General features: G+C 69.0%; 111 protein-coding genes and 1 tRNA gene (1 of these 112 running past the window's edge). 66 read left to right on the top strand and 46 right to left on the bottom strand.

Annotated elements, in window-relative coordinates; all coding sequences use genetic code 11:
* The 4 genes from ACZ3HL_RS38945 to ACZ3HL_RS38930 form a co-directional block, all read left to right on the top strand.
* Positions 1–832 carry the 3' portion of an ABC transporter permease gene (locus ACZ3HL_RS38945; protein ID WP_126737230.1) on the top strand. 104 nt of this gene lie to the left of the window's left edge, so the window shows 832 of its 936 coding nt (coding positions 105–936); its start codon lies beyond the left edge, outside the window; the stop codon is at positions 830–832.
* A gap of 7 nt (positions 833–839) precedes the next feature.
* A complete protein-coding gene (locus ACZ3HL_RS38940) occupies positions 840–1,835 on the top strand; it encodes an ABC transporter ATP-binding protein (RefSeq protein WP_465410381.1) in 996 nt (331 codons plus the stop codon).
* Complete coding sequence (locus ACZ3HL_RS38935; RefSeq protein ID WP_465536604.1) at positions 1,832–2,950, top strand: ABC transporter ATP-binding protein; 1,119 nt, start codon at positions 1,832–1,834, stop codon at positions 2,948–2,950. Before ACZ3HL_RS38940 ends, ACZ3HL_RS38935 begins: the two co-directional genes overlap by 4 nt.
* Positions 2,951–3,255: 305 nt before the next feature.
* Positions 3,256–3,897: an SDR family oxidoreductase gene (locus ACZ3HL_RS38930; protein WP_465536602.1), complete on the top strand. Its 642-nt coding sequence runs from the start codon at positions 3,256–3,258 to the stop codon at positions 3,895–3,897.
* On the opposite strand, the gene ACZ3HL_RS38925 is transcribed toward ACZ3HL_RS38930, so the two are convergent.
* Entirely contained in the window at positions 3,890–4,453 is a 564-nt protein-coding gene (locus ACZ3HL_RS38925; protein WP_465536600.1) for a CGNR zinc finger domain-containing protein, read from the bottom strand. The two genes, ACZ3HL_RS38930 and ACZ3HL_RS38925, sit on opposite strands and share 8 nt — an antisense overlap.
* Positions 4,454–4,540: 87 nt before the next feature.
* On the opposite strand from ACZ3HL_RS38925, the gene ACZ3HL_RS38920 reads away from it, so the two are divergent.
* Both ACZ3HL_RS38920 and erm read left to right on the top strand, forming a co-directional pair.
* A complete protein-coding gene (locus tag ACZ3HL_RS38920) occupies positions 4,541–5,239 on the top strand; it encodes an SDR family oxidoreductase (protein ID WP_465536598.1) in 699 nt (232 codons plus the stop codon).
* Positions 5,240–5,423: 184 nt separating this feature from the next.
* Positions 5,424–6,158 carry a 23S ribosomal RNA methyltransferase Erm gene (erm, locus tag ACZ3HL_RS38915; RefSeq protein WP_465536596.1) on the top strand — a complete coding sequence of 245 codons (735 nt, stop codon included), beginning with the start codon at positions 5,424–5,426 and terminating at the stop codon, positions 6,156–6,158.
* Here the strand turns inward: erm and ACZ3HL_RS38910 are convergent.
* Positions 6,061–6,984: an EamA family transporter gene (locus ACZ3HL_RS38910; RefSeq protein ID WP_465536594.1), complete on the bottom strand. Its 924-nt coding sequence runs from the start codon at positions 6,982–6,984 to the stop codon at positions 6,061–6,063. The two genes, erm and ACZ3HL_RS38910, sit on opposite strands and share 98 nt — an antisense overlap.
* Before the next feature lie 87 nt (positions 6,985–7,071).
* Here ACZ3HL_RS38910 and ACZ3HL_RS38905 point away from each other — a divergent pair, with 87 nt between their 5' ends.
* Positions 7,072–8,031 (top strand): LysR family transcriptional regulator, encoded by a 960-nt coding sequence (locus tag ACZ3HL_RS38905; RefSeq protein ID WP_465410389.1) that lies wholly within the window; start codon positions 7,072–7,074, stop codon positions 8,029–8,031.
* Here ACZ3HL_RS38905 and ACZ3HL_RS38900 read toward each other — a convergent pair.
* Positions 7,967–8,572: a TetR/AcrR family transcriptional regulator gene (locus tag ACZ3HL_RS38900; RefSeq protein WP_465536592.1), complete on the bottom strand. Its 606-nt coding sequence runs from the start codon at positions 8,570–8,572 to the stop codon at positions 7,967–7,969. The genes ACZ3HL_RS38905 and ACZ3HL_RS38900 overlap by 65 nt on opposite strands.
* Positions 8,573–8,630: 58 nt before the next feature.
* Between ACZ3HL_RS38900 and ACZ3HL_RS38895 the strand changes: the two genes are divergently transcribed.
* A complete protein-coding gene (locus ACZ3HL_RS38895) occupies positions 8,631–9,257 on the top strand; it encodes a peroxiredoxin-like family protein (RefSeq protein WP_465536590.1) in 627 nt (208 codons plus the stop codon).
* Positions 9,258–9,450: 193 nt separating this feature from the next.
* Here the strand turns inward: ACZ3HL_RS38895 and leuA are convergent, their stop codons facing one another.
* Positions 9,451–11,208: a 2-isopropylmalate synthase gene (gene leuA, locus ACZ3HL_RS38890; RefSeq protein WP_465536588.1), complete on the bottom strand. Its 1,758-nt coding sequence runs from the start codon at positions 11,206–11,208 to the stop codon at positions 9,451–9,453.
* 244 nt (positions 11,209–11,452) lie between these two features.
* Here leuA and ACZ3HL_RS38885 point away from each other — a divergent pair, with 244 nt between their 5' ends.
* On the top strand, positions 11,453–11,818 hold the full coding sequence (locus ACZ3HL_RS38885; RefSeq protein ID WP_465536586.1) for a hypothetical protein: 366 nt from the start codon (positions 11,453–11,455) through the stop codon (positions 11,816–11,818).
* A 56-nt stretch (positions 11,819–11,874) separates the two neighbouring features.
* Here ACZ3HL_RS38885 and ACZ3HL_RS38880 read toward each other — a convergent pair whose 3' ends face one another.
* Together ACZ3HL_RS38880 and ACZ3HL_RS38875 are read right to left on the bottom strand one after the other, a co-directional pair.
* Positions 11,875–12,474 (bottom strand): hypothetical protein, encoded by a 600-nt coding sequence (locus ACZ3HL_RS38880; protein ID WP_465410394.1) that lies wholly within the window; start codon positions 12,472–12,474, stop codon positions 11,875–11,877.
* Between the two features lie 161 nt (positions 12,475–12,635).
* Positions 12,636–13,466 carry a helix-turn-helix transcriptional regulator gene (locus ACZ3HL_RS38875; RefSeq protein WP_465536584.1) on the bottom strand — a complete coding sequence of 277 codons (831 nt, stop codon included), beginning with the start codon at positions 13,464–13,466 and terminating at the stop codon, positions 12,636–12,638.
* Between the two features lie 103 nt (positions 13,467–13,569).
* Between ACZ3HL_RS38875 and ACZ3HL_RS38870 the strand changes: the two genes are divergently transcribed.
* On the top strand, positions 13,570–15,030 hold the full coding sequence (locus ACZ3HL_RS38870; RefSeq protein WP_465536582.1) for an MFS transporter: 1,461 nt from the start codon (positions 13,570–13,572) through the stop codon (positions 15,028–15,030).
* Here the strand turns inward: ACZ3HL_RS38870 and ACZ3HL_RS38865 are convergent.
* Positions 14,991–15,587, bottom strand: coding sequence for a nitroreductase family protein (locus ACZ3HL_RS38865; protein WP_465536580.1), 597 nt, complete (start codon positions 15,585–15,587; stop codon positions 14,991–14,993). The two genes, ACZ3HL_RS38870 and ACZ3HL_RS38865, sit on opposite strands and share 40 nt — an antisense overlap.
* A 227-nt stretch (positions 15,588–15,814) precedes the next feature.
* Here ACZ3HL_RS38865 and ACZ3HL_RS38860 point away from each other — a divergent pair, with 227 nt between their 5' ends.
* From ACZ3HL_RS38860 to ACZ3HL_RS38845, 4 genes are all read left to right on the top strand, one after another.
* Entirely contained in the window at positions 15,815–17,080 is a 1,266-nt protein-coding gene (locus ACZ3HL_RS38860; RefSeq protein ID WP_465536578.1) for an aspartate kinase, read from the top strand.
* Complete coding sequence (locus tag ACZ3HL_RS38855; RefSeq protein ID WP_465536576.1) at positions 17,080–18,120, top strand: aspartate-semialdehyde dehydrogenase; 1,041 nt, start codon at positions 17,080–17,082, stop codon at positions 18,118–18,120. The genes ACZ3HL_RS38860 and ACZ3HL_RS38855 overlap by 1 nt, the downstream gene beginning before the upstream one ends.
* Positions 18,121–18,244: 124 nt before the next feature.
* A complete protein-coding gene (locus ACZ3HL_RS38850; protein WP_465536574.1) occupies positions 18,245–19,435 on the top strand; it encodes an RtcB family protein in 1,191 nt (396 codons plus the stop codon).
* A gap of 62 nt (positions 19,436–19,497) precedes the next feature.
* A complete protein-coding gene (locus tag ACZ3HL_RS38845; RefSeq protein ID WP_034314657.1) occupies positions 19,498–19,869 on the top strand; it encodes a hypothetical protein in 372 nt (123 codons plus the stop codon).
* A 73-nt stretch (positions 19,870–19,942) separates the two neighbouring features.
* Here the strand turns inward: ACZ3HL_RS38845 and ACZ3HL_RS38840 are convergent, their stop codons facing one another.
* Positions 19,943–21,085, bottom strand: coding sequence for an MFS transporter (locus ACZ3HL_RS38840; RefSeq protein WP_465536644.1), 1,143 nt, complete (start codon positions 21,083–21,085; stop codon positions 19,943–19,945).
* Between the two features lie 207 nt (positions 21,086–21,292).
* Between ACZ3HL_RS38840 and ACZ3HL_RS38835 the strand changes: the two genes are divergently transcribed.
* Positions 21,293–22,735 carry a catalase gene (locus ACZ3HL_RS38835; RefSeq protein WP_465536572.1) on the top strand — a complete coding sequence of 481 codons (1,443 nt, stop codon included), beginning with the start codon at positions 21,293–21,295 and terminating at the stop codon, positions 22,733–22,735.
* A gap of 432 nt (positions 22,736–23,167) precedes the next feature.
* The gene (locus ACZ3HL_RS38830) at positions 23,168–23,698 is read left to right on the top strand and encodes a hypothetical protein (protein ID WP_465410401.1); all 531 of its coding nucleotides are present in this window, start codon (positions 23,168–23,170) and stop codon (positions 23,696–23,698) included.
* Between the two features lie 102 nt (positions 23,699–23,800).
* Here the strand turns inward: ACZ3HL_RS38830 and ACZ3HL_RS38825 are convergent, their stop codons facing one another.
* Positions 23,801–24,847 (bottom strand): alpha/beta hydrolase, encoded by a 1,047-nt coding sequence (locus ACZ3HL_RS38825; RefSeq protein WP_465536570.1) that lies wholly within the window; start codon positions 24,845–24,847, stop codon positions 23,801–23,803.
* Positions 24,848–24,994: 147 nt separating this feature from the next.
* Between ACZ3HL_RS38825 and ACZ3HL_RS38820 the strand changes: the two genes are divergently transcribed.
* From ACZ3HL_RS38820 to ACZ3HL_RS38795, 6 genes are all read left to right on the top strand, one after another.
* Positions 24,995–25,570, top strand: a complete 576-nt coding sequence (locus ACZ3HL_RS38820) for an NADPH-dependent FMN reductase (RefSeq protein WP_465410402.1) — start codon at positions 24,995–24,997, stop codon at positions 25,568–25,570.
* A 139-nt stretch (positions 25,571–25,709) separates the two neighbouring features.
* Positions 25,710–26,132, top strand: coding sequence for an organic hydroperoxide resistance protein (locus ACZ3HL_RS38815; RefSeq protein WP_016337902.1), 423 nt, complete (start codon positions 25,710–25,712; stop codon positions 26,130–26,132).
* A 52-nt stretch (positions 26,133–26,184) separates the two neighbouring features.
* A complete protein-coding gene (locus ACZ3HL_RS38810; RefSeq protein WP_125679743.1) occupies positions 26,185–26,661 on the top strand; it encodes a Dps family protein in 477 nt (158 codons plus the stop codon).
* Between the two features lie 72 nt (positions 26,662–26,733).
* Positions 26,734–28,119, top strand: coding sequence for a glutamate decarboxylase (locus ACZ3HL_RS38805; RefSeq protein WP_465536569.1), 1,386 nt, complete (start codon positions 26,734–26,736; stop codon positions 28,117–28,119).
* A 62-nt stretch (positions 28,120–28,181) separates the two neighbouring features.
* Positions 28,182–28,808, top strand: coding sequence for a TIGR03085 family metal-binding protein (locus tag ACZ3HL_RS38800; protein ID WP_465536567.1), 627 nt, complete (start codon positions 28,182–28,184; stop codon positions 28,806–28,808).
* A 10-nt stretch (positions 28,809–28,818) separates the two neighbouring features.
* Positions 28,819–29,004, top strand: a complete 186-nt coding sequence (locus ACZ3HL_RS38795; RefSeq protein WP_101611157.1) for a 2-hydroxymuconate tautomerase — start codon at positions 28,819–28,821, stop codon at positions 29,002–29,004.
* Between the two features lie 15 nt (positions 29,005–29,019).
* On the opposite strand, the gene ACZ3HL_RS38790 is transcribed toward ACZ3HL_RS38795, so the two are convergent.
* On the bottom strand, positions 29,020–30,864 hold the full coding sequence (locus ACZ3HL_RS38790; RefSeq protein ID WP_465536565.1) for a S9 family peptidase: 1,845 nt from the start codon (positions 30,862–30,864) through the stop codon (positions 29,020–29,022).
* Between the two features lie 39 nt (positions 30,865–30,903).
* On the opposite strand from ACZ3HL_RS38790, the gene ACZ3HL_RS38785 reads away from it, so the two are divergent.
* Entirely contained in the window at positions 30,904–31,596 is a 693-nt protein-coding gene (locus ACZ3HL_RS38785; protein ID WP_465536564.1) for a class I SAM-dependent methyltransferase, read from the top strand.
* 529 nt (positions 31,597–32,125) lie between these two features.
* Here the strand turns inward: ACZ3HL_RS38785 and ACZ3HL_RS38780 are convergent.
* The 4 genes from ACZ3HL_RS38780 to ACZ3HL_RS38765 all read right to left on the bottom strand — a co-directional run bounded on the left by ACZ3HL_RS38780 (position 32,126) and on the right by ACZ3HL_RS38765 (position 35,961).
* Positions 32,126–32,199 (bottom strand) — tRNA-Pro (locus tag ACZ3HL_RS38780).
* Positions 32,200–32,228: 29 nt separating this feature from the next.
* Entirely contained in the window at positions 32,229–33,155 is a 927-nt protein-coding gene (locus ACZ3HL_RS38775; protein WP_465411188.1) for a metallophosphoesterase, read from the bottom strand.
* Between the two features lie 222 nt (positions 33,156–33,377).
* Complete coding sequence (locus ACZ3HL_RS38770) at positions 33,378–33,716, bottom strand: hypothetical protein (RefSeq protein WP_465536562.1); 339 nt, start codon at positions 33,714–33,716, stop codon at positions 33,378–33,380.
* 67 nt (positions 33,717–33,783) lie between these two features.
* A complete protein-coding gene (locus ACZ3HL_RS38765; RefSeq protein ID WP_465410408.1) occupies positions 33,784–35,961 on the bottom strand; it encodes a transglycosylase domain-containing protein in 2,178 nt (725 codons plus the stop codon).
* A gap of 350 nt (positions 35,962–36,311) precedes the next feature.
* Between ACZ3HL_RS38765 and ACZ3HL_RS38760 the strand changes: the two genes are divergently transcribed.
* Complete coding sequence (locus tag ACZ3HL_RS38760) at positions 36,312–36,629, top strand: WhiB family transcriptional regulator (protein WP_005166974.1); 318 nt, start codon at positions 36,312–36,314, stop codon at positions 36,627–36,629.
* Between the two features lie 63 nt (positions 36,630–36,692).
* Here the strand turns inward: ACZ3HL_RS38760 and bagB are convergent, their stop codons facing one another.
* The 4 genes from bagB to ACZ3HL_RS38740 form a co-directional block, all read right to left on the bottom strand.
* Positions 36,693–37,823, bottom strand: a complete 1,131-nt coding sequence (gene bagB / locus ACZ3HL_RS38755) for an ATPase BagB (protein ID WP_465410409.1) — start codon at positions 37,821–37,823, stop codon at positions 36,693–36,695.
* Positions 37,823–38,827 (bottom strand): ATPase BagA, encoded by a 1,005-nt coding sequence (gene bagA, locus ACZ3HL_RS38750; RefSeq protein WP_125679752.1) that lies wholly within the window; start codon positions 38,825–38,827, stop codon positions 37,823–37,825. Before bagA ends, bagB begins: the two co-directional genes overlap by 1 nt.
* 22 nt (positions 38,828–38,849) lie before the next feature.
* Positions 38,850–39,098 carry a hypothetical protein gene (locus ACZ3HL_RS38745; RefSeq protein WP_465536560.1) on the bottom strand — a complete coding sequence of 83 codons (249 nt, stop codon included), beginning with the start codon at positions 39,096–39,098 and terminating at the stop codon, positions 38,850–38,852.
* Between the two features lie 237 nt (positions 39,099–39,335).
* Entirely contained in the window at positions 39,336–40,280 is a 945-nt protein-coding gene (locus ACZ3HL_RS38740) for an esterase/lipase family protein (RefSeq protein WP_465410411.1), read from the bottom strand.
* Positions 40,281–40,409: 129 nt separating this feature from the next.
* Between ACZ3HL_RS38740 and ACZ3HL_RS38735 the strand changes: the two genes are divergently transcribed.
* The 7 genes from ACZ3HL_RS38735 (at position 40,410) to ACZ3HL_RS38705 (ending at position 44,772) form a co-directional block, all read left to right on the top strand.
* A complete protein-coding gene (locus ACZ3HL_RS38735) occupies positions 40,410–40,571 on the top strand; it encodes a DUF4177 domain-containing protein (protein WP_005166970.1) in 162 nt (53 codons plus the stop codon).
* 12 nt (positions 40,572–40,583) lie between these two features.
* Complete coding sequence (locus tag ACZ3HL_RS38730) at positions 40,584–41,039, top strand: RidA family protein (protein WP_465410412.1); 456 nt, start codon at positions 40,584–40,586, stop codon at positions 41,037–41,039.
* Positions 41,039–41,668 carry a hypothetical protein gene (locus ACZ3HL_RS38725; protein WP_125679756.1) on the top strand — a complete coding sequence of 210 codons (630 nt, stop codon included), beginning with the start codon at positions 41,039–41,041 and terminating at the stop codon, positions 41,666–41,668. Before ACZ3HL_RS38730 ends, ACZ3HL_RS38725 begins: the two co-directional genes overlap by 1 nt.
* Positions 41,669–41,706: 38 nt before the next feature.
* Positions 41,707–42,855 carry a hypothetical protein gene (locus ACZ3HL_RS38720; protein ID WP_465536559.1) on the top strand — a complete coding sequence of 383 codons (1,149 nt, stop codon included), beginning with the start codon at positions 41,707–41,709 and terminating at the stop codon, positions 42,853–42,855.
* A gap of 89 nt (positions 42,856–42,944) precedes the next feature.
* Entirely contained in the window at positions 42,945–43,757 is an 813-nt protein-coding gene (locus ACZ3HL_RS38715; protein WP_465410414.1) for an NUDIX hydrolase, read from the top strand.
* Entirely contained in the window at positions 43,754–44,524 is a 771-nt protein-coding gene (locus tag ACZ3HL_RS38710) for an MBL fold metallo-hydrolase (RefSeq protein WP_465536557.1), read from the top strand. Before ACZ3HL_RS38715 ends, ACZ3HL_RS38710 begins: the two co-directional genes overlap by 4 nt.
* Positions 44,521–44,772 carry a glutaredoxin family protein gene (locus ACZ3HL_RS38705; RefSeq protein ID WP_034314716.1) on the top strand — a complete coding sequence of 84 codons (252 nt, stop codon included), beginning with the start codon at positions 44,521–44,523 and terminating at the stop codon, positions 44,770–44,772. Before ACZ3HL_RS38710 ends, ACZ3HL_RS38705 begins: the two co-directional genes overlap by 4 nt.
* A 240-nt stretch (positions 44,773–45,012) precedes the next feature.
* Here the strand turns inward: ACZ3HL_RS38705 and dnaN are convergent, their stop codons facing one another.
* The 4 genes from dnaN to ACZ3HL_RS38685 all read right to left on the bottom strand — a co-directional run bounded on the left by dnaN (position 45,013) and on the right by ACZ3HL_RS38685 (position 48,885).
* Positions 45,013–46,077 (bottom strand): DNA polymerase III subunit beta, encoded by a 1,065-nt coding sequence (gene dnaN, locus ACZ3HL_RS38700; RefSeq protein WP_465536554.1) that lies wholly within the window; start codon positions 46,075–46,077, stop codon positions 45,013–45,015.
* A 9-nt stretch (positions 46,078–46,086) separates the two neighbouring features.
* Positions 46,087–47,349: an MFS transporter gene (locus ACZ3HL_RS38695; RefSeq protein ID WP_465536642.1), complete on the bottom strand. Its 1,263-nt coding sequence runs from the start codon at positions 47,347–47,349 to the stop codon at positions 46,087–46,089.
* Positions 47,350–47,799: 450 nt separating this feature from the next.
* On the bottom strand, positions 47,800–48,474 hold the full coding sequence (locus tag ACZ3HL_RS38690; RefSeq protein WP_003081747.1) for a Crp/Fnr family transcriptional regulator: 675 nt from the start codon (positions 48,472–48,474) through the stop codon (positions 47,800–47,802).
* Positions 48,475–48,633: 159 nt separating this feature from the next.
* Entirely contained in the window at positions 48,634–48,885 is a 252-nt protein-coding gene (locus tag ACZ3HL_RS38685) for a hypothetical protein (RefSeq protein ID WP_005166943.1), read from the bottom strand.
* A gap of 237 nt (positions 48,886–49,122) precedes the next feature.
* On the opposite strand from ACZ3HL_RS38685, the gene nth reads away from it, so the two are divergent.
* The 4 genes from nth to ACZ3HL_RS38665 are packed head-to-tail and all read left to right on the top strand — an operon-like array spanning position 49,123 to position 52,294.
* Complete coding sequence (gene nth, locus ACZ3HL_RS38680; protein WP_465536639.1) at positions 49,123–49,806, top strand: endonuclease III; 684 nt, start codon at positions 49,123–49,125, stop codon at positions 49,804–49,806.
* A complete protein-coding gene (locus ACZ3HL_RS38675) occupies positions 49,803–50,399 on the top strand; it encodes a TlpA family protein disulfide reductase (RefSeq protein WP_465410418.1) in 597 nt (198 codons plus the stop codon). Before nth ends, ACZ3HL_RS38675 begins: the two co-directional genes overlap by 4 nt.
* Positions 50,396–51,103, top strand: a complete 708-nt coding sequence (locus tag ACZ3HL_RS38670) for an NUDIX hydrolase (RefSeq protein WP_465410419.1) — start codon at positions 50,396–50,398, stop codon at positions 51,101–51,103. Before ACZ3HL_RS38675 ends, ACZ3HL_RS38670 begins: the two co-directional genes overlap by 4 nt.
* A gap of 6 nt (positions 51,104–51,109) precedes the next feature.
* Entirely contained in the window at positions 51,110–52,294 is a 1,185-nt protein-coding gene (locus tag ACZ3HL_RS38665) for a MarP family serine protease (protein WP_465536552.1), read from the top strand.
* On the opposite strand, the gene ACZ3HL_RS38660 is transcribed toward ACZ3HL_RS38665, so the two are convergent.
* The 4 genes from ACZ3HL_RS38660 to nhaA are packed head-to-tail and all read right to left on the bottom strand — an operon-like array spanning position 52,287 to position 55,372.
* Positions 52,287–52,694: a DnaJ family domain-containing protein gene (locus ACZ3HL_RS38660; RefSeq protein WP_465536550.1), complete on the bottom strand. Its 408-nt coding sequence runs from the start codon at positions 52,692–52,694 to the stop codon at positions 52,287–52,289. The two genes, ACZ3HL_RS38665 and ACZ3HL_RS38660, sit on opposite strands and share 8 nt — an antisense overlap.
* On the bottom strand, positions 52,691–53,614 hold the full coding sequence (locus ACZ3HL_RS38655; protein WP_465536547.1) for an alpha/beta fold hydrolase: 924 nt from the start codon (positions 53,612–53,614) through the stop codon (positions 52,691–52,693). Before ACZ3HL_RS38655 ends, ACZ3HL_RS38660 begins: the two co-directional genes overlap by 4 nt.
* A gap of 15 nt (positions 53,615–53,629) precedes the next feature.
* Positions 53,630–54,124: a phage holin family protein gene (locus ACZ3HL_RS38650; protein ID WP_465411191.1), complete on the bottom strand. Its 495-nt coding sequence runs from the start codon at positions 54,122–54,124 to the stop codon at positions 53,630–53,632.
* Between the two features lie 51 nt (positions 54,125–54,175).
* A complete protein-coding gene (nhaA, locus tag ACZ3HL_RS38645) occupies positions 54,176–55,372 on the bottom strand; it encodes a Na+/H+ antiporter NhaA (RefSeq protein ID WP_465410423.1) in 1,197 nt (398 codons plus the stop codon).
* 208 nt (positions 55,373–55,580) lie between these two features.
* On the opposite strand from nhaA, the gene ACZ3HL_RS38640 reads away from it, so the two are divergent.
* The gene (locus ACZ3HL_RS38640; RefSeq protein ID WP_465410424.1) at positions 55,581–57,041 is read left to right on the top strand and encodes a peptide MFS transporter; all 1,461 of its coding nucleotides are present in this window, start codon (positions 55,581–55,583) and stop codon (positions 57,039–57,041) included.
* Positions 57,042–57,398: 357 nt separating this feature from the next.
* On the opposite strand, the gene ACZ3HL_RS38635 is transcribed toward ACZ3HL_RS38640, so the two are convergent.
* Positions 57,399–58,118, bottom strand: a complete 720-nt coding sequence (locus ACZ3HL_RS38635; protein WP_465536545.1) for a VIT1/CCC1 transporter family protein — start codon at positions 58,116–58,118, stop codon at positions 57,399–57,401.
* Positions 58,119–58,238: 120 nt separating this feature from the next.
* Here ACZ3HL_RS38635 and ACZ3HL_RS38630 point away from each other — a divergent pair, with 120 nt between their 5' ends.
* Entirely contained in the window at positions 58,239–58,700 is a 462-nt protein-coding gene (locus ACZ3HL_RS38630) for an AAA family ATPase (RefSeq protein ID WP_465411192.1), read from the top strand.
* Positions 58,687–59,463, top strand: coding sequence for a tRNA(His) guanylyltransferase Thg1 family protein (locus ACZ3HL_RS38625; protein WP_465410426.1), 777 nt, complete (start codon positions 58,687–58,689; stop codon positions 59,461–59,463). Before ACZ3HL_RS38630 ends, ACZ3HL_RS38625 begins: the two co-directional genes overlap by 14 nt.
* Here ACZ3HL_RS38625 and ACZ3HL_RS38620 read toward each other — a convergent pair.
* Positions 59,427–60,107, bottom strand: a complete 681-nt coding sequence (locus ACZ3HL_RS38620) for a DUF2848 domain-containing protein (protein ID WP_465536543.1) — start codon at positions 60,105–60,107, stop codon at positions 59,427–59,429. The genes ACZ3HL_RS38625 and ACZ3HL_RS38620 overlap by 37 nt on opposite strands.
* A gap of 107 nt (positions 60,108–60,214) precedes the next feature.
* On the opposite strand from ACZ3HL_RS38620, the gene ACZ3HL_RS38615 reads away from it, so the two are divergent.
* Entirely contained in the window at positions 60,215–61,519 is a 1,305-nt protein-coding gene (locus ACZ3HL_RS38615; RefSeq protein ID WP_465536541.1) for an MFS transporter, read from the top strand.
* Positions 61,516–61,851, top strand: coding sequence for a cupin domain-containing protein (locus ACZ3HL_RS38610; RefSeq protein ID WP_465536540.1), 336 nt, complete (start codon positions 61,516–61,518; stop codon positions 61,849–61,851). The genes ACZ3HL_RS38615 and ACZ3HL_RS38610 overlap by 4 nt, the downstream gene beginning before the upstream one ends.
* 54 nt (positions 61,852–61,905) lie before the next feature.
* On the opposite strand, the gene ACZ3HL_RS38605 is transcribed toward ACZ3HL_RS38610, so the two are convergent.
* From ACZ3HL_RS38605 to ACZ3HL_RS38595, 3 genes are all read right to left on the bottom strand, one after another.
* Positions 61,906–62,391 (bottom strand): DUF6319 family protein, encoded by a 486-nt coding sequence (locus tag ACZ3HL_RS38605; protein ID WP_192744012.1) that lies wholly within the window; start codon positions 62,389–62,391, stop codon positions 61,906–61,908.
* A gap of 154 nt (positions 62,392–62,545) precedes the next feature.
* On the bottom strand, positions 62,546–64,516 hold the full coding sequence (acs, locus tag ACZ3HL_RS38600; RefSeq protein WP_465536538.1) for an acetate--CoA ligase: 1,971 nt from the start codon (positions 64,514–64,516) through the stop codon (positions 62,546–62,548).
* A gap of 100 nt (positions 64,517–64,616) precedes the next feature.
* The gene (locus tag ACZ3HL_RS38595) at positions 64,617–65,195 is read right to left on the bottom strand and encodes a GNAT family N-acetyltransferase (protein ID WP_465536536.1); all 579 of its coding nucleotides are present in this window, start codon (positions 65,193–65,195) and stop codon (positions 64,617–64,619) included.
* A gap of 115 nt (positions 65,196–65,310) precedes the next feature.
* On the opposite strand from ACZ3HL_RS38595, the gene ACZ3HL_RS38590 reads away from it, so the two are divergent.
* The 5 genes from ACZ3HL_RS38590 to ACZ3HL_RS38570 all read left to right on the top strand — a co-directional run bounded on the left by ACZ3HL_RS38590 (position 65,311) and on the right by ACZ3HL_RS38570 (position 70,626).
* Positions 65,311–65,808, top strand: coding sequence for a phosphoribosyltransferase (locus ACZ3HL_RS38590; protein ID WP_034314770.1), 498 nt, complete (start codon positions 65,311–65,313; stop codon positions 65,806–65,808).
* Positions 65,805–66,536 (top strand): Fic family protein, encoded by a 732-nt coding sequence (locus ACZ3HL_RS38585; RefSeq protein WP_465536534.1) that lies wholly within the window; start codon positions 65,805–65,807, stop codon positions 66,534–66,536. Before ACZ3HL_RS38590 ends, ACZ3HL_RS38585 begins: the two co-directional genes overlap by 4 nt.
* Before the next feature lie 159 nt (positions 66,537–66,695).
* Positions 66,696–67,454: a 3-hydroxybutyrate dehydrogenase gene (locus ACZ3HL_RS38580; RefSeq protein ID WP_465536532.1), complete on the top strand. Its 759-nt coding sequence runs from the start codon at positions 66,696–66,698 to the stop codon at positions 67,452–67,454.
* Positions 67,455–67,477: 23 nt separating this feature from the next.
* A complete protein-coding gene (locus ACZ3HL_RS38575) occupies positions 67,478–68,794 on the top strand; it encodes an MFS transporter (RefSeq protein ID WP_465410437.1) in 1,317 nt (438 codons plus the stop codon).
* Positions 68,791–70,626: a helix-turn-helix domain-containing protein gene (locus tag ACZ3HL_RS38570; RefSeq protein WP_465536530.1), complete on the top strand. Its 1,836-nt coding sequence runs from the start codon at positions 68,791–68,793 to the stop codon at positions 70,624–70,626. Before ACZ3HL_RS38575 ends, ACZ3HL_RS38570 begins: the two co-directional genes overlap by 4 nt.
* Here ACZ3HL_RS38570 and ACZ3HL_RS38565 read toward each other — a convergent pair.
* Positions 70,604–71,188 carry a nitroreductase family protein gene (locus ACZ3HL_RS38565; RefSeq protein WP_465536528.1) on the bottom strand — a complete coding sequence of 195 codons (585 nt, stop codon included), beginning with the start codon at positions 71,186–71,188 and terminating at the stop codon, positions 70,604–70,606. The two genes, ACZ3HL_RS38570 and ACZ3HL_RS38565, sit on opposite strands and share 23 nt — an antisense overlap.
* Positions 71,189–71,192: 4 nt before the next feature.
* Positions 71,193–72,464: a tannase/feruloyl esterase family alpha/beta hydrolase gene (locus ACZ3HL_RS38560; RefSeq protein WP_465536526.1), complete on the bottom strand. Its 1,272-nt coding sequence runs from the start codon at positions 72,462–72,464 to the stop codon at positions 71,193–71,195.
* Between the two features lie 116 nt (positions 72,465–72,580).
* Here ACZ3HL_RS38560 and ACZ3HL_RS38555 point away from each other — a divergent pair, with 116 nt between their 5' ends.
* Positions 72,581–73,438, top strand: a complete 858-nt coding sequence (locus ACZ3HL_RS38555) for an extracellular catalytic domain type 1 short-chain-length polyhydroxyalkanoate depolymerase (protein WP_465536525.1) — start codon at positions 72,581–72,583, stop codon at positions 73,436–73,438.
* Here ACZ3HL_RS38555 and ACZ3HL_RS38550 read toward each other — a convergent pair.
* The gene (locus ACZ3HL_RS38550) at positions 73,415–73,720 is read right to left on the bottom strand and encodes an ArsR/SmtB family transcription factor (RefSeq protein ID WP_465536523.1); all 306 of its coding nucleotides are present in this window, start codon (positions 73,718–73,720) and stop codon (positions 73,415–73,417) included. The two genes, ACZ3HL_RS38555 and ACZ3HL_RS38550, sit on opposite strands and share 24 nt — an antisense overlap.
* Before the next feature lie 52 nt (positions 73,721–73,772).
* Here ACZ3HL_RS38550 and ACZ3HL_RS38545 point away from each other — a divergent pair, with 52 nt between their 5' ends.
* Positions 73,773–74,942 carry an MFS transporter gene (locus tag ACZ3HL_RS38545; protein ID WP_465410443.1) on the top strand — a complete coding sequence of 390 codons (1,170 nt, stop codon included), beginning with the start codon at positions 73,773–73,775 and terminating at the stop codon, positions 74,940–74,942.
* Between the two features lie 102 nt (positions 74,943–75,044).
* On the opposite strand, the gene nicT is transcribed toward ACZ3HL_RS38545, so the two are convergent.
* From nicT to ACZ3HL_RS38510, 7 genes are all read right to left on the bottom strand, one after another.
* The gene (gene nicT / locus ACZ3HL_RS38540) at positions 75,045–76,136 is read right to left on the bottom strand and encodes a Nickel transporter NicT (RefSeq protein ID WP_465536637.1); all 1,092 of its coding nucleotides are present in this window, start codon (positions 76,134–76,136) and stop codon (positions 75,045–75,047) included.
* Positions 76,133–77,062, bottom strand: a complete 930-nt coding sequence (locus ACZ3HL_RS38535; protein ID WP_465411194.1) for an N-acetylmuramic acid 6-phosphate etherase — start codon at positions 77,060–77,062, stop codon at positions 76,133–76,135. Before ACZ3HL_RS38535 ends, nicT begins: the two co-directional genes overlap by 4 nt.
* A 17-nt stretch (positions 77,063–77,079) precedes the next feature.
* Positions 77,080–78,078 (bottom strand): MurR/RpiR family transcriptional regulator, encoded by a 999-nt coding sequence (locus ACZ3HL_RS38530; RefSeq protein ID WP_225949385.1) that lies wholly within the window; start codon positions 78,076–78,078, stop codon positions 77,080–77,082.
* 210 nt (positions 78,079–78,288) lie between these two features.
* Positions 78,289–80,064 (bottom strand): serine hydrolase domain-containing protein, encoded by a 1,776-nt coding sequence (locus ACZ3HL_RS38525; protein WP_465536521.1) that lies wholly within the window; start codon positions 80,062–80,064, stop codon positions 78,289–78,291.
* 11 nt (positions 80,065–80,075) lie between these two features.
* The gene (locus ACZ3HL_RS38520; protein ID WP_465536519.1) at positions 80,076–81,344 is read right to left on the bottom strand and encodes an exo-beta-N-acetylmuramidase NamZ family protein; all 1,269 of its coding nucleotides are present in this window, start codon (positions 81,342–81,344) and stop codon (positions 80,076–80,078) included.
* On the bottom strand, positions 81,341–83,146 hold the full coding sequence (locus ACZ3HL_RS38515; protein ID WP_465536518.1) for a glycoside hydrolase family 3 protein: 1,806 nt from the start codon (positions 83,144–83,146) through the stop codon (positions 81,341–81,343). The genes ACZ3HL_RS38520 and ACZ3HL_RS38515 overlap by 4 nt, the downstream gene beginning before the upstream one ends.
* Positions 83,147–83,722: 576 nt before the next feature.
* On the bottom strand, positions 83,723–84,520 hold the full coding sequence (locus ACZ3HL_RS38510) for an HAD family hydrolase (protein ID WP_465536517.1): 798 nt from the start codon (positions 84,518–84,520) through the stop codon (positions 83,723–83,725).
* A 564-nt stretch (positions 84,521–85,084) separates the two neighbouring features.
* Here ACZ3HL_RS38510 and ssd point away from each other — a divergent pair.
* The 8 genes from ssd (at position 85,085) to ACZ3HL_RS38470 (ending at position 90,538) form a co-directional block, all read left to right on the top strand.
* Positions 85,085–86,158: a septum site-determining protein Ssd gene (gene ssd, locus ACZ3HL_RS38505; RefSeq protein WP_465536514.1), complete on the top strand. Its 1,074-nt coding sequence runs from the start codon at positions 85,085–85,087 to the stop codon at positions 86,156–86,158.
* A complete protein-coding gene (locus ACZ3HL_RS38500) occupies positions 86,155–87,297 on the top strand; it encodes a TadA family conjugal transfer-associated ATPase (protein ID WP_465536513.1) in 1,143 nt (380 codons plus the stop codon). The genes ssd and ACZ3HL_RS38500 overlap by 4 nt, the downstream gene beginning before the upstream one ends.
* On the top strand, positions 87,294–88,037 hold the full coding sequence (locus tag ACZ3HL_RS38495; RefSeq protein WP_465536512.1) for a type II secretion system F family protein: 744 nt from the start codon (positions 87,294–87,296) through the stop codon (positions 88,035–88,037). Before ACZ3HL_RS38500 ends, ACZ3HL_RS38495 begins: the two co-directional genes overlap by 4 nt.
* Positions 88,038–88,138: 101 nt before the next feature.
* Positions 88,139–88,606, top strand: a complete 468-nt coding sequence (locus tag ACZ3HL_RS38490) for a type II secretion system F family protein (RefSeq protein ID WP_465536510.1) — start codon at positions 88,139–88,141, stop codon at positions 88,604–88,606.
* A 15-nt stretch (positions 88,607–88,621) separates the two neighbouring features.
* Positions 88,622–88,795 (top strand): DUF4244 domain-containing protein, encoded by a 174-nt coding sequence (locus ACZ3HL_RS38485; protein WP_465410453.1) that lies wholly within the window; start codon positions 88,622–88,624, stop codon positions 88,793–88,795.
* Positions 88,795–89,139: a TadE family type IV pilus minor pilin gene (locus ACZ3HL_RS38480; RefSeq protein ID WP_465536508.1), complete on the top strand. Its 345-nt coding sequence runs from the start codon at positions 88,795–88,797 to the stop codon at positions 89,137–89,139. The genes ACZ3HL_RS38485 and ACZ3HL_RS38480 overlap by 1 nt, the downstream gene beginning before the upstream one ends.
* Complete coding sequence (locus tag ACZ3HL_RS38475) at positions 89,136–89,492, top strand: Rv3654c family TadE-like protein (protein ID WP_465410455.1); 357 nt, start codon at positions 89,136–89,138, stop codon at positions 89,490–89,492. Before ACZ3HL_RS38480 ends, ACZ3HL_RS38475 begins: the two co-directional genes overlap by 4 nt.
* Before the next feature lie 419 nt (positions 89,493–89,911).
* The gene (locus tag ACZ3HL_RS38470; protein WP_465536506.1) at positions 89,912–90,538 is read left to right on the top strand and encodes a bifunctional DNA primase/polymerase; all 627 of its coding nucleotides are present in this window, start codon (positions 89,912–89,914) and stop codon (positions 90,536–90,538) included.
* 13 nt (positions 90,539–90,551) lie between these two features.
* Here the strand turns inward: ACZ3HL_RS38470 and ACZ3HL_RS38465 are convergent, their stop codons facing one another.
* Entirely contained in the window at positions 90,552–93,017 is a 2,466-nt protein-coding gene (locus ACZ3HL_RS38465) for a DEAD/DEAH box helicase (protein ID WP_465536635.1), read from the bottom strand.
* A 298-nt stretch (positions 93,018–93,315) separates the two neighbouring features.
* On the opposite strand from ACZ3HL_RS38465, the gene ACZ3HL_RS38460 reads away from it, so the two are divergent.
* The 4 genes from ACZ3HL_RS38460 (at position 93,316) to ACZ3HL_RS38445 (ending at position 97,595) form a co-directional block, all read left to right on the top strand.
* Positions 93,316–95,610 carry a sodium-translocating pyrophosphatase gene (locus ACZ3HL_RS38460; protein ID WP_465536504.1) on the top strand — a complete coding sequence of 765 codons (2,295 nt, stop codon included), beginning with the start codon at positions 93,316–93,318 and terminating at the stop codon, positions 95,608–95,610.
* Positions 95,611–95,721: 111 nt separating this feature from the next.
* Entirely contained in the window at positions 95,722–96,273 is a 552-nt protein-coding gene (locus ACZ3HL_RS38455; RefSeq protein ID WP_465536502.1) for a hypothetical protein, read from the top strand.
* Between the two features lie 91 nt (positions 96,274–96,364).
* A complete protein-coding gene (locus tag ACZ3HL_RS38450) occupies positions 96,365–96,949 on the top strand; it encodes a hypothetical protein (protein ID WP_465536500.1) in 585 nt (194 codons plus the stop codon).
* A 34-nt stretch (positions 96,950–96,983) separates the two neighbouring features.
* Complete coding sequence (locus tag ACZ3HL_RS38445; RefSeq protein ID WP_465536499.1) at positions 96,984–97,595, top strand: hypothetical protein; 612 nt, start codon at positions 96,984–96,986, stop codon at positions 97,593–97,595.
* A 333-nt stretch (positions 97,596–97,928) separates the two neighbouring features.
* On the opposite strand, the gene ACZ3HL_RS38440 is transcribed toward ACZ3HL_RS38445, so the two are convergent.
* Positions 97,929–98,741, bottom strand: a complete 813-nt coding sequence (locus tag ACZ3HL_RS38440; RefSeq protein ID WP_465536498.1) for a S1 family peptidase — start codon at positions 98,739–98,741, stop codon at positions 97,929–97,931.
* Positions 98,742–99,010: 269 nt separating this feature from the next.
* Between ACZ3HL_RS38440 and topA the strand changes: the two genes are divergently transcribed.
* Complete coding sequence (gene topA, locus ACZ3HL_RS38435; RefSeq protein WP_465410462.1) at positions 99,011–101,908, top strand: type I DNA topoisomerase; 2,898 nt, start codon at positions 99,011–99,013, stop codon at positions 101,906–101,908.
* Positions 101,909–101,986: 78 nt separating this feature from the next.
* Here the strand turns inward: topA and ACZ3HL_RS38430 are convergent, their stop codons facing one another.
* The 3 genes from ACZ3HL_RS38430 to ACZ3HL_RS38420 are packed head-to-tail and all read right to left on the bottom strand — an operon-like array spanning position 101,987 to position 104,737.
* On the bottom strand, positions 101,987–103,504 hold the full coding sequence (locus ACZ3HL_RS38430; protein WP_465536496.1) for a carboxylesterase/lipase family protein: 1,518 nt from the start codon (positions 103,502–103,504) through the stop codon (positions 101,987–101,989).
* A gap of 11 nt (positions 103,505–103,515) precedes the next feature.
* Entirely contained in the window at positions 103,516–104,142 is a 627-nt protein-coding gene (locus ACZ3HL_RS38425; protein WP_465536495.1) for a VC0807 family protein, read from the bottom strand.
* A 4-nt stretch (positions 104,143–104,146) separates the two neighbouring features.
* Positions 104,147–104,737, bottom strand: a complete 591-nt coding sequence (locus ACZ3HL_RS38420; protein ID WP_457959410.1) for a TetR/AcrR family transcriptional regulator — start codon at positions 104,735–104,737, stop codon at positions 104,147–104,149.
* 112 nt (positions 104,738–104,849) lie between these two features.
* Between ACZ3HL_RS38420 and ACZ3HL_RS38415 the strand changes: the two genes are divergently transcribed.
* The 6 genes from ACZ3HL_RS38415 (at position 104,850) to ACZ3HL_RS38390 (ending at position 111,691) form a co-directional block, all read left to right on the top strand.
* On the top strand, positions 104,850–105,656 hold the full coding sequence (locus ACZ3HL_RS38415; RefSeq protein WP_465410467.1) for an ESX secretion-associated protein EspG: 807 nt from the start codon (positions 104,850–104,852) through the stop codon (positions 105,654–105,656).
* Positions 105,649–106,422, top strand: coding sequence for an ESX secretion-associated protein EspG (locus ACZ3HL_RS38410; protein ID WP_465410468.1), 774 nt, complete (start codon positions 105,649–105,651; stop codon positions 106,420–106,422). The genes ACZ3HL_RS38415 and ACZ3HL_RS38410 overlap by 8 nt, the downstream gene beginning before the upstream one ends.
* Before the next feature lie 35 nt (positions 106,423–106,457).
* The gene (locus ACZ3HL_RS38405; protein ID WP_465536493.1) at positions 106,458–107,678 is read left to right on the top strand and encodes a hypothetical protein; all 1,221 of its coding nucleotides are present in this window, start codon (positions 106,458–106,460) and stop codon (positions 107,676–107,678) included.
* A 13-nt stretch (positions 107,679–107,691) separates the two neighbouring features.
* Positions 107,692–108,297 carry a hypothetical protein gene (locus ACZ3HL_RS38400; RefSeq protein ID WP_465410470.1) on the top strand — a complete coding sequence of 202 codons (606 nt, stop codon included), beginning with the start codon at positions 107,692–107,694 and terminating at the stop codon, positions 108,295–108,297.
* 146 nt (positions 108,298–108,443) lie between these two features.
* Positions 108,444–110,498 (top strand): bifunctional MFS transporter/dTMP kinase, encoded by a 2,055-nt coding sequence (locus ACZ3HL_RS38395; protein ID WP_465410471.1) that lies wholly within the window; start codon positions 108,444–108,446, stop codon positions 110,496–110,498.
* A complete protein-coding gene (locus tag ACZ3HL_RS38390; RefSeq protein WP_465410472.1) occupies positions 110,495–111,691 on the top strand; it encodes a DNA polymerase III subunit delta' in 1,197 nt (398 codons plus the stop codon). The genes ACZ3HL_RS38395 and ACZ3HL_RS38390 overlap by 4 nt, the downstream gene beginning before the upstream one ends.
* Positions 111,692–111,827: the final 136 nt, after the last annotated feature.

Below are 111,827 nucleotides of genomic sequence, written 5' to 3'. Positions count from 1 at the left end.
GAGCCCGGTGGCCATCACCGGCGCCGTGATCACCGGCCTGTTCCTGCTGGTGGCGATCTTCGCGCCGCTCTTGGCGCCGAAGGATCCGTACGAGCGGTATCTGCAGAGCCAGGTCATCCTCGGCCAGGGCATCATCCCGGGCGCTCAGCCCGGATTCCCGCTCGGTGTCGACGACTTCGGCCGCGACTACCTTTCGCGGTTGCTGGTCGGCGCGCAGAACACGCTGCTCGTCGGGGTGCTCGCGACGATCATCGGCGTCGTGGTCGGCATGATCATCGGTGGCCTCGCCGGTGCCTTCGGCGGCTGGGTCGACACCGTGCTGATGCGGCTCGTCGACGTCATGCTGTCCGTGCCGTCGCTGCTGCTGGCGATCTCGGTCGCCGCGCTGTTCCAGAAGCCGAGCCAGTGGACGGTGATCGTCGCGGTGTCGATGGTCAGCGTGCCGATCTTCGCGCGGCTGCTGCGCGGTTCGATGCTCGCGCAGAGAAACAGCGACCACGTGCTGGCGGCGACGTCGCTCGGCGTCAAACGCGGGGCGATCGTGTTGCGGCACATGCTGCCGAACTCGCTCGGCCCGGTCATCGTGCAGGCCACGCTGACCCTGGCGACCGCGATCCTCGAGGCGGCGGCGCTGTCGTTCCTCGGTCTCGGCGACCCGGACCCGAACCGGGCGGAATGGGGCATCATGCTGAGCCGCAGCGCTCGGCAGTTCCTCGACATCCGCCCCGAGCTGGCGTACTACCCGGCTATCGCGATCATCATCGTCGCGCTCGGGTTCACGCTGCTCGGCGAGTCCCTGCGGGAAGCCCTCGATCCGAAGAACAGGCGGTGATTTTCTGATGGCGCTCCTCGAAGTACGCGACCTCAAGGTCGTTTTCTCCCGGCGCGGCGAGAAGCCGTTCACCGCGGTGGACGAGGTCAGTTTCGACGTCGAACCCGGCCAGACGGTCGGTCTCGTCGGCGAGTCCGGTTGCGGCAAGTCCGTGACCTCGCTGGCGATCATGCGGCTGCTCGCGAAACGCGGCAACCAGGTCAGCGGTTCGGTGTCGTTCGAAGGCACGGATCTGCTTCGCCTGTCGGACAAGGAGATGCGGGACCGCCGGGGTCGCGACCTCGGCATGGTGTTCCAGGACCCGCTGTCCTCGCTGAACCCCGTCATCCCGATCGGGCTCCAGATCACCGAGGTGCTGGAGCGGCACCGCGGGATGGCGCGCAAGGCGGCGTCGGTGGAGGCGGCGGAACTGCTCGACAAGGTCGGCATTCCCGACCCGACGCGGCGGCTTTCCGAGTACCCGCACCAGCTTTCCGGCGGGATGCGGCAGCGCGCGCTGATCGCGATCGCGCTGGCGTGCCGTCCCCGGCTGCTCATCGCCGACGAGCCGACCACCGCGCTCGACGTGACGATCCAGGCGCAGATCCTCGCGCTGCTGCGGGATCTGGTGCAGGACACGGGGACCGCGCTGATCATGATCACGCACGACCTCGGTGTCGTCGCCGGTCTCTGCGACCAGGTGAACGTGCTCTACGGCGGCAAGATCGTCGAGCGGGCGGAGCGGCACGCGCTGTTCGCCGAGCCGCGGCATCCGTACACGCACGGCCTGCTCGCCTCGATCCCGCGTCTCGACGCGGGCCGCGGCGAGAAACTGATCCCCATCAAGGGATCCGTCGCCGACAACATCCCGTGGGACGGTGGCTGCGCCTTCGCGCCCCGCTGCCCGAACGCTCTCGGCGTGTGCCGGGAGGTTTCACCGCAGCTGACCCCGGACCGCAACGGGCTGCTGCGCTGCCACAACCCGGTGATCCCGGCCGTGGCCGCACAAGGAGGGGTCCGATGACGCACACGGTTCCGCCGCAGGAAGTGCTCCTGGAGGTCGACGACCTCAAGGTGCACTTCCCGATCAAACGCGGCATCGTGATCGACAAGACGGTCGGGCACGTGTTCGCCGTCGACGGCGTCGATCTGGCCATCCGCAAAGGTGAGACCTACGGCCTGGTCGGGGAATCCGGTTGCGGGAAGTCCACATTGGGCAGGGCGATCCTCCGGCTGACCGAGCTGACCGCGGGCAAGGTCGTCTTCGACGGCACCGACGTGGCCGGGCTCAAGGGCGAGGAACTGCGCAAGGCGCGCCGCCGGATGCAGATGGTGTTCCAGGACCCGATGTCCTCTTTGGACCCCCGGCAGTCGGTGGAATCCATTCTGACCGAAGGGATGAGGGCGCACGGCCTCGACAAGGACAAGGAGGCGACGGCCAAGCGGCTACGCGAACTCCTTGCCGCCGTGGGACTTCCGGAGTCCTCGCTGCGGAAGTACCCGCACGAGTTCTCGGGCGGTCAGCGTCAGCGCATCGGTATCGCGCGGGCGCTCGCGGTCGAGCCGGACCTGATCGTCGCCGACGAACCGGTGTCCGCGCTGGACGTCTCGGTGCAGGCGCAGGTGGTCAACCTCCTGGAGGACCTGCAGGAGAAGCTCGGGCTCACCTATCTGGTGATCGCGCACGACCTCGCGGTGGTGCGGCACATCTCCGACCGCATCGGCGTGATGTACCTCGGCTCGCTGGTCGAAGAGGCCGACGCCGACACGCTGTACGAGAACCCGCTGCACCCGTACACACGGGCGCTGCTTTCGGCGATCCCCGTGCCGGACCCGACGGTGGAGGACAACCGGGAGCAGATCCTGCTCGCCGGTGACCTGCCTTCGCCGGCGCGGCCGCCGTCCGGCTGCCGGTTCCACACGCGGTGCCCGTGGAAGCAGCAGAGCCTGTGCGACACCGACCGCCCGCAGCTGCGGGAGATCGGCACCGGGCACCGGGTCGCCTGCCACTACGCGGAGGACATCCGCGACGGGCGGATCAAACCGCACGAGGTCAAGGCGGAACTCGTCGGTGCCGGGGAGCTGAACCCCGACGTCGGCGGCCTGCCGGACGTCGGCTCGGCGGCGGAGATCCTCTAGCCCTTTGTGAAGCGCGTGAAGGCCCCCTTCCCTCGGCTCAGCCGAGGGAAGGGGGCCTTCACGCGCTCGGCCGCAGTTAGTCCTCTAAATGCGTGCAGTCGGCGCGCTCGGCCGCGTTGCGAAAGCCACTTTCGCAACCTTCAACGTTGCGAAAGTGGCTTTCGCAACACGCGGCCCGTCGGCGAGGACGCCAACCTCCCCGCATTTAGAGGACTAAATGCGGGGGTGAGGGCGCGAAGCCTTCCCGCATTCAGAGGACTGAATGCGGGAAGGCGCGGGAGGCCGTCTTCGGGCAGACTCGTGTCATGCGGGTCACAGTGCTGGGTGCGTCGGGACGGACGGGGATCCACGTGGTCCGGCTTCTGCGGGGGCGGGGCCATCAGGTGCGGGCGGGGCTGCGCAGCCGTCGCCGCGCCGAGGAGGTCGCCGGTCTCGGGGCCGAAACCGTGGTCGCGGACGTCACCGCCGACGCGGAAGACCTCGTCGAGGCGCTGGCCGGTTCCGAGGTGGTGATCAGCGCGATCGGCGCACCCGATCCCGACCAGGCCTCGGTCGACCTCGTCGACCGCGACGGGGTGATCACCGCGATCCGCGCCGCCGAGAAGGCGGGGGTCTCGCGGTTCGTGCAGCTTTCCGCGCAGTTCGCGGATTCGCCGGATCAGGGCGATCGCCTGGTGCGGTCGATCTTGATGGCGAAGCAGATCTCCGACAGCGTTCTCCAGCGCTCCAGCCTGAACTGGACGATCGTCCGGCCCGGCACGCTCACCGACGACCAGCCCACCGGCCGCGTCAAACTCGGCGGTCACCTCGAACCGGGGCACGTCTCCCGCGCGGACGTCGCCGCCGTCCTGGTCGCCACGCTGGAAGAGCCGCTCACCGAGAACCAGGGTTTCGACGTCATCGGCGGTGAGATCCCGATCCCCTCGGCGCTGGCTTCGTTCAGCTGAGCGCTTTCTTCCGCTCCCGCGCCGCCCGCAGGTTCGCGACGTTCCCGCAGGTGCGCACGTCGTGCCAGACCCCGCTGTTGTTGCGCGAGACGTCGTAGAAGGCCGAGCGGCAGCCGTCGAGACGGCACAGTTTCAGCCGCGGCCAGATCCCGGCCTGCTGGGCGAGCAGCGTCTCCGTCCACAGCGCCGACGCGAGCCACTGCCGTCCGGTGCCGGACGGGAACAGGCGGACGACGCCGTCCCGCAGCGTCAGATCCGCCTTGACCGGTCTGCCGAAGTCCGCGTCCCCGCCGTCCACGAGCGAAACGAACGACTCGCGCAGGTCGCGAAGCGCGCGGAGATCACCCGGCCCCAGCGTGACCTCGGGTACCTCCGCGTCCCGGGCGCGCGACCATTCCGCCAGTGCCTCGGCGGCCCAAGGCCGCGTCAGGTCGGCGTCGCTCAGCAGGTCGAGGCCGTAGGTCTTGATCGCCTTCGTGTTGAGGAAGTCCTGAACGAGCGCCAGCCCCGAGGGGGCGGTGCGTAACCGGTACCGGTCCGTCGCGGTCCATGACATAGGTCAAGCGTACTTGACTCTGTCGGCTGGCGTCGCCATGCTGACGACAGAGGCAAACCTCGAACACTTCTGTCAAGGGAGCAAGTCATGACCTTCATCGAAGGCGCCGTCGCGCTGGTCACCGGCGGACAGCGCGGACTCGGCAAGGCGTTCGTCGCCGAACTGCTCGACCGCGGCGCCGCCAAGGTCTACGCGACCGCCAGGTCGCCGCGGGCGGAGACCGACCCGCGGATCGTCCCGCTCCCGCTCGACGTCACCGATCCGGACTCCGTCCGCGCGCTGGCGGAGAAGGCGGGCGACGCCACGATCGTCTTCAACAACGCGGGCGCCCTCGGCCTCGGTTCGCTGTTGACCGAGGGCGTCGACGCGCACCGTCCGGTCTTCGAGACGAACGTCTTCGGCGCGCTGCGGATCGCGCAAGCGTTTGCGCCGCAGCTCGAGAACGGTGGTGCCCTGGTCAACGTGCACTCGGTCCTGTCGTGGGCGGCGGGCTCGGGTTCCTACGGCGCGTCAAAGGCGGCCTTCTGGTCGCTCACCAATTCGCTCCGCATCGAGTTCGCCGAACAGGGCACCCACGTCGTCGGCGTCCATCTCGGCTACACCGACACCGACATGACCCAGGGGCTCGACGTCCCCAAGAACGACCCGCGCGACGTCGCCCGTCAGGTCGTCGACGGGCTGGCGAAGGGCGAGACCGAGGTGCTCACCGACGACATCACCCGGCACGTCAAGGCCGCGCTGTCCGGCCCGGTCGAGCATCTCGGCACGAGCCGGATCGGCGCGTAGAAAACGATTGGCGTCCGGCTTCGCGCCCGAGGTAGTTTCGCCGCCATGTGTGCTTCCGCGTTCACCAGGACCCGCCGCGCCTAGCGGCGGATCCCCAGCGCTCCAGCAAGGAACCGCCGCCCGAGCGAGTCATCGCCGGGCCTGCCTCGTGCTGCCCGGCTCCCCTCGAAGCCGCGGAGATCCCTTGCGCACACAGCGTCCTGGCCGTCATGAACTCGGCCAGAACTTCCTCATCGACCGGAACATCATCGAAACCGTCGTGAAGCTCGTCGACGGCACGGACGGGCCGATCATCGAATTCGGCACCGGCGACGGCGCGCTCACCCTCCCACTGGAACGGCTCGGCAGGCCACTGACCGGCATCGAGATCGACGACCGTCGCGCCGCCAGGCTCGCGCGCCGCGTCCGGGCGGCCACGGAGATCGTCACCGCGGACTACCTGCGGTTCCCCTTGCCGAAGACGCCACACGTCCTGGTCGGCAATCTGCCGTTCCACCTCACCACCGCGACGCTGCGCCACGTCCTCGCGGCTCCCGGTTGGACGGACGCGGTGTTGCTCATGCAGTGGGAGGTGGCGCGCCGCCGCGCCGGGGTCGGCGGCGCGACCATGATGACCGCGCAGTGGTGGCCGTGGTTCGACTTCCGGCTGACCGGCCGGGTGCCCGCGGCGGCGTTCCGCCCGAGGCCCGGCGTCGACGGCGGTCTGCTCGTCGTGACCCGCCGCGAACGTCCGCTCGTCCAAGACGCGGATCGCTCGCGTTACCAGGATTTCGTGCGGCGGGTATTCACCCGTCCCGGCAAGGAGATCGTGCCCAAACGCCTCACCGCACACCAGTGGGCTGAGGCGTTTCGGCTTCGGCCAGGAAGTCCGGCTCGCGGACGCGGCGCTTCGTCGAACCGAACAGGACACCGCCGATGACCACGGCCGCCGCGAGGATCTCCACCAGTGAGGGACGTTCGTCGAGGACCAGGAACGCCATGGACAGCCCGACCACCGGCACCAGCAGCGAGAACGGCGCGACCACGCCCGCCGGGTTGCGGCGCATCAGCGACGTCCAGATCCCGGAGCCGACGATGGTGCCGAACAGCACGACGTAGGCGAGTCCGCCGAGGCCGATCAGCCCGGTGGTGGTGCCGAGCGTGCTCAGCGAGTGCCCGATCTCGCCCGGGCCCTCCATGACCAGCGACAGCGCGAACATCGGCAGCGGCGGCACCACGGACATCCAGAGGACGAAGTTCAGTGGGTTGTCCGGTGCCGCCTGGCGGGTGCTCAGGTTGCCGAACGCCCAGCTCAGGGCGCCGAGCAGGGTCAGGATCACCGGCAGCAGGGCGGCGTTCCCGGCCTGCTGCCAGGCGATCGTCGCCATCCCGGCGACGGCGAGCAGGATGCCGGTGAGCTGCCGCCCGGTCACGCGTTCACGCAGGAAGACGGCACCGAGCAGGACGGTGAACGGCGCCGACGCCTGCAGCACCAGCGACGCGAGCCCGGTCGGCATGCCGGTGTCCATCGCGATGAACAGGAACACGAACTGCCCGGTGCCGAAGCCCAGCCCGTAGCCGAGCAGGTGGCGGATCTTCACCTTCGGCCACGGCACGAACAGGATCGTCGGGATCGCGATGACCGCGAAGCGCAGCCCGCCGGCGAAGACGGGCGGGAACTGGCCGAGGGTGGCGTGGATGGCGAGGAAGTTGCAGCCCCAGAGGACGGCGACGAGCAGGGCGAGCAGACGATCGCGGGCGGGCATGTCTTCACTCTTACGTGGTGTGACCCTTTAGGACCAGCGAGAATATTTGCAGCGATCGTTCAGTTCGGCTTCACATATGCTGGCGGTATGGACATCGGCCGGTTGCGGACCCTGCGGGAATTCGCCGATCGCGGCAGCGTGACGGCGGCCGCGAAGGCGTTGCACTGCACGCCGTCCGCGGTTTCCCAGCAGCTGCGCGCCCTGCAGAGTGACGTCGGTCTCGCGCTGACCGAACCTGCCGGGAGAGGCTTGCGGCTGACCGACGCGGGCCGCGCGCTGGTCGCCCGCGCGGACGACGTCCTCGCCGCGCTCGAACGCGCGGAGTCCGAATTGGACACTTACCGCAGCGCCCCGCGTGGCAGCGTCCGGGTGGCGATCTTCCAGTCGGCCGGGTTGATGCTGCTGCCAGGGCTACTGCACCGGACGGCGGAGTTCGACGGGCTGGACGTCATCGTGCGCGACGTCGACATGACCCCGCCGGAGGTCCCCGGGCTCGTCGCGGATTACGACATCGTGGTGGCGCACCGGGACGAGCACGCGCCGTCGCTCGGCTCGGACCGGCTGGAGACGCGGCATCTGTTGCGCGAGCCGCTCGACGTCGCGCTCCCCGCGGGCCACCGGCTCGCGAAGCGGCGCCGCATCGAGCTGGCCGAGCTGGCCGACGAACGCTGGATCAGCGTCAACGCGGGATTCCCGGTGGACGACATCCTGCAGTCGCTGATCATCCGCACCGGGGTGCGCCCGCAGGTCGTCCAGCGCATCAACGATTTCCGCATCACCGAACGGCTCGTCGCCGCCGGGCACGGGATCGCGCTGCTGCCCCGGTACACAATGGACACTCGGCGCGGCAGCGGCCTCGTCTGCCGCCCGCTCGCCGGGATCAAGGCGGCGCGGCACGTGGAAGCGGTCTGCCGGCTCGGGGCGTCTTCCCGGCCGGCGGTGGCGAAGGTGCTCGACGCGCTCGCCGACGAGGTCGCGGCGCTCACGGGCGAGCGTGACTCTTCAGGTGGTCCAACGCGATCTCGAGCGCGTCGGCGATCGGCGTGACGTCATGGCGCAGGTGGGCCATCAGCAGGCCGCCCTGCACACAGGTCATCGCGGCCTGCGCGAGCCTCGCCGGGTCGGCGTCCGCGGCGAGTTTTCCCTGTTCCCGCAACGATTCCAGCCCGCGCTGGAGATGTGACTCCCATTCGCGGTAGGCCTTGTCCAGCAGTGGCGCCATCTTGGGATCGTCGCCGAGTTCGCCGGTGAGGTTGCCCAGCGGGCAGGCGATCGGGCCCTTGGGCGTGGTCTGGATGGCGAGGATCTCGCTCGCCCACCGGTCGAAATCGGCCCAGTCGTGCAGTTCGAAGATGGTCGGCTGATTGCCGAGGATGTTCTCGAGGAAGCGGACGATGACCGCCTCGACGAGCTGATCCTTGTTCTTGAAGTAGTGGTACATCTGCGATTTCCCGGCGCCGCTCGCCGCGAGCACCTTGTCGACGCTCGTCCCGGCGACGCCGTTGACGTACATCAGCTCGGCCGCCGCGTCGACGATCGCGTCCCTCGTCATCCGCCCCTGCGGGGTCTTCGCCGGTTGACCACTCATGTACCGAATAGTACAGTCGGTCTCACTGTACCAATCAGTACAACCGAAGGAGCTGACCATGGGGGATCTCAACACCGACCTCGCCGAGCTGCGGGAGTCCGTCGCGAGTCACGTTCCGGCCGAGGTCGCCGAGGTGCTCAAGGCCGACCGGGAAACGTTCCTGGGGGTGGTCGCCGAGGCGGCCGCGAAGCCGGGGACGCCGATGCCGGACCTCGCGCTGCCGGACGCCGGAGGCGAGCGGGTCCGGGTCGCGGACGGGCCCGCGGTCGTGGTGTTCTACCGCGGCACATGGTGTCCGTACTGCAATCTGGCCCTGCGCACGTATCAGCAGGAACTGTTGCCGGAGCTGGAGAACCTCGGCGTGAAGCTGGTCGCGATCAGCCCGCAGCTGCCGGACGGGTCACTGTCCGCAAAGGAGCTGGAGTTCGCCGTTCTGTCCGATGTGGACAACGAGCTCGGCCGCGCGCTCGGCATCACGTTCCGGCTGGCTCCGGAGACGAAGCCGGCATTCGACACGCTCATCGGCGACGTCGAGAAGATCAACGGGGCGGCGGAATGGGAACTGCCGTATCCGACCGTCCTGGTCGTGGACGGCGAGGGCGTCATCCGGTACATCGACGTGCACCCGGACTACACCACGCGCACCGACCCGGCCGACGTCCTGGTCGCCGTGAAAGCCCTGTAACCGCCACCTTCCGCGGCCCTTCAGGCGTAACTCACGTGATTGGACGCGTAACTCACGTGATTGAAGGCGATCCGGCTCCAAGCACGCAAGATACGCCTTCAGACACGCGAGTTACGGCAAAGCCTGAAAAGCCGTGAAGGCCCCCTTCCCTACCCTCAAGGTAGTGAAGGAGGCCTTCACGGAACGCCGAAACCTACCGGTTAGCCCGGTTCACGGCCGAGACGACGGCCCGCAGCGAAGCGGTCACGATCGACGGGTCGATCCCGATGCCCCAGTACACCCGGTCGGAGATCGCGCACTCGATGTACGACGCGGCCCGAGCGTCGTCGCCCGGCGAGAGCGTGTGCTCGCTGTAGTCCAGCAGCCGCAGGTCGAAGCCGACGGTCGACAGCGCGTCGAAGAACGCCGCGATCGGGCCGTTCCCGCGGCCGGTGACCTCGTGCTCGTCACCTTCGACCCGCACGGTGGCGGTGATGTCGTACTCGCCGTCGCCGTTGTCCCTGACGTGCTGGCGCACCAGCTCCAGCGGCGTCTTCAGCTCCAGGTACTCGGCCGAGAACGCGTTCCACATCGTGGTCGGGTCGACCTCGCCGCCCTCGGTGTCGGTGTGCCGCTGGACGACCTTCGAGAACTCGATCTGCAGGCGCCGCGGCAGGTCCAGCTGGTGCTCGGCCTTCATGATGTAGGCGACGCCGCCCTTGCCGGACTGCGAGTTGACCCGGATCACGGCCTCGTAGTTGCGGCCGATGTCCTTCGGGTCGATCGGCAGGTACGGGACCTCCCACGGGTGCTCGTCGACGGGCGTCCCCACCTTGTCGGCGGCGGCCTTCAGCGCGTCGAGACCCTTGTTGATCGCGTCCTGGTGGCTGCCGGAGAACGCGGTGAACACCAGGTCGCCTGCCCACGGGCTGCGTTCGTGCACCGCCAGCTGGTTGCAGTATTCGACGGTCCGCTTGATCTCGTCCATGTCGGAGAAGTCGATCTGCGGGTCGACGCCCTGGCTGTACAGGTTCATGCCCAGCGCGACCAGGTCGACGTTGCCCGTGCGCTCGCCGTTGCCGAACAGGCAGCCTTCGATCCGGTCCGCACCCGCCTGGAAGCCCAGCTCGGCGGCGGCGATGCCGGTGCCGCGGTCGTTGTGCGGGTGCAGCGACAGGATCACCGAATCGCGGCGCTCCAGGTTGCGGTGCATCCACTCGATCGAGTCGGCGTAGACGTTCGGCGACGCCATCTCGACGGTCGCGGGCAGGTTCAGGATCACCGGCTTGCCCGGCGTCGGCTGCCAGATGTCGGTGATGGTGTTGCAGACCTCGAGCGCGTACGACAGCTCGGTGCCGGTGTAGGACTCCGGCGAGTACTGGAACCGGAAGTCGGTGTCCGGCTGCTTCGCGGCGTAGTCGACGACCAGCTCGGCGGCCTGCGAAGCGATCTTCGTGATGCCGATGCGCTCCTCACGGAACACGACGCGACGCTGCAGGATCGAGGTCGAGTTGTAGATGTGGACGATCGCGCGCGGCGCGCCTTCGAGCGCCTTGAAGGTGCGCTCGATCAGCTCCGGACGGCACTGGGTCAGCACCTGGATGCTGACGTCGTCCGGGATGGCGCCCTCGTCGATGATCTCGCGGACGAAGTCGAAGTCCGTCTGCGACGCCGCCGGGAAGCCGACCTCGATCTCCTTGTAGCCCATGCGGACCAGCAGGTCGAAGAACTTGCGCTTGCGCGCGGGCGACATCGGGTCGATCAGGGCCTGGTTGCCGTCACGCAGGTCGACGGCGCACCACAGCGGCGCGGTGTCGATGCGCTTGTCCGGCCAGGTGCGGTCGGGCAGCGAGATGTCCTCGACCAGGTCGTACCAGGGGCGATAGCGGTGTACCGGCATCGAAGTGCCGCGCTGGGTGTTCCACGAAGGCTGCTCGGAAGGGGCAGGACGGGTGGGCTTGCGGATGCTCATGAGGGGAGGGTTCTCCTGAAGAATCGGGTGCGACGACCGGCACCACGAAGCCCCGCGACGGGGAGCCGGTCCGATCAGGCCCCGTCGCGGCAGCGAAGCAGGAGAGCTCGAGCCACGACGCCACCTTAACCGCGCGATCTCCCGAAAGGAAACCCGGGCCGCGATCGAACCGTGACTCAAGTGGCGCCCATTCGGGTTACTCGCGGGTAGCAATCGGACCAGGCGGCGTGCCACACTGCCCGGCATGGGCGAGCACGCTGAAGAGAAGGAAACCGCTGATCAGCCGACCAGACGCAAGGTCGACTGGCGAGCGGGCGGTGGTCGCGCGGCCGGGATACTGGCGAGCGTGGTCCGCTGGATCGGGTTGATCTTCGCGGCCATCCTCGTGCTGCACGTCGTCTTCGTGATCGGCGAGGCGAACCCCGACAACGGCATCGTGTCGTTCGTCCGCGGCTGGGCCGACGGACTCCTGCTCGGCTTCAAGGACCTCTTCATGCCCGAAGACGCCAAGCTCCGCGTGCTGATCAACTACGGCATCGCCGCGATCTTCTGGATGGTCGTCACCGGCATCCTCGCGAAGATCATCCGGCGGGTCGGCGGCGCGAACTAGCCGCATTTAGTCCTCTGAATGCGGTCGTTGCACGGGCAACTACCGCATTCAGAGGACTAAATGCGGTCGGGGGAGAGCCGTTCGTAGGCCTCGACGGCGGCCTTCGGGTCGTCCGCCTGGAACTTCACGACGCGGACGGTCTCGGTCGCGCCGAGCGGCCGGGTCACCGTGATCGGCTCGCGCAGTTCGGCGATCAGGTTGGTCTCGTAGAAGTTGTCGTGGCTGAGCCAGGTTTCGTCGCTGAACTTCCGCGCTTTGAGTGGGTCGTGGCTCTCCTTCGAATGCCGCAGCGAGGCGACGTTCTCCCGGGGAATCCGCACGTCGTAAAAGGAGCTGTAGCGCACCCGCACCTCACGTGACGAGATCACGTGCGGCCGGACGACGGTGCCGGCGTAGACCCCGAACACGAGCAGCGCCGAGTACACGCCCAGGACGAGCAGCAGCAGGTCGACGATGAGCCCGAAGTCGATCAGCCAGAAGAGACCGGCTTCGACGGCGCTCACCACCGCCAGCACGATGAAGATCGACTTGCCGTCCGCGCCGTACGGCACCGCGACGGCGTCCCCGTCGATACCGTCCTTACGCCGTCTGACGTACAGCCAGAGCCCGGCCATCGTGCGGGATTCGTTGCGGATCAGCGCGCGAAATGCCCCCATGACCCCAGGTTAGCGAGAGTGTGAGCCGGTACCGCTCGCGCGCGAAGGCCCCTTCCCTCGGCTGAGCCGGGGAAACTTGGCCTTCATGTACTTCGGTCGACCTGGGTGGGTTGCGAAAGTGGCTTTCGCAACGTCCTCACCTGGCCTCACCGCCCCACCGCTCAATAGCGAAGGATCTTCAGCGCGTCGGCGGATCCCGGATCCTTCGGCGTGTAGATCTCCAGCCGGTGGTCGGGGCTGTCGGGCTGGAGCCACACCTGGTAGTCGACGTCGACCGCGCCGACCGTCGGATGCCGCAGGCGCATGGCGCCGACGGTGCAGTCGGCGACGTCACCGGTCGCCCACAGCGTCGCGAATTCGTCGCTGCGCATCGAAAGTTCGCCGATGAGCGCGGCAAGGCGCGCGTCGGTGGGGTAGCGGCCCGCGGTCAGCCGCAGGTAGGCGACGTGGATCGGCGCGAGTTCGGCCCGGTTCCGGTGCAGCTCGCGGGTCAGCGGGTCGAGGAAGAACATGCGCGGGAGCGACGGCCGCCGTTCGGGATCCCGCGGCGCGTCGAAATCGAGGTGCTCGGCCATGAGCGTGTGCCCGGCGTGGTTCCACGCGAGGACGTCGCCGCGGCGGCCGAAGACGAGGGCGGGCACGGCCTCGCCGAGGTTCTCCAGCAGCGCGAGGACCCGTGGGTGTGGATCTTCCGGACCGGGATCCGACAACTTCGGGAGAGAGGTCTGCCGGGCGAGGTTGTGCAGATGGCCGGTCTCGACGTCGTCGAGCCGCAGCGCGCGGGCGAGCGCGTCGAGCACCTGCCGTGAAGCGGTTTCGGCCAGTCCTTGCTCCAGCCGCGTGTAGTACCCGGCGCTCACTCCGGCGAGCTGTGCGAGCTCCTCGCGCCGCAGACCGGGCACACGGCGTGAAGTGCCGTAGGTGCGCAGGCCGATCTCGGCGGGCGTCACCCGGTCACGACGGCTTTTGAGGTACACGCCGAGGCTTTCCATGACTCCGAGCCTAGGTATTCCGCCCGCCGCGTGGGTGTACCCGCGAGGTGTACCCATGGCACGGGGATGGTTGTCCCGGCGGCGGCGGCACATCGTCGAAGGTATGACACGACAGCACTCCCGGGCCTGGTTCGGCCTGCTGGTGATCCTCTGCCCGGTGTTCCTGGTCTCCATGGACGGGTCGATCCTGTTCCTCGCGATGCCCAGGATCAGCCAGGCGCTCACCCCCACGGCCGACCAGGCGTTGTGGATCCTCGACGTCTACGGTTTCGCGGTCGGCTCGCTGCTGATCGCGTTCGGCAACATCGGCGACCGGTACGGACGGCTGAAGCTGCTGATGATCGGCGCCGCGGTGTTCGGCATCGGTTCGGCAGGCGCCGCGTTCGCGCCGGATCCCGGACTGCTCATCGCGTTCCGCGCCCTGATGGGGCTGGCGGGAGCGACCCTCCTGCCGTCCGCGCTGGCGGTGCTGAGCGAGCTCTTCCCCGACGCGCGACGCCGGGCGCGGGCCATCGGGATCTTCGCGGCCGCGTTCGCCGCCGGGTTCGCGATCGGCCCGGTCGTCGGCGGTGTCCTGCTGGAACGGTTCCCGTGGGGCTCGGTCTTCCTGGTCAACCTGCCGGTGATCGCGGTGTTCCTGGCGCTCGCGCCAGTACTGCTGCGGGAGGTGCGGGCCGCCGGGAAGGGGCGCGTCGACGTGCTGAGCGTCGTGCTCTCCGCGGCCGGTCTGCTGCTCGCGATCTACGGGATCAAGCACGCGGCCGCCGACGGCCTGTCCGTCACCGCGGTCTCCGCGGCGATCGCCGGCGCCGCGCTGCTGGTGTGGTTCGCCCGGCGTCAGCGTGGTCTGGAGTACCCGCTGATCGAGTTCTCCCTGTTCCGCGACCGCGTCTTCACGATCGCGATCGTCACGGGGCTGCTGCCCTTGGCGGCGTGGTCGGCGGCCGCGTATCTGTCGGGGATCCACCTGCAGTCCGTGCTCGGCCTGCCGGTCCTGCACGCGGCGCTGCTGGCGCTGCCGGGCGCCGCCGTGCTCACGATCATGTGCGTCGTCACACCCGCGCTGGTCGACCGGATCGGCGCACGCGCGGCACTGATCGTCTGCCATTTCTCCATCGCCGCGGGACTGGCGCTGCTGCTCCTGACCGGGGTGACGGGCGGGGTGGGCTGGTACGTCGCTTCGACGGTGGTCGCCGGTGTCGGTTACGGCATCTCGTTCAGCGTGGTGGCGGACACGGCCGTCGCCGCGGTGCCCACCGAGCGCGCGGGTGCGGCGGGCGCGATCGCGGAAACGAGCAACGAGATCGGCAACGCCCTGGGGATCGCGCTGATGGGCTCGCTCGCCGCGCTGGTGTTCCGTCTGGCGGGCCCGGACCTCGCGCCGACACTCGGCGAAACCCTCGAGATCGCGCCCGCAGCCGCTCTTGACGCGAAGGAGGCCTTCGTCGCGGGCCTCCACACCGCCGTCGCGGTGCTGAGCCTCCTGCACGCCGGGCTCGGGGTCCTCGCCCTGCGCTGGCTCCCTCAGCCGTCGAAAGCGCTGGTGCCCCAAGCGTCGGCATAGGCGAATTCAGCCAGCGGGACTCGCTCGCGCGGCGCCTTCTCACGCTCGATCCGCCAGTCCTCTTCGAGCACGGAGGGGTCCGCGGGCGAGCCGACGGCGATCGCGACCTTGGGGATGACGTCGTCGGGGAGGCCGAAGAAGTCCTTCGCCGCTTCGGCGGAGAAGCCAGCCATCTGGTGCGCGATCAGGCCGAGGTCGACCGCTTGGAGCACGAGGTTCTCGCTCGCCAGCCCCAGTCCGTACTCGGCGTACGGGACGTCGCCCTTCTCGTTCGTGGTCACCATCACGCCGATCAGCAGCAGCCCGGCGCGATGGGCCCACGCGCGATTGCCCGAGTTGAGCGTCGAGAGGATGCGGTCGAACGACGGCGTGCCCCGCAGGCCGACCAGGTAACGGGCGGGCTGGGTGTTGCCGAACGACGGCGCCCAGCGGGCAGCTTCGAGCAGCGCGCGGAGCTGGTCTTCGGTGACGATCGCTGACTCGTCGTAAGCGCGCGGGCTCCAGCGATGGGCCAGGATCGACGCGATCGGGGTACTTGTGTCCGCGGGTTTCTTCACGACGGGACGATAACAAGGGGTGCTCTCCGTCACTAAAGCGAAAGCCCTCCGAGTATTTCGTTGGTGTCAAGGAAGATTTACTTCCCGGAGTCCTCGAAGTGGTGGTCAGGACCACTTACGAGGGTGGCGAGCGCGCGTCACCCCGGTAGGCTTTCGCCCAAATAAGGGACGCGGGGGCTCCTCGGTGCCCACGAGGAGCACGCCCGGCCCGTCGAGGAGGTTCGGGCGTGGCCCTCGTGGTCCAGAAGTACGGCGGTTCGTCGCTGGAAAGTGCCGACCGGATCAAACGCGTCGCGGAACGCATCGTCGCCACCAAGAAGGCGGGCAACGACGTGGTCGTCGTCTGCTCCGCCATGGGCGACACGACCGACGAGCTGCTCGACCTGGCTCAGCAGGTCAACCCGGCGCCGCCGGAACGCGAGATGGACATGCTGCTCACCGCGGGTGAGCGCATCTCCAACTCCCTGGTGGCGATGGCGATTTCGGCGCAGGGCGCGGAGGCCTGGTCGTTCACCGGCTCGCAGGCCGGTGTGGTGACGACGTCGGTGCACGGCAACGCGCGGATCATCGACGTCAGCCCCAGCCGGGTGACGGAAGCCCTCGACCAGGGCTACATCGCGCTGGTGGCGGGGTTCCAGGGCGTGTCGCAGGACACCAAGGACATCACCACCCTCGGCCGCGGGGGTTCGGACACCACCGCCGTCGCGCTGGCCGCCGCGCTGAACGCCGACGTCTGCGAGATCTATTCCGATGTGGACGGTGTGTACACCGCCGACCCCCGGGTCGTGTCCGACGCGCGCAAACTCGACACCATCGCCTACGAGGAGATGCTGGAGCTGGCGGCGAGCGGGTCGAAGATCCTGCACCTGCGCTCGGTGGAGTACGCGCGCCGCTACGGCGTCCCGATCCGAGTCCGTTCTTCCTACAGTGACAAGCCGGGCACCACGGTGACCGGTTCTATCGAGGAGATCCCCGTGGAACAAGCGTTGATCACCGGTGTGGCGCACGACCGCTCCGAAGCCAAGATCACGGTGACCGGAGTGCCGGACCACGCCGGCGCCGCCGCCAGGATCTTCCGGGTGATCGCCGACGACGAGATCGACATCGACATGGTGCTGCAGAACGTGTCCAGCACCGTCTCGGGCCGCACGGACATCACCTTCACCCTGTCGAAGGCCAACGGGGCCAGGGCCGTCCAGTCGCTGGAGAAGATCAAGGACGAGATCGGCTTCGAGTCGGTCCTCTACGACGACCACGTCGGCAAGGTGTCGCTCGTCGGCGCGGGGATGCGTTCGCACCCCGGTGTCACGGCGACGTTCTGCGAAGCGCTCGCGCAGTCGGGCGTCAACATCGAAATCATCAACACCTCGGAGATCCGGATCTCGGTGCTGATCCGGGACGCGCAGCTCGACGACGCGGTGCGCGCGATCCACGAGGCGTTCGAACTCGGCGGCGATGAAGAAGCCGTCGTCTACGCGGGGAGTGGTCGCTGATGCCGGAAGGTTTGCGGGTAGGGGTCGTCGGGGCGACCGGTCAGGTCGGCGGCGTGATGCGCCGTCTGCTGGCCGAACGGAATTTCCCGGTCGCCGAAATGCGGTACTTCGCTTCGGCGCGGTCCGCCGGTTCGAAGCTTCCTTGGCGCGACGAGGAAATCGTCATCGAGGACGCGACGACCGCGGATCCGTCCGGTTTGGACATCGCGGTGTTCTCCGCCGGTGGCGCGACCTCCAAGGCGCAGGCGGAGCGGTTCGCCGCGGCCGGTGCCACGGTGATCGACAACTCGTCGGCGTGGCGGATGGACCCGGACGTCCCGCTGATCGTGAGCGAGGTCAATCCGGAGGCGATCAAGGAAGCGCGCAAGGGGATCATCGCGAATCCCAACTGCACCACCATGGCCGCTATGCCGGTGCTCAAGCCGCTGCACGCCGAAGCGGGCTTGGTGCGGCTGGTCGCCAGCACCTACCAGGCCGTGTCCGGCAGCGGGCTAGCCGGCGTGGAGGAGCTGGAAGGGCAGCTCGCCGCGGCGGCGGCGAACGCGGGCGCGCTGACCCACGACGGCGCGGCGGTGGCCTTCCCCGAGCCGAAGAAGTACGCGCGGCCCATCGCGCACAACGTCCTCCCGCTGGCCGGGTCCATTGTGGACGACGGTGAGTTCGAAACGGACGAAGAGAAGAAGTTCCGCAACGAGAGCCGCAAGATCCTGAGCATCCCGGAGCTGCGTGTCTCGTGCACCTGTGTGCGGGTGCCGGTGTTCTCGGGGCACTCGATCTCGATCAACGCCGAGTTCTCGCAGCCGCTTTCGGTCGCCCGCGCGACCGAGCTGCTGGCCGGTGCCCCCGGCGTGGAGCTGTCGGACATCCCGACGCCGCTGCAGGCCGCCGGCCAGGACCCGTCGTACGTCGGGCGGCTGCGGTCGGACCCGGGCGTCGACGGCGGTCGCGGTCTGGTGCTGTTCCTGTCGAACGACAACCTGCGGAAGGGCGCGGCGCTCAACGCCGTGCAGATCGCGGAACTGGTCGCGGCGAACTCCTGACGCTTCAACACAATTGGCCACCTACTTGCCCCCGATCCAGGCAGGTAGGTGGCTAATTGCGTTGTCGGGGGCCTTCGGCCGGTGCATGCTCTGTGGTGACAAACGTTTCCACGAAGGGAAAATCATGTACACGGCGGTCGAAGGCTCGCGGGTTCCGATCCGGATGTGGGCGGACCCCACATCGGTCGAGGACCAAGCCATGCGACAGCTGCACAACGTCGCCAACCTGCCGTGGGTGCACGGCGTCGCGGTCATGCCCGACGTCCACTACGGCAAGGGCGCGACCGTCGGCAGCGTGATCGCGATGCGCGACGCGGTGTCCCCGGCCGCCGTCGGCGTGGACATCGGCTGCGGGATGAGCGCGGTGCGGACCTCGCTCACCGCCGCCGACCTGCCCGACGACCTGCTGAAGCTCCGCCGCCGGATCGAATCGGCCGTCCCGGTCGGGTTCGGCCTGCACAAGACCCCGGTGAACCCGGCGAAGGTGCACGGTGTCGGCGGCTGGGACGCGTTCTGGAAGTCCTTCGGCGACCTGCATCCCGGCGTCCAGGACCTGCACAACCGCGCGTCGCGCCAGATCGGGAGCCTCGGTGGCGGCAACCACTTCATCGAGGTCTGCCTCGAACAGGGCGGCGAGGACGAAGGCCGCGTGTGGCTGATGCTGCACTCCGGTTCGCGCAACATCGGCAAGGAACTCGCGGAACGGCATATGGCCGTCGCGCGGAAGCTGCCGCACAACGCGGACCTGCCGGACCCGGATCTCGCGGTGTTCGTCGCGGGCACGCCCGAGATGCAGGCGTACCGGCGTGACCTGTTCTGGGCGCAGGACTACGCGGCGCGCAACCGCGCCACCATGGTCGCGCTCGTGAAGCAGGCGCTGAAGGACGTCGTGCCGCGGACGACGTTCGACGACGCGATCAGCTGCCACCACAACTACGTCGCCGAAGAGACCTACGACGGCGTCGACCTTCTGGTGACCCGCAAGGGCGCGATCCGCGCGGGCTCGGGCGATCTCGGGATCATCCCGGGCAGCATGGGCACCGGTTCGTACATCGTGCGCGGTCTCGGGAACGAGTCGTCCTTCCAGTCCGCGTCGCACGGCGCGGGCCGCCGGATGTCGCGGAACAAGGCCAAGAAGCTGTACACCGCCGAGGACCTCGCCGCGCAGACCGCGGGTGTGGAATGCCGTAAGGACTCCGGTGTGGTGGACGAGATCCCGGCCGCGTACAAGGACATCGAAACGGTGATCAAGGCGCAGACGGATCTCGTCGAGGTGGTCGCGCACCTCAAGCAGGTCGTCTGCGTGAAGGGCTGAAACGTGGGTGGTATGCCGGGGGAACCCGACATACCACCCACGTTCTCGCTACTGTGGTTCTCATGAAGAGGTTGGGAATCGCGGCGCTCCTGGCGGCCGCCGGGCTCGCGCTGGCGGGCTGCAGCGAGGTCACGAACGCGGTCGATCAGACGAACAAGGCGGCGACGAAGGTCAGCGCCTGCGCCGAGGCGCTCAGCCTCGCCGACCTCAATCCGGACCCGGCGACGCTCAAGGAGCGTGCCGCGGACAAGGAGAAGCGCCTGCGCGAGCTGGCGGGCAGCGTCGGCGAGCAGAACGTGGCGGGCGCGCTCACCGGTATGGCGGACTCGTACCTGCAGGTCCAGAAGGAGAACATCCAGGACGCGGGCAAGGTCGCGGACTGGACCAAGCGCAACCTCGAGCAGCTGGAAGCCCTCCGGAAGGTCTGCGCCTGACCCATCTCTCGCATTTAGTCCTCTGGATGCGGTAGTTGCACGCGCAACGACCGCATCCAGAGGACGAAACGCGTCAGGAGGAAGTGAGCGCGGGTACCGGGGCGGGGGTGCGGGAGCGGCGCCAGAACAGGCCTACCGAAGCGATCGCCAGCGCGCCCAGCGCCGAGGCCGCGAAACCCCAGCCCGGGCTGGAGTGGTCGATCGCGAACCCGATGATCGGGCTCCCGATCGCCAGCCCGATCCGGCTGGCCGCGTCCAGCAGGCCCATCGCCTCACCGCGCACGCGGGCGGGCGCCGCGGCGCTGACCGTCTCCGTGCTCGCCGCGAGCGTCGGCGCGCACAGCACGTTGCTCGGGAAGAGCACGATCGCCAGCAGCCACCACGGCTCGGCGATCAGCCCGACCGGCAGGGTGAGCACCGCGAGCAGCAGCATCAACGTGCCCTGCGAAAGCGACCGCCGGACCGCGCCGTGGATCGCCCCGCCGAGGACCGACGCGACGCACATGAACGTGATCAGCAGCCCGGACCAGGCGATGTCACCGCTCGCGCGCAAGGTCGCCAGCGCGGCGAGTTCCATGCCGACCAGGCAGAACAGTGCTCCGGCGGCGATGAACATCGCCATCACGAGCCGTCCGGTGAGCCAGCTCCGCACGGGCGGCCGCTCCCCGGTGAGCACCTCGGCGTCGGCCTCGGCGCGGATCGGCGGGTTCTGCCGGTAGATCAGCGTCGCCGAAAGCGCGAAGCAGACCCCGATCCCGGTGAGCGCGTACACCGCGGGCAGTTGCGTGATCGCCATGATCCCGGCCGACGGCCCGATCATGAACGACGCCTCCACCAGGATCGTGTCCAGCGAGTAGGCCGCCCGCCGTTGTTCGAGCGGCACGAGCGCGGTGAGCACCAGCCGCGCGAGCGTCCCGGCGGGTACCGAGAGCACGCCGGCGGGGAGCGCGACCGCGAGCAGCACCTGATAGGGCAGATGCGGCGCGCTGATCCAGAACGTCGACGAGGCCAGCCCGCAGATCGCGACCACCGGCCGCAGCCCGTAGCGGTCGACGTACCGGCCGACGAGCGGTGCCCCGATCGCGCTGCCGAGCGTGGTGGCGGCGCCGACCAGCCCGGCCGCGCCGTAGCCGCGGCCAAGGTCGTTGACCACGTACAGCGTCATCGTCACGCCCATGGCCGTCATCGGGAGCCGGGCCAGGAACATCAGCAGCATCGAGCTGGGAACTCCGGGCACGGCTAACACGCGACGATACGGAGCGAGGGCCATACGTCCGATGAGAACGTAACTTGGTACGCGCGTGCAAGTTTTTTTCGCGTAGCCGGGATCACCCGGACCGGGGTGTTTTCTTGACTGATTCCAGATTGGGCGAGAAGGTGGGGAGGACTGACCGCTCACCACCACGAACCAGGAGGCACCGGCGTGACCCTGCCGACCACGAACAACGTGGGCATCCCCGTCGCGAGCGACAACGACTCCCTGACGGCAGGTGCCAACGGCCCGATCCTGCTCCAGGACCACTACCTGATCGAGAAGAACGCCCAGTTCAACCGTGAGCGGGTGCCCGAGCGCGTCGTCCACGCCAAGGGCGGCGGCGCGCACGGCTTCCTCGAAGTCACCGAGGACGTCAGTCAGTTCACGAAGGCCGCGCTGTTCCAGCCGGGCGTGCGCACCGAGAGCCTGGTCCGGTTCTCCTCGGTCGCCGGGGAGAACGGCTCGCCCGACACGTGGCGCGACCCGCGCGGTTTCGCGGTGAAGTTCTACACCTCCGAGGGCAACTACGACCTCGTCGGCAACAACACCCCGGTGTTCTTCATCCGCGACCCGATCAAGTTCCCCGACTTCATCCACTCGCAGAAGCGCCGCGCCGACAACCACCTGCGCGACCACGACATCCAGTGGGACTTCTGGACGCTGCGGCCCGAGTCCGCGCACCAGGTCACCTGGCTGATGGGCGACCGCGGCATCCCGTCGAACTGGCGGGAGATGGACGGCTTCGGCTCGCACACCTACCTGTGGGAGAACGCCGGCGGCGAGAAGTTCTGGGTCAAGTACCACTTCAAGACCGACCAGGGCATCGGCTACCTGACCCAGGCCGAGGCGGACCGGATCGCCGGCGAGGACTCCGACTACTACATCCGCGACCTGTTCAAGAACATCAAGCAGGGCAACCACCCCAGCTGGACCCTGTACGTCCAGGTGATGCCGTACGCCGAGGCCGCGGACTACCGCTTCAACCCGTTCGACCTGACCAAGGTGTGGCCGAAGGGCGACTACCCGCTGATCAAGGTCGGCCGCTGGGTGCTCGACCGCAATCCGGCGAACTATTTCGCGGAGATCGAGCAGGCCGCTTTCGAGCCGTCCAACCTGGTGCCGGGGATCGGCCCGTCGCCGGACAAGATGCTGCAGGGCCGCCTGTTCGCGTACCCGGACGCCCACCGCTACCGGATCGGCGCGAACTACACGCAGCTGCCGGTCAACGCGCCGAAGTCCCCGGTGAACAGCTACTCGCGTGACGGCGCGATGCGCTACAGCAACCCCGGCGACCCGGTGTACGCGCCGAACTCCTACGGCGGCCCGCACGCGAACGCGGAGATCGCCGCCGAGACCGCTTCGGGCTACGGCGTCGAGGACGAGGTCATCCGGTCGGCGTACCGGCTCCACGTCGAGGACGACGACTTCGGCCAGCCGGGCACGCTCGTCCGCGACGTGATGGACGACGCGCAGCGCGAGCGGCTCGCGGGCAACATCATCGGCCACGCTTCGAACGACGTCTCGCGCCCGGTGCTCGAGCGGGTCTTCGAGTATTGGCGGAACGTCGACAAGGACCTCGGCGACAAGGTCGCGGCCGCTTTCCGCGAGTAAGGACCTCTTTCGAGAGGCTGCTCCCACCACTGAACGCCCCCGGTGCCCGCACCGGGGGCGTTCCCATGTCCCCACTCGCATGTGAAACCAGAAGAGGGCGTGGCGTGCGTGGGGGACAACCCGAGTGGAGCAGCGCGACACGCCTGTCCGACGGAGTGATGAAGCCAAACGATCACCGTTTACACCGCTGTGGGTGAACGAGCCGCACCACCGTGTCGATCGGTCACAGGTGGTCATAAAACGGCGCGAAAATGATGATCTTCAGGGGGAAGCACAAGATTTCGACGTTAATCAATTGCGGGGGTCTTGGTCGGGAATGAATCCGGCACGTAAGGGTTAGAAAAGTGTTCCAACCGGTGATCGGGTGGTGTTCGGCCGATACGGCGGGTATCGATTTACCTCGTCAGGTCCCAGAGGCCAGGAGGTAAGGGAATGAAAGGCAACATTGCCCGGACGATTGCCGCGGTCGCCGCAGGCAGTCTGTTGGCGGTGGCCTCAGCCGGCGCCGCTACGGCTAGCACCGATGGTGGGAAGGGCTCGTCGAACACGCAGGCGCTCGCCGCGCAGGTGCTGCAGATGCGAGACGGCCTCACCAAGGTGGCCTACGCCGGCGACGTCGCCAAGACGCGGGCGGACTTGGACAAGCTCAGCCCCGTCCTCGGTGACATCGCCGCGGGCAAGCGCTACCAGATCCAGACCGAAACGCAGAAGCTCGGCGACCTGGCCAAGGGCCGCTCCGTCGAGTCCAGCAGGCTGCTGGCCGACCCGACGGCGAAGGCGCGCCAGCTGCCGCCGCTGCCCGTGCCGATCCCCTCGCTCCCGGACCTTCCCGGACCGTTGAAGATCGTCAGTGACCTGGTGAAAGCCCTGCTCACGGCCGTGACCGGCATCCTCGCGGGCCTGCTCGGCGGACTCCCTGTCCCGCCGCTGCCGGTCCCGCCCGTACCGCTTCCCACGCCCTAGGAGATCGAGGGAGTCGTCAGGTTCCGCCGTGCAGGGCGGCGGGCCACGATATGGGGGCCGGAGCCCGGGTGGGGACATTTCTCCTCACTCGGGCTCTGGCTTTCACTTCGGCGCGAGACCCAGCCGCAGGGCTCCCGCCGCTTCGGCCGTCGCCTCACGGAACCGCCGTCCGACGCCGAGGAAGTTGATGTACCCGTGGATCAGGTCCGGCTGGCGGCTGAGCGCCACCGGGACCCCGGCCTTCCGCAATTTCTCCGCGTAAGCCTCGCCCTCGTCGCGCAGCGGATCGAAACCGGCCGTCGCGATATACGCGGGCGGCAGTCCGGAAACGTCACCGTGCAGCGGTGACAGTTTCGGGTTGTACAGATCGGTGCCCTTCGGCACGTAATGTCCTTCGAACCAGGTCATATCCGAATCGGTGAGGAACAGGTCCTCCGCGAACAATTCCCGGGAGCGGCGGCGCACGGTGAAATCGGTCGCCGGATAGAACAGCAGCTGGAACGCCGGGACCCCGCCGCCGCGTTTCACCGCCTGCTGAGCGGTCACCGCGGCGAGATTCCCGCCCGCGCTGTCGCCGCCGACGGCGATGCGCGCCGGGTCGGCGCCCAGGTCCCGCGCTTTCGCGAAGGCGTACTCGAACGCCGCGATCGCGTCTTCGGTGGCGCCGGGGAAGCGCGTCTCCGGGGCGAGCCGGTACTCCACCGAAAGAACCCGCACGCCCGCCTGTTTCGCGAGGTAGCGGACGGAGTTGTCGTGGGAGACCCGGCTGCCGACCACCCAGCCGCCGCCGTGGAAGAACACCAGCAGCCCGGACGGATCCGGCAGTCCGGCAGGCGTGTAGAGCGTGGCGGGTACGTCGCCGTCACCCGTGGGGATGAGCAGCTCCCTGGTGGCGACCGGTTCGATCGTCGGCCCGCTGACCAGATGCCTGCTCGCCAGGAGCATGCTGCGCGATTCTTCGACGGTTCCCCGCACCAGCGACGCCTTCGCCAGCTTCTGCAGGCGGAGCAGGAGCTGGGCGTCCAGCGCGAGTTCCTGTCCGTCCAGGCGGAGGGGCGGTCCCGCGATGGCCCGTCTGACCGGCTTCGGGAGCCAGAACGCCAGCTGTGAGAACGCGGCCTCGGCACGGATCTGGAGCGGTATCGCCATGCTTCCTCCTGGGGGCTTCCCGTCAGGTTACTTTCGAGTAGGTAAGCCGTCCAGCGGGGACCGCGGCCTTGCGGCGAACGGGTGTGACGCAGGACTCGGTTCCAGATCCTGGTCCTCCACTTAAGTAGAGGGGTTAGCCTCGAAAGCGTGACTTCGACGAACGCGGTGCATGTCCTCGGTATCGGCGGCTCCCTCCGGGAGGGTTCGCAATCCGAGCGTGCGCTGCGCATCGCGCTCGGCGCCGCGGCCGAAGCCGGAGTCACCACCGAGCTGATCTCCGGGCCCGGATTGGTGTTGCCGTTCTACGACACCGCGTTGGCCGAGCGGCACGAGCGGGCCACCCGGCTGGTCGAAGCGATCCGCCGCGCCGACGGGATCGTCGTCGTCTCGCCCGGCTACCACGGCGCGCTGTCCGGACTGGTCAAGAACGCCCTGGACTACGTCGAAGACCTGCGCGACGACGCCCGCCCGTATCTCGACGGCCGCGCGGTCGGCCTCGCCGCCGTCGCGTACGGCTGGCAGGCCGCGGTCACCACGCTGGAGCAGCTGCGCACGATCACGCACGCCCTACGCGGCTGGGCCACCCCTTTGGGTGGTTCGATCAACACCGCCGAGACCAAGTTCGACGAAGCAGGCGGCGCCTCGGACGAGAAGAGCGTCCGCACGCTCCGCCTGATCGGAACCCAGGTCGCGGAGTTCGCGCTGAGTCGCGCCGGTCACTAGTCGTTTGCTCCGGTCTCCGTCCGGGTAATCGCCGGACGTGATGCCTGCCATGGGGTGGCAAGGTTTCGCGGTTGCGGGACGTTGACACCGAAGAGACGCTCAACGGGGCGTGTCTTCGAGACCAGGAGGTAGGCGAAGAATGGCTGAGGCTCTGTACACCGCTGTGGCCACCGCTCGCGGCGACGGCCGCAACGGTGAGGTCACGTCCTCTGACGGCGTCATCGACGAGTCGCTGGCGATCCCGAAGGAGATGGGCGGCCCGGGCGGCGACAAGACCAACCCCGAGCAGCTCTTCGCCGCCGGCTATTCCGCCTGTTTCCACTCCGCGTTGCAGCTCGTCGCGCGCCAGGCGAAGGTGACGTTGGACGGTTCCACCGTGACCGCCGAGGTCAGCGTGCTCAAGCAGGGCGCGGGCTTCGGTCTTGGCGTGGCACTCAAGGTTTCGCTGCCCGGCCTGGAGCAGGCGCAGGCCGATCAGCTCGTCGAGCAGGCGCACCAGGTGTGCCCCTACTCGAACGCGACCCGCGGCAACATCGAGGTCGCCCTGTCCGCGACGGTCTGATCCCGGCCGCGGCAGGTCCATTCCCGAACCGGTTACGAAAGGAAGACCGAACATGGGCAAGTCTCCGATCAAGAGTCCGCTGAGCGAAGCCGACAAGGAGATCACCGGTAACGCCTTGCAGGCCACGCTGGTCGATCTGGTGGACCTGTCGCTGATCGCGAAGCAGGCCCACTGGAACGTCGTCGGCGCGAACTTCCGCAGCGCGCACCTGCAGCTCGACGAGCTGGTCGCCACCGCGCGCCAGTACGTCGACGAGGTCGCCGAGCGTGCCAACGCCATCGGTATCTCGCCGAACGGCCAGGCCAAGGCCGTCGTGGAGAGCTCCGGCCTGCCGGACTATCCCGACAACTGGCAGTCCGTCGAGTCCACGGTCGCCGCGATCGTCGACATCCTCGCGGCGCTGATCGAGCGGCTGCGCAAGCGCATCGACGAGACCGACAAGAGCGACCTGGTCACTCAGGACCTCCTCATCGAGATCACCCAGGAGCTCGAAAAGGCGCACTGGATGTGGCAGGCGCAGCAGGCCTGACCCTCCCCCCTCGTGAGTGGTAAGGACGGTTCTAACCGTCCTTACCGCTCACGAGCCGCTACCGTTCGACACATGGTGCTGCACAAGGGAACCGCGCCCGATCGGCCCGCCGATCCAGACCGCAGGAGCGGGGCCAACCCGCTGTACGCCGGCGCGTATCCCGCGCTCGCCGCGAAAATCCGCCTTCCGCACGACAGCCTCGCCGAGGACCCGCTCCCGCCCGACACCGCGCTCCAGCTGGTGCGCGACGAGCTGATGCTCGACGGCAACGCCCGGCTCAATCTCGCCACGTTCGTCACCACGTGGATGGAGCCGCAGGCCCGTGAGCTGATGGCCGAATGCGTCGACAAGAACATGATCGACAAGGACGAGTACCCGCAGACCGCGGAACTCGAGCGGCGCTGCGTGAACATCCTCGCCGATCTGTGGCACGCGCCCGATCCTGCCGCGATCATGGGCTGCTCCACCACCGGTTCGTCGGAAGCCTGCATGCTCGCCGGCATGGCGTTGAAACGCCGCTGGTCGAAACTGGGCCGCACCGGGAAACCGAATCTGGTGATGGGCGCGAACGTCCAGGTCTGCTGGGAGAAGTTCTGCGAATACTGGGAGGTCGAGCCGCGGCTGGTGCCGATGGACGGCGACCGTTTCCATCTCACCGCCGACGAGGCGATCGCCCGCTGCGACGAGAACACGATCGGTGTCGTCGCGATCCTCGGGTCCACGTTCGACGGCAGCTACGAGCCGGTCGCGGAGATCGCCGCCGCGCTCGACGGCTTGCAGGAACGCTCCGGCTGGGACATCCCGGTGCACGTCGACGGCGCTTCGGGCGCGATGATCGCGCCGTTCCTCGACCCCGGCCTGAGCTGGGACTTCCGCCTGCCGAGGGTGGCGTCGATCAACACCTCCGGGCACAAGTACGGGCTGGTCTACCCCGGTGTCGGCTGGGTGGTGTGGCGTGACAAGGAGGCGTTGCCGGAGGAGCTCGTCTTCAACGTCAACTACCTCGGTGGCGACATGCCGACTTTCGCGCTGAACTTCTCCCGCCCCGGCGCCGAGGTGGCCGCGCAGTACTACACGTTCGTCCGGCTCGGCCGCGAAGGTTTCCGTGCCGTGCAACAGGCTTCGCGTGACGTCGCGACCCAGCTGGCGGACGGGATCGCCGCGCTCGGCCCGTTCGAACTGCTGACGCGAGGCGACCAGCTGCCCGTGTTCGCCTTCACGACGAAAGCGGACGTCGAGGGCTTCGACGTCTTCGACGTGTCACGGCGGCTTCGCGAACGTGGCTGGCTCGTCCCGGCGTACACGTTCCCGGAGAACCGGACCGATCTCGCCGTGCTGAGGATCGTGGTGCGCAACGGTTTCACCCACGACCTCGCCGATCTGCTGCTCGCCGACCTCCGGCGCCTGCTGCCCGAGCTCGAGCACGGCCCGCGACAGCGGACCGCGTTCCATCACTGAGCCGGGTGCCCTGCGTCACGCCGGATTTCCCCGCGCCCTACCGGCGCGTAACGTCGTGGGGTATGGGAGTCGCCGGAGACGAACGTCGTGCGTTGAGCGAGCTTTTCGAAGAGGTCGGCCCGGACGCGCCGACCCTGTGCGCGGGCTGGAAGACGCGGGATCTCGCGGCGCATCTGCTCGTCCGCGAGCGGCGGCCCGACGCGGCGCCCGGCATCCTGGTCCCGGCGCTGGCGTCGTACACGCAGCGAGTGCAGGACACCTATGCCGCGCGGCCGTGGTCCGAGGTCGTCGGCAAGGTCCGGTCCGGCCCCGCCTGGTTCTGGCCGACGTCGATCGGCGCGCTCGACGAGCTGGCGAACAGCGCGGAGTTCCTGATCCACCATGAGGACGTCCGCCGAGGACAGCCCGGCTGGGAACCGCGTCCGGCGGACTCCGCGCGGGACGCGGCGGCGTGGAAGTCGGCCAAGCAGGCCTCGAAGCTGAACCTGCGGAAATCACCGGTCGGCGTGATCCTGAAGACCCCCGAAGGTCGCGAAGCGCGGGTGAAGGAAGGCCCGGACACGGTGACCGTGATCGGCGCGCCGATCGAGCTGCTGCTGTTCGTCTTCGGCCGCGACGCCGTCCGTCTCACCTTCGAGGGTGACGCCTACGCGGTGGACAGGCTCCGGAAGCACGACCGCGGCCTTTAGAGTTCCGGCCATGCCGATGATCAGTGTTTCGATGTTCCCCGGCCGCACGGCCGAACAGAAGCAGGCCCTCGTACGCGAGGTGACCGACGCCTTCGTCCGCACCTGCGGCGGCAAAGCCGAAGGTGTTTGGGTGACGATCAACGAGATTCCCGCCGAACACTGGGCGTCCGGCGGGACTCTCTTCTCCGAGCGCTGACCCCGCTCGCCGGTGTCAGCGAAGCCCGACCGCCCGCTGCGCGAAGAACACCTCGATCGCGGTCTGCTTGATCGTCTCGGCGATCACCAGCGACCCGTGGCCCGCGTCGAACCGGTAGAACTCGAACGGGATCTCCCGCTTCGCGAGCCGGTCGAGGTAGTTCTCGACCTGCCGGATCGGGCAGCGCGGGTCGTTGTCCCCGGCGAGCACCAGCACCGGCGCCGTCACGGCTTCGACGTAGGTGATCGGCGAGCATTCCCGGTACACGGCCGGCACCGTCTCCGGCGAACCGCCGAACAGCGCCCTGTCGAACGAGCGTAGCTGCTCCATTTCGTCCTCGTACGCGGCGACGTAGTCCGCGACCGGCACTCCGGCGATCCCCGCCGCCCAGCGCGCCGGCTGTGTGCCCAGCGCCAGCAGGCTCAGGTACCCGCCCCACGAAGCGCCGTTCACCACGCACTTCTCCGGGTCCGAAAGTCCACTTTGGACAGCCCAGTCGTGGACGGCGGCGACGTCTTCGAGCTCGGTCAGGCCGGGACGGCCTTCGATGGCGTCACGCCAGGCCGAGCCGTAGCCGGTCGAACCGCGGTAGTTGACCTCGACGACGGCGAATCCCGCGTCGAGCCACACCGCGCGGTACGCGGAGAAGCGGTCCTCGTCGGCCGAATGCGGCCCGCCGTGCAAGGAGAAAACCGTGGGCAGCGGACCTTCCGGCGCGTCGGCCGGATGTGAGACGAGCGCGTGGATCTGCCCGCCGATCCCGTCGACGAACGCGTCGGTGACCGGTGCCGATCCCGGAGCGCGCTCGCCCGGCGGTTCGAGGAGCACCGAGTCTTCGCCGTCCGCCGTCCGCGCGCGCACGGCCGTCGGCTGCGCGGCACTGGACCACGAGTACTCGACGGTGCCGTCGGGCCGCACCCCCGCGCCGCCGATCCGCCCGGGCGGGGTGTCCAAAGAGGACAATTCGCCGCTGGCGAGGTCGTAGCGGTGCAGGGAACTGCGGCCTTGGTGGAAGTGGACGACCAGCAGCGCCCGCGCGTCCGGGTACCAGCCGGCGACCACCTCGCCGGGCAGGTCCAGTTCGATCTCCTGCTCGGTGTCCGCGGCGGTGTCCCAGATCAGCAGTTCTTCGCGACCGCGCCGCTCGTGCAGCACCAGCAAGCGCTGATCGCCGGCGACCGGCGAGTACTCGAGTGCGCCGAGGCCTTTGCCTTCGCCGTCCCATTTGTCGGCGACCGTCGTGAAGCCGTCGGTCGACAGGACGCGCAGCGCAGGGTGTCGTGAATCACCGTGCTCGGAGTGGGAGATCACGAGCAGCGACTCGTCGCGGGACAGCGAGGCGATCCCGGCGTCGTCCTCGTGCTTGTAGAAGGACGTGGTTTCGCCGTCGATATGGGCGAAAAGTTCGGTTCCGTCGTCGGTCGAGACGCCGACGGCGACCACCTTGGTGCCGATCTCGAGCCCGGCGGGGTAGCCGTCGTGGACGTCCGGCACCGCGCGTTCCGCGGCGGCCCCCGGCGCGAACGGCTCGCGGACCCAGGAGCCGAACTCGTCGCCGTCGGTGTCGTTGAACCACCAGATCCAGCGGCCGTCGGGGGACGGGGTCGCGTGCATGGTGCCGTTCGGCCGGTCGGTGACGCGGCGGTGCTCGCCGGTCGCCCGGTCCCAGGAGTAGACCTCCCACACGCCGCTGGCGTTGGAGACGTAGACGTTGGCGTCCGGGGCGTCGATGGCCCATTCGGGCACCGAGATGCGCGGCGCGCGGAAGCGTGCCCGCCACCTGGCCTCGGCTTCGGCGTCGTCGAACAGGCGGTCCGGGACCGCCGCGGGCGGATATTCATTGCCTGGCTGCGTGCTCACCCCTCGATCCTGCCACTGGAGAGCCGTACTGTGTGCGGGGTGCTGGAGGGAAACGCGCCGCGCGCCGCGGTGTCCGCGCGGTTCGCGCGTCAGGCGGTCGAACGGGCCGTGTTCGCGCAACCGCTGTTCGGGCCGGGGATGGGGTGCGTCGACGTCGGCTGCGGGCCGGGTTCGATCACCCTCGGTATCGACAACGGGCACAGAAAGTCCACAGTGGACTTTTTGCTGGCGGAGGCGTGCGCGCTGCCGTTCGCCGAGGCTTCGGTGGACGTGGTCTTCGCGCACGCCGTCTTCGAGCAGCTGAGGGAACCGGGCGCCGCGCTGGCGGAATTCCGGCGGATCCTCAAGCCGGGCGGCACGCTCGCACTGTCCACATCGGACTGGAGCCGGGCGCGGCTGCGGCCGAAGACGGCGAACGTCGACGCCGCCCTCCGCGGCCACTATCTGCTGTGCCGCCGCGCTGGCGGTGACCCGTTCGCCGGGCGCTCGCTGCCCGCCGCGGTCACGGCCGCCGGTTTCGCCGACGTGCGAACGAAAATCCGCTACCGCACGGATACGACATACCGGGCGCTGGCGACTTCCGTGGAGGCGCGTCTGGTGACGGCGCTGGAAACCGCGACGACCCCGGATCGCGACCAGCTCGCTTCGGCGGCCCGCTCGGCCTGGTCGTGGGCGCGCTCGGGGGATGGGGATTTCGCCCAATGCTGGACCGAACTGCTCGCGACCCGCTGATCGCCTTCTCGCCTTCGGTGCTTCGGTGCTTCGGCTTGCTCTTCGGTGCTTTCGCTCCGCTGCCGCTTGCTCTTCGGTGCTTTCGCTCCGCTGCCGCTTGCTCTTCGGTGCTTTCGCTCCGCTGCCGCTTGCTCTCCGGTGGTTCGGCTTCAGCGCCGGTGCCCCCAATGTGGCATTGGAGACACTCAGTGTCCCCAATGCCACATTGGAGACCCCCGATGCCGACGCACCCCTTCGGTTGTCCACACCCACCCGCCGTTGTGGACAACCACCCCCGCCGCCCCCGCTTTCGCCCGGTCCCGACGCCCCTCGACGATACGCTGGACCCGGGGTCGCCCCCCTGGGAGCGGCGGGGGCTGCCTGGTGGGCGGGCCGCTTGCGCTCCGGTTGGCTCGGGGCGACGGGATCCATGTCCTGAAGGGGGCTTTTGGGGCATCGAGCGTCTCAAAGGAGGCCTTGAAGACGCCCAAGACGCGCAACGCGAAAGAGCCTTGCTCACCAAAGCGAGCAAGGCTCTTTCGATCCAACGTCGGGGTGGCGGGATTCGAACCCACGACCTCCTCGACCCGAACGAGGCACGCTACCAAGCTGCGCCACACCCCGGGGTACTGCTTAACGGGTCGTGGAGAAGTCTAGCGGACGGTGTTCCGGGCTTTGCGGGGGGCCGCGTTCCGGCGATTGTCGCTGGTCGTACCCCGTGGGACGAGGGTCAGCAGGCTCGCCTCGGGCGGGCACGCGAAGCGGATGGGAGCGTACGGCGAGGTGCCCAGCCCGGCGGAGACGTGAAGCCACATCTGGGCGCCCCAGCGGGACGCGCCGCGGGCGCGGGTGCGGTCGAGTTCGCAGTTTGTGACGAGCGCGCCGTAGCCGGGGACGCGGAGCTGTCCGCCGTGGGTGTGCCCCGCGAGGACGAGGTCGTAGCCGTCGCCGGCGAACTCGTCGAGGACGCGGGGCTCCGGCGAGTGCGTGACGCCGATGCGGACGGCGGCCGCGGTGTCCACCGGGCCGGCGATGTCGGCGTAGCGGTCGCGGTGGAGGTGCGCGTCGTCGACGCCGGCGGTGAACACGTACTGGTCGGCGACCTCGATGGTGCGGCGGACGTGGGTGAGGTCGTGCCAGCCGTGCTCCACGAAGGCCGCGCGGAGGTCGCGCCACGGCAGGTGCTCGCCGTGGATGCGCTTCTTCTTGCCCTTCGGCATGAGGTAGCGCGCCGGGTTCTTCGGTTTCGGCGCGTAGTAGTCGTTGCTGCCGAAGATGAACACGCCGGGCCGTTCGAGCAGAGGGCCGAGAGCGCGCAGCACCGAGGGGACCGCCTGGTGATGTGACAGGTTGTCACCGGTGTTGACGACGAGGTCCGGGTCGAGTTCGTCGAGCGCCGCTACCCAGCGTTGCTTGCTCACGTGACCGGGCAGCATGTGCAGGTCAGAGATGTGGAGGATCGTGAAGGGTTTCGCCCCTGCCGCGAGGACCGGGAGCTCCGCGGTGCGAAGCGTCCACCGGCGCCTTTCGATACCGGCCGCGTAACCGAGGGTCGCGGCTCCCAGGGCGACGGTTCCCACGGCCAAGCGCCGTACCGTCGCCCCCGAAGTGCTTTCGTTACTGAGCGTGCTCACAATGTCCAGTTTACGTGCTCTCCGGTGGTGATCGTTCGCCCCCATTCCGGCGATCTCGGTAAATCGCTGGAATGGCCTCTTTTCTTCACTTTCCGTGGTCGGCGCGGGGTGTCGCGATCGACCGACACGGTCCCGTCGACCGCTGTTCCCCGTTAGGCCCCTAGCTGCTCACTCAAAGTTAGAAGTGGGTAACACATCGTGATTCGCGCTGGTGAACATGACTAATGTTCGCGGGTCGCCGGCTCCGGCGACCAGATGCCACAGTACGACAACGAGGCGGCACAGGGCGATGGCGGCGCCGGGGCCGAAGATCGTCAACCACAGTCCGACGAGGCCGGTCTCTCCGTGGCTGACGGAAGCTACGCCGAGCCCCGTCACCAAGGCGGCGGATACGAGCGAATGGGCCGAGAGAGCGAAGATCTCGGTGCGCCGCGTCGGGTACGACCGGCCGGCGAGGTAGATGGACAAGATGAACGCGGGAACGTAGACGAGCCCTGCGCCGGTCACATCAACCTCTTCGCGTTGGCTGTCGGCGAAAGTCGACCGGAGCAGGGCTCGGCATGTCAGCTGGGGGTCAGCGACCGCCGCCCATGTACTTCGGGTCCGGCTGCGGCAGCGGCAGCGCTTCCTGGCCTTCCAGGATCTTCGACATCGCCCCGAACCAGGTCTGCGCCGGTGTCTTACCGCCCCACATGTTTTCGCAGCCGCGAGTGGAGACGTTGCCTGGGCCGAGGTAACAGAGACCGCCACTTCCGCCCTTCGGACGGAACACCATCGCCGCGCCCGCAAGCTGCGGAGTGGCCCCAAGGTACGACCCGGCGCCGTTGTTCTGCGTGGTCCCGGTCTTGCCGATCACCGGCCGGTTCCACTTGGCACCGCTCGCGGCGCCGAACGACGTCCCGCCGGGTTGGCTGTCCTTGCTCATACCGACCGCGAGCGTGTTGGCGAGGCCTTCGGGCACCACCTGTTCGCAAGCGGCCTCCTTGACCGGGACCGGCTTCCCGTCCCGGTCGGTGACACTCGCCAGCGGGGTCGGCGGGCACCAGACCCCGCCGCTCATGATCGTGGCTCCGACGTTCGCCAGCTCCAGGCCCGACAGTGGGCTCACGCCGAGGGTGAAGGCACCGGATCCGGCCCAGCCCGGCTTCGGCCCGTACGCCTGGAGCTGGTTGACGTTGACCGCGTCGTCTTTGGAGTTCGGGTCGACGGTGCCGCCGCCTCGGTTGCTGGCCATGGTTTCGCGCATGCCCAGCTTGCGGGCCATCTCCACGACCGGGCCGGTGCTCCCGAGCCTGTCCTCGAGGTTCACGAACGCGGTGTTCGGCGAAGTCGCCAGCGCCTGCTGCATCGACATGGCCCCGCCCGCCGGGTTGTAGTCACCCGCGTTGCCGACGCAGTACCAGTTACCACCTGGCCCTGCGGGGGGGCGGGGAGCCGCGGGACAGCGCTTCGGGCCACCAGCGAACACATGGGACACGTAGAGGTCGGGCACTGGGAGTGAGCTGTTGATCCCCGCCACGCCGGCTTCCAGAGCCGCGGCGGCGGTGAAGACCTTGTAGGCGGAACCGGCGCCCGCGGTGTTGTAGACGCCGGAAGGCAGCGCGAAGGTCGTCTGTCCCTGGTCTTCGTGGAGCCCGTAGTCACGGTTCGCCGCCAGTGCCACGACTTCGTGCCGTTGCTTGCCCGGCTTCACGAGCGAGAGCGTGTTCGCGACGTTGTCCTGGGTCTTCTTGACCTGGGCTTCGGCCGACATCTTGGCCTCGTGGTTCGCCCGTTCGTCCAAAGTGGTCTTGATCTGGTAGCCGCCGGTGTAGAGATCGTCCTTCGTCATCCCGGACTTGAGGAGATAGTCCTCGACGTACTGGCAGAAGAAACCGTTCTCCGGACCGGCGCCGGTGCAGTTCGAGGCGGGCTTCTGCGGGCCGCCTTCGACGACGCCGAGCGGCTCGGCCTTGAAACGTTCCGCGTCCACCTTCGCGAGCTTCTGGTTGTCCACCATGCGGTCCAGCACCAGGTTCCGGCGCTCGGTCGCCTTCGCGGGGTTCTTCCACGGGTCGTTGACGATCGGGTTGTTCACCAGGCCGGCCAGCAGCGCCGCCTGCGGCACCGTGAGCTTCTCGACGGGAGTGTTGAAGTACGCGTTCGCGGCCGCGCCGACGCCGTAGATCTCGCGCGAGAACTCGACCACGTTCAGGTAGCCGGTCAGGATCTGCATCTTGTTCAGCTTGGTTTCCAGCTGGATGGCGATCCGGGCTTCCTTCAGCTTCCGGGCGACCGACTGCTCCTGTGCGCGCTTCTGCCCCGGCTTGTCGTCCCGGTAGACGACGTTGATCAGATAGTTCTTGACGTACTGCTGGGTCAGCGTCGACGCGCCCTGCGTGTCCCCGCCGGTGCTGTTGCTGACCGCGGCGCGCAGCGTGCCCTTCCAGTCCACCCCGTTGTGCTCGTAGAAGCGTTTGTCCTCGACCGAGATCAGCGCCCACTTCATGGCGTCGTTGATCTGTGTCTCGCTCGTCGGGATGCGGAACTGCTTGTACAGCGTCGCGATCTGCTTACCGGTGTTGTCGGTGATCGTCGTCACCAACGGCGGCGGGATGTCCGCCAGATCCGAAGATGTCTTGTCGACGGTTTCGCTCGCCTGGTTCGACAGCACCCCCGCGGCACCCGCCACCGGGAACAACATCCCCGCGACCAGCACCCCCGCGAGCACACACAGGCCAATGAGCTTCAGCAGACCGTCTGTTTTGCGCACGCGGACCAGGGTACGCGGATCCCGTTAGCCCACCGTGACGTCACCTCGCTGTAAGTGGGTATCCGGTCACGAAATCGACCCCATGAGGTGACTTTCGGTAACGGCAGGCATTCTAGGGCTTGGCGGGGGGAACCGAGGGCCCCTACAGTCCGTCAACGTCTCACGTATGAAAAAGCCGACAGACGGGTGAGTGCGAGCGGCAGTCGCATTCGGCCGAACGGAGGCACCGGCACCGGGGAGGTGCCGGCTCAACCGACGTGAGCACACAGGGAGACACGCTCATGGGGGCAGGAGCGCAGGCTTTTCGTCCCCCCGTGGTGTGTCGAACACCAGGGTAGGGAGCTGGGGGTATGGAAACCAACCAGTCGAGCTGGCGAGTCAATGCGTCGTGCCGCGACACCGATCCGGACGGTTTGTTCGTCCGGGGGGCGGAACAGAACCGGGCCAAGGCGGTCTGCCTCGGTTGCCCGGTCAGGACGGAGTGCCTCGCCGAAGCGCTCGATGGCCGGATCAACTTCGGCATCTGGGGAGGTATGACCGAACGGGAACGGCGGGCGCTGCTGCGGCGGCGGCCGGACGTTTCCAGCTGGGCGGACCTGCTTGAAGCGGCGAAGCGCAGTTTCACCGGGATCGACGAAGAGGAAGACGTACGCGTCCGAGTCTCGTGATCATGGTTTCGTGAACGGCCCCTTCCCTGAGTCCAAGGTAGGGAAGGGGTCCTTCACGGGAACTCAGGACTGGGTGGCCAGCCTGGTTCCGATGTCGCGCAGGCCTTCGAGATCGTGCACGTCACTGGGGAGCGCGGGCACCCGCACCAGCGGGACCTCGGGATGCGCCCGCGTGAACCTGGCGAGCAGCCGCGTCTCCCGGTCGGCCAGCGCGACCCGGTCCGCGTGCAGGCGAAGGACGGCTTCGGCCAGCGGAGCGCTGGACTCGCCCTTCGCGAGCTGCTCGGCGGCCGCGATGGCTTCGGCGCTGGACAACGGCGCCAGCACCGGATGCGTCCGGTTCGCGACCAGCCCGGCCAGCGGCATGCTCTCCTCCGAGAGCCGCTCCACGAAGTAGGACGCCTCGCGCAGCGCGTCCGGCTCCGGCGCGGCCACCACGAGGAACGACGTCCCACCGGACCGCAGCAGCTCGGAGGTTTTGCGCGCGCGTTCGCGGAACCCGCCGAACATGCTGTCGAAGGCCTGCATGAACGCCGAAGCGTCGGTCAGCAGCTGGCCGCCGATGATCGTCGAGACCGCCTTCGCGAACATCGAGAACCCGGCGTTGACGACCTTGCGCAAGCCCCAGCCGCCCGCCTTGGCCGGACCGGTGAGCAGCCGGATCATCCGGCCGTCGAGCGCGCTCGAAAGCCGCGTCGGCGCGTCGAGGAAGTCCAGTGCGGACCGGCTCGGCGGCGTGTCGACGATGATCAGATCCCATTCGTCGGTGGCCGCGAGCTGCCCGAGCTTCTCCATCGCCATGTACTCCTGCGTTCCGGAGAACGACGTGGAAATGGTCTGGTAGAAGGGGTTCTGGAGCAGCTGCTCGGCGCGTTCCGGGCCGGCGTGCACGCGCACCATGTCGTCGAAGGTGCGGCGCATGTCGAGCATCATCGCCCAGAGCTCGCCCTTGGGCTCGAACCCTTCGACCTGCACCTGCTTCGGGTGGTTGCCCAGTTCGCGCAGGCCGAGCGCCTGCGCCAGCCGCCGCGCCGGGTCGATGGTGAGCACCACCGTCTGCCGCCCGCGTTCGGCCGCGCGAAGCGCCAGCGCCGCCGCGGTGGTCGTCTTGCCGACCCCGCCGGAACCGCAGCACACGATGACCCGGCTTTCCGGATCGTCGATCAGCTTGTCGACCTCCAGGATGTCCGACATCAGCGCACCCCCTGCTCGGTCAGCGCCTCGGCGAGGTCGTAGAGCGCCGCGACGTCGACCCCGTCGGTCAGATCCGGCAGTTCGAGGCCCGGCAAGTCCGCTTCCGACAGTTGCTCGCGGGCGCGCTGTTCGGCCGCGACCCGCACGGCGTGCTCGACGGTCTCCTCGACCAGCGCGTCGAGGGTGCTGTCGGGAAGGTTCAGCCCGGCCGACGCGAGCCCGGCGCGGACGCGCGAGGCGTCGACGCGGCCGTCCGCGGCGGCGGTCACCGAACGGGCGGGCAGGCGCGGCGGGCGGACCCGGTTGACCAGGACCGCGCCGGGACGCAGGTCGGCGCCGTCGAGTTCGGCGACGGCTTCGACGGTCTCCCGCACCGGCATCTCTTCGAGCAGCGTCACCAGGTGGACCGCGGTCTCACCGGAGTGCAGCAGCCGCACGACGCCGTCGGCCTGGCCGCGGATCGGGCCGGTCTTGGCGAGATCGGTCAGTGCCTTGGTGACGTCGAGGAACTTCACGACCCGGCCGGTGGGCGGCGAGTCGACGACGACGGCGTCGTAGGTGTGGCGGCCGTCCGATTCGGTGCGGCCGACGCATTCCTTGATCTTCCCGGTGAGCAGGACGTCGCGCAGACCCGGCGCGAGCGTGGTCGCGAACTCGATCGCGCCCATCCGCCGCAGCGTCCGCCCCGCGAAGCCGAGGTTGTAGAACATCTCGAAGTATTCGAGCAGCGCGGCCTCGACGTCGATGTGCAGGGCGCGCAGTTCGCCGCCGCCGGGGACGGCCGCGATGCGCTGTTCGGCGTACGGCAGCGGCTCGGTGTCGAAGAGCTGGGCGATGCCCTGGCGGCCCTCGACCTCGATCAGCAGCACGCGGCGCCCGCCTTTGGCGAGCGCGAGGCCGAGGGAGGCGGCGAGCGTGGTCTTGCCCGTCCCGCCCTTACCGGTGACGAAATGCAGCCTGGCTCTCGCGAGTTCGTCGGTCCAGCCGGCAAGGGATGTGCTCACCGGCCCCACCCTAATTGAGCGATCAGCTCGCCAGCATCATGACGCCGAGCGCGGCCACGACCAGTCCCAGAAGAGTCCAGGTCAAAGCTCCGGGCAGCACCGTGAGCATCACCACACCGAGCAGCAGGAGGACGACGAAGGCCACGGCGCCGGTCGTCGCGACCGTCCCCGAGCTGTCCGTGCGGTCCCGTGCCTTGGCCATCAGGACCAGCACCAGCGGCAGCCCGGCCGCGGCGAGCAGGACGGTCGCGACGATGCGCCAGGTCTCCACGCGGGTGACGTTAGCGCGTGGGCTCGTGAGTGGTAAGGACGGTTAGAACCGTCCTTACCACTCACGAGACTTGACCGGTGATGTCACGTGATTGACCGGACGACACGACCGCGGCCGCGGTTCCGCCGTGTGTCGTCAGTCTGATCACGCGTGTCGTCCATCCAGACACGCGAAACCGCCGCTCGCGCACTGGCGGTAGGTACCTAAGCCGCCCTTGGCGCTAACGGCCCCAACCACTCACGAGCCGACGGGGGTCGCGGGCACGCAGGGGACCGGCTTCGCGTGCGCAGGGTCGAGCGCGTTGAGGACGTGCCCGGCCGCGTTCTTGTCGGCGGCGACGCCGGCGTGCTCGGCCAGATCCAGCACGCAGCTGTCCTGAAGCACGATGTTCTTCACGTTCGGCCCCTTGCCCATCCCGCTCGTGTACGGGACGACGGCCTCGTCGTAACGGGTCATGATGTTCGTGTAGGTCACGCCCGGCTGGAAGACGCCGTTGCCCGACCGCAGCTTCGTGAGGAATTCCGAGCCGCGCAGGAACTGGCGGCACGAGCCGCAGGCGGGATCGAGGATGCCGTTGAACCCGGGCGCTAGCCCCAATGCGACGGCGAGCGCGTACAGATGCGAGGCGCCGAACAAGGTCGTGCCGTCCCAGAGCGGGGTCAGGCTGACGTACTTGTCCACTTTGGACGCACCGCCGAGGAACTTCACGTAATAAGAAGGCATCAGCGTGCCCTCGGAATGCCCGAGGAGGTCCACCTTGGACGCGCCGGTCGCGCCGAGCACCTTGTCGACGAACGCCGAAAGCTCCTTCGCGCTCTGCTCCATCGGCAGCAGCCCGCCGGGCTGGTAGATCGGCAGCGGCTTCCCGGGGACCCCGTAGGTCAGGGAGAAGACGCAGTACCCCTGGTTCTTGAGAAGCGGGCTGAACGTCTGCCAGTTCACCGTCTGGTTGGCGCCGAGGCCGTGGGTGAGCACCACTGGATTCGGATGGGCCTCGCTCGGACGGCAGCCGAAGTCGTTCGCGCCGGGCGGCGGGCCGCCGGGATTCGCCGCTTGGGCGGGCAGCGCGGCGGCGAGGGTCCACGGGACGGGGAGTTCCTCGTCGGCGTTCGCCGGTGAAGCGCAGATCAGGGCAAGGGCCGCGGCCAGGAAGGTGGCGGCGAGGGACTTCGTCGTCCGCATGTCGGCGTCCTATCTACTCCCGAGTAGGTGTGAAGTGAACCACATCGGCGGGAATTCGGCGAACCGGTCGCGAGAGGGTTTTCCGCATGTGTGTCGGGCGCGCTTGCCGGTTTGGCTACGCTCCCGGGCATGAGCGCCACCAAGTGGGAGTACGCGACCGTCCCCCTGTTGATCCACGCCACCAAGCAGATCCTCGACCAGTGGGGCGAGGACGGCTGGGAGCTCGTCACCGTGCTCCCGAACCCGACCGGCGAGCAGCACGTCGCCTACCTCAAACGAGCGAAGAACTGAGGGATTGAAGCCATGACCTGGAGCGATCGACTCGCCGAGCTCGGGATCGAGCTGCCAGCCGTCGCCGCCCCGCTGGCGGCCTACGTGCCGGCCGTCCGCACCGGTTCGCACGTCTACACGGCCGGGCAGCTGCCCTTCGTCGCCGGTGAGCTCGAAGCGACCGGCAAGGTCGGCGCCGAGGTCAGCCCCGAAGAGGCGAAGCAGTACGCGCGGACGTCGATCCTCAACGCCCTCGCCGCGGTCGACTCGGTCGTCGGTATCGACAACGTCGTCCGGGTGGTCAAGGTCGTCGGGTTCGTGGCGTCCGCCGAGGGCTTCACCGGTCAGCCCGCGGTGATCAACGGCGCGTCCGAGCTGCTCGGCGAGATCTTCGGCGAGGCGGGGATCCACGCCCGCTCGGCCGTCGGGGTCGCCGAGCTGCCGATCGGGGCACCGGTCGAGATCGAACTGATCGTGGAGGTGAAGTGATGGACCCGGACATCGAACGGTCCTCGCACGAGCTCCTGCTCCGGCTGGCCGGACGGCTGCCGGACCAGCTCTTGTGGCGGTTCCGTGACTGGCTGGGCGAAGGCGCGATGGGCACGCTCGCGCGGACCCTGCCCAGGTCTTTGCTTAAGCACAGGATCGACCTCGATCAAACCGAGTATCGCCTGCTTGTCGCCGGGTTGATCCCGCATGGGGCCGACTGGCACCAGGTGAGTTCCACCCTGGGGGTAGACGACGTCACCGAGACCAGGTACACATTCACGCAGAGTGCGCCCGAATGGGTGAACTCCGTCGACTCTGTGTCCGTATTGATCCACGCAACGTTGCGGGGACGGCCGGATGTGGGTGAAGTGCGGCAAAGCTGGCGACACCTTGGTGTGGTCGGCGAGGGTGGGGCGAAACGAGTCCTCCTGGTCACGGCGCTGAACGGGCTGCCGAGGCTGACCGGCGAACTGCAGCGCGTCCTGCGCGTGCTGGGTGACGAGGAGCCCGGCGTCGAGGTTCTCCCGCCGAGCATCGACCTCACCGGCTATCACCGCACCGCGCTCGCCAACTCCGAGCTGGTCTGTGTGGGCGCGGTGGACACCGGAAGTCGGCTGGTCGCCGCTTAACGCTCGCTCCACCAGGCGAGCCGGGAGGGAGCAGAGCAATGGTGGAGGTCCACGACGGCCCGCCCATGGACGGGTTCTCGGTGCCCCTGCGCCTGCACAACCTGTTACTGGCCCTGGCGGGTCGTATCGACGACAGTGCTTTGACCGAAGCGCGTGAGCTGATCGCGCGTGCGCACATCGACGAAGCGGTGGAGCTCACCACCGGCACCCTGATCGCGGGGAAGATCCCGGTGAGCTCGGCCGAACAGCGTGAGCTCGCGCTCGTCCTCGAGATGAGCAGGTCCGACGCCACCCTGGCGAACGACCTGCTGGTCGTCGAGGAGGACGAGCCGGTGCTCGCCCACCGGTTCACCGGTGAGAACCAGCCCGAATTCGGCCTCGTCGAGGCGCTCGACCGCACCCTGCAGGTGCTGCCGGACGTCCGGTCGGTGCACGCGGTGTGGCGGAACACGCCGGCGGGCAGCGTGCCCGGCGCGCTGCCGCAACGGGTGGTCCTGGTCGAGATCGGCCCGGAGGGCAACCCGCCCGCGGTCGCGTTCCGCGTGGACACCGCGCTTCGCCGCGCGGGGATCCGTTCGGTCGTCGAGGTCGCGGGACCCGGCGTCGCACGGTCCGCGTACCACCAGGCCGCGTCGTCGGCCGCGAGTCCTGTCTGGGTCACCGGGAGTACCCACTCCAGTGACTTTCGGTCCGAGCCGGTGACCCCGCCGCCCGCCCCCGCCCCGGCTCCCGAGCCGGTCAAGGAGCAGCCGAGCAGGCACGGGCTGCGGCCGGTCGGCGGCAGTACTCACGAACCGGTCGAGCCGATCGCGCCGGTGGTGCCGATCGTGCAGCAGGCGCCCGCGGCGACGCCGTCGTCCTCGACGTCGTCGGAGCAGGCACCGCCGCGCAAGTCGCGGGCGGAGACCCGTGCCGAGCGCACGGCCGACCTGACGCCGGCCGAGGTGGCGCAGCTGCGCCAGGCGCTCAAGGAGGACCCCGAAAAGGGCCGCGAGATCGCCACGGGCAAGCCGAGCATGCACGAGGTCGTCGAGCTGCCCGCTCTCGACCTCGACGACCCCAGCCTGAGCGAGCGCGACCGCGCGCTCCTGCGCGAGCTGCACGCCGAGCTCGCCGAACGGGAGCGCGCCGAAGCGGCGAAGATCCGGCTGAACGGTGCTTCGCGCAGCAGCGGCTGGTCTTCTTAACGAGCCCCACGCGTTTCGTCCTCTGAATGCGGTAGTTGCACGCGCAACGATCGCAACCAGAGGACGAAACGCGATGTTAGGTTGCTGGTGTGGCTGAAGAACTGACATTCGACATCCCGGTGGGGGCCGGGGTGGGTACCCGCGCCAACGCCGACGGCGAACCGGTGACGCCCAAGGACGCGGCGACCGTGATCCTCCTCAGGGACGGCGCCGACGGCGTCGAGGTCTTCCTGCAGCACCGGGTGAAGGGCATGCCGTTCGCGGGCGGGATGACCGTCTTCCCCGGTGGCGGCGTGGATTCCCGCGATGTCGACACCTCCGTCAGCTGGGCGGGCCCCGGGCCGGCGTGGTGGGCGGAACGCTTCGGCTGCGACGAATCGCTCGCCCGCGCCCTGGTGTGCGCGGCCGTGCGGGAGACGTTCGAGGAGTCGGGCGTGCTGCTCGCGAGCGTCGGGGACGCCGTCGTCACCGATACGACGCCCTACCACGACGCCCGCGCGAAGCTGGTCTCCCGCGAACTCTCGCTCGCCGCGTTCCTCGAAGCGAACGGCCTGACGCTGCGCGCGGATCTCCTGCGCCCGTGGGCGAACTGGGTCACCCCGCCGCAGGAACCACGCCGCTACGACACCTGCTTCTTCGTCGCCGTGCTGCCCGAGGGGCAGGAGGCGGACGGCGCCACCTCCGAGGCCGTCAGTTCCGGCTGGCAGCGGCCCGAGGAGGCCATCGCCGATGCCAAGGAAGGGCGCCGCATGCTCATGCCACCGACCTGGATGACACTCGCGGAACTGGGCGAGTTCGGCTCGGCGGCCGCGGCACAGGCCGTCGAACGCGAGATCTCGAAGATCATGCCGACGCTGGTGCGTGACGGCGACAAGGTCCGCGTCGTCCTGGATCCGGCGTGAGCGCCCCCGCGTACGGCGTGCTGCGCCGGATCACGCCGACCGCTTCCGTGCTGCTCGAGCACAATCCGTCGTCGATGACGTTGGAGGGCACCAATTCCTGGGTCCTGCGCGGACCGGGCGCGGCCGGCTCCGTGATCGTCGACCCCGGGCACGAGGACGTCGAGCATCTGACGCTGCTGGCGGAGACCGGCGCCGTCGAACTGATCGTCCTGACCCACCACCACCCCGACCACGCCGAGGGCGCGCCCTGGTTCGCCGAGCGCGCCGGCGCCCCGGTGCGGGCCTTCGACGAGTCGCTCTGCGTCGGCGGGAAGTCCCTTGTGGACGGTGAGGTGATCGAGGCTGGCGGCGTCCGGCTGTCGGTGCTGCACACGCCCGGCCACACCGGCGACTCGATCTGCCTGGTGTCCGACGGGCAGATCCTGACCGGAGACACCATCCTCGGCCGCGGCACCACCGTGCTGCACGACCTCGGTGACTACCTGCGCTCGCTGCGGAAACTCATCGGCCTGCCCGGCGGCACCATCGGCCTGCCGGGGCACGGCCCCGAGCTGCCCGACCTGGCCGCGACCGCGCGCGAATACCTGGCGCACCGGGAAGAACGGCTCGACCAGGTGCGTTCGGCACTGGAGAAACTCGGCGCGGACGCCACCCCGCGCCAGGTGGTCGAGGTCGTCTACGCCGACGTCGACAAGGCTTTGTGGGCGCCCGCCGAATGGAGCGTGCAGGCACAATTGGACTATCTGAGGTCGGAGGACGGCGAATGAGTGACGTCGAGGTCGAGTTCTACTGGCGCCCCGGGTGCGGGTTCTGCGCCGCGCTGGAACGGCCGCTGTCGAAGAGCGGCTTCAAGGTGAAGCGGGTCAACATCTGGGAGGACCCGGACGCCGCCGCGCGGGTGCGTTCCGTGGCGAACGGGAACGAGGTCGTGCCGACGGTCTTCGTGGGATCCAAGGCGATGGTGAACCCTTCGTTCGGTGAGATCGAGGCCGCCGTGAAGGCCGCTTCCGCCTGAGTCGCCAGTGCGTTCGGACCGGGTGACGCGTCGTATCGGGGCGCCGAGACCGGTGGTTGCGAAAGCCACTTTCGGGACATCAGACGTCGCGAAAGTGGCTTTCGCGACACTCTGATGAAGGGTGCTGTCCTCTTTCCGGCGCGCCTCGTCGCTACCACGTTGCGAAAGCCACTTTCGCAACCTTCAACGTTGCGAAAGTGGCTTTCGCGACACTCCCCGAGCCGAGGCGTGGAGCCGGCGTCAGCGCGCCAGCATCGGCATCACGTAGTACGTCAGCTCCACATCGCCCGGCTCCACCGCCCGGATGACGCAGGCCCGCATCCCGGGCTGGATATCGAGCCGCACCCGTTCCCCGGCGAAACCCTGCAGCGCGTCCAGCAGGTAGCGCGCCTGGAACGAAGGTGACGTCCGGCCGCCCGAGACTTCGGCCTTCAAGGTCTCCTCGGCCTCCCCGGTGTCCTGTTTCGAGCCGGCCAGCCGAAGGTGCGAATCGCCGACCTCCAGCGTCAGCACCCGGCGATCGTCCGCGTAGACGCCCACCCGGCGCACGGCGGCGGCCAGCGCGTCGGCGGCGACCTCGACCGCCGTGTCCACAGTGGACGACTCGATCAGCTTCTCCGACAGGAATCCCGCGTCGAGTACGGCGGTGGTGACGGTGACGCCTGCCCAGCTGAGCCCGAAGCGGGTCTGGTCGCCGTGCAGGCCGACGGTGCCGCGCGCCTGCTTCGCCGTCTCCGCGAGCAGGCCCGCCGGAACGAGCGCGTCGATCGGCTCGCCTTCGGACCGCAGGGGCAGGGTGGCCACGGCCATCCGGTACCGGTCCGACGCGGTCAGCCGCAGCTCGCGGCTGAAGCTCTGCACGCGGACGCCGGTGAACATCGGCAGCGCGTCGTCCTTCGCCGCCGTGCCCGCGACCGTGCGCAACGCGGCCGACAGTGCGTGACCGTCCACTTCGGACACCTTCGGCGGCATGTCCGGCAGGTTCAGCTCGCGGCTCAGCAGGGGAAGCGCGTACCGCCCACCCTCCACTCGCACGGCCAGCCGCGAACCCTCGACGACCAGGCGCACCAGGTCGTCATCGAGCATGCGCAGCGTTTCCGCGAGCGGCCCGGCGGGGACGAGGACCTCGCCGTCGGTGTGGACCATGGCGTCACTGGTCAGGAGGACCGCCCGCTCGCTGTCGCTGCCGCCGACGGTCAGCCCGTCCTTCCCGGCGCGCAGGAGCAGGGCGGAGCGGGCCGACAACAGCCGGGCGGCGGCGGAGACGGCGGACGAGAGGGAGCGGGTGGCGGCGGTCAGGTCCATGCCCGCAAGTTAGCGGGCGGCACCGACAAGTTCGGGCGCTTCGGTGACGGCTCCGGCCGGCTGAGGGCGGAAAGTGCCGCGCAGCAGCCAAACCACCGCGGCGAGCGCGAACCCGACACCGCCGGCGGCGAGGAACGCCGCTTCGTGTCCGGCGTGCTCGACGAGATAGCCGCTGATCGACTGCCCGAACGCGAGACCGAGGGTCACCGCGGTGAGCACCCAGCCGAACGCCTCGGCCGCCGTGCCCTTCGGCGCGGCGATCTCGATGGCCGCCGAGTGCGTCGTCGACTGGGGCGTGATGAGCGCGCCCGCGGCGAGCATGGCGAGCGCGAGACCCCAGAGCGAGCCGGGCAGCGCGAGCAGCGCCACCAGCGCGCCGAATCCGGCCAGCAGCACCGGCAACCGCAGGCCCATCTGACGCGGCCACGGGCGCAGGCTGTACGCGACCCCGAACGCGACCGAGCTGACCGACCAGGCCGAGAGCAGCAGGCCGCCGATGGAGGTGTTCCCCGCCTCGGTGGCGGCCGCCGGGACGGCGACCTCGACGAACCCGATCACGGCGCCGAAGCCCAGCGCGGCGACCGCGAGCGTGCGCATCCCGGGGCTGGCCAGCGCGCCGAGCAGTTTGCCGCCCGTCGAAGGCGACGGCCCCCAGGCGCGCACGGTCGGGCTCAGTGCGAACAGCACGGCGCCCGCGATCATGGTCAGCGAGCCGGTCACGATGCCGGTGCCCGCCCACGGCGCGGCGATCAGCAGGCCCGCGAACCCGGGACCGAGGATGAAGAAGACCTCCATGCTGATCGCCTCGTAGGAGAACGCGGCGTTCCGCGTCGGCCCGGCGGGCAGCAGCCGTGTCCACAGCGCGCGCGAGGCCGAACCGACCATCGGTTCCGTGATCCCGGTGCCGAAGGCCAGCGGGACGAGCACGAGGGTCGGCGCGTGCGCCTCGATCGCGAACACCAGCCCGGTCATCGCCAATGCGAAAAGCACCGTGGTGGTCAGCAGCGGCCTTGTCGGCCCGAAGCGGTCGATGAGCCGTCCCTGGACGACCGCGCCCACGGAGACGCCCACCAGCGACCCGGCCGACACCAGTCCGGCCGCGGCGAAGGAGCCCGTCTCGCGCTGGACGTAGAGCAGCGCGGAGATGCCGATCATCGCGATCGGCAGGCGGGCGAGCAGGGACGCGATCACCGCCCCGCGGGATCCGGGCGCGGTCAGCGCGGCCCGGTAGTCGGCGAGGGAGGTGCGGTGGCTCTCGGTGGAAGCGGACACAGACTGGGACACGCGTACCAGTATGAACACTTTGGTACGCGAGTACCAGTTCCGCGGCGGTAAGTTTGGTCACCACCGGATCCGGGTACTACGGGGCTTGAAGTGCCCAGGTTCATCACGATCAGGTAACAGTCAGGCGATTCTGGGTCATTCGGGGCAACAAATCGACGCGTTTGGCGTCCTTGAGAGTGAAAGAGCTTGAGTTCACGGCCGATGGCCGTGGATGGTTGTACGACAATCACACAGTCTCCAGCTCCCTCCGGCGTACGGGTCGGGGCCTTGTTTCCGGAGGGCGGGGAGCGCGGATCGTCGGGGGATGGTCCGCGCACAGCGAAGAGCCGGTGCGCCACGTCGGGGGTGGCGCCCGGCTCTTCGTTGTGTTCAGCGCAAGTACGTGAAGGCCCCCTCCATTGCGCTAGACGCAATGAGGGGGCCTTCACGTACTTGAAATCAACGGGCGCGGCGGGCCAGGCGCTCCGGGTCCAGGATCAGGACGCTCTTGCCTTCGAGCCGCAGCCAGCCGCGGTGCGCGAAGTCGGCGAGAGCCTTGTTGACGGTCTCGCGCGAAGCGCCGACGTACTGGGCGATCTCTTCCTGCGTCAGGTCGTGCGTGACCCGCAGCAGGCCGGCCTCCTGGCTGCCGAAGCGCTGCGCCAGCTGCAGCAGCGCACGCGCCACGCGGCCGGGGACGTCGGTGAAGATCAGCTCGGCGACCATGTTGTTCGTCCGGCGCAGCCTACGGGCGACCACCCGCAGTAACTGCTCGGCGATCTCCGGGCGGGTGGAGATCCACTGCCGCAGCGCCGGGCGGTCCATCGTCACCGCGCGGACCTCGGTCACGGTCGTCGCGCTGGACGTCCGCGGGCCGGGGTCGAAAATGGACAGCTCGCCGAACATGTCGGACGGGCCGAAGATGCCCAGCAGGTTCTCGCGGCCGTCGGGTGACTTGCGGCCGATCTTCACCTTGCCGGACTGGATGATGTAAAGCTTGTCGCCGGGTTCACCCTCGTTGAAGATGACATGCCCGCGAGGGAACTCCACGGATTCCAAGGTCTGTGCCAGCGCCTCGGCGGCTGCCGGCTCAACACCCTGGAAAATGCCCGCTCGGGCCAGGGTTTCGTCCACCTCGGGTGCCTCCTCATCGAGATACGACGTCGATCCTCGTTCTGCCGAGGACCGTGTCGTCGATCACTTTTCGCGTCAGTCTAGGTCGTGCGCGCGAGATCGCTCGTCGGCACGCCGAACGCGCGGGCGGCCTGGAACGATCTCGCTCGAACGTGGAGCCTAACTCCGCACGCGTCGCGCGCGAAGCCTGGCCGCCTTCCCGCCGAGCCTGCGCAGCCGGAAAAGCTCGAGCGCGCGCCCGATGCCGTGCCCGTAAAGGGCCCTGACCTCGTTGGGCTGAGCCTGCTCGAGGAACTCCTCGACCTCGTTCTCCTGCACCGCGACGTGCTTGAGCCTGGTCTCCACGCGTTCCATGAACAGCGCGAAGAACATGATCACCAGTGGCACGAGGATGACGAACCAGACGGTCATGAGCCCTGCCCAGGGAATTCCGAAAAGTTGTGCATTACTCCAGATCCTCGCTCATGGCGTCCTCGATCGAAGCGCCGAGGTGGTGCTCTGGCGTGTCGGCCGTCGACCGGCGGGTGCTCCCACTGGCTCGTCCGATGGCGCCCGTAGGCTATCGGGGTGCCTCCTGCCCCTGCCAATGCCCCCCGTGCGGGGGGCAAGGGTGAAAGCCGGCTCGCATTGGTGAGACGCGCCAGGCGGATGAAGCGTTGCCTCGACGACGAGTTCCCGGACGCGCACTGTGAGCTTGACTTCACCACTCCACTCGAATTGCTGGTCGCGGTCGTGCTGTCCGCGCAGACCACCGACGTCCGCGTGAATCAGGTCACGCCCGCGCTCTTCGCCCGCTATCGGACGGCCGCCGATTACGCCGGCGCCGACCGCGCCGAACTCGAGGAGTACCTCCGGCCGACGGGGTTCTTCCGTGCCAAGGCGAACTCGGTGATGGGCCTGGGCGCCGCACTGGTGGAGCGCTACGACGGCGAAGTGCCCGGCAAGCTGAAGGACCTCGTCACGCTGCCGGGTGTCGGCCGCAAGACGGCCAACGTCGTGCTCGGCGACGCCTTCGGGGTGCCCGGGATCACCGTCGACACGCATTTCGGCCGCCTGGTCCGCCGCTGGGGCTGGACCGGGGAGGAGGACCCGGTCAAGGTCGAGCACGCCGTCGGCGAGCTGATCCCGCGCAAGGAGTGGACGCTCCTCTCGCACCGGACGATCTTCCACGGCCGTCGCGTGTGCCACGCCCGCAAACCCGCCTGTGGCGCCTGCCCGCTCGCGAAGATGTGCCCCTCGTACGGAATCGGCCCGACGGGGTTCGAAGAGGCCGCGAAGCTGGTCAAGGGCGAAGAACGCGAGCACATCCTGGAACTGGCGGCCCGCCGGTGACCAGGGTCACCAAACTGGCCCTCGGCGCCGCCGTGCTGGTGGTGGCCCTGATCGTCGCGCTGCTCACGACGCGTGACGGCCAGGCGCCCGCCAAGACGTCGGGGGATCTCACGGCCGCGCGGGCGAAGGCCGCGCTCGCGCCCTGCCCGCCGCCTGGGCCGGGTGAGGTGGCGAAGCTGGCCGGTGTCGACGTCGAGTGCCTTGGCGACGGCTCCCGGGTCGACCTCGCCAAGGTGGTCTCGGGCGGTCCTGTGCTGGTCAACCTGTGGGCGTCGTGGTGCGAGCCGTGCCGCGCCGAACTGCCGCTGCTCCAGGAGTACGCGGCGTCGCCCGGTGCCGCGCGCGTGCTCCTCGTCCAGGTCGCGAGCTCCGGGGCCGACGGGCTGGCGCTGCTCACCGAACTGGGTGTCCGGCTGCCGTCCGTGTTCGACGGTGACGGTCAGTCGGGGCCGGTGCGGACGGCACTAAAGGTCCCTTCCTCCCTTCCGGCGACGTACCTGGTCACGGCGGGTGGCGACGTCCGGCTCATCGAGAACCCACGCGTCTTCCTGAACACTGACCAGGTGCGCGCCGCTGTGGAAGGGACACCATGACCGGCCCCCTCGTGGATCCCGACGCCGTACCCGCCTGGTTGCAGCCGCTGGTCAAGATCAGCGGCGAGATCGGCGCGGACGCGTTCAGCCGGTTCAGCGTGCCGAGGGACGCGACCTACCGGTCGGCGTCCGTTCTGATGCTCTTCGGTGAGGGCCCGCAGGGGCCCGACGTCCTGCTCCAGCGCCGTGCCGACACGCTCGGCTCGCACGCGGGCCAGGTCAGCTTCCCCGGCGGGGGCGCCGAGCCGGACGACGGCGGACCGGTCGGCACCGCGTTGCGCGAGGCGGAGGAGGAGACCGGCGTCGAACCCGAGGGCGTGCTGCCGGTGGCGGTCTTCCCGGAGCTGTTCGTGCCCGTGTCGAGCTTCGCCGTGACGCCGGTGCTCGCCTACTGGCGCACGCCGTCGCCGGTGCACGCGGTCGATCCCGGCGAGACGGCGGCGGTGGCGAGGGTGCCGATCGCCGAGCTCACCGACCCGGCCAACCGGTTCCAGGTCAAACGCGCGGGCTACGACTGGAAGGGGCCCGCGTTCGACGTGGGCGGGATGTTCGTCTGGGGGTTCACGGGCGGCCTGCTGGCGATGACGTTGTCGCTCGGCGGCTGGGAACGGGACTGGGACCACGGCGACGTCCGGGAGCTTGACGTAGCGTTGGCCGAACATCAGGCGCGGGTCGACGGGCGGCAAGTGCCGGAGAAGGAGTAGGCGCCGGTGAACTGGGTCGACGTACTGGTGATCCTCCTCGCGCTGCTGGCGGGCGTGTCCGGCGCGTTCCAGGGGGTGATCATCGCCCTCCCCTCGCTGGTCGGGGTGGTGCTCGGCGCGCTCGCCGGGATCAAGATCGCGCCGCTGGTCGTCGAACTCTTCCAGCATCCGGCGGCGAAGGTCGCCTTCGCGGTGGCCACCGTGGTGTTCCTGGTCGCGCTCGGCGAGACCCTCGGTGTCTGGGCTGGCCGGAAGCTGCGGCAGAAGATCAACCCGGACAAGCTTTCCGGCGTCGACAAGACACTCGGCGCGGTGGTGCAGGCCGCCGTGGTCTTCGTGGTCGCGTGGCTGATCGCGACGCCGCTGACGGCCGTCTCGGGTGTGCCCGGGCTGGCCAAGTCGATCAACAGCTCGGTCGTGCTCGGCGAAGTGAACGACGTCATGCCCGAGGCGGCGCAGGGCTTTCCGAGCGAACTGCGCAAACTGCTGGACGCGTCCGGCTTCCCGTCCATTGTGGACCCGTTCCAGAAGCCGGACGTCGAGGAGGCCAGCCCGCCGAACACCGCGCTGCAGGCGAGCGCGATCGTCAAACAGGTGCATCGCAGTGTCGTGAAGATCCGCGGCAACGCGACTTCGTGCTCGCGGGCGCTGGAGGGCAGCGGATTCGTCGTCGCGCCGCAGCGGGTGATGACGAACGCGCACGTCGTCGCGGGGACCGACGAGGTCGCCATCGAGTCGACCTCGGGCAGGTTCCCGGCCAGGGTCGTCTACTTCGATCCCGAGGCGGATGTGGCCGTCCTCGCGGTGCCGCGGTTGCAGGCGCCTGTGCTCCCGTTGACGCCGCGGGTCGCGCGAGCCGGCGACGACGCGATCGTGCTCGGCTACCCGCTCGACGGCCCGTACACCGCGACGCCCGCCAGGGTGCGCGGCCGGATCAACCTGCGCGGACCGGACATCTACGAGGCGAACACCGTGCAGCGGGACGTTTTCACCGTGCGCGGGCAGGTGCGCAGCGGTAACTCGGGCGGTCCGATGATCAACCCCGACGGCGAAGTCATCGGAGTCGTCTTCGGCGCGGCCGTCGAAGATCCGGAGACCGGCTTCACACTGACTTCGGAGCAGGTGCGGCCGGTGGTCGACACGGCTCCGGCGCTGAGCGCGAACACGTCGACCGGGCCTTGCGCTAACTAGCGGCTTCGCGCCAGGAGGCCACGACCTCGTCCACGTCCAGCGGCCGTGCCCGCAGCACCGGACCGCCTGCCGGACGCCGGTGCTCGGCGCGGATCCGTTCGTTCAGGTCCTCGACGATCTCCCGCACCCGTGCCTCCCGGCGCACCTTCGCCAAGGTGTCCGGCAGGTCGTCCAGTTCCTTCGCGATCGCCAGCGACGGCGGCAGCAGCGCCGAAACGTCGTGCCCTTCGGTACGGACCTTGTTCACCACCCAGGACAGCGCGGTGCCCTTGCCGCCCGTCTTCGGGAGCGGTTTCCCCGCGCCGGGGAGGTCTTCGAACTCGCCCTTCGCCTCGGCGGCGCTGATCTGCCGGTCCACCCAGGACTCGAACGACACGCCCGTCGGTTTGCGCTCGGTCATGCTTCCAAGATACGGAAGAAGTCCAGCAGCGCGCCCGACGTGCGCTCCGGGGCCTCCAGATGCGGGAAGTGCCCGATACCGGGCCAGCGCTCGAGCCGGGCGTCCGGGGCCCAGCGACGTGACGCCGCCGCCGTCTCGGGCAGGACACACCGGTCTTCCTCGCCGTGCAGTTGCAGCACGCGCGGAGCGAAGCGGCCCTGCAGCGCTTCGCTGAACCGGCGGCCTTCGCCGCGGAACTGCGCGCGGAACGCCCATCGGTAGTACTCGAGCGCGCTGTGCGGCACTCCCTGGACGAGCATCGCCTGCCGGAACGCGCGCACGGTCTCGGTGAAGTCCGGAGTATCCGTCCACAGTGGACCTGACCAGGCGCGGAAGAGCTCTTCGACGGCGAGCGCGTCGTCCTTGACCAGCCATTTTTCCGGCGCCATCGGCAGCTGGAAGCGGAACAGGTGTCCCGAAGCCCGCAGCTGTCCCGGCCGCCGGACGGCCCGGCGCAACGCCAGCGGATGCGCGCCGCCCAGCACGCTGACCGACGACACCAGCCGCGGGTGCAGCGCGCCGACCGTCCACGCGAGCATGCCGCCCCAGGCATGTCCGACGAGATGGGCCTTGCGCGCGCCGAGCGACTTGATCAGCCCGCCGACGTCGCCGGCGAGAGTCCAGGCGTCGTAGCCGCGCGGGGGCTTGTCCGAGTCGCCGTACCCGCGCAGATCGACCGCGACCGCGCGGAAACCGGCGTCGGCGAGCGCCGTCAGCTGGTGGTGCCAGGTCCACCAGAACTCGGCGAACCCGTGCAGCAGCAGGACCATCGGCCCGTCACCGAGCTCGGCGACGTGCAGCCGGATGCCGTTCGCCGAGACGTCACGATGGGTCCACGGACCGTCGATCCGGACGATCGACGGATCCGGTGTCGCCTGCACCGACTCGAAGACTTCTCAGTCGCGGTCCGCGGGCGCGTCGTCATGACGCGGCTTGAACGCGGCGGCGGTGTCCTTGAAGCTGTTGATCGTGCGCTCCGGCGCCTTGATCTTCTTCACCTTGCGGTAGCCGAGGAAGCCCGCGAGCGCCGTCGTGGCGAGCATCAGCCCGAACACGATCGCGAACGCCGCCCAGCGCATCAGCCACTCCGACAGCAGCTCGCCGAGGAAGAAAAAGAAGAAGAACGAGCTGTACAGCCCGACGACCAGCGCGACCAGGAAGAAGATGGCGCCTTTCAGGCCCTTCTTCGCCTCCGCGACGACCTCGGATTTGGCCAGCTCGACCTCGGCGCGGATCAGCGTCGAGACGTGTTGTGTGGCATCGCCGACGAGTTTCCCGAGGGACTGCTCGCTCGCTACCACGTCGTCATCGCTCGACAGGGGGAGGTAGGGCACGGCCCCCACGCCGTCGGGGCCGGTACGTTCGTGCTTGGGGCTGCTCACACCGGCCATCGTGCCACGTGCCCCGATCACGGGCGCGACGGACCGGCGAGTGTCGCGATCTCAATCCTCGCGCGCGTGCACGCGGCTGCGGTGCAGCAGCATCGCGGCGGCCGCGAGCGAGGCGAAGGCCGAGGCGATCAAGACCGCCATCTTGGCTTGGTCCACGGCTTCGCCATCGAGCGCGAGATCGGCGATCAGCAGGCTCACCGTGAACCCCACGCCGCCGAGCATCGACAGTGCGCCGATGTCCCGCCAGCCCATGCCCCTGGGTTTCTCCGCGAGCTTGAACTTCACCGCGAGCAGGCTGGCGCCGAAGATCCCGACCAGTTTCCCGCCGACCAGGCCGACCAGCACGGCCAGCGGCAACGCCGTGGTGAACACCGCGCTCAGCGATTCGGCGTCCACGGCGATCCCGGCCGCGAACAGCGCGAACAGCGGCACCGCGACCGCGGCCGACCACGGCTGCAACCGGTGTTCGAGCCGGATCGCGGGCGCGTGCTCCTCGCCCTCGTCGGCGCGGACACGGGTGAGCAGGCCGAGTGCGACGCCGGCGATGGTGGCGTGGATGCCGGCGGAGTGCACCGCGACCCAGGTGATCAGGGCCAGCGGCACGTAGATCCAGGCGGTGCGGACGCGGCGCTTCTGCAGGTAGGCGTACAGCGCGAGCGCGACGACGGCGACGCCCGCCGCGACGAGGTCGAACTTCGCGGTGAACAGGATCGCGATGACGAGGATCGCGCCGAGGTCGTCGACCACCGCGAGCGAGAGCAGGAAGACGCGGGCGCTGCTCGGCAGGTTCGACGCGGTCAGGGCGAGGACACCCAGCGCGAACGCGATGTCCGTGGCGACCGGGATGGCCCACGCGCGTTCGATGCCCGGCGTCCCCCAGCCGACCGCGAGCGCGACCAGGGCCGGGACGATCATGCCGCCGATCGCGGCGACCACCGGCAGGATCGCCTGCTTGAACCGCGAAAGTTCGCCGACCACGAGTTCGCGTTTGAGTTCGAGCCCCGCGACGAAAAAGAACAACGCGAGCAGGCCGTCCTTCGCCCAGTCGCCGATCGTCAGATTCAGGTGGAGGAATTCGGGGCCGAGCCGGAAATCGCGGATCGCGCGGTAAATGTCGTCGATGGGCGAATTGGCCCAGATGAGGGCGATCGCGGTGGCGCCGAGCAGGATCATCCCGCCGGTCGTTTCCGTGCGCAGGTAGCGGGCGAACTCTGCGACGGCTTTCGCGGGGCGGGTGGGGCCGGACAAGGCATCCTCCGGGTTTCGGCAACGACGAATACTGTTGCCGACCAGACTTCCCGGCGCACCTTGACGCGATTTTAACGTCTCAAGCTGCGGAAATCTCGCCTTCATGACAGCTGCCACAGAGATCATGCGGACGTCGGTGTCCGTTCCACATGGTGGGCTTCTAGCATGTCAACCGGAAACCGACAACGATGTCTTCACTAAGGACGGCATGGTGAGTACCTCTACCGAGGTCCAGCGAGACACGAGGTTTTTCGGGCACCCACGAGGGCTCGCGAACCTCTTCGGCGTCGAGATGTGGGAGCGTTTCTCGTTCTACGGGATGCTCGGCATCCTCCCGATCTACCTCTACTACGAAGTCAGCCAGGGCGGCCTGGCGCTGCCGAAGGCCTCCGCGCTCGGCATCGTCGGCGCGTACGGCGGCATGGTCTACCTGTCGGCGGTGATCGGCGCCTGGGTCGCGGACCGGGTGCTCGGCTCGGAACGCACGCTGTTCTACAGCGCGATCCTGATCATGATCGGCCACATCAGTCTCGCCGTGCTGCCCGGTCTGGCGGGTATCGGCGTCGGCCTCGTCTGCGTGGCCGTCGGCAGCGGCGGGCTGAAGTCCAACGCCACCGCCATCGTCGGGACGCTGTACGCGCCGGGCGACGAACGTCGTGACGGCGGTTTCACGATCTTCTACATGGGCGTGAACATCGGCGGGTTCGTCGGGCCGCTGCTGACCGGCCTCGCGCAGAGCGAGATCGGCTTCCACGTCGGCTTCGGGCTCGCCGCCGTCGGTATGGCGCTCGGCCTGATCCAGTACACGATCGGCCGGAAGAACCTCGGCGAGAAGGCGGGCGAGGTCCCCAACCCGCTGCCCGCGTCGCAGCGGCCGCTGGTCTTCGGCGGCACCGCGGTGGGTGTCGCCGCGATCGTGCTGCTGGTGGTCTTCGGCGTGATCAACCCGGCGAACCTGGTCGACGTCGTCGTCTGGGCCGTCGCGGTCATCTCGGTGATCTACTTCGTGGTGATCATCAGCAGCAAGAAGATCACCTCCGACGAACGCAGCCGGGTGTACTCGTTCATCCCGATGTTCATCGCGAGCGCCGCGTTCTTCTCGCTGTACCAGCAGCAGTTCACCGTGGTCGCGGCCTACACCGACGAACGGCTGAACCGGACGATCTTCGGCTGGGAGATGCCGGTGGCGTGGGTCAACTCGATCAACCCGGTGTTCATCATCCTGTTCGCGCCGGTGATCGCGGCGATCTGGACGAAACTCGGCCCGCGGCAGCCGTCGTCGCCGATCAAGTTCGTGCTCGGCACGGTCACCATGGGCGTGGCGTTCCTGCTGTTCCTCCCGATGGTCGGCAGCGGCAAGAACGCCAGCCCGCTGCTCGCGCTGGCCGGCATCCTGTTCGTGTTCACCATGGCGGAACTGATGCTTTCGCCGGTCGGTCTCTCGCTGTCGACCAAACTCGCGCCGGAGGCGTTCCGGACGCAGATGGTGGCGCTGAACTTCCTGTCCATCTCGCTCGGGACGGCGATGTCCGGAAAGCTCGCCGAGTTCTACACGGTGGACGACGAAGCGCCGTACTTCAGCATCGTCGGTGGCGTGGCCATCGTGGTCGGTGTCGCGCTCCTGGTGGCGACGCCGATGATCCGCAAGCTGATGAAGGGCGTTCACTGACGCGTTTCATGCCGCACTGACGAGCGATCCTCGAACGTGCTGAAAGGGCCCTTCACCGCATAGACGCGGTGAAGGGCCCTTTCGCTGCTTCTCGCCTCGTGCCCCAAAACGTAACTCGCGTGCTCGAAGACGTAACTCACGTGCTCGAGGGCGAACTCGCGTGCTCAGACGGCGAACTCGCGTGATTGGGCGGCGATGTCGATGTGCGTCTTCGATCACGCGAGTTACGCCTTCAATCACGCGAGTTACGTCTCTGATCACGTGAGTTCGCCGTCTGATCACGCGTGTCGTCCGTCCAAGCACGCGTGTCGTCCGTCTGATCACGCGAGTTACGCCTTTGAGCACGAGAGACGGGGCTTAGCCGACGGTGGTGCCGAACAGCACGCCGACGTAGTAGGTCACCAGCATCGTCAGCGCGCCGACGCCGACGTTCCTCGCGATCGCCCGGCCGGCCCGGGCGTCGCCCAGTTTCGCGCTGATGAACCCGGTCAGCGCCAGCCCGACGACGACCGCGGACGCGCACGCCCACACCCGCGCCGAGGTCGGCGTCCACACGATCGCCAGCAGGGGCAGCAGCGCGCCGACGGTGAACGCCACCAGCGAGGCCCACGCCGCCTGCCACGGACTGGTCAGATTGTCCGGATCGATACCGAGTTCGGCCTCGGCGTGCGCCTGCAGCGCGTCCTTTTCGGTCAGCTCGCGGGCGACCTCCGCGGCGAGTTCCGGCGAAAGGCCCTTCTCTTCGTAGATTTCCGCGAGTTCCCGTTCCTCGGCTTCCGGCATCTCTTTCAGTTCGCGCTTTTCCAGCCGCAACTGCGCGCGTTCGGTGTCGCGTTGTGTACTCACGGAGACGTATTCGCCGCCCGCCATGGAAAGCGCGCCCGCGACCAGTCCCGCGATTCCCGCGGTGGCGATCACGGTGGAGTCGGTGGTCGCGCCCGCGACGCCGACCACGATGCCCGCCACCGAGACGATCCCGTCGTTCGCGCCGAGAACCCCGGCGCGCAACCAGTTCAGCTTGCCGCCGAGGTCCGCGTGCGGTTCGTGCGGATGTGAAGTCGATACGGTATCGGTCACCTTTTCAGTGAAACACAAAGAACGGTACCCGGCGAGCGAAGACCGTTTCGGTCAATGGAGGCAATCCTTATTGACTATTGCCTAACCTAACCCATCGGCTACGTTGTGCCCGTGGCGGAGATGGTGATCCTGATCGGGCTCCAGGCGTCCGGGAAGTCGACGTTCTTCCGGCGCGAGTTCGCGGGGACGCACGTCCACGTCAGCAAGGACACCTTCCCCAATGCCCGGCGGCCGCAGGTCCGGCAACTGCGGATGCTGGCCGAAGCGCTCGACGACGGCCGTTCGGTGGTCGTGGACAACACCAACCCCTCGCCGGAGGAATGGGCGCCGCTGGTCGAAGTCGCCAGGCGGTACGGCGCGCGGGTCCTCGGTTACTGGTTCCCGCCGGATCTCGAAGGCTCCCGAGAGCGCAACGCGCGCCGGAAAGGGAAAACCCGGGTGCCCGACGTCGGTCTGTATGCGACGCTCAAACGCCTCAGGCGCCCGAGCGCCGAAGACGGTTTCGACGAGCTGTACACCGTCGGTTTCGACGGGAAAGGCGGTTTCGTCGTCGCAGCGGGGGTGAACCATGGACGCCGGTGATTTCGAGGCACGGCAACGAGAACGGGAGTGGTTCCACGGGCTGACCGTGCCGCCTGGGGCCTGGACGGTGCTCCGCGTCGACGGCCGGGGTTTCTCGAAGTTCACCGAAGCGCGGTTCGAGAAGCCGTTCGATCCCCGTCTCGCCGACTGCATGGCCGAGGCGGCGAGCGCGTTGCTGGCGGAGTTCGCTTCGCCCTACGTGTACACGGAAAGCGACGAGATCTCGCTCGTGCTCCCTCCCACAGCCGATCTGTTCGGCCGAGGTGTGGAGAAGCTCGTGTCGATCTCCGCCGGGGTCGCGTCGGCCGCGTTCACCCACGCGGCGGGGGTGCCCGCGCACTTCGACGGCCGCGTCTGGCTCGGCACGACGACGGACGACGTCGTCGACTATTTCTCCTGGCGCCAGGCGGACGCGGCCCGATGCGCGCTCAACGGCTGGTGCTACTGGATCCTGCGCAAGGCGGGGAAATCGGCGAGCGAGGCCGGAGCGGCTCTCGAAGGCGCTGGCGTCTCCGAGAAGAACGAGTTGCTCTTCGCGCACGGCGTCAACTTCGCCGAAGTCCCCGCCTGGCAACGGCGCGGCGTCGGGCTGTACTGGGAGTCCTACGAGCGCACCGGATTCGATCCGGTGCGGGGGATCGAGGTCGCCGCGACCCGCCGCCGCGTCCGGCTGGACCGCGAGCTGCCGATGAAGGACGAGTACCGGGCCTTCCTCGGCGAGTTGCTTCAGCCGATCGGTTCGGGCAGCCGCCGCACGGTGTAGGCGAGTTCGATCGTCTCGCCGGTCGCCGGGTCGCCCAGTTCCACGCGCCAGGAGCCGGCGAACTGGTCGACGCCGTGCACCATCGGGATGGTCCCGGAGATCAGCACGGTGCCGGGGGCGTAGAGGTCACGCTCGCGCAGTACGTCCAGCCAGTACGACGGCGGCAGCAGTTCGGCGAGCTTTCCTTGCTGGATCAGGGTTTCCCCGGCCCAGGCGGACAGCGTGAGATCGTCGAGCCGGTCCTGGACGTCGACCAGGCGCCATGCCTTGGCGGCGAGGACGTCGGGGCCCGCGTTCTTGCTCCACGCGACGCCGTGCGCTTCGAGCGCGCGGTCGGTGTGGTCGCAGGCGGCGGTCAGGAGGACGTCCTCGGGCGCGGGGCCGGTGATGACGATAGCCCATTCGGCCTCGCCGGAGGTCCGCTCGTGCTGCACCGGGACCTCGTCGGTCTGGCTCGCCAGGTACGGCGCGACGGGGTAGAGCGCCGGGATCACCGAAGGCGCGGGGACGCCGAGTTCGGCCAGCTCGGCCACGTGGGCGGCGACGTCCTCCTGGCTGCGACCGGCGTATCCGGCGTTCAGCAGCGTGTGGACCTCGGTCCGCCGCTCCTGGCCGTCGGGAAGGGTGAAACGCAGCTCAGGCATCTGTCCTCCGAGATTGGGGGTTGCGCATACAGCTTGTATACAAGGAGTATATCCGCAATTCAACCCCTCCCGGCGGGGTTGCGGATCTCCTACGGACGGATGTGGACATGACCTCACCAGCCGGTGACCGGCGTTCGTTGCACAAGGCCTTCGCGGCCAGCCTCTCGGGCACGGCGCTCGAGTGGTACGACTTCGCGGCCTACTCGGTGGCGGCCGCGACGATCTTCGGGAATCTCTTCTTCCCCTCGGAAGACCAGCTCGCGAGCACGATGGCGGCGTTCTCCACCTACGCCGTCGGCTATCTCGCGCGGCCGCTCGGCGGGTTCCTCTTCGGCCGCCTCGGCGACGTGCTCGGCCGCAAGCGCATCCTGGTCATGACGCTCGTGCTCACCGGGGTGGCGACGTTCCTCATCGGTGTCCTGCCCACGTACGAGACCATCGGCGGCTTCGCGGCGGTGCTGCTCGTCGCGCTGCGGTTCGCGCAGGGTGTCGGCATCGGTGGCGAATGGGGTGGCGCCGTCCTGCTGTCGAGCGAGTTCGGTGATCCGGACAAACGTGGTTTCTGGGCGTCCGCCGCACAGATCGGCCCGCCCGCGGGCAACCTGCTCGCCAACGGTGTCCTCGCCGTGCTGGCCGGGCTGCTCACCGAGGACCAGTTCAACAGCTGGGGCTGGCGGATCGCGTTCCTGCTTTCCGGCGCGCTGGTCGGGTTCGGCCTCTGGATCCGGCTGAAGCTGGAGGAGACGCCGGTCTTCAAGCAGCTCCAAGAGCGCGGCGAACGCTCGTCGGCACCGATCTCCGAGGTCTTCCGCACCGAACGCCGCGCGCTGGTCGCGGCCGTGCTGATCCGGGTCTGCCCGGACGTGCTGTACGCGCTGTTCACCGTCTTCGTCCTCACGTACGTCACCACGCACACCGGCCTCTCGCGCGGCGCCGGGCTGGCCGCGGTGATGATCGGTTCGGCGTTCCAGCTGGTGCTGATGCCGCTGTTCGGCGCGCTGTCGGACCGGGTCTCCCGGCGCAAGATGTACCTGGTCGCGACCATCGCCGCCGGGATCTGGCCGTTCGTGTTCTTCCCGATGGTCAGCGGCGGTTCGTTCCTCATGCTGGCGACCGGCATCGTGCTCGCGCTCGTCATCCACGCGGCGCTCTACGGGCCGCAGGCCGCGCTCGTCACCGAACAGTTCTCGCCGCGGCTGCGTTACACCGGCAGCTCGCTGGCGTACACCCTCGCCGGCGTGATCGGCGGGGCGCCCGCGCCGCTGCTGTTCACGGCGCTGCTGGCCGGTTTCGACACGTGGATCGCGATCGGGATCTACCTGCTCGCCACCGCCGTCGTGACCGTCGTCGGTGTCGCACTCGCCCGTGACCCGGACCGCGAGGAGGCGGCCGCCATGGAGCCCGTGCGATGAACTGGACGACCATGTCCACAGTGGAGGGTCTCCCGCTGACCGGCGGGCACGGCCGGTTCCGGACGCTCGCCACGGCGGAAGGCGGGCTGGCGTACGAGATCTCCTACCCGGCCGGTGTCGCTTCTCCCGTGCACAGCCACGATCACGACAGCATCGTGTACCTGGTTTCGGGTTCGCTGCGCGGCACACTCGACGGCCGGGAAGTGACCCTCGAAGCCGGCGGCACGATCGTCCACCCGCGCGGTGTCCCGCACAGCGTCGAGGCCATTGTGGACAGTCGGTGGATCGAGTTCAAGACGCCGCTGCCCGCGCGGCCGCCGATCGCGGAATGAAAAAACCGGGGCGGACACTGATTTCCAGCGTCCGCCCCGGTCAGGAGGAAAGTCTTACGCGTCCAGCTCGGCCAGCGCCAGCTTCGCCTTCTCCAGCTCGGCTTCGAGCTGAGCGACCTTCGCGGCCTGCAGCTCGCGGGCGGCGTTGATGACCTCGTCGATCGGGCCCGACAGGTCGGCGTGCAGTTCCTTGGCGGCGCGGGACACGGCCGCGGCCGGGATCTCCAGGCCCTTCGCGACCCACTTGCTGCCGTTCTTGAGCTCGGCCTGCCACTCGCCGTCGGCGGTGCCGGTGACCGTGAGGGTCAGCTCGACGGTGCGGGTCTTCTTCGCCGTCGTGGCGACCTTCGGGCGGCCGCGCTTGGGCTTGGGGGACTCCGCCACTGCCTCTTCGGCAGCGGGCTCCGGGTTTTCCGGAGTCTCGGTCTTCGCCTCGGCCGGGGCTTCGGCCGTCTCCGCCTGCGGCGTCGAGTCGACGGGCGCTTCGGTAGCCGCTTCTTCGGACACGGCGTCAGTGCGTGTCAAGGCATCCACGGTCATCGTCGGTGTCGTCTCCTTGCCCGGGTATGGGGTGGTACCCGGCACATCCTAGAACAGGCGTTCGAGTAGAGCGAACCGGGGTGTGGTAGGCGTGTCGGACGCGGAGAACGGCCCGTTCCCCGCGAATTTCGCGGGGAACGGGCCGCTCCGGGTGCTATTCCTCGGTCTTGCCGGACTTCAGGCCCGACGAGATCAGATCCATCACCGACGAGTCGGCCAGCGTGGTCACGTCGCCGACCTGGCGGTTCTCGGCGACGTCACGCAGAAGACGGCGCATGATCTTGCCGGACCGCGTCTTCGGCAGCTCCTGCACGACCAGGATCTGCCGCGGCTTCGCGATCGGCCCGATCTCCTTCGCGACGTGGTTGCGCAGCTCCTGGACGGCCTCATCGCCGCCATCCACGGCGTTGCCGCGCAGGATGACGAACGCGACGATGCCTTGCCCGGTGGTCGGGTCGGTCGCGCCGACGACGGCGGCCTCGGCGACCGTCGGGTGCGAGACCAGCGCGGACTCGACCTCGGTGGTCGAGATGCGGTGCCCGGACACGTTCATCACGTCGTCGACCCGGCCCAGCAGCCAGACGTCGCCGTCGGCGTCGTACTTCGCGCCGTCGCCGGCGAAGTAGTAGCCCTGGTCGGCGAAGCGCGACCAGTAGGTCTCGCGGAACCGCTCCTCGTCGCCCCAGATGCCGCGCAGCATGCCCGGCCACGGCTTGTCGAGTACCAGGTACCCGCCGCCGCCCTTGCCGACCTCGGCACCCTGGTCGTCGACGACCTTCGCCGAGATGCCCGGCAGGGCCTTCTGCGCCGAGCCCGGCTTCGTGGAGGTGACGCCCGGCAGCGGCGAGATCATGATCGCGCCGGTCTCGGTCTGCCACCAGGTGTCGACGATCGGCGCCGAGTTCGCGCCGACGTTCTCGCGGTACCAGATCCACGCTTCGGGGTTGATCGGCTCGCCGACGCTGCCGAGCACGCGCAGCGACGAGAGGTCGTACTTCTGCGGGATCTCGTTGCCCCACTTCATGAACGTGCGGATCAGCGTGGGCGCGGTGTAGTAGATGGAGACCTTGTGCTGCTGCACGATCTCCCAGTGGCGGCCCTCGTGCGGGGTGTTCGGCGTGCCTTCGTAGACGACCTGCGTCGTCCGGTTCGCCAGCGGCCCGTACACGATGTACGTGTGCCCGGTGATCCAGCCGATGTCGGCGGTGCACCAGTAGACGTCTTCGCCTGCCTTGTGGTCGAAGACGTTGTGGTGCGTGTACGCCGCCTGGGTCAGGTAGCCGCCGGAGGTGTGCAGGATGCCCTTCGGCTTCCCGGTGGTGCCGGAGGTGTAGAGGATGAAGAGCGGGTGCTCGGAGTCGAACGCCTGCGGCGCGTGCTCCGCGGACTGGCCGTCGACCAAGTCGTGCCACCAGAGGTCGCGGCCTTCGGTGATCGGCACCTCTTCGCCGGTGCGGCGGACGACGATGACCTTCTCGACCGATTCGGCGCCTTCGAGCGCTTCGTCGACATTGGCCTTCATCGGGGCGGCCTTGCCGCGCCGGTACTGGCCGTCGGTGGTGATGACGATCCGCGCCGCCTGGTCGTCCACGCGAGAACGCAGGGCTGTCGGGGAAAAACCACCGAAGACGACACTGTGCAGGACGCCGATCCGGGCGCACGCGAGCATCGCGACGATCGCTTCGGGCACCATCGGCATCTGGATGGCGACGCGGTCGCCCGCCTCGAGGCCGAGGGACTCGAACGCGTTCGCCGCCTTGGAAACCTCGTCCTTCAGCTGTGCGTAGGTGATGTCCCGGCTGTCGCCGGGCTCGCCGACCCAGTGGATGGCGACCTGGTCGCCGTGCCCGGAATCGACGTGGCGGTCGACGCAGTTGTACGCGACGTTGAGCTTCCCGCCCACGAACCACTTCGCGAACGGCGCATTGGTCCAGTCCAGTACCTGCGACCACTTCGTTTCCCAGTGCAGGCGCTCGGCCTGCTTGGCCCAGAACGCTTCCCGGTCTGCGTCGGCTTCGGCGTAGAAGTCGGCGGTGGCATTCGCTTGCGCGCTGAAAGCCTCACTCGGGGGGAAGGTCCTGCTCTCCGTGAGCAAATTGTCCAGCGCCGGCGACTGCTCGGTCATGGTGCGATGCCTCCTGTGATTCGCGTGTCTTCACGCCCGTTGGCACGCTATCGACGTTACGACGCGAAGTAAAAGGTTGCATCGTGGTTGCGCGCGGCATTCACACGCTTGAGGACAAAGCGGTACGGACCGCCGGCCATTCTGGTCCGGTGAGGGAGTAGACGACGGTGTCACGGATGGTTCCGTCCGGCCGGACGCGGTGCGCGCGCAGCACCCCTTCCCGCTGCGCGCCGAGACGTTCGATCGCCTTCTGCGACTTGAGGTTGCGGATGTCGGTCTCCCACGAGACGCGGTTCGCGCCGAGGTCGTCGAAAGCGTGGCGCAGCAACAGGAGTTTCGACTCGCGGTTGAGCCCGGTCCGCTGCCATTCGGAACCGATCCAGGTGTGGCCGATGGAAACGATCTTGTGGCGCGCGCTCATCGCGTAGAACGACGTCGTGCCCGCGACCTCGCCGGTGCGCGCGTCGATCTGGGCCCAGGCGCGGCGGTCGGCGTCGGCGAGGATGTCTTCGACCATCGCTTCGGCCGCGGAGAGGTCCTGCGGCTGCCGGAGGCTGAGCCAGGTCCAGATCGCCGGGTCGGAGCCCGCGGCGAACAGGCCCTTCGTGTGGTCGCGGGTGAGGGGTTCGAGGCGGACGCGTTCGCCGGTCAAGGTCGCATGGTCGTTCCAGTCGGTCACGATCTTGACGTTACGACCGGCAATGGCCTTACTGGATAGCCAGTTTCGAAGCATTCGAGAAGGCCACTAAGCCGTTGCCTATGCTCGCGGGAACGATCGACGAAGGCGAGGCAGCATGGCCGAGGAGCGGGAAGAGCTCACGTGGGAGTTGTTCGGGACTGCCAGCAGGGAGCTCGCGCAAGCCGTCGCCGACGACGGCTTCGAGCCGGACCTCATCCTGTCGATCGCGCGCGGCGGGCTGTTCGTCGCCGGCGCGCTCGGCTACGCGCTCGACGTCAAGAATCTGCACGTGATGAACGTCGAGTTCTACACCGGCGTCGACCAGCGGCTCGATCTGCCGGTGATGCTGCCGCCGGTGCCGAACGTCGTCGACCTGACGAAGAAGAAGGTGCTCGTCGCCGACGACGTCGCGGACACCGGCGCGACCTTGAAGCTGGTCCGCGACTTCTGCGCCGACCACGTCGCCGAGGTGCGCTGCGCGGTCGTCTACGAGAAGCCGCGCTCCGAGGTCAAATGCGAGTATGTCTGGAAGCACACGGACCGCTGGATCAACTTCCCATGGTCGGTACAGGCGCCCGTGGTGCGGCGCGTGGGCCAGGTGCTGGACGCGTGACTGATCCGCTGAAGCCGCTGCTGGACCTCGAAGGGGTCGCCGCGGCCGCGAAATCGGCGCAGGACGCGGTGTTCGCCGTCCACCGGCTGCCCGCCAACCTGCGCGGTGGCGCGGCGACGGCCGCCGAAGCGTCCGTGCGGTCGGCGCGGGCGTCGGCCGGGATCGAAGGCGCCGCGCCCGAACTGCCCGAATCCGGTGAAGTGACCGATCCGGTGCTGGCGGGCGCGCTGCGCGTCGCGGAAGCGCTGGAGGGTCTGCTCCCGACGTGGCGGCGTGCGCCGTTGCAGGCGTTGGCGCGTTTGCACGTTCTCGCCGCGTCGGACCTGGTGACGGATCTCGACGCGCTGGGGCGGCCGCGGTCGTCCGGTGACGTCGGGCCGCGGCTGGAGATGCTGGCGCAACTGGTCACCGGCGCGACGTCGGTGCCGGGGCCGGTGCTGACCGCCGTCGTACACGGGGAACTGTTGGCGCTCAAGCCTTTCGGCTCCGCGGACGGTATCGTCGCGCGGGCTGCGGCGCGGCTTTCCGCGGTGGCGACCGGGCTGGATCCGAAGGCGCTGACGGTGCCGGAGGTCGCGTACTTCCGGCGGGTGCCGAAGTATCTCGAGGCCGCTTCGGCCTTCAGCTCCGGCACTCCCGACGGCGTCCGCGCATGGCTGCTCTTCTCGTGTGAAGCGTTCGAGGCGGGCGCCCGCGAGGCGAAGTCGATCTCCGATGCCGCCGGCTGACCTCCCGCATTTCGTCCTCTGAATGCGGTGGTTCGCGATACCAACGACCGCATTCAAAGGACGAAATGCGGGAGTGGGGTGAACCCACACGGGATCTTGCCCAGGTGTGGTTCGTGACCACATGGCTTAAGCGGGCCGGGAGACCTAACGTCGTCCGGCATGAGTGGTGCGTATCACAGCGATCTGGCCGGTAAATCCGCGCTGGTCACGGGCGCGGCGAGCGGGATCGGCCTGGCCTGCGCCGAAGCGCTCGCCGAGGCGGGGGCCAAGGTCCACCTCGCCGACATCGACGACGCCGTCGAGAAGGCGGCGGCCGACGTCGACGGCATCGCGCACGTCGTCGACCTCACCGACGCCCAGGCCGTCGAGACCCTCCCGGCGGAGATCGACATCCTCGTCAACAACGCCGGTTTCCAGCACATCGCGCCGATCCACGAGTTCCCGCCGGAGACGTTCACCCGCATCCAGGCGCTCATGGTCACCGCGCCGTTCCTGCTGATCCGCCGCGCGCTGCCGCATATGTACGACCGCGGCTGGGGGCGCGTGGTCAACATGTCCAGCGTCCACGGCCTCCGCGCGAGCCCGTTCAAATCCGCGTACGTCACCGCGAAGCACGCGCTCGAAGGCCTCTCCAAGGTCACCGCGCTCGAAGGCGCGGAGCACGGCGTGACCAGCAACTGCGTCAACCCCGGCTATGTCCGCACGCCGCTGGTCACCGGCCAGCTCCAGGCGCAGGCCGAGGAGCACGGTCTCGAACGCGACGCGGTGATCGAACAAGTCCTCCTACGCCGTTCCGCGATCAAGCGGCTCATCGAACCCGCCGACGTCGCCGCGTGCGTGCTCTGGCTGTCCGGCGAGCACGCCGCCCATGTCACCGGCACCTCCATCCCCCTCGACGGCGGCTGGACCGCCGCGTGAATCCCCAAGAAAGGACGTCTTCGGTGACCACACAGAACCGTGGCTCGATCGCGAAGGTCGTCAGCGCCAGCCTGATCGGAACGACGATCGAGTGGTACGACTTCTTCCTCTACACCTCCGCCGCGGCGCTGGTGTTCGGCAAATTGTTCTTCCCCACCAACGATCCGCTCACCGGCACGCTGCTCGCTTTCCTGACCTACGCCGTCGGTTTCCTCGCTCGCCCGATCGGCGGGCTGGTGTTCGGCCACTTCGGCGACCGCGTCGGCCGCAAGAAGCTGCTGGTGCTGAGCCTGTTGCTGATGGGCGGTTCCACCTGCGCGATGGGCATCCTCCCGACGTATGCCACGGTCGGGGTCCTGGCGCCGATCCTGCTGACGCTCCTGCGGCTCGTGCAGGGTTTCGCGCTCGGCGGCGAATGGGGTGGCGCGGTGCTGATCGTCTCCGAACACGGCGACGACAAACGCCGCGGATTCTGGGCGTCCTGGCCGCAATGCGGTGCTCCCGGCGGTAATCTGCTCGCGACGGCGGTCCTGGCGATCCTCGCCGCGACGCAGTCCGACGAGGCGTTCCTCAGCTGGGGCTGGCGGATCCCGTTCCTGCTTTCCGGTGTCCTCGTGGTGATCGGGCTGTGGATCCGGCTCGCGGTCAGCGAATCGCCCGTGTTCCTCGCGGCGCAGAAGAACAACGCGACCACGCACGCCCCGGTCGTCGAAGTGTTCCGCAAGAGCTGGCGCGCGGTGCTGATCACGATCGGTTCCCGCATGGCGGAGAACGTCTCGTACTACGTGATCACCGCGTTCATCCTCGTCTACGTCACCACCGGGCTGGGCCTGCCGAAATCGGCGGGACTCAACGCGGTGCTCATCGGTTCGGCCGTGCACTTCCTGACCATTCCCTTGTGGGGCATGCTTTCCGACCGGATCGGCCGCCGCCCCGTGTACCTGTTCGGCGCGGTCGGCATGGCGGTGTGGAGTTTCGCGTTCTTCGCGATGCTCGACACGAAGAATTCGGGTGTCATCATTCTCGCGGCGACCGTGGGGCTCGTGCTGCACGGCGCGATGTACGGCCCGCAGGCCGCGTTCTTCTCCGAGCAGTTCCCGACGCGGGTGCGCTACACCGGCCTTTCGGTCGGCGGTCAGCTGTCGTCGATCGCGGCCGGGGCGGTGGCGCCGCTCATCGCGGTCGCGTTGTTCAAGGAGTTCGGCAGCACGATCCCGGTCTCGCTCTACGTGGTCGCGATGTGCGTGCTGACCGTGATCGCCCTGCTCGCCGCCCGCGAGACCAAGGGCGAGTCGCTCCACTCCGAGGTTCTCACGGAGCGCGGCCGCGTGTCAGCATGACCCTTGTGGACAGTTCCGCACAGTTGCGCCGGCTGCTCGAACTGCTCGCCTCCGGGGCGGGCAGCGAGCAGCTGGCGCACGTCCCCGTCGACCCGAAGGCCACCGAGCTGGCGCTGCGGATCCGGGACACCGTCGCGGAGCACCGGCGGCGCGAGGCGGAGCTGGCCGCGTTGTTCGACACGGCGAGCGACCTCGCGCGGCTGGACGATCCGGACGCCGTCCTCCGGTCGATCGTGCGGCGGGCACGGGCGTTGCTCGGTGTCGACGTCTCGTATCTCAGCCTCAACGACGAAACCGAAGGCAACACCTACGTCCGGGTCACCGACGGGTCGGTTTCCGCGCTGTTCCAGGACATCGTGCTGGGCATGGGCGAGGGGCTCGGCGGGCTGGTCGCGCAGACCGCGCGGCCGTACGCGACGGCGGACTACTTCAACGACAAGCGGTTCCGGCACACGTCGTCGATCGACACCGGCGTGCTCGACGAGGGATTGACCGCGATCCTCGGGGTGCCGCTGGCGATCGGCAGCAAGGTCATCGGGGTGCTGTTCGCCTCCGACCGCACCACCCGCGAGTTCTCACCCGACGAGGTCGCGCTGCTGTCGTCGCTGGCCGACCACGCGGCGATCGCGCTGGACAACGCGCATCTGCTCGACGAGACGCGCCGCGCGGTCGCCGAACTGAACGCCGCGAACGCGACGATCAGCGCGCACAACGACGCGATGCGCCGCGCCGAGGACGCGCACGACCGGCTGATGGATCTCGTGCTGCGCGGCGGCGATCTGGCCGAGGTCGCCGCCGCGGTCGCGGACGTCCTCGGCGGTGCGATCGCCGTCTACGACGCCGACGGCGTCGTCCTCGCCCGGACCGGCGGCGAGCTGAACCTCTCGCGTGCGGCGGTTTCCGCGTCCAGGACGAGCGGGCGCGCTGTGTCCACTGAGGACGGTTGGCTGTGCGCGGTCCAGGCGGGGCAGGAATTACTCGGCAGCCTGGTGCTCGGCGGCGGGCGGTCGCTCGGCGAGGCCGATCGGCGGCTGTTCGAGCGGGCGGGCGTGGTCACCGCGGTGCTGCTGATGCAACGGCGTTCCGTCGCGCGCGCCGAGGACGAGGTGCGCGGCGAGCTGCTCTCGGACCTGCTCACCGCGCCCGGCCGCAATCCCGCCGCGCTACTGGCCCGCGGTCGCCGCCTGGGGGTCGATTTGTCGACATCACACGCGGTGCTGGTCGCGCATGCCGACGATGTCTCCCGGCGGAGGCTGGCCACCGCGGCCGCCCGGTACGCGGATCTCGTCGGTGTCCATGCCGACGAGGTCGTCCTGCTGGTCCGCGGCGCGGACGCCGGGGCGCTGGCCAGGTCCGTCGCCGCCGAACTGGCGTCCACAATGGACTGTCCGGTGACGGTGGGCGCGGCGGGGCCGGCTGCGTCACCGAGGGAGCTGGCCGTGGCGCACGCCGAAGCCGCGCGCTGCGTCGCGTCGTTGCTGGCCCTGGGTCGGGCGGGGGAAGGCGCGAGCATGGCCGACCTCGGTTTCGTCGGGCTGCTGCTCGGCGAGCACGCCGACCTCGGCGCGTACGTGACCGCCACGATCGGCCCGGTGCTCGACTACGACGAGCGCCGCGGCACGGATCTGATCGGCACACTCCGCGCGTATTTCGCCTGCGGCGGCAACTTGACGCGCGCGAAGGACCTCCTCCACGTGCACGTCAACACGGTCGTGCAGCGGCTGGACCGCATCGCGTCACTGCTGGGTGAGCACTGGCAGGCGCCCGAGCGCGCGCTGGAACTCCAGCTCGCGCTCAGGCTGCACCGCCTCACCAATGACCGAAACGGATGACGTCGCCGAATTCGCGCCGGGCGATCGTGGTCGCCGACGAGCCGGGCGACGGGCCGGATTCGGCACCGTGTCCGAGCGCCACGACGCCGATCGGGTCGTGATCCTCCGGCACCCCGAATTCGCCGTGCAGCCGCTCCACGCTTTCCGGCGCCAGCCCGAAGAACACCGCGCCGAGACCTTCGTCGACGGCCGTCTGGAGGATCAGCATCGTCGCCATCCCGGTGTCGACGTCCCAGTACGGCACCCGCCACCACGAGTCGTCGCCCTCGGCGAAGCCCTTGTCCGGCTTGGCATAGCGGTCGAGGTACGCGTTCTTGACCGAGAGCGGGACGATCGCGACCGGGGCCGTGGTCACGGTATCCGGTGCCCAGCTCGCCCCGAACTCCCAGAACTTCGCGAGTTCCCCGCCGGTGAGGACGAGAAAGCCTTGCCCCTGTGAGAAACCGGCGGAGGGGCCTTTGAGCGCGTTGCGCAGGATGCGCTGAAGGCTCGCCTCGGCGACGGGTTCGTCGGTGAACTTCCGGACCATGCGACGGCGTCGTACGACGTCCTGGAATTCCATGCGATCAGCTTAGTGCGCAAGTGGTCGCCAGGTCACCGCTCGCACGCGGGATCGTCGCGGAAGCGGGCGGGCGGACGCCGTCGAGCCAGCCTTCGAGCGCGGTGAACGCGGTGCGGAAACACGGGCCGATGGGCCGCAGCTTGTCCGGGGACGCGTCGTACAGGCCGTCGACGTGGTTGCCGTCGACGATCCGGTAGTAGCGCTGGAGCCCGGCGCGGCCCTGTCCGGCGATCATCCGCTGGTAGACGTCGGAATCGTGGGTGATCGGCAGGAGCGTGTCGAGGGTGCCGTGCAGGGTGATCAGCGGTTTGCCGATCCGGCCGGTCAGCGAGATCCGTTCCACCGCGCGGTGCACCGACGGCGGGCGAGCGGCGTAGTCGTAGTCGGTCCCGGTGAACGACGGATCGAATTCGGCCTGATAGATGCGCTGGGTCAGGCCCCAATAGACGTCGTTGTGGTACGGCCAGAGGAATTCCGAACCCGGCGCGAAACCGGCGTCGAGAATTTCTTGGTGGGCTTGCGCGGAACCGGCGGCGTACGCGGGGTAGGCCTTGATCGCGGGCGGCAGGAAGGTGAACAGGTTCGGGCCGTCTTCGTGCCAAAGCGTGCCCTCCCAGTCGATGCCGCCGTCGTAGAGCCACGGCCGGTTCTCGAGCTGCCAGCGGACGAGGTAACCGCCGTTCGACATCCCGGCCGCGAGCGTGCGGCTCGGCAGGCGCCCGTAGCGGTGCGCGACGGCGGCCTTCGCGGCGACCGTCAGCTGGGTGACCCGTGAATTCCACTCGGCGAGCGCGTCACCGGGGCGGCGTCCGTCGGTGTGGAAGTCAGCGCCGGTGTTGCCCTTGTCGGTGGCGGCGAACGCGTAGCCGGCGGCGAGGACCTGGTCGCCGATCGCGCGATCGTTCGCGTACTGCCGTCGCACCCCGGGCGATCCCGAAACCACGAGTCCGCCGTTCCAGCGATCGGGCAGCCGCAGCACGAACTGCGCGTCGTGGTTCCAGCCGTGTGTCGTGTTGGACCTCGAGGAGTCCGGGAAGTAGCCGTCGATCTGGATACCGGGAACGCCCTTGGGGGCGGGGAACCCGGCGGAGGTGAGCCCGGCCCAGTCGGCCTGCACGGTGTGCCCGGTGACCAGGGTGCCTGCGGTCGTCAGATCGTCCAAACAGGACAGTTTTTGGTTCGCCGCCCCGGGCACGCGTACGTTCGCGCAACCGCCCGCCGCCTGGGCGGGCACAGCCAGGGCCAGCATCATCGCGAGGACCAGAAAGAGCCGCATCGGACGACGGTAAGCGGCGTTTTCGGGTGGGGGTACCCGGCGCGGCCACACAAAACGGGCCGCCGCTGTGGTGGTCTTCCACGTGGAAACCCCACGGGTGCCGGTTTTAGCCTCGGATGATGCGAAAACTCCTCATCGGCGCGGTGGTTTCGGCATTGGTCCTTCTTTCTCAGGCTCCGGCACAGGCGGCGACGATCCGTCCGGTGACCGGGTTCGGGAGCAATCCCGGTGCGTTGCGGATGTTCGAATACGTTCCCGACGGGCTGCCGTCCGGACGTCCGGCGGTGGTCGTGCTGCACGGCTGCACCCAGGACGCCGCCGGATACGCGCGCGGCTCCGGCTGGGTCGGCCTCGCGGACCGGCTGCGGTTCAAACTCGTTCTGCCGCAACAGGTTTCGGTGAACAACTTCAGCAAATGCTTCAACTGGTTCCAGACGGGCGACAGCAAGCGAGGATCCGGAGAAGCCGAATCGATCGCGCAGATGACGAGGTTCGCGGCCGGGAGCCGGACGTACGTGACGGGCTTGTCGGCCGGTGGCGCGATGACTTCGGTGATGCTGGCGGCGTACCCGGAACTGTTCTCGGGCGGTGGTGTCGTCGCTGGTTTGCCCTATGGCTGCGCGACTTCGATGATCGACGCGTACTCCTGCATGAACCCCGGCAAGGACCTGACGCCGAAGCAGTGGGGCGACAAGGTGCGGGCGGCGGGCACGGGATCGCGTTCGCCGGTCAGCGTCTGGCACGGGACCGCGGACTACACCGTCGCTCCGATGAACATGCGCGAGCTTGACGAGCAGTGGACCGAAGTCGGTGCGGCCGTCGACACGCACGCTGTCACCGGGATGGGGCACGGTCAGCCGATCGCGCCGGGGTCCGGTTGCGGCCAAGCGGGCCCGTACCTGCTCGACGTCGGCGTGTGCGCCGCGGCGGAACTCGCGGCGAAGTGGCGGCTAGGCGAGGACGGCGTCCAGTAGCCCGGGGAAGCGCGCGTGGACGTCTTCGGTGCGTAGCTCGACCCAGCGGGTCCGGCCCTCGACGAACGTCGTCGTGAGGCCGGCCTCGCGCAACACCTTCCAGTGGTGGGAGAGGGTCGGTGCGCTGATGTCGACGGCGTACTCGGTGATGGCGCAGCTTCGCGGCGAAGGGTTGCTTCGCAGGGCGCGGATCAGCTCCAGGCGCACAGGATCCGCGAGCGCCTGGAGCACCGGCACGATCTCGATCTCGTCGATCGACGGCTGCGGCAGCGTGCTGCTCACGGCACTCCAAACTATTTGACAGTCATCGAACAGTGCCGTCACTATACCTCCCATGACGATTCGACGATCATCAAATGATCGGCTCGCTCTGGGGGCTCTGCTGGTACTCGCCGTCGGGACGTTCACCGTCGGCACCGACGGATTCGTCCTGAACGGGCTGCTGCCCACCATCGCCGCGGACCTGCGTGTTTCCGAAGCGGTCGCGGGCCAGCTGACCACCGTTTTCGCGGTGACCTATGCGATCTCCTCGCCGCTCATCGCGGCCTTCACCGGACGGCTCGACCGGCGCTGGGTGCTCGGCGCGGGAATGGTGCTGTTCACGATCGGCATGGCCGGTCAGGCGCTCGGCGAGTCCTTCGCCGTGGTCGCCGTCGCCCGCGTGCTGGCCGCCCTCGGCGCCGCCGCGTTCCAGTCCAACGCCTACGTCCTGGCCGGTGCGCTGGCGTCGGACGAGCGCCGCGGCCGCGCCCTGGCCACGGTCTCCGCCGGGATGAGCGTGTCGATGGTGCTCGGCGTGCCGATCGGGGTGCTGGCCGGGAACTGGTTCGGCTGGCGCACGGTGATGTGGGGGATCGGTGCGGTGGCGGTGGTCGTGACGCTGCTCGTGCCGTTGCTCCCCGGGCTTCGGATGCCGACGGTTTCGTTGCGTGACAGGCTCGCCGTCGTCGCGCGGCCGCCTATCGCGCGCGTGCTCGGCGTGAGCGTTCTCGGTACCGCTGCGGGCTTCGCGGCCTTCGTGTACTTGCCGGTGCTGGTGGCTCCGGTGGCGGCCGGCGCGATGATCTCGTGGCTGCTCGTCGGTTTCGGGATCGGGCAGATCGCGGGCAACGCCTTCGCGGGCCGGGCCACCGACTCGCTCGGCCCCGCGCGCGTCCGCGCGATCTCGCTCATCGGGACGGTCGTGACGCTGGCGCTGTTGGACGTCGCCGTGCTGAGCCTGCCCGGCTCGGTGGTCTTCGCGCTGGCTTCGGGAGTGTTCGGCGGGATGCTGATGGTGCCGCAGCAGCACCGGCTCTTCTCGCTGGCGCCCGACGCGCCGACGGTCGCCATGGGGCTCAACGGTTCCGCGATCTACGCCGGTGGCGCCCTCGGGGCCGCGCTGGGTGGCGTCGTCCTGTCGTCCGCGGGCGTCTGGTGGGTCGGTCCCGTTGCCGCCTTCGTCGCTCTGCTGGGCTTCGGGCTTTCGGTGCCTTCGCGGGCGAAGGTGGCCCAACCTGCCTGATCCGGAGGGGAGCAAGGGACCTTTGCTACCACTTCTCTGTGCTGTGGTGTCCCCAATGTGCCATTAGGGACGCTCAGCGTCTCCAATGCCACATTGGGGACACTATTCGACGGACCAGCGCTCCTCGATCCGCGCGAAGCGCCACACGAGGAGCGCGAAGAGCCACGTAAACACGAAGAGGGCGACGACCGCGTAGCCCACGTAGTCCAGGCTCAACGATCCGATCGCCGCGAGCGGCCCGGTCGTGATGCCGAAGCGTTCGGTGATGATCGAGATGACCTCGATCGTCCCGATGAGCAAGGCGACCGCGACGGAAAGCGCCGTCACGGTGAGGTTGTAGTAGATCTTCCGCACCGGCTTCGCGAAGGCCCAGCCATACGCGTAGTTCATGAAACAGCCATCGGCGGTGTCGAACAGCGTCATCCCCGCGGCGAACAGGATCGGCAGCACCAGGATCGCGTACCAAGGCAGCGAGAACGCGGCCGCCCCGCCGGCGAGCACCAGCAGGCTGATCTCGGTCGCGGTATCGAAGCCGAGGCCGAACAGCACACCGATCGGGTAGATGTGCCAAGGCTTGCGTACCGCTTTGGTGGCGCCTCGGAGCAAGCGGTTCATGAAGCCGCGGTTGTCGAGTTGCCGCTCCAGCGCCGCTTCGTCGAGCTCGCCGCGCCGCATCCGCCGGAACACCTTCACGATGCCGACCAGCACCACCAGGTTCATGATCCCGATGAGGTACAGGAACACCGCGGAAACCGACGTTCCGATCAGCCCGGTCGTCTCGTGCAGCGCCGACGAGTCGTCCTCGACGGCGCCGGCCAGCGCCCGCACGCCGAGCGACAGCAGCAGGCACAGGGCGAACACGATCGTCGAATGGCCGAGGGAGAACCAGAAACCGACCGAAAGCGGCCGTTGCCCGTCGGCCATCAGTTTGCGGGTGGTGTTGTCGATCGCGGCGATGTGGTCCGCGTCGAACGCGTGCCGCATCCCGAGCACGAACGCGGTGACGCCGAGGCCGACCCCGAACACGCCCGTGGCGCCGAGCTCGTACTGGCGCGGCGCCACGAAAAGCGTCAGGACCCCCCAGCCGATGACGTTGAGCAGCAGGATGAACCCGGCCATCCCGGCGACGGACACCCGTTCGCGTCGCGTGAGCGCGAGGCGTCGGGATGAACGGGTCTGTCCGCCGGTGTTCAGCTCGCGCGCACCCGAAGGGAGTCGAGAGCCTTCCGTACGTGGCCATCGTTGGCCGCCAGCGCCTTCGCCGCACTCGCGACGTCTTCGCCGGACAGCAGGTGGACCAGCGCGACCTTGAGGTCGCCGTCGGCCTCGGTGAGCGCGTCGGAGCAGTCCGCCATGCTCATCCCGGTGGCCTCGCGCAGGATCCGGATGGTCCGCCCGCGCAGCTTGGCGTTGGTCGCCCGCATGCTGACCATCAGGTTCGAATACGTGCGGCCGAGCTTGATCATCGTCGCGGTGGAGAACGCGGTGAGGATGATCTTCTGCGCCGTGCCCGCCTTCATCCGCGTCGATCCGGCGATCGCCTCTGGGCCGGTGTCCACCGCGATGAGGACATCGACACCCGGCGGCGTCACCGTCGCCGGATTACCCGACACCAAGGCGGTGCGGGCACCGAGACGGCCGGCCGCGGCCAGCGCGCCGAGGACGTAGGGCGTCCGGCCGGACGCAGTCAGCCCGAGCACGAAGTCGCCGGGCGCGACGGACTCGGCCACCTCGGCGGCTCCGGCCTTCGCGTCGTCCTCGGCGTCTTCGACGGCTTGGCGCAGCGCGCGTGCGCCGCCCGCGTGATGCGCGATGAACCAATCGGCGGGCACGTTGAACGTCGGCACGAGCTCCGCCGCGTCCAACGTCGCCAGCCTGCCGGAGGTGCCGGCCCCGAAGTAGTGCACGCGGTGCCCCGACCGCAGCGCTTCCACGGCACCCTCGACCGCCCGCGCCACCTGCGGCAGCACCGCGGCGACGGCTTCGGGGACCCGGCGGTCCTCGGCGTTGATCGCGCCGAGGATGCCCATGGTCGACATCAGGTCGATGTCGGTCGTCCGTGGATTGCGCTGTTCGGTTGGCGAATCGACGTGCACCACCTGGCGTGGGACGGTCATCATGCGCCTCACTTTTTCGCTCATTTGCCGGTTTCCCGCGGCCGCCGCCTGCCGTCGGGCCGGACACCCAGACGGTGCGAGCCAACCGCGTCCCTGGTCGCGTCGAGAGCGTTGACCGACGCGTCCATGTGCCGCTGCGCGACACCGATGAACAGGCAGTCGATGACGGTCAGCTGCGCGATGCGACTGGCGGTCGCACCCGAGCGGAACGTCGTCTCCCGCGCGGCCGTGGTCAGTACGTGGTCGGCGACCTCGGTGATCGGCGAACGCGGGAAGTTCGTCACGGCGACGGTGATCGCGCCGTGCTCGCGGGCCACACGCAGCGCCTCGACGGTGTCCGTGGTCGCGCCCGTGTGGGAGATGCCGATCGCGACGTCGCCGGGGCTCAGCACGGCGGCCGAGGTGAGCATGATGTGCGTGTCCGACCAGGCGAAACTGACCCGCCCGATGCGGTGCAGCTTCTGCTGCAGGTCCGCGGCGACGAACGCGCTCGCGCCCACGCCGTAGACGTCCACGCGGCCCGCGCCTGCCACGATGTCGATCACGCGCTGTAGCGACGGGACGTCGAGCTGGTCGGCGGTCTCCTCCACGGCACGGGCGTCCGCGAAGCTGACCTTGCCGATGACCGCGGCCAGGTCGTCCTCCGGGCCGATCTCGCCGCCGAGGTTGCGGGTCGACCGCGCCTCGGACCGGGCGGTGTCGGCCGCCAGGGCGATCCTGAGCTGCGGGTACCCGCCGACACCGACCGCCTTGCAGAACCGCGTGACGGTGGTTTCGCTGGTGTTCGCCGCGAGCGCGACCTCGGTGATGCTGCGCCGCGCGACCTGCGCGGGGTCGTCGAGGACGACCTTCGCGACGCGCTGCTCGGCCCGGGCGAGCCCGGGCAGGAGGGAGCGAATCCGGACGAGCGGGCTCGCGTCAGCGTCCCGTGTCGGCTGCGCCGGCACGGCCTCGGACGGTGCGGCCGCGATTACGGAATCGGTATCGCCCACCGTGGGAAAGTTACTAACCGTTGGCATCTGCGACAAGGCTACCCACACCCTTCGGGAAGATCGCAACCTATCCGTGTCTGCGGATTCGATTTGCGATTAATCGTTGACCAGAAAGTCGCTAACCAGGTCGAGGCCGTTAACGAGGTCGAGCTAACGACTTGGCAACTTAGTGTCGCGACGCAAGGGGCTGTGTACCGGTCAACGGGGCGGTCCGGTCAGCGGATCGGAGCTACTCGGTTACCTACTGCTCAACTTCCACCCGGTAGCGACGAAAGTAGGCGGATTATGCTCACTGTCCAGCAGTGTGCGGCCGCGTTCAGTGACTTTCACACCATCCAAGGAAATTCCTCGTCCGGTGTAACGGGCATCGGTCGTGTAACGCCAGCGGAGGGTGATTTGTGAGCTTTGTGACACCTCGGCGGCCGCCCGCCACCAAGCCCGGTGGCCGTGCCCGCCGAGACCGGTTTGGTCCCCGATGGGAGCGCCTGGTCCGCTTGCACGCAGAGTAATCGTTTTCCAGGTGGCTCCACCGTCGGTACTTATTTCCAAGAACAGAGAGTCCGACGGCCCCTCGGTGTCCACGAAGGTGTCGAAGGAGACCTTCAGCGGCCCGCCGCGCGTCTGCAACGCCGGAGTCGTGAGCGTGGCCGTGGAGACGTCCCCGGCGCCGCTGAACCACGCGTCGCGGCCGTGCGCCGGGCGGACCGCCATCGCCTTCGCGAGCGAGCTCGCCCACGTCTCCCTGGCGATGTTGATCGAGCCCCAGTTCCGTGTCGGATGCACGCGGTTGGTGAGCAGGATCGCGAACGACCGCGACAGCGGGTCGATCACCAGCGAGGTCCCGGTGAACCCGGTGTGCCCGGCCGTGGACGGCGCCGACAGCGCGCCCATGTACCAGGGCTGGTCGAGCTCGAAGCCGAGGCCGTGCGCGTTGTCGGGGAACTTGTGGTTGTAGTTCGTCAGCATCGCCCGCACGGTCTCCTCGCGCAGGATCCGCTGGCCTCGGTACGCGCCGCCGTTGAGGATCGTCTGCGCCAGCACCGCCATGTCGGCGGCTGTGGAGAACACGCCCGCGTGCCCGGCGACACCGCCCAGAGACCAGGCGTTCTCGTCGTGTACTTCGCCGCGTACGAGCCCCCGCGGCGGCTTCGCGGCGTACTCGGTCGCCGCGACCCTGGCGAGTTTCGACGCGGGCGGGTTGTACCCGGTGTCCACCAGGCCCAGCGGGGCCGAGATGCGGTCCTGGACCACCTTGTCCAGCGGTGCCCCGGCCACCTTCTCGACGAGGAAGCCGAGCGTCAGCAGGTTGATGTCGGAGTAGAGGTACGTGCTGCCCGGCGGGTTCTTCAGCGGGCTGTCGAGGACGGCCTTGCGGCGCGAGGGGATATCCGGGTAGCCCTCCCATAGGGACGGGAGCGGTGTCGCGGCGAAGCCCGAGACGTGCGTGAGCAGCTGCTGGACGGTGACGGCCTCCTTGCCGTTCACCCCGAACTCCGGCAGGTACCGCGCCACCGGCGCCGAGATCTCCACCTTGCCCGTCTCGGCCAGCTGCATCACCGCGATGGAGGTGAACAGCTTGGAGATCGACGCCATGTCGAAGATCGTGTCCGCGCGCATCGGCACCTGCTGCTCGGGCGGCAGCTCGGTGCCCTTCGCGTCGGCGTAGCGGACAGCGCCACCGACGGCCTGGCGCTCGACGACCACGCCGTCGTGCGCGAGCAGGCCGACCGCTCCGGAGAAATGCGGGTGCCCGGTGGCGTCCGGCTTGGTCCAGCTCTCGATGAACTGCTCGGCCGCCTTGATCGGCGCCGGGTCGAGACCGACGTCGGGGGGCGCGCCGTCACGCAGGACGGTGGACGCGGGCGCGAAACCTTCGCGCGGCTTGTCGAACCGGCCCGCCGCGCGGTCTCGCTGGGCTTCGCTCCCCGGAATCGCCTGTGCTCCCGCCGTCGACAGCGTGGTCGCCGCGACCAGTACGGAGACGGCCGCGATCAGGATCTTCCTAACACGCAAGGTCGTTCCTCTCAGCGGTAGATGAGATGGCGACGGCGTTTCCGGTCGAACTCGGCCAGTTCGGCCTGCCAGGACCCGACGATCTCGTCCACCCCGGCGCCCTTGTCGACCATCGTGCGCAACCTGTCGGAGCCGGAGAGCTTGTCGAGGAAGTTGTCGGGCCGCCACTTGAACTTGTCCGGGTGCAGCTGCTTCGCGGTGACGAACATGGTGACCGCGGTGCGGATGGCGTCGAACGCCCGCGGGTCCGTGACGGTCACCTGCACGCCACCGCAGGGCTCGTTGACGAACTTGCCGAACGTCGGCACGAAGTACGCCTCGCGGAACTTCACGCCGGGCAGCCGAAGCTCGCCGAGCTTCTCGCGCCAGCGCCAGTCGAGGCCCGGCGCGCCGATGATCTCGAACGGCCTGGTGGTGCCCCGGCCTTCGGAGAACACGGTGCCCTCGAACATCCCGGTGCCGGGATAGACGAGCGCGGTGTCCGGCGTCGGCATGTTCGGGCTCGGCGGGACCCACGTCAGCCCGGTGCGCCCGAAGAGCTGGTCACGTCGCCAGTCGCGCACTTCGACGATTTCGAGCTTGCCCGGCGTGACGCCCTCGGCGGGCAGGAACTCGGCGGCGAAGAACCGCGCGAGCTCGCCGACGGTCATGCCGTGCTGCTGCACGATCGGCTTCCGGCCGACACCCGAGGCGAACGCCGGGTTCAGCATCGGCCCGGCGGCCTTGCCGCCCAACGGGTTCGGCCGGTCCAGCACGACGACCGCCGCGCCGGTCTTCGCCGCCGCGACCATCGCCGTGTACAGCGACCAGATGTAGGTGTAGAACCGCGCGCCGACGTCGGCGATGTCGAAGACGACGGTGTCGACGCCCGCCTTCGTGAACATCCCGGCGAGCTTCGTCGCGTCGGCGCCGTACGCGTCGTAGACGGGTACGCCGGTGCGGGGATCGGTGTAGTCGCCCTCGGAGCCGCCCGCTTGCGCGCTGCCGCGGAACCCGTGCTCCGGCCCGAACGCGGCGAGCGGCCGGACACCGGCGGCGACCATCGAATCGACGATGTGGTCGCCGCTCGCCAGGACGCCTGTCGGATTCGACAGCACGCCGAGCTTGCGGCCGGACAGTGGTGCCCAGCCCTTGGCGGCGAGCACGTCCGCTCCGGTGCGGGTGAGCGGGGGACCTTTGCTCTCGCTTTCCGGCTGGGCCCCCGCGACCGAGGACCCGGCCGTCAGCGCGGGGACCGCGAGCGCGCCGGTGGCGAGGAAGTGGCGGCGGTTGAGGTTCACCAGGTCAGCCCGTGGCCGAAGGGGTACTTCACCGTGCCGACGTCCTTGCCCGCGGGGACGTCCACCGGCAGCTTGCCCTGCGGCGTGACCTTCCCGAGGATCACCTTCGCCAGCGCCTCGAGAGAAGGCGAGATGTAGCCGTACGTGGCGAGCCACGTCTTGATCGGGTTCTCGTAACCGGCGTCGTACGGGATCTGGGCGGCGACCGCGACGACGGGTTTCCCGGTGTCGGCCAGCGCCTGCAACAGCTTGCCCTGCAACGGATACGTGCCGACGTTGTTGGTCAGCACGACGACGAGGTCGACGTTCTTCGCCGCCGCGACGGCCTGCGCGATCTGGGCGTCGGTCGGCGTCTGCCCGGTCTGCAGCGCGGTCGCCTGCGTGCCGTGCGCGGTGAGCTTCGAGGCCAGGGACGCCGTCGTGCTCACGCCCCAGCCGGTCACGAGCGTCTTCGCGGGCTGCTGCTTGAGCGGAAGGACACCGCCGTCGTTGCGGATGGCGGTGACCGACCGGTCGGCGATGCCCTGCGCGGTCGCGAGGTTGGCCGGGGTGCCGACCTTCGTCATCACCTTGGCCGGGTCGACGAACGGCGAGGTCAGGATGCCGCGGTTCAGCTTGAGCTTGAGCACCCGCAGGACGCTCTCGTCGATACGCCGCTCGGTCAGCTCACCCTTGCGGACGGCGTCGAGCACCGAGTTGATCGCGAGTTCGAGGTTCACCGGCATGAGCAGCTGGTCGACGCCCGCTTTGAGCGCGAGCACCGGGATCTCCGCGTCGGTGTGCATCTCGCGCACGGCGTCCATCGAGAGCGAGTCGGTGACGACGACGCCGCGGTAGCCGAGCTCCTCGCGGAGTTTGCCGGTGAGGATCGGCTTCGACAGCGTCGCCGGCTCTCCCGACGGGTCGAGGCTGGGGAATTGGATGTGCGCGCTCATGATCGAGTCGATGCCCGCCTTGATGGCGGCCTTGAACGGCGGCACGTCGGTCGCGCGCCAGCTGTCCTCGCTGCGGTCGATCCTGGGCAGCTCGTGGTGACTGTCGGTGGCCGCGTCGCCGTGGCCGGGGAAGTGCTTCGCGGCGGCGGACACCGTCTCGGAGCGCCGTCCGGAGTTCTGGAAGCCCCTGACCTGGGCCTCGACGAACTGGCTCGCCAGCTCCGGGCGGCCGGAGAAGGACCGGACGCCGATCACCGGGTTGGCCGGGTTGGAGTTCACGTCGGCGTCGGGGGCGAAGTCCTGGTTGATGCCGACGGCGCGGAGTTCGTGCCCGAGGATGCGGGCGGCCTCCTGCGCGGCCTTGGTGTCACGGCCGGCCGAGATCGCCATCGCGTTCGGCAGCTCGGTCGCGGGGGCACCCATCCGGGTGACCGTGCCGCCTTCCTGGTCAGTCGCGATCTGCAACGGGATGCGGGCGCCGCTGCGGAGCGCGGCCCGCTGGAGCCCGTTGGACAGCTTGGCGACCTGCACCGGGTCGTCGAAGTTGTCGCGGCTGTCGTTGTTGAAGTAGATGACGCCGCCCAGGTGGTACTTCTCGATCACCTGCGCGGGGGTGTCGACGCCGAAGTCGGCCTGGTTCTTGGCGTTGACCTCGTCGGCGGACTTCCCGTTCACCCACGTGACGAACAGCTGCCCGACCTTCTGCTCCAGGGTCAGCCCGCGCAGCGTCCGCTGCGCCTCGACGTCCGCCGTCACCGGCCGCGCGGTCGCCGGAACCGCCGAGACGCCCAGGGTGAGCAGGCCCGCGAGGGGCAGGGCGAGCGCATGGATCCTCCGATGACGGGCGTGCGCGGTTCGGGTCGTCACCTCAAGCCTCCCAGATTCGTGCCTGACTCTCAGGTGGAAAGAAGTCCACCTGGAAGCACTGATATCCGGAAGCTACCCACGAGCACTTTGCTTGTCCATCGGCCACCCGCACGAACGGTCCGTTCATACACAAAGGGACGCGAAGGGGCCTGTCACGCTTGAAATCGGGGGTAAAACACTGGCGGCGCCCGTCGGCAAGAAGCCGGCGGGCGCCGCCAGTCAGTGCGGACCACTCGGGCGACCAAGCGTGCAACTCTGGTCGTACCTTCATGGACTCGGCGTCCGGCGTCCCGGTACGCAGTCCCTAGACGACGAGCCTCCCGCGGCGCGCTGCGCGTGGGTACCCGGTGTCCGCACACGGAGATTCGCCGGGGTGGAACAGGCTTCTCTTCTACCTGTTCCCTGGCCGACCGAACGTCCGCACCTACTTTCTACGCCGTGAGCCGGGTCACTTCAAGTGCGCAGACGGGTGCACCGGTACAGAGGCTCGATCTAGTGACACGAGCACCCTCAGCGACGGACAATTCGCGGCCCTGACTGCGAAAACCGGTCCGGTACCGCCGTGTGGGTGCGCGCTCAGCGGGTGCGTTTGCGCCGGTTGTAGCCGTACCAGGTGGCCCCCGCGGCGACGGCGCCGAGCGCGACCAGGCCGGCCGAGCGCGCCGGGATCCGGGTCCGCAGCGACATCGGGTGCTCGAAGGCGAGGATATCCCAGCCCTGTTCGGTCGCGTGCTTGCGCAGGACGCGGTCGGGGTTGACCGCGTGCGGCCGTCCGACGACCTCGAGGAGCGGGATGTCGGTGCTCGAGTCGGTGTACGCGTGGCACTGGGTGAGGTCGTAGTCGTAAGTCGCGGCGAGCTGCTTCGCGGCGACGGCCTTGTTCTCGCCGTAGCAGTAGAAATCGACTTCGCCCGAGTAGCGACCGTCCACAATCTGCATCCGGGTGGCCACGCTGCGCGTCGCGCCGAGCATTTCGGCGACCGGTGCGACGACCTCCTCGCCGGTCGCCGACAGCACCACGACGTCGTGCCCCTCCGCGCGATGCGAGGAGATCAGTTCCGCCGCCTCCGCGTAGACGAGTGGGTCGACGACGTCATGCAGGGTTTCGCGGACGATCGCGGACACCTGCGCGACGTCCCATCCGGTGCACAGCGCCGAAACCTCGGCCCGCATCCGCTCGGTCTTCGCCGCGTCCGCGCCCGCGAGGGAGAAGACGAGTTGGGCGTACGCGCTCCGAAGCGCGGCTCGGCGGTTGATGAGGCCTTCGCGCAAAAGCGGCTTGCTGAAGGCCAACGCGCTCGATGACGCGATGATCGTCTTGTCGAGATCGAAGAACGCCGCGACCTGGCTGGGCGTCGTGCTGGGTCGGTCCACTCGCCAAGGATAGGAGAGCCGGACGGGCGCGCGCCCGTTGGTCGACCACGATCGGGATGGCGCGGTGGAAAATTCACGACCGCCCACTCGGTCCGGCGCGTCGTGCCGTTATCGAATTGTGGGTGCGGAGGTCGCCCGCAACGGGCCGGTACCGGAGTTACAGTGAGATTGTCCGGTGTTGCACCGGGCCCAGGTTCAGTCCGACCCCCCGGGGCTGAACCCCAGGCGGCCCTCGTCCCTCCCCCCTGGCGAGGGCCGCCTCCTCGATCCCTTGTGGCGTCAGTGGTTCAGACCTGGCCGGTCAAGAAAACCTCGCCCGGATAAGGCCGAAACCGGCCGAAGTTCGTTAACTTTCTTTTCTCTCAACCATTTTCGCGCTCATTTCCGGATGCGGATCCGTAGTGGAAAGGGGACCGACAAAACCGTGGGAAACCGGTTTCCCACGGCGGAGTTGTCCACAACACCCCGGTTGTCCACAGGTGGGGCGGAATGGCGTTGTGCGCGGCGGGGAGCGGCGCGACCGTGGAGTCATCACCCGAGTCCGACCGAATCACTGGGGGAATCATGACCGTGGAACATCCGCTCGTCGTCGCAGGCGACGACATCCTGCTCGACGAGATCCTGCGCGTGGCCGCGGCCGCGGGCTGCGAGGTCGAACGCGCGCCCGATCTGGACGCGGCACGCGGGAGGTGGGCCCGGGCGCCGCTCGTGGTGCTCGACGAGGAAGCCGCGAGCGCGCCGAATCGCCTGCTGCGGCGGAACAAGGTCCTGCTGATCTGCAAGGGCGCGCCGACGCCGGTGACGTGGGAGCGCGCCTTCAACACCGGTTCGGAGAAGGTCCTTTCGCTCCCGGACGAGGAAGCCGACCTCATCGGCGAATTCGCCGACGTCGTCGACGGGCCGGCGCGTGACGACGGCGTCGTCATCGGGGTCGTCGGCGGGCGCGGCGGTGCCGGGGCTTCCGTGCTGGCGGCCGCCGTCGCGTACCAGGCGGAGAAGTCCGGCACCGGCGGGCTGCTGGTCGACTGCGACCCGCTCGGCGGCGGAGTCGACGTCCTCCTCGCCGCCGAACGTGATCGCGGGCCCCGCTGGCCGGAGCTCGACCTCGGCGGCAGGGTGTCCATGGCCGCGTTGAGCGAAGCCCTGCCGCGAAAGAAATACCCGACCGGGTCGCTGTCCTTTGTGTCCTATGGAAGGGAAGGGCGCGGCCCCGGGCCCGAGGCGATCGAGGGCGTGCTGAACGCCGGACGGCGGGCGGGGCGGACGGTCGTCTGCGATCTGCCGAGGTATTTCGGTGCCGAGACGGCCGCCGTGATCGGGCGGGCCGATCTCGTCGTGGTCGTCGTCCCCGCGGAACTCCGTGCCTGCGCCGCGGCGAAACAGGTCCTCGCCAGGCTCGAGCTCCACGCGACGAGGATCGGTGTCGCGGTCCGAGGCCCGTCGCCCGCCGGGCTGATCCCCCAGGAGATCGCCGACGCCGTCGGCGTCCCGCTCATCACGTCGATGGGCCGCGAGCGGTCCCTCTCGGTGGCGCTGGACCGCGGCGAGTTCGTCCCGAGACATCGCGGGCACCTGGCGACGGCCGCCACCGAAGTCCTCGCGGCGGCGCGCGGAAACCTGGCCGGTGCTTCGAGATGACCGAAGAGCTGGTCGAGCGGGTCCGGCGGCGGCTGGCCGGATCGGCCGCCCCGGCGGATCCGGTGAGCGTCGCGCGGGCGGTCCGCGCCGAAGCGGGCGGCGCGCTCGGGCAGGACGCTGTCCTCGGAGCGGTCCGGCTGGCGCGTGACGAGTTCGTCGGCGCCGGCCCGCTCGCGCCGCTTCTCGAAAAGCCCGGCGTCACGGACATTCTCGTCACCGCTCCCGACAAGGTCTGGGTGGACACCGGTAAAGGCCCCAAGGAGACGGAGATCCGTTTCGCCGACGAGGAAGCGGTCCGCAGGCTGGCCCAGCGGCTCGCCCTCGCCGGCGGGCGGCGCCTGGACGACGCGCAACCGTTCGCCGACTGCTGGCTTCCGGGAGTCGGGCCGCACGGCCGGGTCCGGATGCACGCGGTGCTCCCGCCGCTCGCGCCCGCCGGGACCTCCCTCTCGCTCCGCGTTCTCCGGCCCGCCACCCATGATCTCGCCGAACTCCGATTGCGCGGGGTGTTCGGCACCAGTGGCGCGGATCTGCTCGACTCGGTCATCCGGCGACGGCTCGCGTTCCTGGTCTCCGGTGGCACCGGGGCGGGCAAGACGACCTTGCTCGCCGCGTTGCTCGGCGCCGTGCCCCCGTCCGAACGCATCGTCTGCGTCGAGGACGCCGGAGAACTGCAACCGGACCATCCGCAGTTCGTCAGCCTGCTCACCCGCCCGGCGAACGTCGAGGGCGCGGGCGAGGTCGGACTCAGCGAACTGGTGCGGCAGGCGTTGCGGATGCGCCCGGACCGCCTGGTCGTCGGAGAGGTGCGCGGCCGGGAGGTGATCGCGTTGCTCAACGCGATGAACACCGGGCACGAGGGCGGTGGCTGCACCCTGCACGCCAATTCCTCGGAGGAGGTCCCCGCGCGCATGGAGGCGCTGGCCGCGCTCGGCGGGCTGAAACGCGACGCGCTGCACAGCCAGCTGACGGCGGCGGTGCGGGTGGTCCTGCACATGGTCCGGCTGCCGAGCGGGATCCGGCGGCTGGACGAGGTCGGTGTCCTGCGGTCCTTTCGAGGTGAGGCCAAGGTCGTTCCGGTTTGGAGCAAAGGCACCTGGATCGGCGACGAGACTCCCTTCGAGGAGCTGGCGGCATGAACCCGTGGTTCCTGCTCTCCTGCGGCGCGGGCCTGGCCTGCTGGCCGAAGCCGATGGTGCGCGCGCCGATCGCCTGGCGTCCGCCACGGGCGCTCCGGACGGGCTGGTGGCCTCTGCCGGCGCTGCTCGTCCTGCCGTTCCTCGGGATCGGCTGGGCCGTCGCGACACTCGTGATCACCGTGTCCGTCCGCCAGGAGGTCCGGTCGCGAGCGCGGGCGAACGCGGCGCTGGCCGAAGCCGAGCTCACCGCGTCCGTGTTGCGGACGATGATCGGGGAGCTCCGCGCGGGCGCCCACCCGGTGACGGCGGCCGAAGCCACCGCGGAGGCGATACCGGCGGCGTCCGAGCGGCTGCGCGGGCTCATCGCGGCCGCCCGGCTCGGTGGGGAAACCGCCGCCGACCCGGACGCACCACCGGCTTTGGTGAACGCGTGGACGCTCGCGAACCGGTTCGGGCTGCCGATGGCCGACGTGCTCGACGCCGCGAGACGGGACGCGGAGGCGGGGATCGGCTTCCGCCGCCGGCTCAAAGCCAAGATGGCCGGTCCCCGGGCGAGCGCCGCCGTACTCGCGGCCCTCCCGCTGGTGTGCCTGCCGCTCGGCGAGGTGATGGGAGCGGGCCCGGTCCACGTCCTCACCGGGACTGGTGCCGGCCAAGTGCTGCTCGTCGTGGGCAGTGGGCTGATCTGGGCGGGCACGGCCTGGTGCCGGGCCCTGACCGGGCGGGTGGCGTCATGCTGACCGGCGCGGCGTTGATCCTGCTGGGTGGTGCCGTCTTCTGTTGGCCACGCGTCGCGGCCGGTGGTGTAGCACGGCCAAGCCGGCTTCTTACGCGGCTTCGGGTGCGGTCGCCCCGGGACAACGGAACCTTCGAACTCGTCCGGTCCGCGGCCACCCTCGATCTGCTGGCCGCTTGTCTGGCAGGCGGGCTGCCGGTGCCCGTCGCGCTCGAGGCCGTCGTGCCGACCGCTTCACCGAAGACCGCGGCGGCTCTGCGTTCGGTGGCGTCGCATCTCGCCGTGGGCATCGCACCGGCGGAAGCCTGGGCGCCGGTCCGTGACCGGCCCGGCCTGACCGAACTGGCCGTCGCCGCCGTCCGGACGGCGCGGGCGGGCACCGCGCTCGCCGCGCACGCGAAGGATCTCGCGCGAAGGCTGCGCGAGTCGCTCTCCGCCGAAGCCGAGGAACGCGCGGAACGGGCGGGAGTGCTGCTGGCGGCACCGATCGGCCTGTGCTTCCTCCCTGCGTTCCTCTGCCTCGGTGTCCTCCCTGTCGTGCTCGGCCTCGCCGGTCGTCTCGACTTCCTCTGATCGAAAGGCGCTCCCATGTCCAAGCTCCCCACCTTCCGCGAAGACGACGGCATGGCGACGATCGAATACGCCATCGCCACCCTGGCCGCCGCCGCGCTGGCGACCGTCCTCTACCTGATCATCGACAGCGAAGCCGTCCGCGCCGGACTCACCTCGCTCATCGAGCGGGCCCTGTCGGTGAAGTTCTGATGCGCGGCGATGACCGCGGCTCCGTCACGGTCGAGGCCGCGCTCGGAATCGGCGCGCTGACCTTCGTCTCGGCTCTGTTGCTCGCCGGGATCGGGGCCGCGTCCGATCAGCTCCGCTGCACCGACGCGGCCCGCGAGGCCGCCAGGTTGCTCGCCCGCGGCCAGCCCGCCCGTGCCGAACAGGCGGTCTGGGAGATCGCGCCGTCCGGCGCCCGACTGGACGTCGTCCGCGAAGGCGACACGATCACGGCCGGCGTCGAGGCCGAACCGGTCGGCGGGCTCCTGCCGGGTATCCGGCTGCGCTCCAGCGCCTTCGCTGTCGCCGAGCCGGGGAGCGGGCCGTGACCGCGGACGATCGCGGTGTCGCGACCGTGTGGACCGCTTCGATGGTCGCGGTCCTGGTCTGCGCGGCCGCGTTCGCCTTCTGGATCGGCGCCGCCGTCACGACCCGGCACCGTGCCGAGGCCGCCGCGGACCTGGCGGCGCTCGCGGCGGCCTCACACGCGTCGGACGGCCCCGCCGCGGCCTGTGAACGGGCGAGGCAGGTAGCCGTCCGGATGTCGGTCACGTTGCTGACCTGCCGGTGGGAGCGCGGTGATGCCCTGGTCGAGGTGCGCTCGGAGCCCTCTGGGCGGCCGGCGGTCACCGGACGGGCGGAGGCACGGGCCAGGGCGGGGCCGGTCGACCGGTCACCGTGACGGAGCTCCCACGGCGAACGGTCGCCGGGCGGTGACCGGCCGGTAGTACGCGCGAGTAACCGCTGCGCGCGAGCAGCGGTCGTTGACGCGCGGCGAGCGGTCGAAGCCATGATCAGCTCACCGCCGAACGGCCGCCCGCCGCTCGTCGAGAGCGCGGGCACCCAGGCGAGAAGCCCAGGTCGGCTGCGACGAACGGCTCGGTACCGGTCGTGCGGGCCCGTTGACCGGACGTCCGGCGTTCGGTCCGTCCGGTCGCACTACCGCGCGTTCATCGCTAAGTAACCGCCGGTTGTCGCGTGAGGTCTTCTCCCGATGTGCAACTTGCCGTTTATTGAGATGTGCGCCACTTCGAAAAGCTCGCCGAGGCCGGTGCGACCGAGACAGACACAGGACAGAGTTGACCTGAGGCAGGGACAGTAATGTTGGACGCGAATTGGCCGGACAGCTGGCGGGGCGCCTTCCGCATCGAAATGCGTGCGGAGGCGATCGGACTCGCCTGGCGTGGCTGGCCGGTGCTCCCGGGTGCCGAGCCCGCGGCGCTCACCGCCGAAGGTGACGACCTCACCTGGCGGCGTCCCGTCCCGGCCCAGGACAACTGGCGTGAACTGACCGAGACCCACCCGCACGAGGTCGCCACCTGGTTCGGCGACGACACGCACAGCCTCCTCGTCGCCACCGGCACCGTGCTCGACGCCATCGAGGTCGACGACGAACTCGGCAAGGCCGCCGCCCGCCTGCTGCGCGCCACCGGACACCCCGCCCCGATCGTCGCGATGCCGAACGGCCGCTGGCTGTTCCTCACCACCGTCGCCACGAGCATCCCGCGGGAACTGGCCGACCAGGCCTCGATCCAGTGGCACGGTGCGAACGGCTACATCCCGCTGCCCCCGTCGCCGTTCCAGCACGGTGTCGTGCACTGGCGGGTCAAGCCCGAGGTCTGGGGCTGGCAGCTGCCCGAGGCCGCCGAGGTGCACGACGTGCTCGTCCGTGCGCTGGCCGGTGACCAGGCCGTCGCCCCGGTGGCGAGCCTCAGCACCGCCGCCTGATCAACCCACAATTTCAAGCCACCCCGTGGCCGGACCCGGACCCGTGCTGACGCAAAGCCCCGAGCACGGTGTCCAGAACGGCCACCGCCCCCGCCTTGTCCAGCGGATCGTTGCCGTTCCCGCACTTCGGCGACTGGACGCAGGACGGGCAGCCGGCCGGGCACTCGCAGGAAACGATCGCCTCCCGCGTCGCGGCCAGCCAAGGGACAATCGCGGCAAATCCGCGGTCGGCGAATCCCGCACCCCCGGGATGGCCATCGTGCACGAACACCGTCGCCTCCCCGGTGTCTTCGTGCCACGCGGTCGACACCCCGCCAATGTCCCAGCGGTCGCAAGTAGCGAACAGCGGTAGCAGGCCGATCGCCGCGTGCTCGGCGGCATGCAGGGCACCGGGGACGCGCGCCGGATCCAACTCGGCGCCCGTCCCCGGTGCCCCGCCAAGTTCCTCGGTCCCCACCCTGGAGCCTCCGGTCCCCACCGGCTCCAGTGCTTCGGTCCCCGCCCGATGGCCCCCGGTCCCCGCCACGCCATCGGACGCGCCGAGCAGCTCGGCCGAGATGGTGTACCAGACGGCACGGGTGTGCAGGCTCTGCTCCGGCAGATCCAGCGGAGTCTGGTCCAGCACCTCACCGGACGGACGCCTCCGCAAGTAGCCGACCACTTGCGAGCTCACCGAAACCTCGCCCAGGTTCACCGTGACCCCGCCGTGCACTCGCCTCTCTTCGGTGCGCAGCACGCTGATGTCGACGATCTCGCGCGGTGACGTGGTCCAGTCCGGATCCTCCGCGTGCACCAGGGCGAGCCCGGTCTCCAGATCCAGCTCGTCGACCACGTAGGACGAACCCTGGTGCAGGTACACCGCGCCGGGATGGACCGCGTAGCAGGCGGAACCCGGGTCCACCGTGCCGAGCATCCGGCCGGAATCGGCTTCCACCACCGCGATCTGCTCGCCACCGGACCCCCGGATGCCGACCTCGGCGTGCGGCCGGTCGCGCGAGGTCCAGTACCAGCCGCTCGTGCGGCGGCGGACGATCTTCTCCTTGACCAGATCGGCGAGCACGGCACGCGCCGAGTCTCCGCCGAAGGCCGCGACCTCCGGCTCGGTCAGCGGGAGTTCGGCGATGGCGCAGGCCAGTTGCGGCCCGAGCACATACGGATTCGACGGGTCGAGGACGGCGGCCTCCACGGGACGGTCCAGGATCGCTGCCGGATGGTGCACGAGATAGGTGTCCAGCGGGTCGTCGCGGGCCACGAAGACGACCAGCGCCGCGTCGCCCGCGCGCCCCGCCCGTCCCGCCTGCTGCCAGAACGAGGCGAGCGTGCCCGGATAGCCTGCCAGCACCACCGCGTCCAGACCGGCGATGTCGACGCCGAGTTCGAGCGCGTTCGTCGTCGCGACACCGAGCAACCGCCCGGACAGCAACGCCGCTTCGAGGGCACGCCGTTCCTCCGGCAGATACCCGGAGCGATACGCGGCGACGGATTCGGCCAGTGAACCGTCCACTTCGGACAGAATTCGCCGTGCGCCGAGCGCGGTCAGTTCAGCGCCTCGCCGAGACCGGACGAACGCCAGTGAGCGGGCGCCTTCGATGACCAGCTCGGCGAGGATCCGGGAAGCCTCGGCCCCCGCCGAGCGCCGCACCGGTGCCCCGTTCTCGCCGGAGAGCTCCGACAGCAGCGGGGGTTCCCACAACGCGACCGTGCGGGCACTGCGCGGCGAGCCGTCCTCGGTGACCGGGACACAGTCCTGCCCGGTGAGCTTCGACGCGAACGCCGCCGGGTCCGCGGTCGTCGCGGACGCGAGGACGAAAACCGGCGAAGCGCCGTAGTACGCCGCGACCCTTCGCAGCCTGCGCAGCAGCAGCGCCACGTGGGAACCGAAGACACCGCGATAGCTGTGGCATTCGTCGACGACGACGAACGAGAGCCGCCGGAAGAACCGCGACCAGCGCGCGTGCGACGAGAGGACCCCGCGATGCAGCATGTCCGGGTTCGTGAACACCCAGTTCGCGTGCGCGCGGACCCAGTCCCGCTCCTCCAGCGGGGTGTCGCCGTCGAACGACGCGGCCCTCGCCTTCTTGATGTCCAAAGAGGACACCGCGCGCAACTGGTCGGCGCCGAGCGCCTTGGTCGGCGACAGGTACAGCGCCGTGGCCCGCTCGTCCTCGACCAGTGCCGTGAGCACCGGCAACTGGTACGCGAGCGACTTGCCCGACGCGGTGCCGGTCGAGATCACGACGTGCTCGCCTTCGCGGACCAAGGACGCGGCCTCCGCCTGATGCCGCCACGGCGCCTCGACCCCGTTCGACTTCAGCGCCTCGACGACCGGAGCCGCCGCCCACTCCGGCCAGTCCACGGAATCCGCCGGACGAGCAGGCAACTCGGCCACATGGGTGACCGGGTACAGCGAAGCCGGGATCCCCGCCGTCGCGCGGTCGAGAAGCCGCCGGCCCTTGCCGGAACTCACCGTGCCGTCCACCTCCGGAGCTTCGCACAGCGCACCGACAGAAACGGGCACTGGAAGAGGCCTTCGATGATCGATACAGTGACCAGCCTCACAAGATCACGGAACGTACGGTGGCGGGGACGCCTTGCCGTCCGCCATCCCACTACCAATACACTCCCGCAATCCACACCGTCTGTGGCGAGCGTCATGTGAGACGTGCCTTGCAGTGCGACTAGCGTGACGTTCGGCTCAGATCCCCATGCCAACGCCCGAGCCGCCGGTTCCATCGGCGGATCGTCGTTGGCCAACGGCGACGTCTCCAGGAGGACGAATGTCCCGGCAGTTCCTCGCGGAGGGCGAACTCACGCTCTCCGGAGGTGGTTACACCATCGTCGGTGTGATCGCCGTGGTCGCCCTTGCCGCACTGGTCATCGGCTACGTTCTGCTCAAGGAGGTCCTGGCCGCCGGCCAGGGCACCTCCAAGATGCAGGACATCGCGAAGGCAGTGCAGGAAGGCGCGGCTGCCTATCTCAAACGGCAGCGCAACACCCTCGTGATCTTCGGGGGAATCGTGTTCGTGCTGCTCTTCGCCTTGCCGGCCGATGACTGGAACGAGAAGATCGGCAGGTCCATCTTCTTCTTGGTCGGCGCCGGATTCTCCTTCGCGATCGGCTATCTCGGCATGTGGCTGGCGACGCAGGCGAACCTTCGTGTCGCGGCTGCTTCGCGCGAGGAAGGTGGCCGCGAGAAGGCGATGCGCCTGGCCTTCCGCACCGGTGGCGTCGTCGGCATGATCACCGTCGGTCTCGGCCTCTTCGGCGCCGCGGTGGTCGTCCTCGTCTACACCGGACAGGCTCCGAAGGTGTTGGAGGGCTTCGGTTTCGGTGCCGCGCTGATCGCGATGTTCATGCGTGTCGGCGGCGGTATCTTCACGAAGGCCGCCGACGTCGGCGCGGACCTGGTCGGCAAGGTCGAGCAGGGCATCCCCGAGGACGACCCGCGCAACGCGGCCACCATCGCCGACAACGTCGGTGACAACGTGGGCGACTGCGCCGGTATGGCGGCGGACCTCTTCGAGTCGTACGCGGTCATGCTCGTGGCGGCACTGATTCTCGGCAGCACCGCCTTCGGCGTGCACGGCCTGATCTTCCCGCTCATCGTTCCCGCCATCGGCGTGATCACCGCGGTCATCGGTGTCTACATCACCAAGGCCAAGGCGGGTGAAGGCGGTCTGGTCACGATCAACCGCTCGTTCTACATCTCCGCGGTGATCTCCGCGGTGCTCTCGACGATCGCCGCGTTCGTCTACCTGCCCGGTTCGTTCTCCGAGCTGACCAGCGGCGCCACCAGCGAGCCCGGCAACCCGGCGCTGATCGCGACCATCTCGGTGATCATCGGCATCGTGCTCGCGGCGGTCATCCTCAAGCTCACCGGCTTCTACACCGGCACTGAGCACAAGCCGGTCAAGGAGGTCGGCAAGTCCTCCGAAACCGGTGCGGCGACGGTGATCCTGGCCGGTATCTCGGTCGGTTTCGAGTCCGCCGTGTACACCGCGCTGGTCATCAGCGCGGCCGTGTTCGGCGCGTACCTGCTCGGTGGCGGCGTCGCGCTGTTCGCCGTGGCGCTGGCCGGTACCGGTCTGCTCACCACGGTCGGCGTCATCGTCGCGATGGACACCTTCGGCCCGATTTCGGACAACGCGCAGGGCATCGCCGAGATGTCGGGTGACGTCGACGAGGACGCGGCGCAGATCCTCACCGAACTCGACGCGGTCGGCAACACCACCAAGGCCATCACCAAGGGCATCGCGATCGCCACGGCGGTCCTCGCGGCGACGGCGCTGTTCGGGTCCTATCAGGACGCGATCAGCAAGGCGCTGAAGTCGATCCCGGAGGCGGCGCAGGCCAGCGCGTCCGCGCTGAACTTCTTCGTCAACGAAGTGGTCAGCCCGAACACCCTGGTCGGTGTCATCATCGGTGCGGCGGTCGTGTTCCTGTTCTCCGGTCTCGCGGTCAACGCGGTGTCCCGTGCCGCCGGTGCGGTCGTCTACGAGGTGCGCCGCCAGTTCCGCGACATCCCGGGGATCATGGAGGGCACCACCCGTCCCGAGTACGGCCGGGTCGTCGACATCGTCACGCGCGACTCGCTGCGTGAGCTGACCACGCCCGGTCTGCTCGCGGTCTTCGCTCCCATCGCGGTCGGCTTCGGCCTCGGCACCGGCGCGCTCGCCGGTTACCTGGCCGGTGCGATCGCTTCCGGCACCCTGATGGCGATCTTCCTCGCCAACTCCGGTGGCGCCTGGGACAACGCGAAGAAGCTCGTGGAGGACGGAAGCCACGGCGGCAAGGGTTCGGACGCGCACGAGGCCACCATCATCGGTGACACCGTGGGTGACCCGTTCAAGGACACCGCCGGTCCCGCGATCAACCCGCTGATCAAGGTGATGAACCTGGTGTCGGTGCTGATCGCCCCCGCGGTCGTGCAGTTCTCGATCGGCGCGGACGCGAACGTCGCCGTCCGGATCGGGATCTCGCTGGTCGCCGTCGCGATCATCGTCGCGGCGATCGTGGTCTCCAAGCGGCGCGAGTCGGTTCTTTCCGACAACCCCGCGCAAGCGAAGGCGTAACGGTTTCTCCACCGCCGGGCCCGCCACGATCCTTCGTGGCGGGCCCGGCGTCTGTCCGGCGCAGGCTAATCTCTGCCCGTCACGCCGATCCGATCCGGGGGAGCCCCTGCCATGAGGCGTTCGATCATCCTGTTCGCCGCAATTCTCCTGCTGGCCGGCTGCGGTGGCGCCGAGCGGACAGCCGCCCCTTCTCCTTCTTCTCCCGCCCCCGCAGCCGGGAGTTCCTGGATGGACGGTTTCTGCGGTTCGCTGATCGACTTCGCCAAGATCGGCGATTTCCGGCTGCCCGACTTCGAACAGGAAGACGTCGCCAGTGCGCGGAAGGTGATGGACGAGGCCTTCGGGGTGTTCGCGCCCGGTTTCGACAACGCCGTCACCGGTTTGGGGCAGCTGGGCCAGGCGCCGAGCGCGGAAGCCGACGCGGCGCGCAAGAGCATCGTCGACGCGCTGACGCCGATCCGTGACAAGGTGCTCGCCGCCAAGGCCGCGCTCGACGCGGCGCCGAAGGACGACAAGGCCGCCGTGGCGGCCGCCGCGGTTTCCTTCCGGCAAATCGGATCCGACATCAACGACATGCCCGACCCGTTCCAGCAGCTGGAAACGAACGTTTCGTTGAAAACGCTCGCCGCGCAGGCCCCGAACTGCAAGAAGCTGCCTTCCTGACTCTTATTTCCGCCGCGTTGATTTGCATTGCCCCCCGGTATCGGTACCGTCGGGGGCCAGCCGGGAAGTCGTCAGGTCGGGAGGTGTTTTCGTGCGGCCGCGGTTCACCGTCCTTGCCGCGCTAGCAACAGGTATCGGACTCGGCCTCGCCGGGTGCGGGCAGCAGCCCGCGGTGACTTCCCACGCCAGACAAGAAGGTCTCGCGACGGTCAGCGCGTCGGAGGCCGACCCCGCCTCCGCTTGGACGGAGGGATACTGCGGCGCGGCGGGCGGCCTCGTCCGGACGCTGGCGACGCTGCCCAGCGTCGATCCGAGCACGCCACAGCAGGCCTCCCGTACCTCCAGCGAGCTCATGACCTCGGTGGTCGAAGGGCTGGATCGCACGTCCGCCGCGTTCGGGAATCTCGGCCCGGCGCCGGTCGCGGGCGGGGACAGCTCGCGTACGACGGCCATCGCCCAGCTCGAAGGCATCCGCGCTCGTGCTGACGACGTCCGCCACCGCCTCGACTCCTCAAGCGACCCCGAAGCGACGAAAACGGCGCTTCGTGACGCGAGGACGTCTCTCGACGAACTAGACCGCCTCGACCTTCTCAGGGGCCTTAACGACGTCCCTCAGCTCGCCGCGGCGAGCAGCCGGATCCCGATTTGCCAGGAATTGGTCAAACAACCTCGCTGAGTCACCCCTCGATCACTGGCCATGAGTCGAACTTGTGTTCTATTCTGTCCGGGTGGACGGGACGATCTCGCTCTTCTCGGCGGAGGCGAGCGGGCCGGGGCTCGCCGACCTCGCCGGTGTGCTGTGCGGGCCCGGGCGGATGACGGGCTTCGGGCGGACGGCCGCGCGGCTGTCCGCCGTGGTCGACGAGCCGTGGCGGGCGGGTGCCCTCGCCAGGGAATGCCGTCGTCGCGGCGCGGAGGCGCAGGTCTCGGCCGCCGAATGCGGGCGGCCGCTCGTGAGAACGCCGTTCCGGGTCGACCTGCTGTCCCTGGAGCAGCGCTGGAACCGTGGTGAAGAGAAGGTCCTGCCGGAGGGCTTCCGGCTCGACGGGGCCATGTTGAGGATGTGGGCGCTGGCGGCGGGCAGTCCCCAGGGCAACGGCTACCTGCTCGCGCTCGATCCGGAGGCGCCGGAGACGCACGAGCGGCTGATCACGGCGCTGGCCCAGCTGGGCGTACCGGCGAAGGCGCAGAAGGGTGAAGAGGCGCTGCTGCGGGTCACCGGGCGGAGGCGGCTCGCGCACGTGCTTGAGCTGATCGGAGACGCGCCGGCGGGTGCCGAGCCCGCTTGGCCCAGCCTCGTGCCGGTGGTGCGTGCCGGTTGAGCCACGTAGGCGGTGAGGGCGGTTGGGCCCCGCCGTGCCCTGGTGCCTGCTGCCGAGCGATTTCCTGTGATCAGACGGCCGACTCGCGTGACCAGACGGACGACACGCGTGATTGGGGAGACGGCGCGCGTGATCAGGTGGACGACTCCCGGCGGAACCCGGGCACGGGAGTGTCGTCCATTCAGTCACGCGTGTCGTCCGTCTGATCACACGAACCGGCCGTCTGATCACGCGAGAAGGCCCTCTGGTCACGTGCGGCCGGCTGGGCGGCACATGGGCCTCGTGAGTGGTTAGGACGGTTCTAACCGTCCTAACCACTCACGAGGGGTGAGGTCAGGGTTTCGGAGCCCGGCAGTCCGGGTTCGCCAGGTCCAGTTCGCTGTGCGAGAGACAGGAGGTCAGCTGGTAGGTCTGCTGCCCGTAGTTGATGCCCTTCCGCACGGTCACCTTCCCGGCCGCGTCGACCTCGCACGGGTTGTTCATCGTGCACCGCTGGCCGCTTTCGTTGCCGGTGTTGTTGACGCCGACGACCTTGCCCGTCGACCTCTCGACGATCGGCGACCCCGAGGTCCCGCCGATCGTCTTGCACGCCGAGGTGTACCTGATCGAGTCCTTCCAGACCCAGTTCGCCTCGCGCAGTTCGTGGACGAAACCGTCGACGTTGCAGGAGTAGATCTTCTTCCAGTAACCCGACACCACGTCCATGGCGATACCCGTCGACGGACGGGTCGGCGAGAGCGTCAGCGGGGCGATACCGTAGGCCGACTTGATCTTGGCGTAGCTGGTGTCGAGCTGGTAGAGCGAGACGTCGGTGTCGGTCATCGTCGCGTAGAGCAGCTTCTTCGCCTTGAGCGTGCCGAGCGAAGAGCGGCCGTCCTTGGAAAGCAGGCTGAAGGTCCGCGTGGACGGTTTGTCGACGATTACTTCCCCGGGGTCCGGGAAACCTTCTTGCAGGCAATGCCCGTTGGAAAGGACGAGGGCCGGGTCGTCGAGGCTCGCCTCGGGCGGTTTGACCACCGACCCGGAGCAGTTCGACAACGCCACGGTTCCGGCGAAGGTGGTCGTGGCCGCCTGCGCCGGCGCGGTGCCGACCAGGGCGGACGCGGTCAGCATGGCGAACAGTGTGCCGAGGAGTCGTCGGGTCACGTGGGGTCCTTTCGGGTCGGCATGGACATCAAGTGAAGCGTTGGCGGGCGGCGAGCCACCACCGTCGAACGGAGGGTGTTCGCCCCGTCACGCGGGACCCCGGGCGGACGTGTCCGACATCACGTGCTAGGTGTTGAAAGGAAACATCGACGAGGTCAGCGGCGATGCGCTGGACACACGATCGGCGGCGTGTTGCACCACCTAGCCGTGGTCCGGGCGGTGCGAGCGTGCACACTGACGGGTCGAGAGGCGGCGCGAAGGCGCCGAAGATGAGCGGAGAGCAGGACAGCGTGGCAGGAGCACGGACGAAGAAGACCGCGGCGTCGGACGACGGCGCGGGCCGTCGTCGGCTGGTGATCGTCGAGTCGCCGACCAAGGCCCGCAAGATCGCCCCGTACCTCGGCGGTAACTACGTCGTGGAGTCCTCCGTCGGACATATCCGCGACCTTCCCCGCGGCGCGGCCGACGTCCCCGCCCAGTACAAGGGCGAGTCGTGGGCGCGGCTGGGGGTCGACGTCGACAACGACTTCAAGGCGCTCTACGTCGTCACGCCGGACAAGAAGTCCAAGGTCACGGAGCTGAAGGGGCTACTGAAGGACGTCGACGAGCTCTACCTCGCCACGGACCCCGACCGCGAGGGCGAAGCCATCGCGTGGCATCTCCTGGAGACCCTCAAGCCGAAGGTCCCGGTGCGCCGGATGGTCTTCCACGAGGTCACCGAGCAGGCGATCCGCGCCGCGGCGGACAGCACCCGCGAGCTCGACGGCGACCTGGTCGACGCGCAGGAGACCCGCCGCATCCTGGACCGGCTCTACGGCTACGAGGTCTCGCCCGTGCTGTGGAAGAAGGTCATGCCGAAGCTTTCGGCGGGCCGCGTGCAGTCCGTCGCGACCAGGATCGTGGTCGAGCGGGAGCGCGAGCGCATGCGCTTCACGTCGGCGTCGTACTGGGACATCTCCGCCACGATGGACGCCGGCGCCGACGCGTCGCCGCGCAACTTCCCGGCCAGGATGATCGCCGTCGACGGCGCGCGCCTGGCCACCGGCCGCGACTTCGGCTCGGACGGGCAGCTCAAGGCGTCGAACAACGAGATCCGCGTGCTGGCCGAGGCCGACGCCGTCCGGCTGGCCGAGGGGCTGAAGAACCGCGACTTCAAGGTCGCGAGCGTCGAGGAGAAGCCGTACACGCGCAAGCCGTACGCGCCCTTCATGACCTCGACCCTGCAGCAGGAGGCGGGCCGCAAGCTGCGGTTCACCTCCGAGCGCACCATGCGGATCGCGCAGAAGCTGTACGAGAACGGGTACATCACTTATATGCGTACCGACTCCACGACGCTGTCGGAGTCGGCGATCTCGGCGGCGCGCAGCCAGGCGACGCAGCTGTACGGCAAGGAGTACGTCTCGCCGTCGCCGCGCCAGTACACCCGCAAGGTGAAGAACGCGCAGGAAGCCCACGAGGCGATCCGTCCTTCGGGTGAGGTCTTCCGCACGCCGGGCCAGGTCGCGAAGGATCTGGACACCGACGAGTACCGCCTTTACGAGATGATCTGGCAGCGCACGATCGCGTCGCAGATGGCGGACGCGAAGGGCACCACGATGTCGGTGCGCATCGTCGGCACCGCCACCAGCGGCGAGGAGGTCACGTTCGCGTCGTCGGGCCGCACGATCACCTTCGCCGGGTTCCTCAAGGCGTACGTCGAGGCCGTCGACACCGAGAGCGGCGGCGAGGCGGACGACAAGCAGAGCCGTCTCCCGCAGCTGGTCAAGGACCAGGCGCTGACCGCGACCGAGCTGAGCCCGGACGGGCACACCACGTCGCCGCCGGCGCGCTACTCGGAGCCGAGCCTGGTCAGCAAGCTCGAAGAGCTGGGCATCGGCCGCCCGTCGACGTACGCGTCGATCATCAAGACCATCCAGGACCGCGGCTACGTGTGGAAGAAGGGTTCCGCGCTGGTGCCGTCCTGGGTCGCGTTCGCCGTGATCGGCTTGATGGAGCGGCACTTCGAGCGGCTGGTCGACTACGACTTCACCGCCGGCATGGAGGACGAACTCGACCGCATCGCCGCCGGTGACGAGCACCGCACGCAGTGGCTGTCGAAGTTCTACTTCGGCGGCGACATGGGCGTCGACGGTTCGGTCGGCCGTCTCGGCGGGCTGAAGAAGCTGGTCGGCTCAGGGGTCGAGGACATCGACGCCCGCGAGATCAACTCGATCCCCCTGTTCACCGACGCCGACGGGCACACCGTCGTCGTGCGTGTCGGCCGCTACGGTCCGTACCTCGAGCGCGAGGTCGACGGGACGTCGCAGCGGGCGAACCTGCCCGAGGACCTGCCGCCGGACGAGCTGACCAAGGACATCGCGGAAAAGCTGTTCGCGACGCCGCAGGAAGGCCGCGTACTCGGCAAGGACCCGGTCAGCGGGCACGAGATCGTGGCGAAGGAAGGCCGCTTCGGCCCGTATGTCACCGAGCTCCTGCCCGAGCCGGAGCCGCTGCCCGAAGGCGCGACGGCCGCGCAGAAGAAGGCCGCCAAGGCGAAGCAGCCGAAGCCGCGGACGGGCTCGCTGTTCAAGTCGATGTCGATCGAGACGATGACCCTCGAAGACGCGCTGAAGCTGCTCTCGCTGCCGCGAGTGGTCGGCAAGGATCCGGAATCAGGTGACGAGATCACCGCGCAGAACGGGCGCTACGGGCCGTACCTGAAGAAGGGCACGGACTCGCGTTCGCTCACGACCGAGGACCAGCTGTTCTCGATCACGCTCGAAGAGGCGCTGAAGATCTACTCGGAGCCGAAGCAGCGTGGCCGGTCCGCGACCGCGAAGCCGCCGCTGAAGGAGCTGGGCGACGACCCGGTGTCCGGTAAGCCGATGGTGGTCAAGGACGGCCGCTTCGGTCCGTACGTGACCGACGGCGAGTACAACGCGACGCTGCGGAAGTCGGACAGCATCGAGGAGCTGACCGCCGAGCGCGGCGCCGAGCTGCTGGCCGAGAAGCGCGCGAAGGGCCCGGCGCCGAAGCGCAAGGCTCCCGCGCGGAAGACGGCGGCGTCGAAGACGACGGCCACCAAGACGACAGCGGCCAAGAAGACCACCGCGACCAAGTCGACCGCGACCAAGACCGCCGCGGCGAAGAAGCCCTCGACGCGCTCGACGGCCACGAAGACGAAGTAGCTCCCTCAAGTGCGATGGAAGGGGCCTCTCACAGCGAATTCGCTGTGAGAGGCCCCTTCATCGCACGCGGGGCGGTTGTCAGGAGCGAAGGTCCGCCCAGAAGCCGCACCGGTGATCGGTGTCGTGCGCGACAGGCCGGATCGCGTCCGGCGCGAGCGAAAGCACGACGCCCGGATTCCAGCGGGGTGACCCCGGCGAGTTCGGATCACCCGTGCGCATGAACGTGGTCCAGTACGCGATCATCTGTTCCGAAAGGCGTTTCTGCGCCTCGTCGAGCGACTTTTCGACACCGCTGAGCTCGAACAGAAAGACCAGGTCGAGGGCGTGCGCCGCGCCGTGCGGGAGGCCGGGCGCCTCGATCCGGTTCACGTTGGGGGCGTTCTTGTCGTCGAATTCGTAGGCGTACAACGGAGTTCGCCGGGAAAGCAGCCTGTTCCCCTCCGCCGTCGGGCAGGCCCACGAACGGTCGGTGGTGACCGTCGCCCACGCCATGGCCGGCGAAAGATAGTCCCGCGACGGATACTTCGCCGCCACCTCGTCCGCGTGTTCGCCGAAAGCGTTGCGCAGGAACTCCTGATAGCGCTCTTCGGTGATCGGTTTGTGCTGGGCGACGCCTGCGATGAACGACCTCATCTCGTCGTGCGTGCCACCCGAAAGCACCGGTACGCGGTGAAAAGCGCCTCGCCGCACGGCTTTCGCGGGATCGGACGGCAGCAACGGCGTGTGATAGGTCAGGTGATTGGCGAACGACTGGTGGTCCTTCAACAGATCCGCGGCCGGAAGACGGCGCAGGCAGCCGAGCGCGTCCGGCCCTTCGCAGCCGTGGCTCGCGGCCATCGCCGCGCCGTCGGCTTCGGTCTTGGCGAGCGGCGAGTACGGGGTCTGCGCGGGCTGGTTCGGGATGAGACCGCCGGGTGGCCAGTTCAGCAGGCAGGAGCCGGACATGATCGCGGCCTTGTGGAACAGGCCGGCCGCGGCGGGCGAGGTGAGCAGTGCGCAGGTGCTCATCCCGCCCGCGGACTGCCCGGCCAGTGTCACGTTCCGCGGGTCGCCGCCGAACGCGGCGATGTTGCGCTGGGTCCAGCGCAGCGCGGAAAGCTGGTCCATGAGCCCGAAATCGCCGGAGCCCGCGAGGCCGGGATGACCGAAGTAGCCGAACACGCCGAGCCGGTAGTTCGTCGTCACCACGACGACGTCACCCTGGTCCGCCAGCCGTTGCGCGCCGTAGAGGCTCCCCGCGTCCATCGTGTAACCGCCGCCGTGCAGCCAGACGAGCACCGGCAGGCGACGGCTCCCCGCGTCGCGCGGCACTGTGACGTTCAGGAAAAGACAGTCCTCGGCGCTGCCCGGCAGATACTGGGTGCAGGCGGGGCCGGGTTTCGTCGCGTCGGCGACGTCCTTCCACGGTTCCGGCGGGCGCGGCGGCTTCCAGCGGTCCTCGCCGACCGGTGGCGCGGCGAACCTGATCCCGTTGAACGTCCTGGTCGGTCCGGATTCCACGCCGCGGACCGGCCCAGCGTCGGTGCGCACGACGAGCGGGTCCGCGGGGGCGACGATCGTGAGAAGGCCGGTGACGATGGCCAGCACGAGATGCATGAGAGGTCCCTTCAGGAGGCCGCGAGACGGCGCCACAGCCCGACGCGGCGGAAATAGAGGTGTTGCAGTACCTGCACGGCGACGAACGTGACGCCGTACAGCGCGGTGCCGAGGGCGGGAACGGAGTCCACCGGCAGCGTGTACGCCAGCAGGACCCGCCCGGCGGCGTCGGCGATCAGGGCGACGCCCCACAGAACGGTCGCGACCCGCCAAGCGCGCCGGAACCACGCGTGCCGCGGCCACAGTTCGTCCCATTCGCCCGCGCGCAGGCTGTCCGCGAATCGGCTCTTCGCGACCATCGAGCGGGCCATGCCGAACGCGAGCGGCCTGGAGAACAGCAGCGAGACCAGGAATCCGGCGCCGATCACCCCGGTGACCCAGCCCGCCTTCGCCAGCATGAACCGCGGGCTGCCGGTGACGAAGGAGAAGCCGGCGCTGACCGCGAAGATCGTCAGCACGAAGATCGCGAGCGTGTCGATCTTCCGCCACCGGATCGCCCGGTAGAGGACGAAGAGAACGGTCGGCAGGGCACAGAGGGCGAGCGCGAAGAGCGCGCCGACGCCGAAGCCGCGAAGCACGTAGTACCCGGCGACGGGCACGACGACCTCGAGCAGCACCACACCCCACTGACGGATCACGGGATCACCGCCTTCGGGTCGCCAGATCGAAGAGGGTCACCAGTTCGGCCGCGTAGGTGGTGAGGTCCGGTTCCGGTGTTCCGGCGAGCAGGAACACCGGGCCCTCCACCGAACGCCGGATGGTCGTCGCCATCACGTGGACGTCGAACTCGCGGAACTCGCCGGACTCCTGACCCCAGCGCAGGATCCGTTCGACCGGTTCCAGCGCCGCCCGCTCGTTCGCCGGGTCGTAGTCGAGGGCGCCGCCGAGGAAGATGTTCAGCAACGCGCGCATCCGGGTCGGCTGCGCGGCGGCGAACTCGAGGTTCGCCTCCAGATACGTCCGCAGCGCCTCGCTCGCGGACGCGGGTTCGCTCATGCGCTCGGCCATGAACGCGCCGATCTCGCGGAAGACGTCTTCGAGGACCGTGCGGACGAGTTCCTCCTTGTTCGCGAAGTGGTACGAGATGAGCCCGGTGCTCGACAGATTCGCCTGTTTCGCGATCCGGGCGAACGACGCGCGGGTGTAGCCGAGCTCGGCGATCGTCTCGATGGCCGCGGCCACGATCTGTGCGCGTCTCGCACTCTCCGTGAACGTCTTCGCTTTTGCTTGCATGAGCAAAAAATAGCTCAGCCGAGCAAAAATGTCGACCGGAAACCGCTCGCCGACCGTTCGCCGAACGGCCTCACCCGTTCGAACAAAAGTTCTAAAAATTGTCGGTACCAGGGTGTTCAATGGTCAGGTGAGCACTTCAACGACCGGTTCTTCCACGACCGCTGTCTTCGACGTCATCGACGAGGTCATCGCCCCGCTGGCCGCCGAGGTTCCGGAGCGTCCCTCGGTGATGGAGTTCTACGATCCGGAGCTCGCCGTGCCGCCGGTGCTGGCCGACGAGGAGCCGACTCCAGGGCTCACCCTGGCCGAGGAGGTGGAGCAGTACACCCGGTTCGTGAGCGGGATGGCGACCATCGGGCTGGCCCCCGGCGGTGAGGTCACGCCCGAGGCCGTCGGGCTGTATCGCGCGCTGCGCGGCGGGTTCATCCGCGGCGTGGTGACCGGGGTGTTCCCGTCGCGCGCGGAGCCGTGGGAGGTGCGGTTCTTCGGCGACGAGGACTACACGACGGTGCTGAACAAGCTCGGCAAGCGAGCGCGGCTGCGGTCCGGTTTCCTCAGCGCGCTGCCGGGCTGGGTGTTCGACGGGCTGCCCGACCATCCGCCCGGCACCGGCGAAACCGTGCGCATCGTGACGGACGCGGGCGGGCTGATCCCGGTGCGGGCGCGGGAAGCCGTCGAGGTGATCCGCGAGGGCGCTTCCCGGCCGCGGCACGGCACGGTCCTCGTCGATCTCGCGGTGCGGAACGCCATCCTCGCCGAGTACCCGCACGGCGCGTTCGGCCTGGTGGACAACGACCTCGGCCGGTACCAGTTCAGCGCGGCGATGGACGGCGACGGCCGCTGGACGCTCACCTGGGGCCCGGCCAGCCGGTCGACGGCCGAGCAATGGATCGTGAAGGCGGTGCAGAACCATGCGTGAACCGGCGACCGTGAAAGAACTGATGGGGCGCGCCGCCGGGCCGGTGCTGCGCGCCGTGCCCGAGCGGCGGAGCGTGTACCTGGGCTACGACCCCGAGATCACCGACGACGAGATCCGCCGGCTGTGCCCGTCCTACGACGAGCCGGGGGATCTCGTCACCCAGGCCGAGCGGTACGCGGCCAAGGCGGCGATGCTCGAAGAGGCCGGGCTGATGGAGAACGGTGAAATCCATCCCGCGGCGGTCCAGATGCACGGCGTGATGCTGCGGGGTTCGGTGCGAGGTGTCCTCACCGGTGTCTTCGCGTCCGCGCCCCGTTCGGTGCGCGTCGATTGCTACGGCGACGGGCAGCAGGCGGTCGTCTGGCGGATGAGGTCGGGCCGGCGGACCACGTTCAGCCTGAGCGATTTCGGCGAGCTGGGCGCCCGCGTCTTCGGCGGGCTCCCGCACGTCCCCGCCGGTGAGACCGAGCCGATGCGCATCAGGATCGACGGGCACGGCGTGCCGTTGCCCGGCCAGGACGAGGAGGTCGGCCTGGTCGCCGACACGCTGAACCGGCCGCGGACCGGCACGGCGATCCTCGATCTGGTCGCCTTCGGCGGGCTGAACGCCGAGTACCCGGACTACGGCTTCGTGATCGTCGACAACGATCTGGGGAGGTTCGTGTTGTACGCAGCCCCTTCCGAAGGGTGGCTGATGTTCGGTGGAATGGACCGCCGGGCACTGGCGGGCTGGCTGCACGAGGCGGTGGACTTGAGCCGTACCTAGTGCCCTGGCGCCTTGAGCGATGACGAGGGGGAGGCATGGACCTGGACCGGCGCGCGGCCGACGCGTGGTTCCGGCGGCGAGGGCTGCCGATGGTCATCCACCGGCGGAGGCGTGGGGCGGCCATGTTGCGCCGGTCCACGCCCGGGCTGGTGTTCCTGAGCCTGCTCGACCTGCTGCTGGCCGGGCTGCTGAAGCTGCTCGACGTACCCGAGGACGTGCTCGCGGCCAGGATGCGTAGCAGCGGCGTCGGCTATGTCCTCGGCGTGCTGGCACTGACGTTCGCCGTGGTCGTGGTGCCGGTGATCGCCGGCCGTCTGATGGCGAAACTGCTCCGCGTGCTCAGCCGCACCAGGGTCCGGTTGGCCGTCATGGCGGCGACGATCGGCTTCTGGCTGTTCGTGCTGCCGCTCGGCGAGCGGCTCACCGGGCTGGTGGCGTGGGACAACCCGTTGTGGATCGCCCTCCTCGCCAACCTCGCCGCGCTGGGCGTGCTGATGCTCCTGGTCCGGATCGGCGTCGGTTCGATCCTGACCTGGGCGGCGCGGAGCGCGGTCGCGCAGGTCAGGGCCATCGGAACGCTGGCGTCGCGGGCGTTGCCGCTGCTCCTGCTGGTGGTGATGTTCAGCTTCTTCACCGCCGAGCTGTGGCAAGCGGTGGAACGGCTGACGCCCGGCCGGTTGTGGCTGGTGGCGGGCTTCCTCGTGCTGATCGGCGCGGTGTTCCTGGCGTCGATGCTGTCCGACGAGATCAAGGAGCTGAAGTCCTGGACCGTGGAACCCGGGGCGCCCGCCCTGCGCGGCACGCCGTTCGACGACGACACGCCTCCACCGGACCGGCGCGCCCTGACGAAGATCGAGCGCCTGAACATCGCCTTGGTGCTGTTCTTCGCCCAAGCGGTGCAGATCGTGGCGTTCGGGGTGCTGGTGTTCGCCTTCTTCGTCGTGTTCGGGGTGCTGATCCTCAGCCCCGAGGTCGTCACCGAGTTCGCCGGCCGTGAATCGGCGCCGGGAACACTGCTGGGTGTCCCCCTTCCGGTGAGTTCCGCGCTCGTCAACGTCTCCGTTTTCCTCGCCGTCTTCTCCGGTCTGTACTTCGCCGCATCGACCGCGACGGATGCCCGGTACCGGCGTTCTTTCTTCGAACCTTTGCTGGAGGATGTGAAGATCAGCCTCGCGGCGCGTGACATTTATCTGGCCCATTGGGCGGATGTGCGGCGGGCCGAGGTGGTTACCCTGGAAGCAGAGGACATTCCGTAGTGAGGTGGTCACCATGAGCGGGAAGGGCGAAACTCCCTTCTTCGATGCCCCCGACTTCGTGAAAGGCGACGGCACTCAGGCAGATCCTCCAGGCGACAGGTTCGCCGACCCGCTGTCCGGGCTGGTCACGACCGCCCCGGCGACCCCGTCGGCGGGAGCCGACGACGTCCACGTGCAGGTGCCGGGGCCGGTACAGCACGACCCCGAAGTAGTGAGCAGGATGGTCGACGCGGCCATGCTCGCGGACGAGCGGCCCGCCGAGAACCCGGGCCCCGAGCAGACCGTCGCGCAGTCGCCGGCCAAGGTCGTCAGCACGGTCGGTGAGCAGGGCGCTGCGCCGATCGGGATCCTTCCCCAGCAACGAACCTGGCCGTCGAGGCCGTCCCAGTTGATCCGTCCGCCCCGGCGCGTGAAGCAGGAAGAGCCGGTCGAGGTCGACGAAGAGGCCGAAGTCGAAGTACGGCGGGCAAAACGCTCCATGCAGATGCCGCGGCTCGGTAAACCGTCGTCGAACACGGCGGGCGTCATGATCGCGATCGCCCTCATGGTCGTCTTCGCGATCCTCGCAATCCAGCTGCTGGCCAGCCTGTTCAACAGCATCGCGGGGATCTTCGGGTAACCCGTCCGGCGGATACCGCCGGACGGGGCCGTCCGTCCAGACGTCACCCATCGGGATACCCTGGCCCTACGGTCGGGGTACCCGGTGTTGACCCGGGTCGCACCCCGGCGCCGCGTGACTAGTGGGGTGGGCGTATCAGCGAGGGCGTGCGGTCGGTGCCCGAAGCGGGCACGGGTGATTCGGCGGGGCGTGACGCTTCCACCATGCACCGGGTGCGGCGGGTGCTGGCGATCAAGCCGTTCCGCCGGATCTGGGGTGTCTCGTACCTGTGCAGCGTCGCGGACTGGCTGAACCTCCTCACGCTGACCGGTCTGGTCACCAAACTGACCGACAACTACGCCGCCCAGAACTTCGCGTTCGTCGGGGTCGTGCTGACCTCGCTGTTGCCGGGGCTGCTGTTCGCCCCGCTCGGCGGGCTGCTCGCCGACCGGTTCGACCGGCGCAAGGTGATGGTGCTCTGCGATCTCGGCCGGTGCGGGTTCCTGCTGTCGATCGCGTTCGTCGGCACGCCGTGGTGGGTGTTCGTCGGGAACTTCCTGGTCGGCTGCTGCTCGATGATGTGGATCCCGTCGAAGGACGCGGCGGTGCCGAACCTGCTGCGCCGCCCGGACCAGGTCGAGACGGCCAACCAGCTCGGCATGGTGATGACCTACGGCCTCGCGGTGATCACCGCGGCCGGGGCGAACGCCGTGCTCACCGGTAGCAACACGACGTTCCACTTCTTCCAGGGCGACGCTCAGCTCGGTATCGCCAAGGTCGCCGTCGTCATCACCGGCCTGCTGTACCTGACCAGCGCGATCGTGATCGCGACCCGGATCCCCGAGCTCTCGCTGCGCAACGTCCACGCGGTCGAGAAGCCCAAGGTCAAGGCCGCCGACGAGGAGAAGTTCGGCTTCCGGCAGATGATCGCCGACGGCGCCCGGTTCGTGCGGACGACACCGCTGGTACGCGGGCTGATGATCGGCGCGTTCGGCGCTTTCGCCGCCGGTGGCGCGGTGATCGGTTCGGCCAAGCCGTATTCGTCCAGCCTGCTCGCCGGTGACGCGGCGTTCAACCTGCTCGTCCTCGCCGTCTTCCTCGGGCTCGCCACCGGGATGGCGGTGGCCCCGAAGCTCGCGCGGCGGCTCGCGCACGACCGGCTGTTCGGGATCTCGATCGTCGCCGCGGGCCTGTGTCTCGTCGTCGTCGCGCTGTCGCCGCATCTCGCCGTTTCGCTGGTCGCGGTCGCCGCCGTCGGGGTCTGGGCCGGGACGGCGTTCCTGACCGGTGTCACGATCATCGGTTCGCGGATCGAGGACTCCATCCGCGGCCGGATCAACGCGATCTACCAGTCGCTGATGAAGATCGTGCTGTTCGGCTCGACGGTGCTGGTGCCCGTGCTGATCAGCCTGGTGCAGCCGACCGCGATCTCCGTGTGGGGGAGCACGATCACGATCGACGGGACGCGGCCGGTGATGATCGGCGGCGGCGTCCTCGCGCTGCTCGCCGGCATCTTCGCGTACCGGCAGATGGACGACCGGCGGGCGGAGCCGATCCTCGCCGACCTCCGCAACGCCTTGCGCCGCAGTCCGCGTCGCGTGAACGGGCTGCTGATCGCGCTGGAGGGGACGCGGGCGATCAACACCGAGACGCAGGCCGCGCGGCTGGCCGAATGGCTGCGCGCGGGTACGCGTCCGGTCGTGCTGGCCGCGGACCCGGCGCTGGACGATCAGCGTCTCGCGAAGCTCGTCTCCGGTGCTTCGCTGTCCGGTGCGCGCGCGCAGGCGCTGGCCGCCGCCGCGGTGCGGGCGGACATCGTCGAACGGGACATCCAGCCGGCGCTCGACGCCGGGTCCGTCGTGGTGATGGAACGGTTCGTGGACTCGCCGCTGGCGCATCTGTCCGCGGTCGCCGGGCTGGACAGCCAGGAACTCGAAGGGCTCGCCGATTGGGCGACCGGCCGGTTGCGGCCCGACATCACCATTCTGCTCGACGCAGATCCCGGCACGGTGATGCGGAAGTCCGCGTCGCTGGACGCGCAGTGGCGGGTGCAGCATCTGCTCACGGAAATGGCCGCCGCCGACCCCGATCGGTACGTCGTGGTCGACGCGGAAGGCACCGAGGACGAGGTGAGCGACCGGGTGCGGACCGCGATCCGCGCGGTGCTCGTCGGCAGGCTCGCCGGGCTCGCCCCGGCGGAGGAAAAGGTCGAGGCGGGATGACGCTGATCGGTGTCTGGAAGCAGCTCGTCGGCCAGGAGCCTGCCGCGCGCACGCTTTCTTCGGCGTCGACAGCGGCCGCCCGGATCGTCGACAACCAGCCTGTCGCGCCCGGCGCGATGACCCACGCCTGGCTGATCACCGGCCCGCCGGGTTCGGGGCGCTCGACGGCCGCGCGGGTCTTCGCGGCGGCGTTGCAGTGCAGCACCGGCACCGGCTGTGGCGAGTGCCCTGGCTGCCGGACCGTGCTGGCCGGGACGCACGCGGACGTCAAGCTCGTCGTGCCGGAAGGCCTTTCGATCTCCGTCGCGGAAATGCGTTCGCTGGTGCAGGCCGCCGCCCGCCGCCCGACCACCGGGAAGTGGCAGGTGGTGATCATCGAGGACTCCGACAGGCTGACCGAAGGCGCGTCGAACGCGTTGCTGAAGGCCGTCGAGGAACCGCCGGACCGCACGGTGTTCCTGCTGTGCGCGCCGTCGGATCACCCGGACGACGTGTCGGTGACGATCCGCTCGCGGTGCCGTCTGGTCACGCTGCGGACGCCGCCGCCGGAGGCGATCGCGGAGGTTCTCGTGGAGCGGGACGGCATCGACCCCGAGCGCGCGCGATGGGCCGCGTCCGTCTCGAGTGGACATGTCGGCCGCGCGCGGCGGCTCGCCACCGACGAGGCGGCCCGGCAGCGGCGGGCGACGGTGCTGCGGATCCCGCTCGGCCTGCGGCGTCCGTCCGATGTGTTCACTTGCGCCGATCAGCTGATCAGCGCCGCGGAGGCCGACGCGGGCGAGGAGAGCAAGGTCCGCGACGAGGCCGAGCGTTCCGAACTCCGCACCGCGATGGGCGGCGACGGCGTCGGGAAGGGCGTCGCCGGGGCGAAACGAGCCGCCGAAGCCGCCGTGAAGCAACTCGAGAAGCGCCAGAAATCCCGCGCGACCCGAACCCAGCGGGACACTCTCGACCTCGCGCTGGTGGATCTGGCCGCGTTCTACCGGGATGTGCTCGTGACCGCGAGCGGCGCGGGCGCGACGCTGAACCACCCCGACCACGCCTCGGAGATCGCGCAGGCGGCCTCCGCATGGGCGCCGGACTCGATCCTGCGGCGGCTCGAAGCCGTCCTGGAATGCCGCGAGGCCATCGACCTGAACGTGAAGCCGAGGATCGCCGTCGAAGCCATGGTCACCACCCTGCGCCAGGGCTGACGCGCTTCACTCACCACCCCAGCCCCCACCCGTCCCAGGGGCAATGCCACTTACTTAGCATTTCCGCAGGTGGACACGGGTGTTCGAGGCTCTTCTGGCCGGTTTCGGGTACGGATGGCGATGATTGGTGACTTGT

Source organism: Amycolatopsis sp. NPDC000009 (assembly GCF_055563465.1).
Note: the sequence above shows the minus strand (reverse complement) of the source record. Positions and strands in the feature narration are given on the sequence as shown.

Coding starts and splice junctions, on each gene's coding strand:
- ACZ3HL_RS38940 (WP_465410381.1), top strand. CDS start 840: ATGGCGCTCCTCGAAGTACGCGACCTCAAGGTCGTTTTCTCCCGGCGC.
- ACZ3HL_RS38935 (WP_465536604.1), top strand. CDS start 1,832: ATGACGCACACGGTTCCGCCGCAGGAAGTGCTCCTGGAGGTCGACGAC.
- ACZ3HL_RS38930 (WP_465536602.1), top strand. CDS start 3,256: ATGCGGGTCACAGTGCTGGGTGCGTCGGGACGGACGGGGATCCACGTG.
- ACZ3HL_RS38925 (WP_465536600.1), bottom strand. CDS start 4,453: ATGTCATGGACCGCGACGGACCGGTACCGGTTACGCACCGCCCCCTCG.
- ACZ3HL_RS38920 (WP_465536598.1), top strand. CDS start 4,541: ATGACCTTCATCGAAGGCGCCGTCGCGCTGGTCACCGGCGGACAGCGC.
- ACZ3HL_RS38910 (WP_465536594.1), bottom strand. CDS start 6,984: ATGCCCGCCCGCGATCGTCTGCTCGCCCTGCTCGTCGCCGTCCTCTGG.
- ACZ3HL_RS38905 (WP_465410389.1), top strand. CDS start 7,072: ATGGACATCGGCCGGTTGCGGACCCTGCGGGAATTCGCCGATCGCGGC.
- ACZ3HL_RS38900 (WP_465536592.1), bottom strand. CDS start 8,572: ATGAGTGGTCAACCGGCGAAGACCCCGCAGGGGCGGATGACGAGGGAC.
- ACZ3HL_RS38895 (WP_465536590.1), top strand. CDS start 8,631: ATGGGGGATCTCAACACCGACCTCGCCGAGCTGCGGGAGTCCGTCGCG.
- leuA (WP_465536588.1), bottom strand. CDS start 11,208: ATGAGCATCCGCAAGCCCACCCGTCCTGCCCCTTCCGAGCAGCCTTCG.
- ACZ3HL_RS38885 (WP_465536586.1), top strand. CDS start 11,453: ATGGGCGAGCACGCTGAAGAGAAGGAAACCGCTGATCAGCCGACCAGA.
- ACZ3HL_RS38880 (WP_465410394.1), bottom strand. CDS start 12,474: ATGGGGGCATTTCGCGCGCTGATCCGCAACGAATCCCGCACGATGGCC.
- ACZ3HL_RS38875 (WP_465536584.1), bottom strand. CDS start 13,466: ATGGAAAGCCTCGGCGTGTACCTCAAAAGCCGTCGTGACCGGGTGACG.
- ACZ3HL_RS38870 (WP_465536582.1), top strand. CDS start 13,570: ATGACACGACAGCACTCCCGGGCCTGGTTCGGCCTGCTGGTGATCCTC.
- ACZ3HL_RS38855 (WP_465536576.1), top strand. CDS start 17,080: ATGCCGGAAGGTTTGCGGGTAGGGGTCGTCGGGGCGACCGGTCAGGTC.
- ACZ3HL_RS38850 (WP_465536574.1), top strand. CDS start 18,245: ATGTACACGGCGGTCGAAGGCTCGCGGGTTCCGATCCGGATGTGGGCG.
- ACZ3HL_RS38845 (WP_034314657.1), top strand. CDS start 19,498: ATGAAGAGGTTGGGAATCGCGGCGCTCCTGGCGGCCGCCGGGCTCGCG.
- ACZ3HL_RS38840 (WP_465536644.1), bottom strand. CDS start 21,085: ATGCTGCTGATGTTCCTGGCCCGGCTCCCGATGACGGCCATGGGCGTG.
- ACZ3HL_RS38830 (WP_465410401.1), top strand. CDS start 23,168: ATGAAAGGCAACATTGCCCGGACGATTGCCGCGGTCGCCGCAGGCAGT.
- ACZ3HL_RS38825 (WP_465536570.1), bottom strand. CDS start 24,847: ATGGCGATACCGCTCCAGATCCGTGCCGAGGCCGCGTTCTCACAGCTG.
- ACZ3HL_RS38815 (WP_016337902.1), top strand. CDS start 25,710: ATGGCTGAGGCTCTGTACACCGCTGTGGCCACCGCTCGCGGCGACGGC.
- ACZ3HL_RS38810 (WP_125679743.1), top strand. CDS start 26,185: ATGGGCAAGTCTCCGATCAAGAGTCCGCTGAGCGAAGCCGACAAGGAG.
- ACZ3HL_RS38805 (WP_465536569.1), top strand. CDS start 26,734: ATGGTGCTGCACAAGGGAACCGCGCCCGATCGGCCCGCCGATCCAGAC.
- ACZ3HL_RS38800 (WP_465536567.1), top strand. CDS start 28,182: ATGGGAGTCGCCGGAGACGAACGTCGTGCGTTGAGCGAGCTTTTCGAA.
- ACZ3HL_RS38795 (WP_101611157.1), top strand. CDS start 28,819: ATGCCGATGATCAGTGTTTCGATGTTCCCCGGCCGCACGGCCGAACAG.
- ACZ3HL_RS38760 (WP_005166974.1), top strand. CDS start 36,312: ATGGAAACCAACCAGTCGAGCTGGCGAGTCAATGCGTCGTGCCGCGAC.
- bagB (WP_465410409.1), bottom strand. CDS start 37,823: ATGTCGGACATCCTGGAGGTCGACAAGCTGATCGACGATCCGGAAAGC.
- ACZ3HL_RS38740 (WP_465410411.1), bottom strand. CDS start 40,280: ATGCGGACGACGAAGTCCCTCGCCGCCACCTTCCTGGCCGCGGCCCTT.
- ACZ3HL_RS38735 (WP_005166970.1), top strand. CDS start 40,410: ATGAGCGCCACCAAGTGGGAGTACGCGACCGTCCCCCTGTTGATCCAC.
- ACZ3HL_RS38730 (WP_465410412.1), top strand. CDS start 40,584: ATGACCTGGAGCGATCGACTCGCCGAGCTCGGGATCGAGCTGCCAGCC.
- ACZ3HL_RS38725 (WP_125679756.1), top strand. CDS start 41,039: ATGGACCCGGACATCGAACGGTCCTCGCACGAGCTCCTGCTCCGGCTG.
- ACZ3HL_RS38720 (WP_465536559.1), top strand. CDS start 41,707: ATGGTGGAGGTCCACGACGGCCCGCCCATGGACGGGTTCTCGGTGCCC.
- ACZ3HL_RS38705 (WP_034314716.1), top strand. CDS start 44,521: ATGAGTGACGTCGAGGTCGAGTTCTACTGGCGCCCCGGGTGCGGGTTC.
- dnaN (WP_465536554.1), bottom strand. CDS start 46,077: ATGGACCTGACCGCCGCCACCCGCTCCCTCTCGTCCGCCGTCTCCGCC.
- ACZ3HL_RS38685 (WP_005166943.1), bottom strand. CDS start 48,885: ATGACCGTCTGGTTCGTCATCCTCGTGCCACTGGTGATCATGTTCTTC.
- nth (WP_465536639.1), top strand. CDS start 49,123: ATGAAGCGTTGCCTCGACGACGAGTTCCCGGACGCGCACTGTGAGCTT.
- ACZ3HL_RS38670 (WP_465410419.1), top strand. CDS start 50,396: ATGACCGGCCCCCTCGTGGATCCCGACGCCGTACCCGCCTGGTTGCAG.
- ACZ3HL_RS38660 (WP_465536550.1), bottom strand. CDS start 52,694: ATGACCGAGCGCAAACCGACGGGCGTGTCGTTCGAGTCCTGGGTGGAC.
- ACZ3HL_RS38650 (WP_465411191.1), bottom strand. CDS start 54,124: ATGGCCGGTGTGAGCAGCCCCAAGCACGAACGTACCGGCCCCGACGGC.
- ACZ3HL_RS38640 (WP_465410424.1), top strand. CDS start 55,581: ATGGTGAGTACCTCTACCGAGGTCCAGCGAGACACGAGGTTTTTCGGG.
- ACZ3HL_RS38630 (WP_465411192.1), top strand. CDS start 58,239: ATGGTGATCCTGATCGGGCTCCAGGCGTCCGGGAAGTCGACGTTCTTC.
- ACZ3HL_RS38625 (WP_465410426.1), top strand. CDS start 58,687: ATGGACGCCGGTGATTTCGAGGCACGGCAACGAGAACGGGAGTGGTTC.
- ACZ3HL_RS38620 (WP_465536543.1), bottom strand. CDS start 60,107: ATGCCTGAGCTGCGTTTCACCCTTCCCGACGGCCAGGAGCGGCGGACC.
- ACZ3HL_RS38615 (WP_465536541.1), top strand. CDS start 60,215: ATGACCTCACCAGCCGGTGACCGGCGTTCGTTGCACAAGGCCTTCGCG.
- ACZ3HL_RS38610 (WP_465536540.1), top strand. CDS start 61,516: ATGAACTGGACGACCATGTCCACAGTGGAGGGTCTCCCGCTGACCGGC.
- ACZ3HL_RS38605 (WP_192744012.1), bottom strand. CDS start 62,391: ATGACCGTGGATGCCTTGACACGCACTGACGCCGTGTCCGAAGAAGCG.
- acs (WP_465536538.1), bottom strand. CDS start 64,516: ATGACCGAGCAGTCGCCGGCGCTGGACAATTTGCTCACGGAGAGCAGG.
- ACZ3HL_RS38590 (WP_034314770.1), top strand. CDS start 65,311: ATGGCCGAGGAGCGGGAAGAGCTCACGTGGGAGTTGTTCGGGACTGCC.
- ACZ3HL_RS38580 (WP_465536532.1), top strand. CDS start 66,696: ATGAGTGGTGCGTATCACAGCGATCTGGCCGGTAAATCCGCGCTGGTC.
- ACZ3HL_RS38570 (WP_465536530.1), top strand. CDS start 68,791: ATGACCCTTGTGGACAGTTCCGCACAGTTGCGCCGGCTGCTCGAACTG.
- ACZ3HL_RS38565 (WP_465536528.1), bottom strand. CDS start 71,188: ATGGAATTCCAGGACGTCGTACGACGCCGTCGCATGGTCCGGAAGTTC.
- ACZ3HL_RS38560 (WP_465536526.1), bottom strand. CDS start 72,464: ATGCGGCTCTTTCTGGTCCTCGCGATGATGCTGGCCCTGGCTGTGCCC.
- ACZ3HL_RS38555 (WP_465536525.1), top strand. CDS start 72,581: ATGATGCGAAAACTCCTCATCGGCGCGGTGGTTTCGGCATTGGTCCTT.
- ACZ3HL_RS38545 (WP_465410443.1), top strand. CDS start 73,773: ATGACGATTCGACGATCATCAAATGATCGGCTCGCTCTGGGGGCTCTG.
- ACZ3HL_RS38535 (WP_465411194.1), bottom strand. CDS start 77,062: ATGATGACCGTCCCACGCCAGGTGGTGCACGTCGATTCGCCAACCGAA.
- ACZ3HL_RS38530 (WP_225949385.1), bottom strand. CDS start 78,078: ATGCCAACGGTTAGTAACTTTCCCACGGTGGGCGATACCGATTCCGTA.
- ssd (WP_465536514.1), top strand. CDS start 85,085: ATGACCGTGGAACATCCGCTCGTCGTCGCAGGCGACGACATCCTGCTC.
- ACZ3HL_RS38500 (WP_465536513.1), top strand. CDS start 86,155: ATGACCGAAGAGCTGGTCGAGCGGGTCCGGCGGCGGCTGGCCGGATCG.
- ACZ3HL_RS38495 (WP_465536512.1), top strand. CDS start 87,294: ATGAACCCGTGGTTCCTGCTCTCCTGCGGCGCGGGCCTGGCCTGCTGG.
- ACZ3HL_RS38485 (WP_465410453.1), top strand. CDS start 88,622: ATGTCCAAGCTCCCCACCTTCCGCGAAGACGACGGCATGGCGACGATC.
- ACZ3HL_RS38480 (WP_465536508.1), top strand. CDS start 88,795: ATGCGCGGCGATGACCGCGGCTCCGTCACGGTCGAGGCCGCGCTCGGA.
- ACZ3HL_RS38470 (WP_465536506.1), top strand. CDS start 89,912: ATGTTGGACGCGAATTGGCCGGACAGCTGGCGGGGCGCCTTCCGCATC.
- ACZ3HL_RS38460 (WP_465536504.1), top strand. CDS start 93,316: ATGTCCCGGCAGTTCCTCGCGGAGGGCGAACTCACGCTCTCCGGAGGT.
- ACZ3HL_RS38455 (WP_465536502.1), top strand. CDS start 95,722: ATGAGGCGTTCGATCATCCTGTTCGCCGCAATTCTCCTGCTGGCCGGC.
- topA (WP_465410462.1), top strand. CDS start 99,011: ATGAGCGGAGAGCAGGACAGCGTGGCAGGAGCACGGACGAAGAAGACC.
- ACZ3HL_RS38430 (WP_465536496.1), bottom strand. CDS start 103,504: ATGCATCTCGTGCTGGCCATCGTCACCGGCCTTCTCACGATCGTCGCC.
- ACZ3HL_RS38420 (WP_457959410.1), bottom strand. CDS start 104,737: ATGCAAGCAAAAGCGAAGACGTTCACGGAGAGTGCGAGACGCGCACAG.
- ACZ3HL_RS38410 (WP_465410468.1), top strand. CDS start 105,649: ATGCGTGAACCGGCGACCGTGAAAGAACTGATGGGGCGCGCCGCCGGG.
- ACZ3HL_RS38405 (WP_465536493.1), top strand. CDS start 106,458: ATGGACCTGGACCGGCGCGCGGCCGACGCGTGGTTCCGGCGGCGAGGG.
- ACZ3HL_RS38400 (WP_465410470.1), top strand. CDS start 107,692: ATGAGCGGGAAGGGCGAAACTCCCTTCTTCGATGCCCCCGACTTCGTG.
- ACZ3HL_RS38390 (WP_465410472.1), top strand. CDS start 110,495: ATGACGCTGATCGGTGTCTGGAAGCAGCTCGTCGGCCAGGAGCCTGCC.